Genomic DNA, 115,343 nt, shown 5'->3' with positions numbered 1-115,343 from the left:
CTGCTTGGATCAAACCACGCCATTATCTTATGCTTATATCGAGCAGGTGCTAAAAGAAGAGCTGGCGACTGAGGGTATGAGTCTTGATGATAAGTTTGCGCATATTGACTCAGAGCCGCTAGCCTCTGCCTCTATCGCTCAGGTTCATGCTGCCCGTCTGCATAATGGTGATGAAGTGGTGCTAAAGGTACAAAAGCCTGGCGTCGAGACGATTATGCAGACCGATTTGGGCGTATTGCATGGCGTGACCAAGCTGCTTGAAATAGTGATGCCATCGATGAGATTCGCCAGTATCGCGCCAATTATCGATGAGATTCGCCTGCGTATGCTTGCTGAGACGGATTTTATCGCTGAAGCACAAAACATCCGCGATTTTCAGCAGTTCTTAGCCGTCTCAGGCAATACTCGGGTAGTGGCACCAACAGTGTATGACGATCTGACCACCAAGCGTGTATTGACGATGAGCCGCCTATATGGGGTTTCTATGGTTGATGAGTCGCTCATGCGTCAGTATTGCAGCGATCCTGCGCAAATCATGGCAGATACATTAAACACCTGGTTTGCCAGTCTCATGCTGTGCAATAGCTTCCATGCTGACCTGCATGCGGGTAACTTGATGCTATTAACCGATGGACGTATTGGTTTCTTAGACTTTGGTATTGTCGGTAAATTAAAAGCCGAGAGCTGGCGTGCGTGCATGGGTATGATGCAAGCGATGCAAGACAGTGACTATCAAGCTATGGCACGTCATATGATTGACATGGAAATGACGCATGGTGGCAATAAAGTTGATGTGGTTGCCTTAGGTAATGATCTAGAGCGCATGATGATAACGATCATGGCAGAAGATAAGACCTTTACTAGCGGCGTACCGTTTAATAGTAAAGAGCAGGCCGACGAGCTCAACAAAATGATGCTTGAGATTGTCGAAGTTGGCAAACGTCATGGTATTCATTTCCCGCGTGATTTTGCTTTATTGACCAAGCAAATGTTATATTTTGATCGGTTCATGCGTACGCTAGCCCCTGACATGGATATGTTTAGCGATCAGCGTGTACAAATGCTAGGACAGGATACGATAGGGACAACCACGTTAGATGTATTGTAGGGTTTGTTTTTATTTTATGATGTCCCAATAGTACCAATAACTGTTTGACTCCTACTTATTTTACTATTGCTTTTAATTATCTAACACAAAGGATTGTGTGCTAATTGCCACAAAAATGGCGCTGTCATGATGACTGCTATTAAAAGCCGTGTCGCTCCTACCATCACCAATGAAGCGGCCATTGCCTGTATCGGTATGTACTGTATGGCAGTTGTCATGGGCTATGGACGCTTTCTCTTTACCGCCACTCTACCTGATATTATGGTGCAATTGTCGCTATCAACGACGATTGCTGGCTGGCTAGCATCAATCAACTATATCGGTTATTTTATCGGTGCCCTCATTGCTATGTTTGTGCCTCAGCGTGCGACATGGCAGGCGATGACGCTTTGGGCAATAATCAGTGTTGTCACAACAATGCTATTCGTCGTACCAAATATGTCGCTCACGTTATGGTATATCATTCGTCTAATCGCAGGCATTGCAAGCGGGGTAGCGATGATATTGAGCTCATCGTTTGTGATTCAAAACCTGAGTCCCGAGCGCCGTTCTATACTCTCGGCCATCCATTATGCAGGTATTGGTGTTGGTATTAGTGCTTCTGCCATTGTGACGTGGTGGCTTCTAACATTGGGCTATCACTTTGATGTGATTTGGCTGGTTGCAGGCTGCACCAGTTTACCGCTAATATGGCTCCTCTACGCGATAAAACCCAAACCAGTAAATAGTTTGGAGTCACAGTTGACCGATTCGAAACAGCACGTCTCAGTGTATCAGAGCTATTTGAACTTCAAACGCTCTTTATATGAAGCGATTTCTGGACACCATAAAGCGCTTGCTTTGCTTTTTGTCAGTTATATATTGGCAGGATTTGGTTATATCAGCTCCGCAACTTTTCTGCCCGTTATGGCAGCGCAGCGCTTAACGACACAGACCTATGCTGGATTGATGATTTGGTTAGTCGTCGGTGTTTTTGCGATGCTATCAAACCCGTTATGGGGCGCGCTTGCCAAACGTATCGGTGAGATAAAAACCCTCATGGGTCTCACGGTATTACAAGCGTTTGGCATGTGTTTGCCTATATGGTTTGATGGTGCGCTTGGATTATATGGCAATGCTGCTATTCTAGGGTTGACCTTCGTGGGTATGGTGGCGATGACACTCACGTTGTTTAAAAATATCAATCCTGCTTATTCTAATTTGCTGATTGCATTGGCAACGCTCGCCTATGCGCTAGGGCAGTTCTTGGGACCTTTGGTGACGGTAGCATTGGCAGGAGAGGAAGGCAATTTCAATGCAGGGTTACTGGTCGCCGCTATCGGATTGATGATTGGACTGATTTTGATAATAATGTTTCGTAGACAGTCACCAACGCTCGCTTAGCATTTTTAACGCCATGAGCGCTCTATACGACGCTACGGCTGAATACCTCTCGCAGCTCAAAACTGGTGTGGACTTGAGCAACACCCTCAATACGATTGAGGCGATGCAATAAAAACTCCTCATAATGCGCCATATCACGCACTCTGACTTTAATCAGATAGTCCTCTGTACGTCCTGTGACAATACTACAGCTCACGACTTCCTCAAAACTCTGAACGCTACGCTCAAATTGCTCAAAACGCTCAGCCGTATGACGATCCATACTGACGGCGATAAATACGGCGAGCGGATAGCCCAGTTTTTGCGCATCGGTTTTGGTATGGTAGCCTGTGATGATATTAGCGTCTTCTAAGCGTTTAATACGGCGGGCACAAGGGGTGGCAGAGAGATTGACACGCTCAGCAAGCTCCGTGATACTCATACGTGCCTGCGTCTGTAACAAGCGCAATAATTGCTTATCGATGTCATCTATGTCTATTGTGTTCATACTTCCAAAATGACTTTCTGGCATTTTTAGCGCCTCAATAGTGAATTTAGTTGATTGTAACTACTAAATTGGGTTTTTTCACTAAAATCATAGAAAATAAAGTAAAAAATAGGAGGTTTCTATTTGCTAAACTTTGCTATTATTATGGTGTAACTACTCGTTAGCTCGTATGATAAATACAATTCTAAACAACAGCTAATCATCTAGCTAAACATACAAATAACCATATCATCTAAGGATTGATTATGTCTGACCAAGCCACGCATACTGCAGCCACTGGGACTGCAAAGATCACACCAAAAAATGCCGCTTTTGACTTTCGTAAATACCGTCCATTTGCCTTTGCGCCATCGCTGCCAGATCGTACGTGGCCGAGCAAAACAATTGAGAAGTCGCCAATATGGGCAAGTGTGGATCTGCGTGATGGTAATCAGGCACTGATTGATCCAATGACCATTGAACAAAAAATGCGCTTTTTTAAGACCTTAGTAGAGGTGGGTTTTAAAGAGATTGAGATTGGTTTCCCGTCAGCGGCGCAGGTTGAATTTGACTTTACCCGTAAACTTATCGAAGAAAACCACGTACCGGATGATGTGACGCTACAAGTATTGGTACAGGCGCGCGAGCATTTGATCGCCCGTACTTTTGAATCGCTAAAAGGCGTCAAACGCGCCGTCGTCCATGTCTACAACTCAACCAGCCGTGTGCAACGTGAAAAAGTCTATGCCAAAAACAAAGATGAAATTAAAGAGATTGCCATTACTGGCGCCAAACTATTGAAAGAGTATGCGGCAAAATACCCTGAGACTGAGTGGGTGTTTCAGTACTCGCCAGAGAGCTTTAGTCAGACTGAGACGGAATATGCAGTAGAAGTGTGCGACGCGGTTTGTGATGTGTGGCAGCCACAACAAGGCCAAGAGGTTATTTTGAACTTGCCAGCAACTGTTGAAGCCTCTATGCCGAATGTCTTTGCGGATCAAGTAGAGTATTTCTGCCGCAATCTTCCTCAGCGTGAGCATGTCATTATTAGTCTTCATACTCATAATGACCGTGGCTGTGCAGTCGCCGCGGCCGAATTGGGTGTTTTGGCAGGTGCAGATCGTATCGAAGGCACGTTGCTTGGTAATGGCGAGCGTACAGGTAACATGGACATTATGGTCATGGCCATGAACTTGTTTAGCCAAGGTATCGATCCCGAGCTTGATTTTAGCAACATGAGTGAAATCGTACAGGTTGTGAGCGAGTGCAATAATTTACCGCTACACCCGCGCCATCCTTATGTGGGTGAATTGGTCTTTACCGCGTTCAGTGGCTCACATCAAGATGCCATTAAGAAATCACTCGATTACAATGAAAACAACCAAACTGAGACTGACAACGTGTGGGATGTGGCATATTTGCCAATTGATCCTGCGCACATTGGTCGTAGCTATCAAGATGTAGTACGTATCAATAGCCAGTCGGGCAAAGGTGGTGTTGCGTATATCTTGCAGCGTAATTATGGCTTTAACCTACCACGTTGGATGCAGATTGACTTTAGCCGTGTGGTACAAAAGCAAGCGGAAGCGGTTGCCCGTGAATTACAAAATGATGAAATTTTACAAACCTTTGAAAATACCTACTTGCAGCAAGGTAAGTTTGAGTTACTAGATTATAGTGTCAGTAACAAAGGCGGTGAGGTGTATTTCAGCGGCCAAGTCCAGATGAATAACGACACCATTGATATCGATGGTACGGGTAATGGTCCATTATCATCGTTTATCAACGGTCTTGCACAGCATACGGGTAAATCACTCCATATTATTAACTATGCAGAACATGCCATTAACCCGCATCATAATAGTGGTAACGGTATCGATGATGATACCAATAGTGAGAATAAAACCAATGCAAATGCCGCCGCTTATATTCAGTTGAATGTGGATGGTGAAGTATACTCCGGCATCGGTACATGTAGTAGCACGGTCTCAGCCATGCTAAAAGGAGCGTTATCAGCCTTTGCTCAAGCATTGAGTGTAGCAGCTGCTTAGTATTAGATAACTATATCGTAATACTTTACTGGTCTTGATTTCATAAATATATAACACCGTAGCTCCTTGTACTCAACAAGCAAAGCTACGGTGTCATTTTTTTATGAGTAGAAAGCGACTAGATTATCGGGCATTATCTTACTTCAACGTCACTACTGACTAAGGTTTTGCTTATCGTTTGGATTAAGGTATTTTGCCCAATAGCATAATGTTACTTGTGTTTTTGGTGTCTACGACTTACGCTAATGTATATAAAATATTATAAATAAAAGGTTAATCATGGAACCTATATCATTTGCTTCATTTACATTGGCATCTATTCTGGCTTCATTGCCAGTGAATGGTGAAACGGTTACTGAGCCGACAATCACTACGCATATTAGTCCAGCCATTGCAGGACAATGGGAGATAGATTTAGACAGTTCTATCACCATGACCAAAGAGGCGAAAGCTCAGCAAGCGGCATCATCGAATAGTCTGCAAAAAAACAGTGCAGAGCCTAAGGTGGTAGCTGATATGGATGGTGGCATAATCACTCAAAGTGAGGCGCGCATACTAAACATTAAGCCGACTACCAGTAAAGACTTAATGGCGTCAGTCAACAAGTCGAATCAGTGCCGTGAGCTATATAATTTTGGTGCGGACAATGAGATGTGGGCGGTCAGTGGTAAAGAGTGGACATACGGTCGCTATCTAGTCACACATCGTGAAGAAGGCCTGCCCGTCATCGCTATCAAGACGATCTATGATAATAACGAAGTAGATTGCTCAGGCAACCAAGTGGATCAAAGTGACGAAGCATTGATTGCGTTTTTATACCACGACGGCAATCAGATGCAGTGGTGCGCTGATCCTGACGGTACAGAGTGCTTTATGACTTTTAATAGAGTATTGCCATAATAAGTGGTTTTTAGCATATTACACAGATTATTTGACATCTACTAATCATAAAAAGCCGCTATATTGATAGCGGCTTTTTTTGTGGAAATTGATTTTTATGGGAAATGACTACTGTCCCAGTCAGTACGAGTAAGCAAACTACAGCTTAGCGCTGTTTTGATCTATGCCTTTTTCTCGGCTTTGTCTGTGCTCAGAAGCTCTCTTTCGAGATAATGAATGTTTTGCGCTTCCTTGGCAAAATTATCATCTGCCAAAATCACATCACGATGTAGCGGTATATTGGTTTTGATACCTTCAATGATCAACTCATCAAGTGCGTGTATGGTCTTAGCAACGGCTTGCTGGCGAGTCTGACCATGGCAGATAAGCTTACCAATGAGTGAATCATAGTAAGTCGGTATCTCGTAGCCAGGGTATAGATGCGAATCGAATCGAACACCTGCGCCACTTGGCGCAAATAGTTGATTGACAGTACCAGGGCAAGGAACAAAAGTTGCTGGATCTTCAGCATTGATACGGCACTCAATCGCGTGGCCTTGGATTTCAATCTCACTTTGACGATAAGATAAACCATAGCCGGCTGCAATTTTTAGCTGTTCAACGACGACGTCGATACCAGTAATCATCTCGGTTACTGGATGTTCAACCTGTACGCGCGTATTCATTTCAATAAAGAAAAATTCATTATTTTCAAACAAAAACTCAAACGTACCAGCGCCGCGGTATTTCACAAGCTCACAGGCTTTCACGCATGCTTTTAAGATAGGTTCACGGACATCATCTGGGATATCTGGCGCAGGCGCTTCTTCTAGTACCTTTTGATGACGACGCTGCAGTGAGCAATCGCGGTCATACAGATGGATAGCATTACCATTGCCATCACCCAGTACCTGTACTTCTACGTGGCGCGGGTTTTGAAGATAGCGCTCCATATAGACAGTATCATCACCGAACCAAAGCTCAGCTTCTTGCTTCGCCGCTTGGACTTGACCGACCAGCTCATCAAAGCGCTCAACGACACGCATACCGCGTCCACCGCCGCCAGAAGCCGCTTTAATCAATAGCGGAAAACCGATATTGCGCGCTTGTTCTTCAGCATTATGTAGCGTAACGGTACCCACAGAACCAGGTACAGTTGGTACGCCCGCTTTTTTCATGGCATTGATGGCAGAGACTTTATTGCCCATCAAGCGAATGTGATCTGCATTAGGGCCAACGAAAGTCAATCCTGCTTCTTCTACGCGCTCAGCAAACTCAGCATTTTCAGACAAAAAACCATAACCCGGATGAATAGCATCCGCGCCAGTGATTTCAGCGGCAGTTAAGATAGTATTAATATCAAGATAACTTTGATTGGCATTAGGCTTACCAATACAAATTGCCTCATCAACAAAGCGCAGGTGCATCAAGTTGGCATCAGCAGTAGAGTAGACGCCTACCGTTTCGATACCTAGCGCTTTACAAGCTCGAACGATGCGCAGGGCAATCTCACCTCTATTGGCAATGAGCAATTTTTTTATCATGGGTTCATCCTTGTCGATGCATCAGTTATTGACTGAGTTTTGATATCTAGCATCCTGTTATTTGACTTTGATGCGATACGTATATCAAAAACCAGCCATAATGAAATAAAGTATGGCAAATATCGTTACGCTTTATAGCGTATGACAGGTTGGCCGAACTGTACGACTTCAGAGTTATCTACCAAGATTTCGTCAACAATACCGCTTTGAGTCGCTTCAAGAGGGTTCATAATTTTCATCGCTTCGATAATACCTAGGGTATCACCCGCTTGAACTTTTTGACCGACTTTTACAAATGGTGGATCATTAGGGCTTGGGGCTGAATAAAACACACCAACCATCGGTGAATTCTCAACGCTGCCCGCTTTTTCTGCAGGTTTCCCTTCAGCGGCGGCAGCAGGAGCAGCGCTCGCAGCTGGTGCGGCCATCATGGTGGGTGCAGGGGTATCATAATGACGAGTCAAGCTAATATGCTCATCGTCTGAACTGATTTCTAAATTAACCAGTTCACTTTCTTCCATAAGGGCGATGAGGGTGCGTATTTTTTCAATATCCATAGTTTTTATCTGACCTTGTACTAAATTCGAAAATAGTGTAACTAAATATTGTCTAATTAGTTGCTAATGATACCTAGATTCAGAGTAATGAGCAATCAATGTACAGTTGTTAACTGAGATTTTTTACATATTTTGACGTAAGCCATCTTTTTAGCAAGAAATCATCTACGATTTATCATAGTCTATGTGACCATATATCGCTAGCAATGGTTATGAGGTGTGACGTTTTAATCAATCAGTTTCAACCCCACAGCGCGGTTAAACGTCTTTGCTGATAGCGCAAACGAAGGGTCAATAGAATAGAAGATAAGAATAGGCCAGTGATTAATGCCATCCAAAAGCCTTGAGCGCCAACATCAGTGAAACGCACTAAATAGATACCCAGTGGTAGGGCTACTAACCAATAGCAAAAAAGCGTGACCCACATTGGTATAGTGGTGTCTTGCATGCCGCGTAATATACCCGCGATATTTACCTGCCAGCCATCAAATAACTGATAGGCGAGGGCAAAGATAAGCAAATGCATAGACTCCGCTCTAACCGCTGGATTATCGGTAAATGCTGCTGCCAACTCTGGTCTAAATAGCCATATGCCAAGCATACAAGTGAGCGCAATCAATACTGTCCAGACAAGTCCAGTGGCTTGTACTTGGCGAAGTGCTAAGAGGTTTTTTTGACCATAACGATTTGAGACCATAATGGTGAGTGCCATCGCGACGGATATCGGTATCATAAATAGCTGTGACGTTACTGATAAAGCCACTTGATGCGACGCTGTTGCAAGCTCTCCGAGCGGGCTGATAACAAGAGCGCCCAAACTGAATAAACTGGCCTCAAAAAAGATAGAGACACCAATAGGAATACCCAATTTTAGAAGTTTTTTGATCTGTGTGCGATTTGGGCTAGTAAAACCATAAAAAAAGCGAGTGCTAGCAAATTCCCGCCGCTTGGTGACGCTGGTATAAGCCGCCAGTAACAACACATTTATCCACAATACCAGTGCTGTTGCCACACCGCAGCCAGCACCGCCCATCTCGGGCATGCCAAATAAACCATGGATAAAAATATAGTTCAGAGGAATATCTGCGAGTAGACCGACAATGCTAATAACCGTCACTGGCTCAGGTCGACCAAGCGCTTCGCAATAACTGCGTAACACAGCATAGACAGCTAATGCAGGGAAACCAAAAGACACACCATGCAAATATTGTGTTGCTATAGGCTGAATATTCTCAGGCACACCCATGATGCCAAGGACATTGGGTGCCAAATTGACAACAATAAAACCAATAAGGCCAAGAGCGCCTGCTGTCCACAAGGACTGCTGAGTAATATGAGGAACCTGGTGATGCTGATCTTGACCGACAGCCTCACCAATGAGAGGGGTAGTGGCAATCAACACACCTGTCGCTAATAAAAACAGCGGTAGCCAAATGCCAGATCCAACTGCCACGGCCGCCAAATCAAGCGCAGATACTTGACCTGCCATGATGGCATCGACAACCCCAAGCGCTGCTTGGCAAAACTGAGTAATCAAGATAGGGAGAGCGAGTACCCCTAAGCGTAAACTGTAGCTTTTAAAATCTCTGAAAGATAATGGGAAAACCATGGTAAGCAACTTTTTATTCTTTGCGGTAATTGTTATGAAAGTAGTAACGATGAATAAGCAAATACCGTCGTCAATTCAATATTGACACAGTATGAGAAGAGTCGTGCCGACGATGATACTCCGATAAATAATATGAGCAAGCTTATACAGACGGAGTCAGAAAATAAAAGTGAAGGCACTAAAATAAAAATAACCCGTCAATCTAAGTGGTAGATTGACAGGTCATATACACATAAGATGGTAAAGAAGCCAGACTATGATGTCAACGATTTAGAAGCGTTATATGAATACTCATTTTAGGCTTGTTTTACCTTGGTATTGATAATCAGTAGATAGAGGGTCGAGCTAATCGGTATGTTCTGGCAGTAGTTCGAGTGTCTCGGCCATGTTCATAATCGCGTGCCAGTGTTTGGGCTCTAATGGAATGACCGTTAATTGCTCGCAGCCCTTTCTCAGCAGTAATGAGTCCTCAAGTGCAGGCAAAAATTTCAGCTCTGATAACGGCAACACCTCTGTAAAAGCTTGCTCAAAAGTGAGATCCACCATATACCAGCGTGGTTCTTCTTCGGTTGCAATAGGATCATAGTGACGATGCTCGGGGTGGAATTGAGTGGGGTCAGGGTAGCCCGCTTGACTGACTGTCATAATGCCAGCCACACCAGAGGGTCTTGCGCTAGAATGATAAAAGAATACCTGATCACCGACTTTCATATCATCACGCATAAAGTTGCGAGCGCGGTAGTTGCGGACACCATCCCAGCTATCTGTACCGAGCCGTTGTAAATCGTGAATACCAAAAAACTTTGGGTTTGATTTCAATAGCCAATAAGCCATATGTCTTATCCTTTGCTTCATGTTTAAATTTAATATTATCAGGGTGGTTTTTTATTAACCAGCTTTCAAGCGCGCCGCAAATGTAACGGTTATATAGTGAATTCAGTATAAAAACGATACAGTGGGACTGGGATAAATTTTTCGCAGCCTCTGTCTGCGTAGGCACAGCACGCAAGGAAAATTTAGACCAGTTCCACCTTGATATATAATGTATCTGTTTTATTTAGGATTGACTATATTCTGAATACAGCGCTGCGCTTTGGATGCTGTACTGTTAATAGTCTCTTTATATACTGCCTGCAAGTTACCATGGTGAATAAGGGATTTGTGCGTGGCTTTGTTAATAGTTTTACGTCAGTTAGGCTTTTCTTTATATCATCTAGCCGTTATCCTAGCGATACTTTCGATACTGATCATTATTGCCCATTACACAATAAGTTTATTTATGTCCAAAATGAATGCTGATAGCTCGCCAAATAACCTTGATACGTTACAACTCACAGAAAAGATGACAGAGACTAGCGTTGTAGAGGTGACGAGCATTCCACTGTCGCTCTATATCCATATTCCGTGGTGTGTGAAAAAATGTCCTTACTGCGACTTCAACTCGCATGAGCTGCCTATAAACAGTCAGTTGTCTATGTATGATGATTATGTCGATGCGCTCCTTTTGGATGCGAATATGCAACAGTCATTGGCGCAAGGGCGTAAAATCAGCTCAATATTTATTGGCGGTGGCACACCATCACTATTGCCAATTGCACAGTATCAGCGACTGTTCTCTGGTTTGCGGTCATGTTTTGAATTTGCAGAGGATATTGAGATTACGATGGAGGCCAATCCAGGAACACTCGAGCATGCGCCATTTGCTCAGTATCTAGAGGTTGGTATCAATCGATTGTCTATCGGTGTGCAGAGTTTTGACGCTGATAAGCTCAAAGTGCTTGGACGTATCCATGATCCTGTACAAGCGTTATCAGCGATACGCGCTGCTAAGGCTGCTGGGTTTACGCGAGTCAATGTCGATCTTATGCATGGTCTGCCGCAGCAAACCATGAACGAAGCATTAAATGATATTCAAATGGCGCACGATGCTGGCGCAACGCATATCTCTTGGTATCAATTAACGATTGAGCCCAACACGGTGTTTTATCGTAGCCAGCCTATTTTACCCGATGAAGACAACTTGGCAGATATTGAACAAGAGGGGCAAGCGCTGTTGCAGCAACTGGGGTACAGCAATTATGAGGTGTCTGCGTGGGCGGGCGAGTCAGATAAGCCTTGCCGTCACAATATCAACTATTGGCAGTTTGGCGACTATCTAGCAATAGGTGCTGGTGCACATGGTAAAGTGACGATTGATTGTCACGCAGACAGGGATAATAAGCTGTCAAAGGAAAGTGATAAATCAGAAAACGATTTGTTAGCAGAATCTGGCATCTATCGTTTTAGCAAATCACGTTTGCCAAAAGATTATGTAGGAGATATAGAGACGGAAACATCCAAGAGCACTCAAAACGTACCAAAAATGGTTGGTTGGCAGGCAATCGATAGTGAAGAGTTAGTGAGTGAGTTTATGTTGAACGCATTACGCTTACATGGCGGTGTCGCTTGGGCGTTGTTTGAGCAGAGAACAGGGCTTAAGCTTGAAAGCGTTACCACACAAGTAGACAAGTTGATTAAGCAAGGGCTACTGATAGATAGTAAAACTCAGCTGCAACCAACATTGTTAGGTCAGCGTTATCTCAATCAGATATTGCGTGTTTTTTTGTAGCATCTGATAAAGTGTATGTGCAGTAACTACTTAGAATAAAGAATTCGTGACCAAAAAAAAGGACTTACAAAATAGTAAGTCCCTCAAAAAATCTAAAAAAAGCAGACCTTAGATTTTATCTTGTACGTCTTGTGCGCTGCCAGTTACAGCATTTCCGGCGCTTGATACGTCTTGGCCAAGGCCTTTAAACGTGTTGCAACCAGTTAGAACAAACATAGCAGCTAAAGATGCGATGATTACTTTTTTCATAATAGTATCCTCAAAGATAAATGAATGGTTATAAATAACAACAGTGACGCTAAGTATCTTGCTCAAGCTTCACTGAAGGGGTATTGGATGAGACAGTCATACATAAATGCTATCTCGCTATCCATTACAGACATCATAGTGAAAGTTAAAAACCCTGCACAGTATCAAAATGTAATTATTGGCAGTAAACTGTAACTTTTAATTACCTACCGCTCATAAATTTAAATAACAGAGCATCGACTAGTTGTGGAGTAAACAAATATGTCCATTCATATCGTGTTGGTCGCCCCAAAAATGCCGAGTAATACTGGCAATATTATTCGACTGTGTGCCAACAGCGGCGCGCAGCTGCATTTAGTCAGACCGCTGGGGTTTGAGCTTGATGACAAAAAACTACGCCGCGCAGGCCTTGATTATCACGAATATAGTCAATTCCACCTAAAAGTGTTATAAATTAATTATCAAATCCAATTGTTATTATAAAGACCATGACTTACTCACTAGATTTTCGCAAACAGGTACTAAAAAGCTTAGACGAGGGTATGACCTTTGCCGAGGCGGCTGAGTCTTATAATCTGAGCCCAACCACCATACAGAACTGGAAGCGGCGTGTTCATAGTAAAACAACCAGGCAAACCAAGCCCTATAAAATACCAGATGATGTGCTACTTAATGATGTCAAAGAGTATCCCGATGATTACCAGTATGAGCGAGCTCGTCGTCTAAACTGTAGTAAAACAGGCATTCATCATGCCCTAAAGCGCCTAGGCATCAGTCAAAAAAAAGACTTTAGAACATCCAAAAGCCTGTCCAATCAAAAGAGCGGCGTATCAGAATAAGCTTGAGCACTTTAAGCAGCAAGGCTACCCCATTGTATATATGGACGAAAGCGGCTTTGAGGCTGAAACCATTCGCTCTCATGGTTATGCACCGATTGGTAAACCCTGTATCGATAGCTACAACTGGCAAGGTAAAAAGCGAACCAACGTTATCGGTGCTCTCTATGAAAAGATGCTGTTTGCACTAGATTACTTTAAGCACAACATTAACAGCAGCATATTCTACAACTGGTGCAAACAAACCCTAATCCCAAGTCTTAAAACCAAATGCGTGATTGTGATGGATAACGCTCGATTTCATAAGAAGAAGCGCATTCAAAAGCTACTGAATAGGCATGGTCATCGTATTCTATGGCTGCCACCGTACAGCCCTGATTTGAACCCTATTGAAAAGAAATGGGCACAAGTAAAGTTTCTACGCCAAGGCTGGTTGGAAAACGACTTATCCAAGTTGTTTTATGATGTTTGTCCTAACCATAACAATTTTATTTTGAACTGACTATATGCACATTTGCAGGTGCACGAAGATTGGGCTGCAGCGAGGCAAGCCTTGCAAGCCGCCGACTGCCATATTGTCACCGCATTGACCACCAAACTGAGCAAACCATTCTATGATTATGATTTTGGCGGGCAAGCAGACAGTGAAAAACCTGACAATAAAACCATGCCCAATATCGCGCTGGTATTCGGTTCTGAGACAGCAGGTCTGGCAGATGATATACGAGAAGATATCGGTGCTGATAATTGGTTGAGATTACCAATGTTGGCTGATTCGCGCAGTCTCAATTTATCCAATAGTGTCGCCATATGTTTGTATGAAATATGGCGACAGCAAGGATTTTTGGGTGATGAAGGACGAAGTGTCGGTTATGAAACGCTGACAGTCTACGATCCGAAATAGCGATCCAAAGTAGCGATGTACCAAATGAGTCGATGATATGACTTATTCATCAGTGCTCACTTGGTAAGCAGCTACAGTTAAAAAAGACACTTTTATAGGCAATTGGGCGGCTTGGGTAGTCCAGCTAGACGATTGACATGGCGCGCAACCAATCCTGTATTAAATAGCTGTTGTAGTTTTTGATTGCTAATATCGTACCCAGGCAAAGTTTTCTGTAGCCATTTAATCAATGGGCGAGTCGCTGGCGCATGATTAAATTTGACAAAAAACGCGCGCACTTGCTGCAAGATTTGTAAGTGCTCACTCGTTAGGCTGACATCTAGCGTGTCTGCTAGTTGTTGTGCGATAACAGGTGTCCAAATCGTATGGTCACACAAATGCCCATCTTGATCTAATGCAATATCGGTCGATGCTGTGGCAGTATGAGTTGTCGTAGAGGTATGAGTCGTCATAAGGCAATCGTCACCACTTTATCAAACTGACTATCCTGAGATAGGCTAATCCATTCTTCATCCGTTAAAATATCAGTCAATTTGCTCTCTAAATTTAGCTTGCCAGCAGTGTTAACTGTCAGCTGCGATATATCATCGGCTAATGCATAAATACCTGCAATACCATCTATTTCACTATCATTCAAATAGGCGTTGAGCCAGTCAATAAAAGCGGCTGTGGTGCCAAGTAAGATAATACTGTCGCCAGTACGCCAAGTGCGAGACATCTCTTCAGCACTGCGCCTGAGGGTATCCATCGTGCTGTGTAATTGATATAAAGTTGCCATAACAGTGTCCAAGTGTGTACTTTATTATTTTATAAGTCTGATTATATTGCCAATTAAAAAGTTAAAATCTGCTCAAAATCTTGCGAGCGGATCATTTCTGGCACCAGCATGAGCTGTGAAGTCAGATCTACTGGCAGCATCCCAATCACCCAACCACTAAAGACATCATCAGGTAGCCAAGCCGCTGGCATGTCGTAAAGATCAAGCGACTGAATCATACCGTGCAAACGTGATTCAGGCTGCATCAATAAGCCAAAAACAGGTGCATCCAAGTACAGCTGCACTTCATGACCGAATGTCGCTAATGTCAGTGCCAGAGCGCAGCCTTCGTAGCTTGCTGCTTCGGTGGGTGTATGCAGCTGGATTAATAATCTCATCATGTATTCCTAAATATATTTATCGCAGGCTAATGTCGTAATGGGTACGCTATCAAAACTGTATTAAGCGGCAGCCATCCTGCATCATCAGAGCGAGCTCACTGAGTCCCACCAACGTAAATCCTGTCGCCAGATTGTCACCATCAAGCTGATGGCGGGTACTGTTATCTGTGTCACTCACACCGCGGCTAAGAGCTGTGCTAACACAAACAGGCAGTGGCAACTGATAGCGCTCAGCCAACATTTGCCATTCTTTGGTCAAATTCATTTGATCAGCGGACTGCCAGAGTAGCCGATTCGCCAGATGCGCCGAATCCCCATAAAAAAAGACATTGAGCAATGGCCGTTTGGTGATAGGATTGTCGATGCCTTCTTTATTGACGATATCGTCTGCGTGACTGTCGATATTATGATCAGCTGATGCGCTCTTAAGATACGCGCGCGCATAACGTAATGCTAAATGCGCTAATGGGTGACTAGGATCAGCGGTAATGAGTAGTAGCGGGGTAGTAGTCATAGGGGACAGTATCACATATTATAAATAAGCGTTTAGAGAGTGTTATAAGGGTGAGACAATATTATTGAAAGGCTATAAATGTTTTGTGTAAAGTAATCTAATCGATTTATAGTCGAGTTTTAGGGCGTGTTGAACATTCGCAAATAGGCACTGCTGATCGCTAAAATTGTTCCAGACAAGGCACAAAGCGACGATAATGCAGATGCCTTAGCGAGATTTGTAACGCAGTATGGGGCAATTTTAGCATTAGCCCCAACGATAAAAGCAGGGGACAGGACTCTGTTTTGCCGCTTCATCGTTAAAAATAAGCGCTTAGAATGACTAAACTTATTATTTTTAACATCGAATCGCCTAAAAAATAGTCGCTGTCAGTGCCATGGTCGAATGTTCAACACGCCCTAATATTTCTTAATACCATTGAGTCAAAACGCTATTTTTATTGAGTATAAAGGTGCGCTGCAATGAAGCTGTCTCAAAGCATTTCGATTAAAGATGTTTATGCTACCATAAAGCGGCTCAAAGCAAATAGAGTCACTGTTACTAAACAGGGCTTTATGTTTTGTAATGATATATTGAGTATGTTCATCTGATGCTGTGACTGTCTCGTAAGAAAAAACAATAAACTTATGAGTTGGGTTCACGTAGTCTTACCATTCTATGTAAGGAGTTTTTGTCACTATGTTACCTGCTATGCCCTCACGTATGAACAGTGGTACAGATTATCAGCCGACAGCAGAGCAACTGCAAGTACTGCAAACAGCCAGTGAGTTTGCTTATCAAATTTGGGAGAGCCGAACGGTTTCCTGCCAAACATTTTTGCGTAGCTACCCACTGAACAGTACGCTGACTCGTCAGCAAATCGATGATCTGATACAAGATTATACGCTAGATGAAAACTATCAACTCGCCGATGAAACGAAAGTCATGAGTGGCTTACGTAATTTGCGTAAGCTGTTAATGATGCGCTGGATTTGGCAAGATGCCTTGCAGATGATTAGTCTTGAGCAATTGACTGATGAGCTATCAGAGTTTGCAGGCGGTTGTATCTCCTTTGCCAAGGACTATACCTATCAGCATTTGATTGCTAAATACGGTGAGCCAACCTTTATCAATGAACAAGGCAATGTGCAGATCGATGATATGGCCATCATGGCCATGGGTAAGCTTGGTGCTCAGGAACTGAATTTATCGAGCGATATTGACCTAATATTTGTACATCAAGCGCGCGGCGAAACCAATGGTGACAAGGCAAAGGGCACGCGTAGCATAGACAATAAACGTTTTATGACTCGTCTGGGTCAAGGGATTATTAAGCTGCTTGATAATAAAACGGCTGACGGCTTTGTCTTTCGGGTTGATATGCGCTTGCGTCCATGGGGTGATGGCAGTGATTTGGCCATCCATCTCTCAGCGTTACAGAAATATTTTGCGTTGCATGGACGCGCGTGGGAGCGTTTTGCTTGGTTAAAAGCACGAGTCGTTGGGCAGATAGATCAGCCATTTTATGATGCGATTCAGGCGCTAATCAAACCATTTGTCTTTCGCTATTATGTGGATTACAGCGCGTTTTCAGCACTCAGGGAGATGAAGTCGCTCATTCAAAATCAAGTTGCACAGCGTGAAGATCTAGACAATATTAAGCTTGGCGCGGGTGGTATCAGAGATATTGAGTTTATTGTACAAGCGTTTCAGCTGATCTACGGTGGTCGGCATCCTCAGCTACAGGTAAAGCCTTGTTTGGAGGCGATGCAAGTGTTGCGTGAGCTTGGATATCTAGAGCAGATTACTTACGATAACTTACAAGCCGCGTATCGGTTTTTGCGTCGACTTGAGCATGCGATTCAAGCCATTAACGATCAGCAAACCCAAAGACTGCCGCATGATGCTTATTGGCAGCATAATCTTGCAGTGACGCTTGGGTTTAATGATTGGCAGGCATTACTGACCCAATTAAATGCTCATCGAGACAATGTGAATGTGCCATTTGAACGTATGGTGACAGAGCGTCAAGTACCTGACAATGATGATACCGATCTAGAGCCTGAGCATTTAGAAGCGCAAATCAAGCGCTTAAATGAGGTACTAACAAAAGAAAATCGCGAGTTATTGCAGAATTTTTGGCAATCAAAGATGGTTGCCAACCTCAGCGAGGAGGCCCGAGAGCGCTTAGATGATGCGTATCCTGTCATTGTCCACGCGCTATTAGCCCATCAAGAGCAGCAAAAACTTGCCAATGCTGCCTTACCGCGATTGATTGCATTGCTTGAAGCCATTTGCCGACGTTCAATCTACTTGGTCATGATTGCAGAAAATCCCAATGCAACGATTGAGCTGATTCCGATGCTCTCGGCAAGCCCGTGGATTGCAAAAGAGTTGGCACAGTATCCTGTATTGTTAGACACCTTTTTACAGCAACACTATCGCCACCTGCCAGATAAGCCTGAGCTGCGTGACATCTTGCGCCAACAGCTATTGCGTGTCGAACCCAATGACGAAGAAGAGCTACTGAGTGTGCTGCGACTGTTCAAGAAAAACCAAGTGTTGGCTGTGGCTGCCAGCGATGTGTTGGCTGAGCGTCCAATCATGAAAGTCTCAGACTCACTGACTTATATTGCTGAAGTGGTACTAGAAGCCGCACTAGAGCGTGCGTTTGCAGAGATTGTTAACCGTTATGGCTATCCTATCGGTCAAGATGGCGATCCAGTCACTGAGGCTGACTGTGGTTTTGCGATCATTGGCTACGGTAAACTGGGTGGTTTAGAGCTCTCGTATTCTTCCGACTTGGATTTGGTATTCTTACATAAGATAAAAGAGCAGGGCATGACCACTGGTGAGAAGTCAGTCAGTGGCATGAAGTTTGCCGCACGTCTTGTACAAAAGCTGATGAATTATCTCAATACCCAAACGCGAGATGGTAGGGCATATGAGATTGACATGCGTCTGCGTCCGTCGGGCAACGCTGGCATGATGGTCGTGTCCTGTCATGCCTTTGAAACCTATCAAATGGACAAAGCGTGGTCATGGGAGCATCAAGCACTGGTGCGCGCTCGGGCGATTTGTGGTGACAGACGAGTGACTGCGCGCTTTTGTGATATTCGCCGAGATGTGCTGGCGCTGCCGCGGACGTTAGAGCAAGTACGCTCTGAGGTCACCAGTATGCGTATCAAAATGCAGAAGCACTTAGGCACCAGCCAGTGGCAACAGCAAGCGGGTAAGTTTCAACTCAAACAAGATGCAGGCGGCATTGTCGATATTGAATTCTTAGCGCAGTTTGCGGTATTGGCCTATTCACATGAGCATCCAAGCTTGACCAAATGGAGTGATAATGTCCGTATTTTTCAAGAAGTTGCTTTACTTGGTATTTGGGAGGAGCAAGTTTGTCAGGCATTAACAGATGCTTATCTTAGAATACGTGCTGCGACTCATCAACTGGCACTATCAGAGCAATCATTATTGGTCGATGAGTCGCTTTGGCAAGAGACACGCGCACTGGTACAAGCGCAATGGCAGCATCTAATGGGCGTAAAATCTGTCAAAGAGTAATAGAGTAATTTTGAGATTTGTTTTTATTAAGGCCTTGCTGATAACCAAAGAGGCGCTTAAACTGTAAGGCCTTATGATAATTAAAAACCGTAATTAAAAACTATAGGGTCTCAAACCAAAAGATTTCATTTGCCAATACGGCCAGTGATATAATCGGTCACACATCATTATAATACAGTCAAGTGTTCGTCATAATGAAGCGGTATTTGAGCAATAAAAATGAACGCTGCAGTATTATCACACGATGTTGATCAATACTATTAGGGCGTGTTGAACATTCGACCATGGCACTGACAGTGACTATTTTTTAGGCGATTCGATGTTAAAAATAATAAGTTTAGTCATTCTAAGCGCTTATTTTTAACGATGAAGCGGCAAAAAAGAGTCCTGTCCCCTGCTTTTATCGTTGGGGCTGATGCTAAAATTGCCCCATACTGCGTTACAAATCTCGCTAAGGCATCTGCATTATCGTCGCTTTGTGCCTTGTCTGGAACAATTTTAGCGATCAGCAGTGCCTATTTGCGAATGTTCAACATGCCCTAAATAAAACCTACCTAAAAAAAGTTAGACGTCAGTGCTAGCATAAGGACTATAAAATGAATATGGCAACACAAGATGGTAAGCTTTGGATGAATGGCACAATAATTGAACAACCAGATGCCAACGTTCATGTGCTTACCCATAGCTTGCATTATGGCATGGCTGTGTTTGAAGGCGTACGCGCTTACCAAACAGCTGACAACCGCACCGCTATTTTTCGCCTAAAGGAACACACCGAACGTCTCCTTGGTTCGGCAAAAATCTTTCAAATGGACGTGCCGTTTGATGCAGACACGCTAGAGCAAGCACATAAAGATGTGGTCAAGCAAAACAACTTAGCAGAAGCATATATTCGTCCGCTGATTTGGGTTGGGGCAGAAAAACTTGGCCTATCATCACGTGATAACAGTATCAATGCTATGGTCGCAGCATGGCACTGGGGCGCCTATCTTGGTGAAGAAGGCATCAAAAACGGTATCCGTGTCAAAACCTCATCATTTACCCACCACATGACCAATGTGACCATGTGTAAAGCCAAAGCCTCGAGCAACTATCCTGTCTCTATCATGGCCAACCAAGAAGTCACCCGCAATGGTTATGACGAAGCCATCCTAATGGATCCACAAGGTTATGTCTGCCAAGGCGCAGGCGAAAACTTGTTTTTGGTCAAAGACGGCGTGCTACATACGCCAGATCTGGGCGGCGGCGCGCTTGACGGTATCACTCGCCGCACTATCATTCAGTTTGCTGAAGATTTGGGTATCAAAGTCGTTGAGCGCCGCATCACGCGTGACGAGTTTTACTTAGCAGATGAAATCTTTATGACTGGCACGGCTGCCGAAGTGACTCCGATTCGTGAATATGATGATCGTACTATCGGGAATGGCGGCCGCGGACCATTGACTGAGAAACTCCAAACCCTATACTTTGATGTGGTTCATGGTCGTAACGAGCAATATATGGATTGGTTAAGCTTTATTGACTAATAAAGTCGTTAGTTTAAAAGCCAAAAAGGCTGAACATAATTGTTCAGTCTTTTTTTTATGCTAATATAGCCATCATATTTATTCTTAAGATTAAAGTGAGCAGCCCATGCCAATAGATTCTAGTACAGCAGATAATAAAAATATTAAACAAATTATTTGTATTAAATGGGGTACAAAGTACGGGGCTGATTATGCCAATAAACTGTATGGCATGGTATCTCGCAATATTACGCCACCGTTTCGTTTCGTCTGTTTTACCGATGATACCACCGATGTACGTCCAGAAATCGAATGTCAAGAATTGCCACCACTAGATGTCACCATGCCAACCAACACACTTGGCAAGTGGCCAAAATCACGTTTGTGGGGTGAGAAGTTAGGTGACTTGACAGGGACAGTATTATTTGTAGATTTGGATGTGATTATAGTAGATAGCCTCGATCCTTTCTTCGAATACGGCGAGCCGGACGATGTTATTTTGTCTTATAACCCAAGTAACCCGCTAGAGCGCCTCGGCCAGACGTCTTGCTTCCGCTTCCAGGTAGGGTCGCTTGTCTCACTACAAGAAAAATTCAAAGCTGATCCACAAGGCATCGCGGACAAATATCGTTTTGAGCAGCGCTTTGTGACGCGTAATGCGCCAGGCGGTGTCAAGCTGTTTCCAAAAGCATGGGTTGCGCATTTTAGACGCAAATGTCGTCAACCGTTCCCACTTAACTATATCAAAGAGCCAAAGATTCCTAAAGGTGCTCGAATTGTTATTTTCCCTGGTGATTTATATCCTACCCATGCGATCGAAGGTAGATACAATAAAAATGCTGCTAACAATGCCAAAGATCATTTAAAAAGATTAACTGAGCCCAAAAATCTCAAAAGACCGCTACGTCACTTGCGTCATTTTATCTTGCCAGTAGGGTGGATCGAAAAGTACTGGAAAGAATAGGTCCCATTATATATTTGAGTATTATCGCATTGCATTAGCAAAGATAAACATTAGTCAGTGAACGGATAAAATTATGAATACAGAAGATACTATTAAAGTCTTTGTTGGTTGTGACCCAAATAACTGTGATCTAGAGCAGATGATGGTATTAGATTATAGTATTCATAAACATACCAGTGTACCCGTTGAGATAGTATGGATGCAGCTGTCACGTGATCCTAATAGCTATTGGTATTCTAATCCTGAGACTGGAGAGGGTTGGAATACCACTAAATGGTCAACGCCTTTTTCAGGCTTTCGCTGGGCAATTCCAGAGTACTGTCAATACTCTGGTCGTGCCATCTACATGGACGCTGATGTCATTATTTTAGATGATTTGGCAAAGCTGTGGCACCATCCTATTGAAGGACAGTCTGTTGTAGCTGCTAAGACTAATGCGGATATGACTCGATTGTGTACATGCGTATGGGATTGCAAGGCGGCAAAAAACATTGTCCTACCAATTAAAAAACTCAGGAAAGATCCCAAAAGCCATAAAGAAATGATGGCTGTATTTAAAGATAATAATCAGCTCATTGAGCCTTATCAGGATAGTTACAACTGTATAGATGGCGAAAACTTAGCGTTAGAAGATATTAGGATTTTGCATTATTCAGATATGGGTACGCAGTTCAGTCATAAATATTCATTACCTAGAGTCAGTGAAGAAGGTAACGAGCACTGGTTTGACGGTGAAATAATGTCGCACCCGAGGCAGGATTTATCTGAGGTTTTTGATGAATATTATAACGAAGCACTTGCTGCTGGATACGATTTAGACAGTTATAGGGTGGAACCTTTTGGTCATTTTCCTAAAAAATCTCAAGAAGGTTATACCGGTAATAAGGTGACTCGTCCACACGCTTCTAAATCATTTTTTTCGAAGCTATTTAAACGCTAGTTTTTTAATGAAGCAATGATAAGCCTTTCTAAGAAAATGAAAAATTACTCCATAGGTTATCGTGTATGAAGCAGCATAAAAAAACAGTGTTACTCGTTATTAATTGTCTACAGGGCGGTGGTGCGGAACGTGTCGTATTAACATTGGGGCAAGGGTTTTATGAATTGGGCTATGAAGTACATATTCTAAGATTTAAGCCGTTAGTACAATATGACTTAAGTCCGAATCTTAACTACCATGTACTTAAGTTTAAGCCGTATAAACTTATACCAGGGGCACAAAGACGTGACCAGATTTTTGCACGTGCTGTTGATAAATACGTGTCGAAAAATATCGGTCAGCCTGACATCATACTGTCCAACTTAGATCGTGCCGATAGTATACTAAGTAATAGTAAACTGCCTAATATCACTTATATTATTCATAATACAGTATCACTACTCTATAAGTTTAATAAAAATCACGACGCTGAGCAGTTAAAGCAAAGAATGATAGATATATATGCCAAGCATCCTTGTGTGTGTGTCAGTGAAGGCGCTCAAAAAGATTTTATTAAGAGCTTTGGTCATATTACGCCAACCACTGCCATTCATAATCCAATTGATAAAGAGAGTATTCAAAAGCAGGCTAATGCTTTTGTCCCTGACTACCAAAACTATATTATCCATGTGGGTAGCTTTAAAGATGCCAAGCGTCATGATGTATTGGTAAATGCTTATGCAAAAACAGATCAATCTATGCCTTTACTGCTCTTGGGTCAAGGTAAGCATAAAGGTGAAACAGAGCGACTGGTAACAGAGTTAAGCCTAGAAGACAAAGTGATATTTTTAGGATTTCGTGATAATCCCTTCCCTTATATCAAAAATGCGCAGTTTAAGATACTGACCTCTGACTGGGAGGGTTTTGCTTTAGTTATTGCCGAAGCTCTTGTGCTAGGTACTCCTGTTATCAGTACCAACTGTCCATCAGGCCCAAGTGAATTACTACCAGAACGTAACTTAATGCCGATGGGCGATGTTGATGCCATTGCCGCAAAAATGCAGCAAGCGATGAGTAATCCGCAAGCGTTTCATGCGCCATTCGATGAAGCGCTGCTACCAGCCAAAATAGCAGAAAGATACGTAGAATTTACCCAAAATCTTTAGCTGGCAAAACAGTTGGGCCGCTACATCTCTAAGTCTAAATATTTATTTTTAAGAATACTTAATAAATGATTGATAATACTACAGAAAAAAAAGACAATTCGAATAGTAAAGAAAAAGTGCTATTGGTTATTAACTGCTTGCAAGGTGGCGGTGCAGAGCGTTCGGTCTTGACGCTGGGACAAGGTTTTCACGAGTTAGGTTATGATGTCCATATTTTACGCTTCAAATCTAAAGTAGCTTATGAGCTTAATGATGATATTACTTATCATCAACTAGACCTAAATGATTATAACTCTATACCTACTAAAAGTCTTAGGTACTGGTATTTTGCAAAAGTATTAGACAGATACGTGCTCAAAGAGATTGGTATTCCAATATTGACGCTAGCGAATTTAGATAAAGCCGATATGGTCTTGCGCCATAGTAGTCTGCCCAATATCGCACACGTAATTAGAAATACTATTTCTAAAAAAATTGAATTGTTTAGAAGCCAAGGCAAAAAAGCAAATGATAAAAGATTAAGCAATATATATTCTCGGCATCCTTGTATATGTATTAGTAAAGGAGTCGAAAAAGACTTTCAAGCTACATTGGGTGTGATGAATACAACGACAATATACAACCCGATTGACCAAAGACAGATTGTGCAATTGGCATCAGAGTTTGAGCCAGAGTTTGACAGTTACATTATTCACGTTGGTAGTTTTAAGACTCAAAAAGCTCATGAAGTATTGATTAGAAGTTATGCAAAGACTCGGAAAACATTGCCACTTCTATTATTGGGTGAAGGTGTATTGCTGGCGTCAATGAAAGAGCTGGTTACTTCTTTAGGTTTGGATAACCGTGTACATTTTTTAGGTTTTCAAAAAAATCCATATCCTTATATCCAAAAAGCACAGTTTATGGTTTTGTCATCAGTCTTTGAGGGATTTGGACGGGTTATTGCTGAATCACTGGCTTTAGGGACACCTGTTATCAGTACAGACTGCCCATCGGGTCCAAGTGAGTTGCTACCACCACACAACCTCGTCCCTGTGGGAGATATTGATACATTAGCTAAGAAGATGGATGAAGCAATGGAGAAGGCTGATAGATATCAGTCCTCGTTTGACAAAGAGTTATCACCAATTAATATTGCTCAACAATATATAGATTTTATGAGAACTAATGGTTAGACATTACTCGGTTGCAGCCTTGATAAAAGGTGTAGGGTGTAGTCGTGTAGTAATATATGAGATAGACTAATCCAACCACCATTTAGACCAATCATCTCTGTGCAACTGCCGTAGAGTAGCAAAAGCACTGTCATTATTCTGCAGTTTTTCAAACACTGCCAGTAACATGGTCGTGGCCAATTTATCAACTTTCTGAAATTTATTATAGCGTTTTCGCATATTTCTCAAGCTATCATCGGTGCCGATACGAAAATAAGTAAGACCATCGTACAGAGGCAAGTCACCAGCATAAAGCATATCGGTTTTTTCAGTTAGCAATGGCATAGATTCAGCATTAGTGGATAACTGCAGAAAGTTTTTGGTTTCATAAGTACGTAAAGTATTCATTAGAGTTACGACATTCATCAAGATAGCTGCTCTATGAGTATTGTTTGAATGATCAATAAACGTATCGCAAGCAGAGACAATCCAGCGCAACGACAGATGTGTCAATAAATAGTCGCTCTCTGCTTCCCATAGTCTTTCAAATTCAGCAAATGTTTTATCTATTTTGTACTTACGGCGCATTAGTATAATAAGCGTGTTGTGATAAAAGCAGAGCTCAGACTCACCAAGCGATTTGTATTTCAAGTTATTCAAATGGTTTTCTAAATCTGTGCTTTTACGCTCATTAGTTAAGGCTTCAATATCACACATTGATTCAGTAATGGTTGTTGCTTTCATCTCATCAAAGCTTCTATCATTATAGGTTTTGATAATCTTACCCGCATTCAATCTTTTTTCGCTTCGAAAGATCAATATCAATTTTCTCTGCCAACTTGAAGGTGTAGCCATGTTATCAAAATCCTTTAAAAATATATAAAGATATTAGCGCCTTAATCTCTATGATATAAGCCTTAGAGATCATTGTTATTTGTTTAAACTGAATAATATTGTCTATACCAATCGACAAATTGTTTGATACCTTCTTCGATACTGGTTTCAGGCTTGAAGCCAATGTCCTCTACCAACTCATCTATATCGGCGTAAGTAATCGGTACGTCGCCTGCTTGCATGGGTAATAAGTTTTCCTGTGCCTTTTTACCACAAGCATCTTCAATGGCGGTAATAAAACGGCGCAAAGTGACAGGCTGATTGTTGCCAATGTTGTAAATCTTGTAGGGGGCAGCTGCAGTCGTAATAGTAGAATGCTGGGGCGAAGGTGCTTTGTTAATAATGCGAATGATACCGTTGACGATATCATCAATGTAGGTAAAGTCACGCTGCATATCACCATTATTAAATACATTAATTGGCTCGCCAGCTAGAATTTTCTTTGTGAACGAAAAATATGCCATATCAGGTCGACCGTAAGGACCATAAACTGTGAAGAACCTTAATCCTGTCGTAGGAATATTATATAAATGGCTATAGCTATGTGCCATCAGCTCGTTGGATTTTTTGGTGGCGGCATATAGACTAATAGGAAAATCAACACAATCAGCAGTGGTAAATGGCTGCTTTATATTCATACCATAAACAGAGCTAGAGCTTGCGTAGATTAAGTGCTTAATATCGTGGTGACGACAGCCTTCTAGAATATTAACAAAGCCAACCACATTTGAGTCGATATACGCACTAGGGTTTTCGATAGAATAGCGCACACCTGCTTGGGCACCTAAATTGATGACAATATCAAATTGATAGGTGGAAAAAAGCTCAGACATGGCTTCACGATCAGCAAGGTCTAACTTAATAAATGTAAAACTTTCTGGATCTGATATCTCACCTAATATTCTCAAACGCGCTTCTTTTAGATCTGTATCATAATAGTCGTTGATATTGTCGATACCAACGATAAAGTAATCCCTAGCAGATAGATCTGTTTCTAGTATCGCCTTGATTAAATGAAAACCAATAAAACCCGCCGCCCCAGTTACTAAAACTTTCATTAATCGCTCCCAAATAGATCTCGAGTAAACACTTTATCAGCCACATCTTTTATCTCATCAGATAGGCGGTTTGCGACAATGACATCACTCATTGATTTAAAGGCTTCTAAATCTTGAATCACACGCGAATTAAAGAAATTGTCTTCTTTTAGCACAGGCTCGTAGACAACGACTTCTATACCTTTTGCCTTGATACGTTTCATGATGCCTTGTATGGCAGATGCTCTAAAGTTATCTGACCCACTTTTCATTACTAGGCGATGTATTCCCACGATTTTTGGCTGTCTTTCGATGATTTTATCGGCAATAAAGTCTTTGCGGGTTCTATTAGAATCGACAATGGCTTTTATTAGGTTGCTTGGCACCTCATCGTAATTTGCTAATAACTGCTTAGTATCTTTGGGCAGACAGTAGCCGCCATAGCCAAAGGAAGGGTTATTATAATGATTGCCAATACGAGGGTCTAAGCCAATCCCTTCGATGATTTGTTTGGTGTCGAGTCCAAACGTCTGCGCATAAGTATCAAGCTCATTAAAATACGCTACTCGCATTGCCAGATAAGTATTAGAAAATAATTTAATGGCTTCTGCCTCTGTTGGCTCAACGAACAATAGCGGTACGTCTTTTTTGATTGCGCCTTCAAGTAATAAATTGGCAAATATTCGAGCCTGCTCAGTCTGTGCGCCTACAATGATACGTGAAGGATAAAGATTGTCATGTAGTGCCTTACCTTCTCGCAAAAACTCAGGCGAAAAAATAATGCGATCAGTGGCATAACGTTCTTTGATACTGGTTGTGTAACCTACTGGCACTGTAGACTTAATAATAATGGTTGCTTGTTGATTCACTAACAGCACTTGCTCAATGACGGCTTCTACTGTGGAGGTATTGAAATAATTGGTCTTGGTATCATAATCAGTCGGCGTGGCAACGATGATGAAATCTGCATCTTTATAAGCTTCTTTGGCATCCAGCGTTGCAGAAAAATTGAGCTCTTTGTTCAATAAAAAATTGTCGATATCTGTATCTTCTATAGGAGACTGCTTATTATTTAGCAATTCTACCTTTTCAGCGACAATGTCGACAGCAACGACTTCATTATGCTGTGCTAACAGCATTGCATTCGATAAGCCTACGTAGCCTGTACCTACTACTGCTATTTTCATAATATATCCAAGTGATTTTTGAGCTTTTATTGGTTTAGATCAAGAGGAAGTGAAATTAATCACCATTCAATCTTAAACTAAATTTATTTATCGGTGCTTGCTATCAAAGAAGCAGGTAGATAAGCCAAGAATTTGTGCCTCATGGCTTGACTGATTTTTTTATATAAGTCTGACTCAAGAAGATCCAAACTTTGAATACAGCCATATTTAATAGTTTTATCTTCTAAGGCAAGAATAAAATCTTCTACGCTATTCTCATTTTTTAAATAGTTGATAGAGGTGTTAGGTTTTAAACTTGCTTCGCCTTTTTGAATTTTTAGATGATTCATTAGCGTTATAGGATTCACTTGGGCCACATCTCTAAATTTATATTTTATCTGCTCGGTCAATAATTGCGGATGATTCAACAAATGGGACTGTAAGATATTTTTATCGACAATATGAGGGTAGTGATGAATTTCAAAAAACTGATTCATGCCCAGTATTTTAGCACTTAACATTTGCGCGATAGTATGCCTTGGCTGTATCGGTGTGCCAAACAACTTAAAGCGTGATTTTCGAAAATTGAGCTTGGCATTCAAAGCAGCACTTTTACGCCACTCACCATGAATGATTAGCTTCTCACTGTCTAAAAAGTCATCTATCGTCACTGGTTGATTAAAAAAGAAATCATCGTTCATATAGATAAAATAGTCAGACAATCCTTGGATATTCCAAATCATCGTCTCAATTGATCGAGTGTTGAAGGTCGGTAAAAATTCTTCATAACCCGAAAATATTTCCTTGTGATCGACAATACGTATTTTATCTGCTGCACAGATATTTTGCTTGGCAAATTCATCAATGAATGCAGGTTTTTGTTGGTCGGTGACCACATAAATATGACGACAAAAAGGCACGTATTTGATGATAGAGGCGATATTGTAATATATCTCATCATCACTTGCGAAGCGGGTGGCAGTTATGGCATCTGACGCTACGATGTTACTTGGCTTGTAGGACTCTCTTTTTTGTTTGAGTACAGGGTCTGAACCATCCACCCAAGCGATAACAATGTCTATTGCTTTCTCATCAAGTTGCTGCATGATTGATCCTGTTTTTTTTCAATAGGTGTCTTTAGTGGCTATACATTCTATTTAAATGTTGATTCTACTTAGATCAGCTATGATATTTATTGATACCTGTATTAGCAAGGGTTAACTGATTTATAAAATCAACAATATTCATGATTTTTTACGCGTCAGTTGATAAGCCTAGCTTATACCGTAGTGAATAAAAGTAGATGAGACTAGCATAAAGAACCAAAATCCTGCAATCATTGTGAACATGGATGCCTTGTATGACTATCATTCAAAAAACCAAGTTGAGATATCAATGCCCATCATTCTATTTATTTTAAAAGCGCTTGAAGGCCGCGGTGCTGAGCGGATGGTCACAACGTTAGCAAGCGCTTATGCAAAAATGGGTCATAGTGTTCATATTCTATGTCTAGAAGAAACACAGGATATGCCGCTAGATGCTGACGTTCACTATCATATCGTGCCATACGATGAGGTTTTTTCTGAGCAAGATATTGAGCCAAACTCTAAACAGGCACAGGCTTACGTGGCAGTCGCTAAGCGTATTGATGAGTATGTGCTTAGCCAAATAGGGAGGCCAAATCTGATATTGGCTAATATTTATAAAGTGAATTGGATTATGGCGTACAGCCAATTACCCAACATCGTGAATGTGCTGCATACAGCGCTATCTAAGCAGTTTCAACAGCAATTATCTAATCAGCCACTACAGACGATAAATCATTTACGTATGGTCTACGGCGCTCATCCGTGTAGCTGTGTCAGCGAGGGTGCACGCAAAGACTTAAACTCGCTTTTAGGAGACATCACACAAACGACGACCATCTATAATCCTTGTGATGCTGCTTGGATTCAGAGCCAAGCAGCACAAATACCGCGTATCGAATCGTTTGGCTTGAGAGACAAACACTATATGATTCATGTGGCGTCATTTGATACCATGAAGGGCCATCGAGATTTATTGCACGCTTATGCAAAGACAGCGCGGACATTGCCATTAGTATTGGTCGGTAAAGGCAAGCTTGAAGCAGAGATTAAAGCGCTAGCGTTTCAACTTAAGATTAGTGACCGTGTTAGGTTTTTGGGCTTTCAGAGTAATCCTTATCCGATCATTGCCTCAGCGGCATTGATGGTGCTTACTTCCAAATTTGAGGGTTTTGGCTATGTCATTGTAGAGGCGCAAGCACTTGGCGTACCAGTAATCAGTACCGATTGTCCATTTGGTCCAAGAGAGTTGTTACCTGCCAAAAGCTTGATACCCGTCGGTGATATTGAGGGACTGGCGATGCTCATCGATCAAGCAGTAGACAATCTGACGAATTACATAGTGCCGCTAAATCAGCAGCTACTGCCAAATCATATCGCGCAGCAATATTTAGAGTTCGGTGTAGCGTTGAATTCATCAGATAAGAATGACTAAAGATCATTAAATAGAGATTTGGAGACAGGAGAGTGATTGATGACATCGACACCATGCGCCTTGTAGCTCCTACTCAATAAATTGAAAGAAGGCACAATGCGCTCGTTCATGACTTTGTTCAGCGTGCTTGGCGCGCGGTTGTGGTTGTTTTCATAAAATCGCGGCTGATCGCTATTGAGTAAGTCAATCCCATATAGGTGAATGGTCGCTGCATGGCGTGAGAAAGCCAGCTGTGTGGCTACGTAAGCAACCGTACCCGCCTCGACAAATCCATGAGTAACATTGAGGGAGACGCCGATCTCAGTTGCGCTTTGACTGCTATCAATAACAAAATTCGGATGATTGATAAAGTAGGATAAAGGCATTTTCTTATTCAGGCGTTTTTTCTTAAATATGAGCTTATTGAATGATAGCTTATTTGATTTGACGCCCCATGGTCTGTCTACTGGATACAATACCCGCATGGCGTGATGATACGTACGCATGATATCAGGGTGAGTCGTGGCCATCGCTTCAAAGACGGCTAATGTTGCATACAAAGGTTGACCTGTATAATACTGACGTAGAATTTCAGGTTGATGATTGATAAAGCGCGCATCACTGATGACATAACCAGCAATATGATCGAAGGCGTGGTGCTCAGTAAGGCTGATACTACCGTTGACAAAAATAGTGGGCGTGTCTAATAGTTCTGACAACGATAGTTGTTGTACCGATGGCCCTGAGGCAATAATATTGACGTCTTGTCCAAGCAAACTTTGCTCTGCTTCATTGGCATTAAAAGCACTAATAACGATGAGCTCGTTATCAATATTAAACCCAGCGGTAGCAGGTAACCTCAAATATAACGCCATACTATGTTCCAGTCGTTGACCTCAAATAACTTGTATCCTAATGCATTGCCTGCAAATTGTTTGGACTATTGGTGAACTATATACACATGGTTCATGGCTATATATTTAATGCCAATAATCTTTTAACCATGGGCTTGGTTTCACATGTCGATACCATTTACCGCCGCTACCAGCAATGGCATCGGGCGGGTTAATCTCACCATGGAAAATAACAATTTTTGCATTATCTGGCAGTGTAGGGGTCCGCACAAAGTTAAAAGGGATGGGCGCGATACATTGATACTTGAAGCTCACGCACCATGTCTTATCCCAGTACTCTAGGTGATGATGCTCGCGCAAATAGTTAGAGAGGTAAGCCTGCTCGTGACGCACTTGGGTGCGAATGGTGTCAAAATTGCGCTCAAAGTTTGCCAGCAAATCAGGGTAGGTATTCATGCCAACATTGAAGCGATACACGGAGCTATTACCAATCATACGCCACGGCTTTTTCCAGTCGCGGATAATGACCACACTGTCATCATGCTTCGCTTGATAAGTGAAAAACGCATCAATATTATCGACAATCACAATATCAATATCTAAGAATAGTGCCACCCCTTTTAAACCATATAGCTCAGGTTTAAAGGTCGTGAGCTTTTTCCAGCCACGTTCAGGACCTGCTGGTAGATCCATGTCAGGTATGGGATAACAAGCAATCGCAGGATCAATACCTGTGCTGTCATCAGTTAGGCAAACCATTTGAAAATCTAAGCTCAGATGACGGCTCACCATATTGTACAAACGATTGACGTATTCAGGACCGTACTTATCACCCCATTTCATACAAATGATATAACGCTGTTCAGCAGTATGGTTTTGTGTTGGTTCTATAGGTAAGGTTTTAGTTACGTCAGATGTCATAATGCACTCGTAGTGAGATAATAGTGAGGTAAATGAAGGACTAATAAAAATTAGAGGGTACAGAACTTAGCCAATATTAGCATAACTGTGATTGATGATACGTCTAAATCAGTAAACGATAGTACAGTTATTACTTGCGATTATCGATGTTAGTGCCATCAGTAAAAGAACCACTTACATCGTTACCAGAACGACTAGCAGTAGCGTGATGAGACCGAATAAAGGCTGCTAAAGTGGCTTTATCTTTTCGGTAAGGATTGCCTAGATTTGGTATGCGCTTAAAACGTCGATAGCCCCACATGTAGTGACTATAGTTGTCTTTAATCATATGCTCCATGGCTTGATTGAGTGCGTGAGTCGCGACTTCGGTATTGCGGTCATATAGCGCTGGATCGTCGAGCTTATAGCAGTAAATAACAAAACCGCGTCCATCATTACGACGAATACAAGACAAGCCAACTAAGGCACATTTGGTTTTGCTCGCCAGTTTTGAGGCAAGGGTACTGGTTAATGTTTTGATACCAAAGAAAGGAACGACTACGCCGCCTGACGGATCTGGGACGTGGTCTGGTAATACAATACTAAAGCCGCCTTGCTTGAGGGTTTTAAACACGGCTTTAACACCGCTACCATCGGTAGGCACCAAGGTTGCATTGAGACGCGCACGACCTTGCAAGATAAATTCATTAGCGAATCTGCCGTCTACAGGCTTGTACATAATAGTTGGCGAACCAAACTGATTGAGCCACGCGTTCATCATCTCCCATGTACCGAGATGAGGGACGATAGCCAGCATGCCATTGGGATTGGCAAGACCTTCTAGTAGAATATCTTTATTATGGACGTCACGAATCTGGGCAATACTCCATTCAGGTGGCATTGCCCAGCTTTTGATAGATTCAATACTGGTCAGACATTGATGATAGATGATGTCTTTGGTCAGCGCTCGTTTTTGCGGCTCAGACAATTTGTCCGTAATCAGCGCCATATTGATATGAATGGTACGCATGATGCTGAGACTTGGTATCTTGACGATAACCCAAGCGACAAAACGTGCCAGCATCTGTAGTACAGACAATGGCACGAATTTGAAAACATGATACGGATTCATAACCACTCACATGGCGATGAATCGCGTAACAAGCACTGTAGACAGCAATAGTACATCATCAAATGTTTTATTGAGCAGGTTTGTTGGTGTCAGCCTGTGCTTTTTCACGCACACGGATACCAAGATCACGTAACTGCTTACTATCCACTCCAGCAGGAGCTTGAGTTAGGGGGCACTCAGCAGTTTTGGTTTTTGGGAATGCGATCACATCACGGATAGAGTCAGCGCCTACCATAAGCATAATCAAGCGATCCAAACCAAACGCCAAACCGCCGTGCGGTGGTGCACCGAATTTTAGGGCATCAAGTAAGAAACCAAACTTGTCTTCTGCTTCTTGCTCGCCGATACCCAAGGCCTCAAGTACGGCTTGCTGCATATCATAAGTATTGATACGTAAGCTACCACCACCAATCTCAGTGCCGTTCAACACCATGTCATAAGCGATAGATAGTGCAGACTCTGGGTTGTTTTTTAACTCCTCAACAGAGCCTCTAGGCTTGGTAAATGGATGATGCATTGACGTCCATTGACCGTCATCGGTTTGCTCAAACATCGGGAAGTCAGTCACCCATAGCGGCGCCCACTCACAAGTTGTCATGTCTAAGTCTAGACCGATTTTCTGGCGTAATGCGCCGATTGCGTCATTCACGATACTGGCTTTATCTGCACCAAAGAAGATAATATCGCCATCTTCTGCAGCAGTACGCTCGATCAAGCTCACAAGTACATCATCAGTCATGTTTTTGATGATTGGTGATTGTAGGCCAGACTCTTTGTCCACACCATTATTGATGCTGCTTGCGTCATTGACTTTGATATAAGCCAAGCCGCGTGCGCCATAAATACCAACAAACTTGGTATAAGCATCGATTTGCTTACGGCTTAATGAAGCGCCACCAGGAATGCGAAGGGCAGCGACGCGACCTTTAGGATCGTTAGCAGGACCGGCAAATACTTTGAAATCAACGTCTTTCATCAAGTCTGCAACGTCAACCAGTTTCAGTGGAATACGTAAGTCAGGCTTGTCTGAAGCATAGTCGCGCATTGCTTCAGCATATGTCATGCGAGGAAATTGCTCGAACTCAACATCCATCATGGTCTTGAACAAATGCTTGATCAGACCTTCGTTGATGTTCATGATCTCTTCTTCGTTCAAGAAAGATGTCTCAATATCGACCTGTGTAAATTCAGGCTGACGATCGGCACGTAAATCTTCATCACGGAAGCATTTCGCGATTTGATAATAACGGTCAAAACCTGACACCATCAATAATTGCTTAAATAGCTGTGGTGACTGCGGTAGGGCAAAGAAGTTACCAGGACGGGTACGTGATGGTACAAGATAATCACGTGCACCTTCAGGCGTTGCACGAGTCAAAATAGGCGTTTCTACATCCAAGAAACCATGATCATCTAAATAACGACGAATCGCTGACGTTGCCTTGGCACGGAACACCATACGCTCTTGCATGTGCGGGCGGCGCATATCGAGATAGCGATATTTTAGACGTAAGTCTTCTGACACAGTCGTTTTTTCGTCATTCAATGGGAATGGCGGAGTTTCAGATTTGGCCAGTACTTCAATCTCTTTGCCCAATAGCTCAATTTGGCCACTGGTCATATTGTTATTTTCAGTACCTTCATAACGACGACGTACGCGGCCAGTGATTTTTAGTACGTATTCAGGACGTACCGCATCGGCCGTTGCAAAAGCTTCTGGTGTATCAGGATCGACAACCACCTGCAAGATACCCGCGCGGTCACGCATGTCTAAGAAAATCACGCCACCGTGATCGCGACGACGATGTACCCAGCCTACGATACTAATGGTTTGCTCAAGCAAGCTCTCGGTTACAGCTCCGCAATACTCGTCTCGGTATTCGCTTTGCGTCATAGTGCTTTGCGTCATAATATTGTTATCCAGTTATCAGCCCAATTCGAAGTACAATAATGCAGCCATTGCTGTGCGTTTCAAGCGATTTGCCAAAAAAACACACAAACAACGCGATCAAGACAAAGGGTCATCACGTTGGCTGCAGAAAATTTGATATAAACGCATATTATGCCTAATCTACCTTTGTTATACAACCGGCTGAGTTCAATCAAAGCGTAGCCATGCATTGGTATCGGCTGTATTTATTGAGCGATATCTATATTAGGTTAAATATTGTCATTTTGCTTGAAAATACCAGCGAGCGTGCGCATATCAACCATACCTGAATAAAAACATCTATAGTGATATACCTACTGACTTGAGGATTTGTAATCATGCTATTTCATCCACCAAAAAACCCGGTTGAGCTAAAAGTAAGACACTTAAATGAAGCGCAAAAACAGCGCCGTGAAGATTTAATGGAAGCCACCCAAGGCAAAGCTGCGCTTAAAGCATTCAAAAAAACTATGGCAAAAAAAGCCAAGCAGGCGCTAAAAGCAAAAAGTAAAAAGCAGAAAAAAAATCCTGACAATGCCTCGCAAGTTTTTGTTTTGGATTTTGAAGGTGATATAAAAGCCACTGCCGTTAAGCATCTGCGCGAAGAAATCAGCACCTTAATCAGTACGGCTAACAAAGGCGATGAAGTGATTGTACGCCTCGAATCAGGTGGCGGTTTGGTGCATGGTTATGGATTGGCAGCCGCGCAATTGGTGCGCTTAAAGGACGCTGGTCTAAAGCTAACGGTCTGCGTCGATAAAGTGGCGGCGAGTGGTGGCTACATGATGGCGTGCGTGGCAGACAATGTGGTGGCAGCGCCATTTGCGATTATTGGCTCAATCGGCGTGGTGTCACAATTGCCAAACTTTCATAAATGGCTCAAAAACCATGATGTCGATTATGAGATGTTTACGGCTGGCGACTATAAACGCACGGTGACGGTGTTTGGCGAAAACGATGCCGAAGATCGTGCCAAGTACCAAGAAGAGCTAGAGCAGACGCACGAGCTATTCAAGCATTTCGTCAATACTTATCGTCCAGAACTTGATGTTGCCAAAGTAGCCACAGGTGAGCATTGGTATGGTGAAGATGCGTTAAAGCTTAACCTGATTGACAGCTTGCAAACCTCTGACAGCTACATCTTAGAGCGTATGGAAGACAATGAGGTGTACGCATTACATTCACGTCAAAAGCCGACGCTAGCAGAGAAGCTGGGTCTTGCGCAAGCCGCAGAAGCGACGCTTAGTATGGTAGTGGATAAACTGCCAGATGCGCTCGCACGTTTTGAGTCAAACAGCCGTTTGAATATTCTAAAATAGTGTTAGATATCATTATGATGTCTGATAGCTAGTATTTTAGCGGTCATATGTTCAGCAATACACTGTTTGTATTTTGTAAAAGGCGTGTCCTAACGGGTCGCGCCTTTTTGCTGTTTAATCATAATTGCTGTGTTATAAATGTAGGATACAAAAAACAGTATACGTCCGTACACTAAGGCTCGCATTAAAGATCTCGCAGAGCTTTTTGTCAAAACCCGATTTAGACAATCAATAAAGAAAAGGAAGTCATTTATGTCTAGCGACAATTTAATGTTTACCGCAACGGAACATGGTCAAGCCATGCATGCCAAAGTCAAAGCGTTCATTGAAACGCATATTGAACCCATCGAAGCCCAATTCTGGGAAGAATGTCATAAGAAAAATCCTGATGGAAATTGGGAAAACTGGGAATGGCCAGACGCTTATGACAACCTACGCAAACAAGCACGTGAAGCGGGTTTATGGAACTTATTCTTACCTGACGACACCTTAGGTGCAGGGCTTTCAGTCACTGACTATGCACCGATTGCAGAGCTGACGGGTCGCAGTTTGCTCGCGCCGCATGTGTTTAACTGCAATGCGCCTGACAGCGGCAATATGGAGCTATTATGGCGCTATGGTACGCAAGAACAGCAAGACAAATGGCTCACGCCGCTATTAGAAGGTGAGACCCGCTCAGTGTTTTGTATGACTGAGCCTGATGTGGCCTCAAGCGATGCCACCAATATGCAAGCAACTGCTGTGGTCGATGGTGATGAAATTGTCATTAACGGTAGCAAATGGTGGTCATCGGGCCTTGGCGATCCTGCGGTTGATATTTTGATTGTTATGGCCTATACCGCGGATGAAAGCGCAGATCGTCATCATCAGCACTCGATGGTACTGGTACCAGTCAATACTGCGGGTGTGAATATTAAACGTATGCTTAAAGTGTTTGGCGATTATGATGCGCCGCACGGTCATGGTGAGATCAGCTTTGATAATGTACGTGTGCCCGTCAGTCACTTTATTGGTGGGCCGGGTAAGGGTTTTGAGATTGCGCAAGGTCGCTTGGGGCCAGGTCGTATTCATCACTGCATGCGTTGTATTGGCGCGGCTGAGAAGTCTTTAGAGCTGGCGGTGAAACGCGGCATGTCGCGCACGGCCTTTGGTAAACCATTACTACAATTGGGTGGAAACTTTGAGCGTATCTCTGAGGCGCGTATCAAAATTGACCAAGCGCGCTTGCTAACCCTTTATGCGGCGCAAAAAATGGATGCTCAAGGAACCAAAGCGGCATTGACGGAAATCTCTGCGATCAAAGTGGTTGCGCCAACGGTGCTACAAGAAGTGGTTGATATGGCGATTCAGATTCATGGTGGCATGGGTGTGTGCCAAGACACATTGTTACCAAATTTCTATGCGCAAGCTCGTGTGCTACGGTTGGCAGATGGTCCTGATGAAGTACATAAAACCATGATTGCCAAGCTAGAGCTAAAGCGTCAGGGTTTTAGCCGTTCTAAGTCTAACAAAGCCTAATATTAATCATTGGGTGTGAGTAAACCTTAAGTTGCTCACGCCACTATTGCTGAAAATAAAAAATTGGAAATTCACTATTAACGTTTTAGTAGTGAATTTTTCATCACTATGACTGTTTTTTACTACTAATTTTTTACTACTATAAGTATAAGTTATAAAAATAACTGATCACATGATAAGGAATGTCACATGTCAACTGACAATAAAGTACTCGATAAAGGCGGTGCCGTACGTGAGGGTGAGGAGCTTGATGCCAAAGCGGTAAGTGAATGGCTACGTAGCCAAGGTGTCGATGTCGTAGGCGAGCCTACAGTCACTCAGTTCTCAGGCGGGGCTTCTAACTGGACGTATCGCTTACAATATGAAGGCGATGATAAAAACCAAGATCTTATCTTACGCCGTCCACCAAAAGGTACCAAGGCAAAATCTGCGCACGACATGGTACGCGAATATACCGTTCAAAAAGCATTAAAAAATGCTTATCCTTATGTGCCCGAAATGATTGCGCTATGTACAGATGAATCTGTCATCGGTGCTGATTTCTATGTCATGGAGCGTATGGAAGGGATCATTCCCCGTGCCAATTTACCAAAAGGGGTCGATCTAGATCCTGAACAAATCCGTCAGCTTTGCACCAATGTTTTAGATGCGCTAGTAGAGCTGCATCAAATAGATTATACAGCGCATCCTGATTTGGTTGATTTGGGTCGCGGTGATGGCTACTGCGCGCGCCAAATTAGTGGCTGGGACAAGCGTTATATCAAAGCAAAGACACCCAACGTCCCAAGCTTTGCCTTGGTCAGACAGTGGCTCAAAAAGCATACCCCTGCTGATAGCAAAACGTGCATTATTCACAATGACTGGCGCTTTGACAACGTCATACTCGATGCAAACGAGCCGACTAAAGTTATCGGAGTCCTCGATTGGGAGATGGCAACCCTTGGCGATCCACTAATGGACTTGGGTAGTGCGTTGGCTTACTGGATTGAGGAAGACGACAATATTGTCATGCAGCAGTTTCGTCGCCAGCCAACTCACTTAGAAGGTATGATGACGCGTGACGAAGTGGTTGCTTATTATCTAGAAAAATCTGGACTACAGATAGATAACTGGACCTTTTATGAAGTGTTTGGGCTGTTTCGTCTATCAGGTATCATTCAGCAAATCTACTATCGCTACTATCATAAACAAACCACCAATCCAGCATTTAAAAACGCGTGGCTTGCCATACATGTCATGCATGCCAAATGTCTCAAACTGATTGCACAATATGAAGGCGAAGCGCTGTTCAATACACACGTTCAGCCATATTTAGAAGACAGAGGAGTCGATGCGGCAACGATTGAGAAATTGCCAGACCCTGTACAAAAAGTAGTGAAAGGCATTTTACCAAAAGGCTATTTTGCTAAGCCCTCTGATTCAGCTGAAGTATAAGAAAAACCGCAATTTGGACAATATAATAAAAGGCAGTATTTTATGACAACCATACTTTTAGCCCGTCATGGTCAGGCTTCTTTTGGTCAAGAAAACTATGATCGGCTGTCAGAGCTAGGTGAAACCCAAGCAAAAATGCTGGGTCAACACTATGCAAATACCCAGCGCCGTATCGATGCGATATTTACGGGTAATCTGGTCAGGCAACAAGACTCTGCTCGCCATTTTTGGCAAGGGTATCAACCGTTTGCTCAGGCCAATAATGACGACATGGCCATTGCGACAGCCATCAACTTTGATGAGCATGAAAGCTATATTTTGCCACAATTTGACGAGTTCAATCACAAAGATGTGTTTGTGAAATCCGCTGGTGATTTTGATAACCAAGCTGAGATATCCGCTGAAATTGCCAATGCTCAATCACCAAATCGGCGTCTTGCTGAGCTGTTTGATCAAGCGATGCAGCGCTGGCATGGTGGCAACAATGATCAGGATTATATTGAAAGCTGGCCGCAGTTCAATGAGCGAGCGCAGCAAGCGCTTGAACAAGTACGTACAAAGATAGCCGATATGCACTTAGACCAACATAGCACTGTATTGGTCTTTACCTCAGGCGGTGTCATCGCTGCCATTACCGCAAAGCTACTGAGCCAAGGCAGTCAAACCGCTTATCAGTTAAATAAGAGCTTAGTCAATACGGGCGTGACATCGATCACCCTAAAGAGTCAGCGCGCGCATTTATTGTCTTTAAATGAATACAGTCATTTATTTTCTGAAGGTAAGCAGTTTGTGACGTGGCGATAATTGAGTCAATGGGTTTGGATGCGCTTTTATACATAATCGCCACGTATTTGTAGAGCATTAGCCATTACAATAAACGATTTTAGTCAACCAGTTTTTGTCGTTGGTACAGAGGATCTATAAAACTGGAGTGTCATTTAGAGTCGATACAAGGGAGGGCTTATGCAACACAAACTGCTTAATTTAGTCACTAAAAGCGCCAAACAAAGTAAAGCTCAGGTATTTAGCGCCGTTCAGCCATCACGCTATCTAAAAGACCTAAACAAACAGCAGGTTGGTCAAGGCAAAACCGTCCTGATCACAGGAGCAAGCTCAGGATTGGGCGAGGGTATGGCAAGATTGTTTGCTAAGCTTGGTTATAATCTTGCTATCTGTGCGCGCCGTACTGATCGTTTAGAGCGCTTGCAGTCAGAGCTGGTAGCAGCATATCCTAATATACGCGTTGAATACCAAGCGTTAGATGTCAGTGATTATGATGCTGTTTTTAAGGTATTTGACGCATTTGCTGCTGACTTTGGCACTATTGATCGTATCGTGGTCAATGCAGGGATTGGCGATAGTCGCCGTATTGGTAAAGGACGTTTTGATACCAATCGCCGTACCGTTGAGATTAATTTCATCTCGGCATTGGCACAATGCGAAGCGGCGATGAATATCTTTCGGGCTCAAAACAGTGGTCATCTGGTCGTCATGTCGAGCATGTCAGCGATGCGTGGCCTGCCTAAGCACCTGACAGCTTACGGCGCGAGTAAAGCAGGTTTGGCACATCTTGCAGAAGGGATTCGTGCTGATATGCTATTGACTAAGTTGCCTATTAAGGTCTCTACTATTTATCCCGGTTACATCCGTACTGAGATTAATACGAATGCCAAGCCATTGCCGTTTGAAGTCGATACTGAGACAGGTACCAAAGCGATCGTTGCCGCGATTGAGGCCGAGGTAGAAGAGGCGTGTGTACCGAGCTTACCATGGTCAATCGTGGGACAGGCGATGAAGCGTTTGCCGCTGCAAGTGATGAGTCGATTGAGCTGATGCAACACGCTCGTGCAATAAAAACAAAAAGCCCACTCTAATAACAGTGGGCTTTTTTGTCTCTATGGCTAGATAATCATGTACAGATTATAGTGTTTACGGGTTGTCTGATATGTGCTGCTCACGTAGCTTTTGACGCAATACTTTACCGACATTACTTTTTGGTAGTTCGCTGACAAACTCGATATGACGCGGGCACTTATAACCCGTTAAATTGTCTAATGCAAACTCTTTGATGTCTTCTTTGGTGACATTGTTGTCTGCAGGCACAATATAGATTTTGACGGCTTCACCTTGTTTTTCATCAGGGATACCAATCACGGCGCAATCGACGATACCTTCATGGTCAAGCATGACCGCTTCAATCTCATTTGGAAATACATTGAATCCTGACACCAAAATCATATCTTTTTTACGGTCTAGTAAAGTGAAGTAGCCTTTTTCATCCATGCTCACAATATCGCCAGTACGGAAGTAACCATCGCTTGTGAAATCATTGGTATTGTCTCGATTGAAATAGCCTGACATGACGTTTGGGCCTTTGATGCACATCTCACCTGCCTCATGCATGGCGACACGTTCACCATTTTCGTCGACGACGATGATATCGACACTAGGAACTGGTATGCCGATTGTACCGTTGAACTTACGATCAGTAATGACGTTGGCGGTACCCGCTGCAACACCTTCAGTCATACCCCAACCTTCAACCATCGGACAGCCAGTAACTTCTAACCAACGGGCTGCTGTTTGTTCTGTTGCTGCCATACCACCGGCTTGCGTGATACGCAATGAGCTAAAGTCCAAATCTTTGAAATTTGGCTGATCAAGTAAACCTTTAAACAAAGTGTTTACCGCAGGGAAAATATGGAACGGTTGTTTTGATAGCGTTTTGATAAACCCTGGCATATCACGCGGATTGGGTACTAGAATAAAAGTGTAGCCTGAACGCATACCAAGTAAGCTGAGCATAAACGCAAAAATATGATATAGCGGCAATGCCATTACCATATTGATATATACCTCATTGATATCTGAGGTCACTGGACGATACCATGCTTCTGATTGCATCGCCGCTGCGACGACATTACGCTGCGTCAAAACAGCACCCTTAGACAGACCCGTTGTGCCGCCTGTGTACTGCAAAATCGCTTTTTGCTGCAAGGTGGCTTTAGGTGCTTGAATAGGAAGGTTCTTACCTTTCTTAAGCACTTCAGGAAACTTGGTAACGTGATATTTAGGATCGTTAAGGTTGTATTTAGGCACTAAGCGTTTCACCTGACGGATAACGGTATTTACCAAAATACCTTTTAAGCCCATCATATCGCCCATTTTTGAGAGTACAATACGCTTGATATTGGTCTCTTCAATGACTTGCTCTAGCGCTTGAGCAAAGTTATCCACCACAAAAATCACCTGAGCGCCTGAGTCATTCAATTGATGACGCAGCTCGCGACCTGTATATAGTGGGTTGATCGGGGTACAGACGTAACCTGCGCGTAAGATACCAATCATGATTGGTAAATATTGTGGGACGTTTGGCATCATGAGTGCCACGACGCTGCCTTTAGGTAAGCCTTGAGCTTGTAACCATGCTGCTACTGCCAATGATGCTTTGTCAACGTCATCATAAGTATGAGTCACACCCATGCAGATAGTCATCGGATGCATACGAAAACGGTTGAAGCACTCTTCATACAACTCTATGAGGCTTTCATATTGATCAGGATTAATGGTCTTGGGTACGTTTTCTGGGTATTGAGCAAGCCAAGGTTTATCTACTGTCATGCCAAGCGTCCTTAAATTAAGATAAGTTAAGGGTCTATAAAAAAGTAGTCACATCCATGTCGACGATATACATCAGTGCTCTTTGAGCGATGAATTGTCGAGTGCTATCCTTTGTTTTCACATACTGCTAACGTACAGAGTCCTCTATAAAATTTGATTTAACTACCAAGAATGAGCTACTAAAAAATAAGCATCTGAGTAGATTAAATAACGGGTTACTGTTTCTAAAATTGAAATACCTTTCAAATCAACAGTTTTGACGTGTCTAAAGTCAATATTCGATTAATCTAAATCGACAGAAAACTTAGTGACACATTGCGGGCTTACATTAACATAACTACAACTAAACTCGTTACAGGCATACGAGAACTTGATAGTTTATATTTGGGTTTGATATAGGAAAAAATATATGTTGGAGAGTGAAGAGTATTCAGAATGGATCAGAGTAGATAAAAATTTGTGCTCGATACATTTATCTTTCAATGAGACATTCAAAGCAAATAGGCGCAACAAAAAAGCGCCCTATTATTGATATAGGGCGCTTTTTTCAAGAGAAGTTACTTATTGTTGAGGGTGGTCTGCATGATGTTTCTCACGCAGTTTTTGACGTAATACTTTACCGACATTACTCTTTGGTAGTTCGCTGACAAACTCGATATGACGCGGGCACTTATAACCCGTTAAATTGTCTAATGCAAAATCTGTAATCACTTCCTTAGTCACGTTATTGTCTGCAGGAACCACATAGATTTTGACTGCCTCACCTTGACGCTCATCAGGAATGCCAATCACAGCGCAGTCAATCACCCCGTCGCAGTCTAGCATCACAGATTCAACCTCACTTGGGAATACATTGAACCCTGAGACCAATATCATATCTTTTTTGCGGTCTAATAAGGTAAAGTAACCTTTTTCATCCATACTCGCGATATCGCCAGTACGGAAATAACCGTCGCTTGTGAAATCATTAGTGCTGTCTCTATTATAGTATCCAGAGGTTACATTAGGACCTTTGATACACATCTCACCTGCTTGATGCGTGCCCACACGCTCACCATTTTCGTCAATAAGAATGATGTCAACATTGGGGACAGGTATCCCAATTGTACCGTTGAATTTGTCATCGATGACGAGGTTCGCTGTACCGCCTGCGACCCCTTCTGTCATACCCCAGCCTTCAACCATAGGGCAGCCTGTCACCTCCAACCAGCGCTCGGCTGTTTGTTTGTTGGCCGCCATACCACCAGCTTGAGAGATGCGTAATGGCGCAAAATTCAAGTTTTTAAAAGAAGGTGTATCAAGCAGCCCCTTAAACAACGTATTGACCGCAGGGAAAATATGGAATGGCTGTTTTGACAAGGTTTTGACAAACCCTGGCATATCACGCGGATTTGGTATCAATATAAAGGTGTAGCCTGAGCGCATACCGAGTAGGCTCAGCGAAAACGCAAAAATATGATAGAGCGGCAATGCCATAACCATATTGATATACACTTCATTGATGTCTGAGGTCACCGGACGATACCAAGCTTCTGCCATCAAGGCTGCAGCCACGATATTGCGCTGGGTCAGTATCGTGCCTTTAGACAGACCCGTTGTGCCACCTGTGTACTGCAAAATCGCTAATTGATCTAAAGTCATTTTGGGTGCATGAAAAGGCAAAGTTTTGCCTTGCTTGAGCACATCCGGGAATTTAGTAACTTCATGCTTTGGATCGTTGAGCTCGTATTTGGGTATCAAGCGTTTGACTTGACGGACGATGGTATTCACCAGCATACCCTTAAGTCCCATCATATCGCCAAGTTTAGATAAGACGATACGTTTGATGGCGGTTTCATCGACGACTTGCTCAAGAGCTTGGGCAAAATTATCCACCACAAAAATCACTTGAGCGCCTGAATCATTTAGCTGATGGCGTAGCTCACGACCTGTATAGAGTGGGTTGATTGGGGTACAGACGTAGCCTGCACGCAAGATACCAATCATCGTCGGTAGATATTGCGGTAGGTTTGGCATCATCAGCGCGACGATACTTCCTTTGGGTAACCTCTGAGCCTGTAGCCAAGCTGCGATTGCCAAAGAAGCGTTATTGACATCATTATAAGTATGCGTAACACCCATACATATACTCATCGGATGCCCACTAAAGCGCTCGAAGCATTCCTCGTACAACTCTATCACGCTGCCATAAGTATCAGGATTAATGGTCTTTGGTACACTTGCTGGATATTGGTCAAGCCAAGGTTTGTTTGGCATCATAGTCAGCGTCCTTGCAGTTTGATATAGGTGAATGTTTTTTAAGAAAGCAGTCATATGCATGTCAATATCACAAATCAGCATTAATGTGATTAACCTGCTATTGGATGCAGTAACGTCCGTGTCTGCTTGCTGTTGTTGCCGTTGTTCAATCTAATTAACTACTGATGGGTGAGTTAAATGAATCAAACAATTAGATAATCCAATGACAGAAATAACATGTATTTCAAATAGATATTATCTTGTTTTTGCAACTACGGTATCAAAAAAACGATACATTTAAGCAATACAGTAGCATGAATAATGTTGAAGACAATAATAGAAAGCAAGACTGAGCAGTACATAGATAAAGCTGAACAATTTGATACATGTATGATGTTTAAGGAATGAGCCATAGTAAGGTGTATTTTTGAGCTGGTAATGAATATAAAGACAAGGCAGGCTATTTATTAATGATGAGCAAAGTGATTGACTGTTTAGATGAGTTAACGAGCTTATGTATAGTCGAACCACTATTAAAGTGTTACAGCGTTAGACTCGTTTAGCCTACTACTGTAGTACTTGCACTCGTCTGCCTTGTACCACTTTTAATATTGATTGACTATAGATAAACAACGGTCTGGTTTTTTAGAATGATAACGCTTGATCATCAACCCAAGAGATAAGATTAAAGGAGAAACTAACGAGGTAAAATAAACTGCTTGTTTTTATTAAAAAAGCGTCGATAAATGAGCAGCGCGCTGATGGTACAGCCAAGTGTGCTACTCACACAGATCAAAAACATCGTGATTATCTGATAGCGGACCGCTTGGGTGGGGTCAGCACCAGCCAGTATTTGCCCCGTCATCATACCGGGCAAGCTGACAATACCGACGACCAACATGGAGTTGAGCGTTGGGGTCATGCCATTTGTGATTGCGGCACGAATCTGCTCATGGACGGCCTCAAATGGTCGAGCTGAAAGACTCAGCATCATCTCAATGCGCCCTTGCTGCTCATGAAAAGTTTCAATCAGCTGATTGCTCGTTAATGAGATGGCTGTCAAAGAGTTGCCCAATATCAGCCCCAGTATAGGAATAATAAATTGCGGCGTATACCAAGGCTGTACTCTTAGGATAACGATCATCGCTACCGCAGTGACCAGTGTCGCTGAGGTACCTACGGCTATTAGCGTATCGGTTAGCAACCCTTTATAGCTGCGTTTGACACGATTTTTGGCAGCACTTCCGGCAATCAGGGTCATAATGGTCAAAATCAGCAACACTTCGTACCATTGTTCGCGTGCAAAAATCCATGCCAGTATCAGACCGATAAAGCTAAGCTGCACAATGGTGCGAATAGCAGCTATCAACAGCGTTTTTGTCAGTTTTAAGCGCAGTTGCCATGAGATGAGTAGTACGATGATAATCATACAACTGGCAAGGGCAATATCGCTGTAAGTTAGAAATACTTGCATATCATCCATACCATTCATGAGCGCTCATGATAAAGGGGTAAAAAAGATGGGAGTATAATGAACGCAATTTACTCAAGGTTTTGAGCAAGCGTTTAACGATAGTATTTTAGAATACCTCAGTTAGTACACCTGCTTGCATATGCCAATGTCTACTGGCCAATGACATAACCTCTTTGGTATCGTGAGTTACCCATAATAACGAGCGCTGCCTGTTGGCCTGCAACCATCTCATCAGCAAGCTGACCAACTGCGCTGAGGTGTCGATATCTAGCGCGGCGGTTGGCTCATCTAGTAATAGTACTCGCGGATTGAGTTGTAGTAGGCGTAAGGTATTGACCAGCTGACGCTCACCACCCGATAAGTGGTTGGCCTCTTGTTGCAAAAAGTCTGCATTTTTATTCAAAGACGCAAGTTGGGTCAAATGCCAGTTTATATCAAAACTTTGGGTCTGATGCGCGTCTAAAGCATAAGGCGTCTTTAAATTATCAAGGACATTGCCCTCTAACAGCTGTGGCTGTTGAGCAAGCAGCGCCACTTGCTTGCGCCAAGTAATTGGCGATGTGGCGTGAATGCTTTCATCTCGCTGATGTGGCGTGGCATCACTACGCAAATGAATATCACCAGTGCTCATCGGCAACAATCCTGCCAGCACCCGCAAGAGGACAGATTTGCCACTACCAGAAGCCCCTGTCAACACGGTGATTTGTCCTGATAGTAGCTTGCCACTCGCACCGTTTATCAATATGCGGCTATGAGGCGATAGTCCATCAGATAGCGCATTTTTTTGTCGCTTATTTAACCACCTTTGATAGAGTTTATGCGGTACAAAGGTTTTTGTCTGTTCACCACTACTATGCTTAGGATTATCGCTACCGACTACCGGCCTGCCATGCACCCAAAGATTATTAAATTCAAGCAAGGGTCTATCAGGATCAATGCGCATAGCGTTCTACAGTCGCTCGTTCGTTTGCTCACTAATCGCCTGCTCAATGGCATCTCGTAATTCTTTTGGTACACGGATAGGGCGCATGGGTGTGGTATTTACTGCGTTGTCAGCTTGAACATGATTTGTATTATCATTTGTCATCGGCTCTGGTTTGACAAGGTTTTGTACACAAGCAATGACGATCTTAGTGCTACTTAATATCTGGCTAGTGGTTTTGTCTGTAGCGCTATTATCTGATGTGCTGCGATGAATGCTTTGATAAAATATGATGCTGGCAGGCTTTAGCTCTACTTTATCGATGCGTACAGTAATGATTTCATCTAAGAGAATGGCTCTCTTGTATTGTAAATCCGCCTGACTCACGACAAAATGCTGTATGTCGCCATCATCAGTTTGCAAAAAATAACCGTTTAAGCCCAGTTTGGTAAACCAATCACGGCGGCAGTTTTCAAAAAACACCAGATGGTTGGCATGATAAACGATGCCGCCTGCATCCGTATGGTTGATGTAGACGTTATAATCTTTAGCAAATAGTGGTTCAATGTCGTTATTTACGGCTGTATTTGTATTTTTATGCTCAGTTGTCGTCATAACGGGCTCAGTATTTTTGATAAAGGTTGTTTAGCGAACGTAATTTATATATGGGGGCAAATAAGAAACCCGACAAAAAATAGTCTCTATTATATTTATAATAAGCGCTACTCTAGCTCAAGATATAAAGCCATGCAACAGCTAGGGCGGCCTAGGTCTGTTATCATAGACATTTGCATCGCATACATCTATATCAGCATCGTATTTTAATCAATCAGTATAGGACAGTTTATGACCCGTTTTGTCAGTTTTAATATCAATGGTATCCGCGCTCGCCAGCATCAGCTTGAGGCAGTGCGCGAGGTAATCGATCCTGATGTCATGGGTCTACAAGAGACCAAAGTCCATGACGATCAATTTCCACTTGATGACATAAAAGCTCTAGGATATCACGTAGAGTATTTCGGGCAAAAAGGACATTATGGCGTGGCATTACTGTCAAAAGTTGCGCCTATATTTGTACAAAAAGGCTTTCCTAGCGAAGATACCGAAGCACAAAAGCGCTTTATACATGCACGCTATGAGCTTGAAGGGCGTGAAGTGGATGTGCTGAATGGTTATTTTCCACAAGGAGAGAGCCAAGACCATCCGACCAAATTTCCGATGAAGCGTGCTTATTATGCAGATTTAATGGCTTATATTGATACACTAAAGGCAGAAGGTCGTTCGATCATTGTCATGGGAGATATGAATATTGCACCAGAAGACATAGATATCGGTATCGGTGAGGTCAATGCAAAGCGCTGGTTAAAAAATAGAAAAACCTCATTTTTGCCAGAGGAACGCGAATGGTACTCAGCATTAATGTCGCGTGAGTTGACCGATACGTACCGTTTGCATTATCCAGAGAGTACCGAATTATACAGTTGGTTTGATTATCGCAGCCGCGGCTTTAATGATGAACCCAAGCGCGGTTTACGTATCGATCATATTTTATGCACATCAGACCTCGTTAGTGAATGTATCGATGCTGGCATCAGCTATGAGCTACGCGCTATGGAAAAACCCTCTGACCATGCACCCATTTGGTCGGCATTTGATCTAAAAAAACCGTAATATTTATATGATGTTTATCACATCACCTAAAAACAACGATAAAAATTGAAAAATAAGGATTTTACTATGTCTGTTGGAAACGTAGCAGTGCCTGATATTATTTTTCCCATTGATGGCATTAAGCTGAGCGCAACTGCCGCGGGCGTACGTTATAAAAATCGTGATGATTTGGTCGTGATTGAAATCGCTGAACAGGCCTCGACCGCAATTGTCACGACCAAAAATACATTTTGCGCCGCGCCTGTACGTATATTACGTGAGCACTTTACCAAGGCTAGTCCGCGCTATTTGGTAACCAATACAGGTAATGCAAACGCAGGCACGGGCGCTGATGGTAAACGCCGCGCTACTGAAATTTGTATTGCCTTGGCTGAAAAAGCTGGCGTAGAGGCTAATACAGTACTGCCATTTTCTACTGGCGTGATTGGCGAGCCATTAAATAGTGACGCGGTCATTGCAGGTTTAGACGATGCGTTAGCAAACTTAGCCTCTGATAACTGGTTGGCTGCTGCTAACGGTATCCGAACGACAGATACTATCCCTAAGCTTGCAAGCCAAAAAGTCGACGTTGCAGGTACTAGCTATCATATCACTGGCATGTCAAAAGGCTCAGGCATGATACGTCCAAATATGGCGACTATGCTGGGTTATGTCGCAACCGATGCCAATATCGCGGCCGACTTATTGCAAGAGATGCTAAGCGCTATCAATGAGCAGTCGTTTAACCGTATTACCGTTGATGGGGATACATCGACCAATGACTGCTGCGTATTGATTGCGACAGGCGCTGCCAGCTCAGAGGTGATTGATAGTCCAGCGCATCCGCATTATCAGGCCATTTTTGATGCACTGCGCGACGTCTTTGTACGTTTGGCACAGCTCATTGTCCGTGACGGTGAAGGGGCGACCAAGTTTATGACGGTTAAAGTGACTGGCGGGCAGACCACGCAAGAGTGCTGCGATGTGGCTTATGCTGTGGCGCATTCACCACTGGTAAAAACGGCATTCTTTGCAAGTGATGCAAACTGGGGGCGCATCTTGGCGGCAGTCGGTTATGCTGGTATTGACGACCTAGACACCGAGCAAGTTGATGTGTATTTAGATGAGGTGATGATTTGTCAAAATGGCGGTGTCGCGCCCAGCTATACAGAAGAAGCAGGTAAAAAAGTCATGAGCCGCGCTGAGATTGCCATTCACATTGATCTTGCTCGTGGTGATGCTAGCGATACGGTGTATACCTGCGATTTGTCATACGACTATGTCAAGATAAACGCTGACTATCGCAGTTAGAAACGGTCTTAAAAATTTCAATCTTGACAGATTTTTTAAATCTATTTATAAAAAGCCAGAGTAATGATTGCTCTGGCTTTTTTGTGTCTAATACTAAGCTGTTATCAAATTACTCTTTTATTCAATACGCTTTATTAACATCAGTTGCAAAAGCTGACGTTACTTTACAAAGCAGTCATAGAGAGTAAGGTGAGTTGCGACCTATACTTGCTGGGGTAAACAGATGATATTCACTACACCGCTAGTAAAGCTGGCTAGAGATTTCAATTAGCGTGACTCTAAATATCATCATGGTAGAAAGAAGCTTTGTTGTATGAAGAAATGCAGTAGAGTTTTTAAAATAATAAATTTAGATAGAAAATGAAGAATTATTACCAATTATCTGAGGATTGAATAATGAAAAGATTAGCACTTGCAGCATTGATGACAACTTTTGCTCTTACTGGTTGTTCTACTATGGACATGGACAATGAACGTACAATGGTTGTAGAAGGACAGCCTATGAACGTCAAAGTGGTCAATATTCCAAGTTTTGAAGTAGAAATCGCACCGCGTAAAGCAGTTTGTGACCTGACTGCAACAGACGGTACGATGGTTGAATCACAGTGCCTACAGTATCGCCAAACTTATCAGAAAAACTACACCACTTTAAGTGGTAACATTCAAGGCTTCACTTATGAGCCAAACTACCGTTATGTATTAGATGTACGCCAAGAAGCAGTCACTGCTGAAGGATCTAATGTGGTCAAACCAGTTTGGATTTTAAACGAAGTCGTTTCAAAAACTGCTGAATAGTACAGCTTGAAAGTATACAACTAATAAAAAGGCCGCTAATATATAGCGGCCTTTTTATTGATACGATATCTGCTGCTATGATGAGATAGCGTGGTTAAAGGTAACATTTATCAATTACATTAACATTGACTATAGTTAACACTAACGCCGCGCGTCGCAGTAGGAATTCTATTATAAGCATAGACAGCTAGGCCACCACGAGCGGTCTCTTTATATTTATCAGACATATCAGCACCTGTCTGCTTCATGGTTTCTATAGCCTTATCCAAAGAGACGAAGTGCTGGCCATTTCCTCTACAGGCTAGACGTGCTGCGTTGATAGCTTTGACCGCCCCCATGGCATTGCGCTCGATGCAAGGCACCTGCACCAATCCACCAATAGGGTCGCAGGTTAGACCTAAATTATGCTCAATACCGATTTCTGCCGCATTTAAGCATTTAGCTGGTGTGCCGTTCATGATTTCTGCTAATGCAGAACCTGCCATCGCACACGCCGATCCAACCTCGCCTTGGCAGCCGACTTCAGCACCAGAGATTGAGGCATTTTGCTTGATTAGGCTACCGATAGCGGTGGCGTTCAATAAAAACTTGCGGACACCATCTTGGCTATAGTTAGGTAAAAAATCACGATAGTAGTGCAATACTGCAGGAATAATACCTGCTGCACCATTGGTGGGTGCGGTCACAACTTTGCCGCCATTGGCGTTTTCTTCATTGACGGCGAGCGCGTACAAGTCTACCCAATCCATGGCGGCTAATTTATCAGTTTTGGTGATAGGTTGGTCTTTTTCCGCAGACAGTTGCCTGTGCAAATCTTGTGCGCGGCGTTTGACATCCAAGCCGCCTGGCAAAATACCGCCATTTTCACAGCCTTGTTTAACGCAATCTTGCATGACCTCCCAAATACTATCTAGGTAGGCAAATACTTCTTCTTTGTCATGGAAGTGGCATTCATTGGCCAGTACTAATTCGCTGATGCTCAAATCATACTGACGACATTGTTCTAGTAGTTCTGCTGCATTATTAAAAGGATAAGGAACGCTATCGATCGTTGGGCTGGCATGATCTTCATCTGGATCGGTGGCATCTTCTTCATTGATGACAAAACCACCACCAATCGAATAGTAGGTCTGCTGATAACGAGTACCGTCAGTCGATATAGCACGAAGCGTCAGTGCGTTAGGGTGATAGGGAAGGACAGTATCGTCGTACCAATAAATATCCTGCTCTGTATCAAATGCAATCGTGTGAATACCTGACACATTTAATGTCTTGCCAGAAAAAATAGGAGAAAGATAGCTGCTGGTCATACGTGTATCGATGGTGCTAGGTGTATGACCAAGTAACCCTAACAATATGGCAGTATCTGTTGCGTGCCCTTTTCCTGTCGCCGCCAAAGAACCATAAAGCTCGATTTCAATCTTTGCGATAGCCGTCAGTTCCATTTGCTTGGTCAATGAGGCTAAAAATAAATTGGCTGCCACCATTGGTCCCACTGTATGTGAGCTCGATGGACCAATGCCGATTTTAAATAAATCAAAAATACTAATCATAATGAGTTACCGAAAATTCAAAGGCTTGAACAATTGTGATAATTGCCTTGAGCGCTTTTATTGAAAATATAATAGGCAGTCGTCACTCTCAAGGCCCACTACAGAAGACTTGTGAGCGACCGACTATAAAAATATTGCTATTAAAGAGTACAGATGGTGACTGAATAATCACTTTTATTTATTTTGAAACTCCGCTATCATGCTCGGAGTCAACGACTATGTAACATCCTGTAAGTCAGTACCGCTATTAAGTATGCTAGCTTGTAGAAGACAAAAAGTATTTTTGATAGTACATATTAACCTGATATAACTAGCAAGACTTGGCTATCATACCAAATAATACTTTTGGTTTGTCATATTACAACATAAATGAATGAATTGGGATGACATATTATGGGTAGAGGATTATAACGTTTTTCTACCTATATGACCTGCTATCCATACAACCCTGTCTATCAGCCTCTCAATTTAGCTCAGTTTTTACTTTATCAGTTATTTTAGCCTATTACCTCAGCTCACATAGGACACGCGCGCATGCCATCTCAAAAAGACCCATCATCAGCTTCAGACAACAGCGCCCAAAATCAGTCAGCTCACAATGCATTGGAAGCTGCAGGTATTGATTCAGCAGCCATCAGTTATCCGCACAATCCAGATTTTGAAAATGGTCGCTGGTTTCCGACATGGCGACCTTACAAAGGTGATTTGGATCGTGATCCAGTGGGTATCAATGATTATCTGCCACCGTCAAAGAGTGTATTACTTGGTATACAACATACATTTGCCATGTTTGGTGCGACCGTCCTTGCGCCATTATTGATGGGATTTGACCCTAACTTAGCCATTTTGATGTCTGGTATCTGTACGGTGATGTTTTTTATGATCACTGGTGGGCGTATGCCAAGCTACTTGGGATCAAGCTTTGCTTTTATTGGTCCAGTGATTGCGGTAACTGCGTATGCAGGGGCAGGGTTCAATGCCAATTTGAATGTCGCGCTAGGCGGTATCATGGCCTGCGGTATCATTTATGCCCTGATTGGCCTGTTAGTGATGAAAACAGGCACTGGCTGGATTGAGCGCTTGATGCCGCCTATCGTCACTGGTGCTATTGTCATGATTATTGGTCTTAATTTGGCACCAGTTACTATCCAAGGGGTTTCTGCCAACCAATTTGATGCTTGGATGGCTACGTTGACCGTACTACTCATCAGTGGAGTGGCGGTATTTACCCGTGGCATGTTACGTCGTTTGCTGCTACTCGTGGGTTTGGTATTATCATACATCGCTTATTTTGTGATGACCAATATCCTAGGTTTTGGGACGGCAATTGATTTTAGCGCAGTCGCTGCGGCTGCATGGTTTGGTCTGCCCAGCATCCATACCCCACGCTTTGAGATGAGCGCTATTATTCTCATTGCGCCTGTCGCCTTTATTTTGGTCGCTGAAAACTTAGGTCACTTTAAGGCAGTGGAAGGTATGACCAAGTCTCGCGTGACCCCTTATATGGGCCGAGCATTTTTTGCCGATGGCTTGGCAACGACTTTCTCAGCAGGATTTGGCGGTACAGGTGTGACTACCTATGCTGAAAACATCGGGGTGATGGCGGTCACCAAAGTATATAGCACAACGATATTTGTCGTCGCAGGTGTGGTCGCTATTATATTAGGGTTATCACCAAAATTTGGTGCCATTATCCAAACGATACCAGCGGCTTTATTGGGCGGCGCTTCTATCGTCGTTTTCGGTCTGATCACGATCGCTGGGATAAAAATCTGGATCGACAGCCACATTGATTTTAGTAAAAACAGCAATCTGATCATCGCGGCAGTGACCGTAATCATGGGTACAGGTAACTTTAGCTTGCACTTAGGTGGTTTTGATTTGGGTGGTATTGGTACTGCCACTTTAGCCGCTATTGTGTTGAATGCTTTATTTAATAAAAGTTCTGACGTTAAATAAGTAATGCTGATAAGATTAAAATTTGAGCCTATCGAATAAAAATAGTAAACGTATATCTTCTCTAATAAAAAGCGCCCATGCTATGAATAGTATGGGCGCTTTTTATTAAATGTCTGCGTGAGACAATCGTATCAATACTACTTAATTACTTATAGTCTCGCTTATAAAATCTTGAAAAAAATCGATAGCGGCGTAGCGCGCGTGGTTTTGGTTTTAGTGACCCTAAATAAATAGCAAGCATGGTTAACAAGGCGCCGCCCCATTGTAAGCCATTGATAGGTTTGTCCAGCCAGCTATAGTCAATAACCAAAGCGGCGATGGGTTCAGTTAACAATAACAGACCCGTCAATGCAAGAGACAACTTAGGAATAGAATAAGCAATCAGACCCCATGCCAAACACTGCATCACTGTCCCGTAGATAAGCACCCAACCAATCTCAGACCTTGTGTTGGGCAAGATATGACCTGTATCGAATATAAACATAGGCACAATCATGGCTAAGACGCCACCGATACTAATCAGCTGCATCAGCATAAATATCGGTGTCGGTTCGGTATCATGTGTCTTTCGAATAAAAGTCATCGACGCACCTAGCATTGCTCCTGACACAATACCCGTGACAAATCCCCAAGTGGCAGCGGAATTGTATGCAAATTCAGGACTGCCTATCATTGCAACGCCCAGCATCGCTAAAAATAAACTGATGATCTGCACGATAGATTGGCGCTCATTGAAATATAAAAAACCAATGGCAGCTAAAAAGAAGATTTGTAAGCTATTGAGCAGGGTTGAAATACCAGGACCCACAGCATAAATACTCTCGTGCCAAAGCGCCAAGTCTAATCCTAAAAATGCACCTGACAATAAACCATAAAAAATAGCACGTTTTGATTGTGGCATCTGTTGGCGCATCACCTTGGCTAAAATCGCAAAGACAATACCTGAAATGGCCAGTCGCCAAAATGACATCGCCCAGCCACCGATATCGACGTGAGCGACAATCAGACTGCCCAGCCCAAAGATAATACAACCGATAACTAGACCAATAGGGGCAGCGCGTGAAGAAGCAGTCGCCATAAAACGTCCTTATATTATTATTCTTATGGTCCTAGACCAATGTGAGGGTTAGCCAAAGCCCTATTGTCGTGGTTTTAAGCAAAAAATAAAATGGCAAAACCAAAATTTATTCTGGTTATTAGATAGATCGTTGCTGTAGATAATTTATTAAACCAAATAGTACGAAAAAGTCTCGTAGGCAGTAGAACCATCTTGTGACCTTACTCACACAATAATGCTTGTACAACAGCGCTTATATAATCGAGTCACATCCTTACAGGAATGATATTGGCTCTGATATCGCAATTTGTTAGTCTAGTACTCATAAAATCACCAGTCATGATTCGCTATATCAAACAATATTATTTGCCTAGGTTTGCTTATGCTCCGACATTTTATGTCAAAAATACAACCAAATGTGACCTCTTGTTTGCCTCTAAAAATATCGCAATTTAGCTTTGCGATAGGTATCGTCTCTAGTGCATTTTTTTTAATGCCTAGCGCACAAGCGGCCAGTTGCAAGCTCCCCAAAAGCTACTATAAAAATGTCTCTTGTACGTCTACTAGCGGCTATTTTTTAGCAATCAAAGATTTTGGTGCGCCAGTCGCTCTGATTGACAGCAAAGGTAAAAGGGTCGTTGATTTATCACGCTATCAAAAAGTCGATGCCGACAAGATATCGGGCGGGCTACTACCTGTATTGCGCAACAGTCGGGTCGGTTATCTCAATATGCAGGGACGCGAAGTCGTGCCTGCAATGTACGATATGCTCACAGGAAATCAAGGGTGGGCGCGTCCAGTATCTGAAGGACGTATCGTCGTAAAAAAAGATGGTAACTACGGTGTTATCAATACCTCCAACAGCACGGTTGTCTCGTTTTCAGCATCGATTGACGAGATCGATGATTATCGTAATGGGAGGGCGCGCGTCCGTAAAAACAGTGTGATAAGTTGGTTAGATAAAAATGGTAATGCAACGCGTGATCCAAATGCTCAGGATAAGAGTCAGTCGGCTAAAAAATCCACAGCTTCTACTAACAATACGTCATCACAATCAAGACAACCTGCACCTACACGTTTTACGACATTACAATCACGTCAGCAAGATGGAAAATGGGGCTTCGTTGACGACAACGACGTCACGATGATTACCTATTCGTTCGATGAAGTCCGTCCATTCTCTGAAGGATTAGCGGGCGTTCGTATCGGAGAGGAGTGGGGCTTTGTTAATCTGGGCGGTGAGCTAGTGATTCCTTTTCGCTTCACTAATGATGGGGTATTAACTGATGATAATTATAAGGGTCAACCCTCATTTGTATTTACAGGTGGTAAGGCATGGATCGGCAATTTAAAAAACGGCAATAAAATGTGCATCAATAAAGAAGGCACAGGTGTCAGCTGCGATTAGCGTTATATCCATAATCTATAATTGGTATACAACGAAAAAGAGTGTAAACCCTATTCGTTATCGATAGGGTTTACACTCTTTTTTATGGCTAATGTTACTATAGGCGAATAGCTATTTTTCTAACAAATGATTGCTAATCAAATCGACCATATAAGGCTGATAATATTCTGGAATATCATGCGCCATACCTTCGATTAAATGAAACTTGGCATTAGGAATGGTTTTTGCCACTACTCGACCTTGTGACGCCGGTAGCAGTCCGTCAGCGCTACCGTGTAAGACAATCGTTGGTGCTTTGACTTGCTTACTAAAGCGGCTGATAGAGCCTGATGCCAAGATAGCATTGAGCTGCTGCACCGTACCGAGTGGGTGAAAATTGCGTTGATAGCGGATTTTGGCAATTTCACGCACCATGCGCACATTGACGTGACCTGGTGTGCCAACCGTTTTCATAAACCAGACACTATGGCGTACGATATCACGCTCAGAGTGGCTCTCTGGACGATTGATAAGGGTGTATAGCTGCTTAGGTCTTGGCGGTTTTAAAAATGCTCGATTGGTCGTGGTAAACATAAGCGCCATACGCTGCACCAAGCTTGGATAACGTGCCGCCACAATTTGAGCAATCATCCCGCCCATAGAGGCACCAAGCAGATGCGTTTTGCCAAGCTTTAGCGCCTTGATCAACCGGGCGGTGTCTTCTGCCATGTCAGTCAAGTTATAAGCCACCTGAGTGCTTTTGTTCGATAGCCCCGTTTGTAGGCGTACCATCATTTTGAGCTGGTTGATACGCGGTAGGCCCTCGATCTGTACTTTAGAAGACAGGCCGATATCACGATTGTCAAAACGGATCACAAAAAAACCAGCATCAATAAAGCGCTTAATAAAATTGTCTGGCCAAAATATCATTTGCGAACCCAGTCCCATGATCATCAGTAGGGGCGGATTATTAGGGTTGCCACCTGCTTCGACACACAACTCTATACCATCACCAATATCAATCATCGCTTGATGAAGGTGTTGGCTAAGATCGGAGTCGCGCCACTGATGTTCCCCAAACCGTTGCCATTCAGGAGTAGGGTAAAAGTCTAGAGTATTGTCTAAACTGGTATCTGACGTTTCCGGCAATTTGGCACTATTAATGTCATTTGATGTTGTCATGAAGTGTCCTAATTAGAGGGTCATCTACTACAGCTCAAGCATCTCAAAATCAAGCTTGCCGACACCGCACTCAGGGCAGGTCCAGTCATCAGGGATGTCTTCCCATTTGGTGCCAGGGGCAATACCTTCTTCAGGGCAGCCAAGCGCTTCGTCATAGATCCAGCCGCAGACAATACATTCATAACGTTTCATAAATAGTCCTATCGATCATTACCAGTGTCACAGTGCGCCATAAACGCTTATATTTCGTATTACAGTCAATTATATTAGACGGTAAAAGCGCACGTAGTTTAGCATATAACCGTTATTTTCATAGTTAAGTTTACACTTGTATATTGAGATGAAATTGGCTTTTATCAAGTCCATCATCTGTACCATTGTACCGAAGCGAAGTACGATCTTGGGCTATAAGCCGCCATAAAAAAGCCAATCATGCTATAATAACGGTCGCTAAATTGACACTGTCAGCCATAATTGCCTGCTGATCTATCAGTGTCTAACTATTGTCCAAGCCATATAACATATACAAGCTAAGGGTTTTCATGAGTATTAACGCCGCCACATCTGCCACTACCGAAAATGAGACGACTCCAATGCTCAATACAGACCATCCGTTTTGGCAGATTATTCGCACAGTACCAGACTTTCCAAAAGTCGGCATTGATTTTTATGATATTACCCCGTTACTGCGCAGTCATATTGATGCTGTCATTGATGCGCTGCTTGCCGCATTGCCAGAGGGACTGATGGATGAGGTGGATTGCTTAGGGGCTGTTGAAGCGCGCGGGTTTGTATTTGCCAGTATGCTGGCAGGAAGATTGGGTAAGGGTATGATCTTGCTCCGCAAACCAGGTAAACTGCCACCACCTGTCGCTAATAAAGCATATGCGCTTGAGTATGGCAAAGACACGCTTGAGATGCAAAATAATTTGCCACCTGAACGTGTACTACTGGTCGATGATATCTTGGCGACTGGAGGCACATTGACGACCGCTTATGAGTTATGCCAGTCAGCCGATCATACTGTGGTCGGCGCATTAGTTTTATTAGATTTGGTTGAGCTACATGGCGAGTTCCCAGTACCTGTCTATACGGTATTAAAGGCGTAAGTCTGATTGTTCAAGAGAGTTTATAGAGTATAAAAAAGCGCCCTGAAAATCATCAGGGCGCTTTTTTTGTGGTGAGTCTAATGGTATTACGATTTGTTTTGCTCATAGCTTTTACAGGCGTACTCGATCAGCGTGCGACCAACCGTCTTTGGTGTGGTGATCCTAAAGTCTTTGGTGGTCAGTATAGGCTTTTCTGATTGCCACGACTTAATGACTTTATTATCAGCGCTATAATCGACGTAAGCTCTTTTATAGTAACTGAAATCTTTACAAGAAATCAGTAATTGCTGATCGCTATGATGGATGGGTTTTTCTTTCACTGTGCTCTTATCTTTTTGCGTAGGATAGGTTCTTAGCAAAGAGACAGTGATATTTTCGACGTCTTTTTCGTCTATGATGTTGATGTCAGAGTGTTCGATAGAGTCTACATCTAAGCTAAACGTCGATCCAGAGTCGCTCTCGGTCACCTCGACCCAATTGACCGCATGGGCGCTGGTCACTAAAACACTGCCTGCCAATAACATTGATAGCCGTTTCATACTTAAGCCTTGCTTCTTGTTATTTGAAGTCGCTCATGATAGCCAACTTACTGTGGGCAGGCAAATATCTTTTGTGCCAGACGAGTGCTTATTGTGTCTCGTTTATTGCCCGCGGATGGCCGCTAACGTCTTCGCCAGCTCATCACGTGCCCCAATAAAACCATCAATACCTTTTGGTAATAGGTCTTGTGTGACTGTGTCTTGCTGATAGGCCGCGCTAAACTCTTCATGCGTCAAGCTCACTTGGCTCATCGCTTGCATATCCATGGACATGCTCGGCGATAACTGACGAGGCACATCAATATCCATGACTGCCAGCTCATCGATTAGGTTGGGCGCAATGGTCAACAAATCGCAACCTGCAAGTGCCAATATCTGCTCAGTTGAGCGGAAACTCGCCCCCATGACTTGCGTATGATAGCCATGCTGCTTGTAGTATTGGTAAATAAGTTTGACAGATTGTACGCCCATATCCTCAGAAGCTGGTACATTTTGGCGATTTTGTTGACGTTTTTGCCAATCTAAAATACGCCCTACAAAAGGAGAGATGAGCGTCACGCCCGCATCTGCGCAGGCGATTGCTTGATGCTGACCAAATAGTAGGGTCAAATTGCAGTGGATGCCTTGAGTTTCAAGATAACGTGCCGCTTCAATGCCTTGCCAAGTTGCTGCCATTTTGATCAATACTCGCTCTGAGTCGATACCAGCTTTTTGATAAGCGTCCATAAACCCAAGGGCCTTATCGATCGTCGCTTTAGTATCATAAGACAAACGCGCATCGACTTCGGTAGAAACGCGCCCTTCAACAAGCGCCAAAATATCACAACCAACTTGAATGGTCAGGGCGTCAATCACTGCATCGACATCGCCATTATGGCGGCTCATTGTTTCTGATAGCATACCTTGGTTATCAGGATGAATGAGGGCTTTGGTGATGAGGCTTGGATTGGTGGTCGCATCGATAGGTTTTAGTCGGGCAATAGCAGCAAGGTCGCCAGTATCAGCGACAATGGTCGTCATGGTACGTAATTGTTGTAATGCGCTCATCAGATATCCTTTTTCTTATTAATGATGTGGTGCTCCTCTTATAAATGACAGGGGAGGGAGCTGAATGGAAACTGTAACACAGTTTTCTACGTGTGTTTGCTCATAGTTGTGCTATGTGCCACTGTCATATTACTTAACTGTGATAATATTAATAATAATTTGCTGGCTTATCACTATTTACGAATGGGCACTGACCTGAGTTTTTGCTATAGTAGAGCCGGTCATCCGCTGGTCTGCTGTACTTGGCGACCAATATAACAGTAATACCAGAGAACGCCAATGACGTGCGATATTTCTGATAGACTGTTTTTGGATGATGGTTAAAATAGTTTTGGTCATTGACCGCTATTTACCAATGACTTCATAATGACACTCTCAAGCACTATCGGTATATAGAGATAGTCGAAGCATTTAAAAAACACAGTAAAATTTAGCAGATATTCATATCTAAATATTAATAATACCTAACAGTGATAAAATCTAAAAAGGATGGGCGGTAATGAGCGAGCAGTCACCAGAACAAACCATGGATAATCTAAATCAAACCGCCGCAGGCGCTAGCGGCACCGCAACTGAAAAAGAATTTTTAGATAATATTCGCCAAAACATTGATGCGGTCGACTGCGAGATTCAAACACTCATCAATAATCGTGCCAAGCTGGCGCAACAAGTAGCAGCGGTAAAGAAAAACCACACGGCCGCTGATGACAGTAGTGACCCTATTTTTTATCGTCCTGAGCGTGAAGCACAGGTGCTAAAAGCGGTCATGGAGCGCAATACGGGTCCAATCGCTGACGAAAAGATGGCACGTTTGTTTCGTGAGATTATGTCGGTATGTTTAGACTTAGAAGCGCCGCAGCGTATTGCTTTCTTAGGACCAGTTGGCACCTTTACCCATGCCGCTGCATTAAAGCATTTTGGTAAAGCTGCTGATACCGTGCCAATGACGACCATTACCGATGTATTCCGTGAGGTTGAAGCGGGCACGGCGATGTATGGCGTTGTCCCTGTCGAAAACTCTTCAGAAGGGGTGGTCAATCATACTTTGGACGGATTCTTATCTTCTAGTCTAAAAATTATTGGTGAAGTTGAACTACCGATTCATCAAAACTTCTTGGTCGCTGAGCATACTAAGCTTGATGGTTTGAGCCGTATTTATTCGCACCAGCAGTCATTGGCGCAGTGTCGTCATTGGCTAGATGTGAATTTCCCTAATGTGGAGCGCGTTGCGGTATCAAGCAATGGTGAAGCGGCGCGTCGCCTCAAAAACGAATGGCATTCAGCAGCAATCGCTGGCGACGTTGCGGTTGCAGAGTACGGCTTGCATAAGCTTTACTCAAACATTGAAGACAATCCAAGCAATACCACCCGTTTCCTTATCATCGGACATGAGGCCATTGCGCCTTCTGGTCAAGACAAAACCTCCATCGTGGTCTCAGCCCATGACAGAGCTGGTGCATTGATCGAAATCTTGAAACCGTTATCATATCACGGCGTCTCGATGACCAGTATCGAGACACGTCCTGAGCGTCCTAATAAGTGGGCATATGTGTTCTTTATTGATATGAACGGTCATATCAATGATCCAAATGTTAGCGCCGCTATCAACGATATTCGCCCATTGGTAAAAGATCTGCGCATCTTAGGCTCGTATCCAAAAGCAGTATTATAAAGATATATTGGCTCATCTATTAGCTTGTTTATCTATCGAGATTGACACCTACGAGATTGATACCTAATAGATGGGCGATCGCATTTAGTGATAACCTCCAAGGATAAACCATGCAGCCTGATCAATTGACAGCGTCAAACCTATCGCCATTAACGCCAGCTTATGACAGTATTCTGGCGTTGGCACCTTATCAGACAGGTAAACCAATTGAAGAGCTGACGCGCGAATATGGTGTCTCAGATGTGGTGAAGCTGGCTAGCAATGAGAACCCGATGGGGTGCTCACCGCGAGTGACACTAGCCATCACTGAGCAGCTTGGTCAATTATCACGTTATCCTGATGGCAATGGCTATTATCTGAAGCAAGCGTTGGCTGACTTTAATGATGTCAAGGTCGAGCAGATTACGCTTGGCAATGGCTCTGATGATTTGCTCGATATTTTGGCACGTAGTTTTGTGGGTGCTGATGATGCTATCGTCTATAGTCAGTATGCGTTTGTGGTCTATTCTATGCTGGCAAAGATGCAAGGCGCGATGGATGTTGAGGTGCCTGCTCATCGGTTTGGTCATGACCTAAAAGCCATGAGCCAAACGGTACAAGATAATCCCAATACCAAAATCGTCTTTATTGCCAATCCCAACAATCCAACGGGCACGCAGTTAGAGCAAAAAGAGCTGCGCCAGTTCGTTGCCAGTGTGCCAAGCTCAGTCTTGGTGGTACTAGATGAAGCTTATATCGAGTATAGCCCTGAGAGTAACAACCGCGCATTGTTAGATGAGTTTGATAATGTCATCATTGTGCGTACGTTTTCTAAAGCTTATGGGCTGGCAGGTTTACGTGTGGGCTATGCCTTAAGCTCAGTAGCTGTTGCAGAGTTATTGAACCGAATTCGTCAGCCATTCAATGTCAGCCGTGTAGGCCTAGCTGCTGCCGCTGCAGCACTTGCTGATCAAGATTTTATCGAAAAAACGCGCCAGATGAATGATGAGCAAATGCGTTGGTTAGAAAAGCAGTTTGATACATTAGGATTGGGTTTTGTGAAGTCGCATGCCAATTTTATTATGGTGGAAGTGCAGGTTGAGATGGAAGATATAACTGCCGCTTCAATCCATCAAGCACTCCTTGAGCAAGGCGTTATTGTTCGGCCATTGGGCGCTTATGGGCTGCCAAACTGGTTACGCATTACGGTAGGTGTGGCTGAGGACAATTTACGTTTGATTGATACTTTGCGTTCTATTCTCAGTGAAGACTAGAGCATGTCCCCAATTCAAACGTTTATCACCATTTTTAAAATAGGGACATGTCCTCATCACATCCATCGATATGTTTTGATCAAAGGTATTATTTAGTAAGAAGTGATCTTAACTAGCCATTAACTTATATAACGCTGGAATTTACCGAAATTTATCCGAGCGCGTTCAACGAGAAAAGCCGTGAGTCGTCAGAAAAAAAACAATCTTCAGCCCTCTTTAAATATGCATCGACCTATCTTCGAACAAGTTTGTGTGATTGGACTTGGGCTCATTGGTGCTAGCTTCGCACAAGCTATTAAAGATAATGGCTTAAGTGAGCGACTGGTCGCAGTCGATAGGCATGCACCAAGTATTACAGAAGCTATCGAGCATGGTCTGCTTGATGCTGGTAGTGCAAACCTACAAGACGTCATAAGCGGTAGTGATTTAATCATCATTGCAGTGCCTGTACAGGCAGTACAAGCAGTGTTTGTAGATATCAAACAGGCAATGGATAACGGACAGCTTGCCGCTGACTGTATCTTAACCGATGTTTGTAGTACCAAAGTCAATATCATTGACGCGGCCAAAGCGGTGTTTGGTCCGTTGCCGGTAGGTCTAGTGCCAGCGCATCCAATTGCTGGGGCTGAAAATTCAGGGTATCATGCCAGACGCGTCAGTTTATTTGTCAATCATAGTGTCATCATCTGTGAGCTAGCTACCACAAGCAATGTCGCGATTACTAAGTTGCGACTATTGTGGGAATCAGTGGGTGCAAATGTCATATCGATGGATGCAGGTCACCATGATCGTATATTGGCGCATACCAGCCATTTGCCGCATCTGCTTGCCTTTAACTTGGTTGAGCAATTGGCAAGCCACGATGATAATTTAGATATGTTTCGTTATGCTGCCGGTGGGTTCCGCGATTTTACGCGTATCGCCGCAAGCGACCCTAAAATGTGGCATGATATATTTTTTGCCAATCAAAGCGCCATTGTGAGCGCCCTTGATGAGTATGGTGTCTATCTGCAAACCATGCGCCAGCTCATCATTGATAAAGATTCAACCGCCCTGATGGGACTTTTGGGCCGCGCGCAAGCCGCACGGCGTCATTTTGGCCATATGTTAGCCAGCACCCCTTATACGGATACTTCTGCCATGTCAGCTTCTTATAATATTACCCCTAGCAATACTGTCTCTGGCACCATTGCCATTCCTGGTGACAAATCTATCTCGCATCGCAGCATCATGCTTGGCAGTCTTGCCACAGGCGTAACCCACGTTACTGGATTCTTGGAAGGGGAAGATGCCCTTGCAACGCTGCAAGCATTCCGTGATATGGGTGTGACCATCGAAGGCCCTGATAATGGTAACTTGACCATTCATGGTGTCGGTATGAATGGCCTAAAGCCTAGCAAAACGCCTTTGTATATGGGTAACTCGGGCACGAGCATGCGCCTGCTATCTGGTATCTTGGCGGCGCAATCGTTTGATAGCGTATTAACGGGTGATACTAGCCTAAACAAACGCCCGATGGAGCGTGTGGCTGCACCGTTACGCACGATGGGTGCCGTCATCCAAAGTACGGGTCATAGTGGTACGGCACCGCTTAGCATTACGGGTCGTGATACCGCTGGTAAGCCATTGCAAGGCACCGAATATGATATGCCAGTGGCGTCAGCACAAGTAAAATCTTGCTTGCTGCTAGCAGGTCTATGGGCCGAGGGTACGACAACGGTCACTCAGCCTGAGATCAGCCGTGACCATACCGAGCGTATGCTATCCGCTTTTGGTTATCCAGTAATTGTAGAAGGCAACCGTATCAGTGTCACCGGTGGCGGCACACTAACAGGTGGCGATATTGCGGTTCCTGCTGATATCTCATCTGCGGCGTTTTTTATGGTGGCTGCTGCTATTAGCCAAAATAGTGAGTTGACCTTGACGCAAGTCGGTATCAATCCTACGCGTACTGGCGTTATTGATATTCTAAAATTAATGAATGCAGATATTAGCCTAAGCAATGAGGCCCATGTTGGCGGCGAGCCGGTGGCTGATATTACGATTCGCAGCTCAAACTTGGTCGGTATTGAGATACCAGAGCATCTCGTACCACTAGCAATTGATGAGTTCCCTGTACTGTTTGTCGCGGCTAGCTGTGCCAAAGGGCGTACCGTCTTGACTGGTGCTAAAGAGTTACGCGTCAAAGAGTCGGATCGTATTGCTGTGATGGCTGAAGGTTTACAGACGCTTGGCATCGATTGTACTGTCACTGATGATGGGCTGATTATTGAAGGCAAAGGCACTGCTACTGAGAACGGCGATATAAATAATAGCCAGCCTGTTTTTGGTGGTGGTCACATTGTCTCGCATCATGACCACCGTATTGCGATGAGTTTCTCTGTTGCGAGTCTGCGTGCTGCTGAGCAAATTACCATTGAAGGGGTTGAGACGGTCAATACCAGCTTCCCAGGCTTTGCTGAGCTGGCTAACCAAATCGGTATGTCTATTCAAGTGGATACTGATGCTGAATAAATGAGTGAGTGTGGATCAACATTTTCCTATAATCATGTACTGTAAAGCATCCATAAAAAGCTCAATCTAATATCGTTAGCAATGTACTCATGTCACTATTGGCATGAGTATATTGCTTTTTAACTTATAATTTCACTGTAGTGACCCTGCGCTTTCACCACTAAATTGATAATAATAATCAGAATTAGGTGAGGGTGCGCTTTGCTCTAAAAAGTTGTCCTGTATTATGACTACCCAAAATGTCGTCAAAAAACCTGTTGCCCCGATTACCACAACCAGACGCGGTATTATCACTGCCCTTGGTGCCTTTTTTATCTGGGGTGGTTTCCCTTTATACTTTAAGCAATTATCCAATTATGATGCAACAGAGATTATCGGGCACCGTATTGTTTGGACGTTTTTTTGCCTACTCATTGTATTGGTAGCGACCAAGCGTTGGGGGTGGATAGAGACGCTCAAACAAAACCCAAGATGGATCGCGTTGTCACTCGTCTCTGGGTTAATTATCGCAACCAACTGGCTGACCTATGTATGGGCGGTCAATCATGATCGTATCCTTGAGGCCAGTTTGGGATACTTTATTGGGCCATTGGTAGGTGTTGGCTTATCGATGATTTTATTCAAAGAGCGCCTGCGCACGCTACAATGGGTAGCCATTGGCTTTGCACTACTGTCTGTGGTCATTCAAGTGGTGATGCTTGGTAGTCTGCCGTGGATATCATTGATTTTAGCATTCAGCTTTAGTACTTATGGCACCATTCAGCGGCAAACCCCATTGACTGCTGTCGATGCTATGTTTGTTGAAACGGCCATGCTAGTACCCTTATGTATTTGGTGGTTTTGGCAGTCAGATGTCGTCAGCCATCAGCTAAGCTTTTGGTTCAGCTCAAACATTTGGCTACTGATGCTCGCAGGCCCGATTACGTTGATACCGCTGTTATTATTTAATAAATCGACCAAGCTTGTGGCATATAGTATCTTAAGCTTTATGAATTATCTGACGCCGACCTTTATTTTCTTCTTAGCGGTATTTTATTACAATGAACCATTTGATCTACATCGTCTGGCAGTATTTGGTTTGATTTGGTTAGGGTTACTCTTATTTAGCATTGATCTGTGGCGACATCGTCCAAGTAAAGTGTTAAAGGCTGAGCGTCTCCGTGAAGAGGATTTATAATCGGTTAATTAAAAAATCAAAAATACGCACAAAAAATTAGCAAACAAGGATGGAAGCATGTTTCATACTCAGTCTGATGTAGTATTTGTAAAAGGTCTAAAGGTTGAGGCGGTCATTGGTGTGTTTGATTGGGAGCGCGCCATTACTCAGCCGTTACTGATCGATATCGCGCTTGAGACGGATATTAGCCGTGCTGCTGTGTCCGATGATGTCAGCGATGCGCTGAGCTATAAAGAAGTCTGCGATGATGTGAGCGTGTGGTGCAAAGAGATTCAGGCAAAGCTGCTTGAGCATTTGGCCGGTCAGATCTCTGATAAGCTATTTGCAAAATATGACTGTCAAAAAATCACGTTAAGTATTGCCAAGCCGACTGCTATTGCTCAAGCAGATGCGGTAGGGGTACAAATAACACGCTATGCGCCAGCGCTAACCAATGAGCCAGCTACTAAAGACGTTACCAAAGAAGTTAATGACAGCCAAGCCGATGATGCATAAAACGTCGATGGATTTGAATATGGCAACGCTAACAAAATGCGCACCTGAGATTCTGCAAGCGCAGTCCTTGGTAGAGGTGGTGTTAGCGCTGGGTAGTAACTATCAAGCCGAAAAATATCTACCGATTGCTCGAGAGAGTTTGGCAGCGCTGGGTGAGATACGATTGTCTACTGCTTTTCAAAACCCTGATTTTACTGCAACCTTGGAACAGCCAAAGCCTGACTATACCAATCAATGTGTCCATCTAGCACTGAATACACCGATGAGTTTGCAGCAACTACAGCAAACCTTTAAAGCGCTTGAGGGGAACTGTAATAGACGTCGACAGACTAAGCCGAATCAAGTGCGACGAGTGACAATGGATATTGATATTTTGATGATTAAATTGGCTACTATAGAAAATAGCCTAAGCAAAAAATTGATATTTAAATCAATATCTGATTGGATTGTAATGGCGAATCGTTATCCCTTTAAAGCACATGAAATTGTAGGGATTGAAGAGTTGACTGCATTTACTGATTAGCTGTTTGAATAGCGTTTTGAGAAAAAATTAATAATAAATAGACAGTTAGTGGGGTGACTTATTTTAACTCACACTGATAACATCTGATATTTTTGCAGTAGATAAGGCTAAGGGGCGTAAAATGTATTGTACGCCCCCTGGTTTTATTTGTTTTACTGAAACTCTCGTATTCACTTCTGCTCGTTATCTGCTGCATCGATATCAGCACGACCAATCACATCTAAATCCTCTAGGCACAGCTTATCGTATTTCTTTTTACAAAAATTAGGATCAATATCACACATCGCTGACTGCAACTGATCGAGACGATTCTCTGATTGTTGAATGTGTTCGAGCATTTTAGCAAATGCTTCTGCAACGGGATCTTGTGAATAGGGATCGATACCGTAGGCGCGAAAGGTATTGGTGCGTTTTGCAGTAGAGGTGGTGTCAGCTGCTTGATCCTTAACGCTCTCGCCAGCTTGCGCGACTTTTTCTTGTTGCTTGGCATCTTGTACTTTTGTCGCGATGGGATTGCCTTTTTCATCGTGATGATCTGAGATCATACGAGCAGCACTGCCAACCATCGTAGCGCCTGCTGGTACTGGTTTGACTACCACTGCATTCGAGCCGATTTTGGCGTTTTTGCCGACGGTAAATGGCCCTAAGACTTTGGCACCAGCACCGACCGTTACACCGTCTTCTAGCGTTGGATGGCGTTTGCCATTATTCCAAGACACACCGCCTAGAGTAACACCGTGATACAACGTCACATCGTTGCCAATCTCAGCAGTCTCACCGATGACGACCCCAACACCATGATCGATAAAAAAGCGCTTACCAATCTTGGCAGCAGGGTGAATCTCAATACCTGTAATAATACGCGAGCCATATGAGATGACGCGAGCCGCCAGTTTCTGTTCATGATTCCACAGACAGTGCGCACCGCGATGTAGAATGAGCGCATGGATACCTGGGTAGGTTAGGATGACTTCCAGACTATTGCGCGCTGCAGGATCGCGGTTAAATACCGCATCGATATCTTCTTTCAGATCTTTTTTGATGCTGACAAGCGATCTGAATAATTTGGATGGCAATGACATAAAGCGTCCTATCTATTCGTCGGTAAAGTAGCGTTGCTAAAGTAGCAATGTCTTTATTTTATGGACATGATGGTTAAATAATGATGAGAGTATATTGTTGCTCATTTTTCTAAGTTATAACAGCTTTGTACCGCAAAATATAGTAAAAAGCTGTCAAATGAAGGCAAGCTGATAAACAATGACTTGTTTTAGTCTTTGGATAGTTTTGCAATCAAAGCACTTAATAGCTGATACTCTTTTTGATCAAGCTGTAAGCGTGACCCAAGTCTAGACAAGCGTGATGGCAATGACTTTAGATGTTCGCTATTTGCAAGACCGCGCTGTACCATAAGGTCAGTAGTACGCTGAGTGAGCTGTTGCAGCTGCTGCTGATTAATAGCAGGCTCATCCCATTGCTGACGCAAATTCACGTTGATTGTCGATTGGGAATCGTTGTTCTCGTCTAAACTGTCCGCTGTCTGAGTATGCGTTTGAGCATAAGCAAAAATAAAGCTGGCAATGACTTGCACTGCTGAGGCGACATTTAGTACAGGGTAAGCAGGATTGGCGTCGATTTGAATGTGATAATCAGCATAAGCCAACTCTTCATTGGTCAACCCACGATCTTCACGCCCAAATAATATAGCGATATTTGGTTTGCTAGCAACAGCGTCTGATGAGGTGTCAACGTTATTATCATTTGCACGTAAAGCCGACTGTGTATCAATAAAATCAAACATAATCTTAGCGGCTTGCGTGGGTGTCACAACGGGGCGCGGCATATGACGACTGCGGCTGCTGGCTGCAAATACCAGCTGACAGTCGGCAATGGCAGACTCTAGAGTAGGTGCGATCACAGCACATGACAGCAGCTCACTACCACCTGCCGCATGAGAGACACTGGTCTCATCAATTGGCAATTTGGGGTCGACAACGGTCAAACGGGACAAACCCATTGTATGCATGGCGCGTGCGGCTGAGCCGATATTGGCAGGCAACGTCGTATTGACCATGATGACTTGTAAGCAGTCGAGGTAGTCATTCACTGTACGGGGTTGCTCAGTAGATGATAAAGAGTCGTTACTCATTACTGCCCCAATCTTTGATGGATTTCTTGTTCAGCACGTTGTAATGCGGCGGCAATCTCTTCAATAAGATCAGCTTGTTCACTAATGTGGCGCTCACGGCAGCATTCTTGTAGTTGGCTGCTAAGACGAACCAGCTGAGTCGTACCCAAATTGGCACTTGCGCCTTTTAGGGCATGAGCGGTCTCAAAGCCATTGGCGTTATCATCTTCTTGCTGAGCGATTCGCAGTGCTGCAACGCGTTTTTGACTGTCATTGAGGTACACTTGTATCAGCTCGCCAAAATCTTCTTCTAGCAAGTCACGCATGTCTTCGAACTGTTCGTGATTGATAATCTCTTCATCAGTCTGAACAGTCATATTATTATTCGTCATGTCAGTCATGGCTTTTATCCAATTGTTAAAAGTTAAAGCAGTCAAATTACTATAGTAAATTTTTGGTTGGATTGTGCATTTTAGCTGTAATGAAAGTGTAAGTTATCTTCACTAACTAACGTCTTCAGTTGTTGCAAGTTATCATCGTTCGGGTAAACCCGCCAATGTTCGGATAGTCCCACATTTGCGATACCATAAACGTCATACACGCTCAAACCAAGTGGCAAGCAGTTATCATTGATAGAAGTATCTGTATTACTGAGCGCATTGTTTGCATAACTTTGGGGCATGCTATTTTGATTAAATGCGTCATGGTTCATATCGTTCTCTAGAGCCAGTAAGTCATTGCCATTTTCATCATACAAACTGCCGCCCATGGCAGGGTCGTAAGTGTTACTACCACTATTGCCTGGCTCATCTTGCTCTTGATTATAAGCCAAGCGTGGCTCAGGTATGATATCAGCCTGTGCAGATTTGAGTAATGGTTGCAAGCGTGTGAGTAGGTCGATATCGCTACCATGGACTTTGATACTGATTTTTTTGAGCCAACGCAGGCGCGCATCGACCATGCTCATGGCACTATCGAGACGCGCAAACAAGCGCCCATCACGCTCACGAATACTGCCTTTGATAATGACGACTTCATCGATTTTCAATTGCTCTTTGACACGGTTGAAACGCTCGGCATAGCAGCTGACTTCCAATCTCGACGTGCCATCATCTAAAGTAATCACATTACGATTACCAAAGTTGGCGATATCGATGATGAGGCCTGCAAAATAGCAGCTGCCGTTATAGCCAGTATCTGTCAATTTATTGAGGCGCGTGCCTGAGGTGTAACGTTTTAACTCATCTAAATATTCATTAATTGGATGACCCGTTAAGTACAACCCTAAGGTGTTCTTTTCCGCTTTTAGGCGGTGTTTATCACCCCAGATCAGCTCTGGCGACATCTCAAGTGGCGGCGCTGCAACAACACCGTCCATTTCGCCAAACAGATCCATCATGCCAAGCTCGTTATTTTGACGATCTTGCTCAGCCGCTTGGACGGCGCTTGGTAGTTGGCTCATCAAGGCACCGCGAATCTCGTAAGCTTCGTCGGCTGGTAAGTCGGGTCGTAGCGTCGCAGCAAAGTCATCAAAACAGCCCGCACTCACCAATGCTTCGAGAGTACGCTTATTAACCTTTTTGATATCCACACGGCGGCAAAAATCATATAAATCTTTAAAAGGTCCATCCGTTCGACGAGCATTAACGATGGACTCGACAGCCCCTTCACCTACGCCTTTAATCGCGCCCAATCCATAAATGATATTGGTTGGAGTGTCTGCGACAAAGTGCCACTCGCTGCGATTGACTGACGGATTGACCACAGTCAAATCAAAGTTTTCACGGCAATCATTGATAAAGAACACCACATTGTCGGTGTTGTTCATATCGGAGGTTAATACTGCCGCCATAAATTCAGCAGGATAGTACTGCTTGAGATAAGCCGTCTGATAGGCAAGTACCCCATAAGCCGCAGAATGCGAGCGGTTAAAACCATAACCTGCAAACTTTTCCATCAAATCAAACACACCGCCTGACGTGACTTCATCGATGCCTTGTGAAGTTGCACCAGTGACAAAGATATCGCGCTGCTTTGCCATCTCTTCAGGTTTTTTCTTACCCATGGCGCGGCGCAGCATATCAGCACCGCCCAGGCTATAACCTGCCATCACCTGTGAGATTTGCATCACCTGTTCTTGATAGACGATAACGCCGTTAGTATTTTCTAAAATCGGCTCAAGATTGGGATGATCATAGATGACCTCTTCACGACCGTGCTTACGGTCAATGTACATCTCTACCATGCCGGCATCAAGCGGGCCGGGACGATAGAGCGCACACATGGCGATCACATCTTCAATGTTGGTCGGCTGCAGTTTGGCCAAATACTTTTTCATGCCCATACTTTCTAGCTGAAAGACGGCGGTGGTTTTGGCATCTTGCAACAATTTGTAGGCTTTGACATCATCGAGTGGTAAATCTTCCAATACCAATGCAGGCACGTTTTCTTTTGCACGGCGCAAGTTGATATTCTCAACCGCTGCGTTGATAACCGTTAAGTTACGTAGACCCAAAAAGTCAAACTTCACTAGTCCTACCGCCTCGACATCGTCTTTATCAAACTGGCTGACACGGTGACCCTCATCATCACAATAAATGGCGCTAAAGTCTGTGATTTTGTGCGGCGCAATCAATACACCACCAGCATGTTTACCGACGTTTCGGCAGACACCTTCAAGCTTGACTGCCATCTCCCAAATCTCAATGGCGTCTTCATAATCCATGTTGTCAGGGTTAGAGATCAAGTCTTTGAGCTGTGGTTCTTGCTCAAGCGCTTGGCTGAGGGTGATGCCCGGTGTTTTGGGAATCAGCTTGGATATTTTATTGGCCAAGAAGTATGATTTACTTTGGACGCGTGCCACATCGCGCACCACCGCTTTTGCGGCCATGGTACCGAAGGTAATAATCTGTGAAACGGCATCACGACCATAGGTCTGCGCCACATAGTCAATCACGCGATCGCGCCCTTCGATACAAAAGTCGATATCGAAATCAGGCATGGATACCCGCTCAGGGTTCAAGAAGCGCTCAAATAACAGATCGTAATGAATGGGATCAAGGTCGGTAATATTGAGCGCGTAGGCGACCAATGAACCTGCACCAGAACCACGTCCAGGGCCTACTGGCACGCCATTGGCTTTTGCCCAGCGGATGAAATCCATGACGATAAGGAAATAACCGGGAAAGCCCATTGATAGGATAATATCCAGCTCATAGGCGAGGCGCTCATCATATCTTTGACGAAAGTCGCTCCAATTGTCCGTACGGGCCTCAACAGGGAAAAGCTTATCTAAGCGCTCTTCCAGACCGCGCTTTGACTCTGCCCGAAAAAACGATTCAATCGTCTCGCCTTCAGGGACAGGGAAGTCGGGCAGTACGTTAATGCCCAGCGTTAAAGTCACATTACAGCGGGTTGCCAAGCGTAAGGTGTTGTCAACCACCTGCGGAATATCAGCAAACAGCTGCGCCATTTGCTCTTGGGTTTTGAGGTATTGCTCATCTGAGTAGATTTGCGGACGACTGGGATCAGCTAAGACATAAGAGCCTGCGATACACACGCGGGCTTCATGCGCATCAAAATCCTCTTGCGCCAAAAAACGCACGTCATTATGCGCAATGATGGGGATGTTGTGTTTGGCACCTGAGTGAATGGCTGCTCTAATAAAAGCGTCCTCGCCTGAGCGATTGGTACGCTTGATGGCAAAGTATAAACGATCGCCAAATTGCGCTTGCCACTCGGTGAGCAGCTCATCGGCTTTTTCTGGCATAGAGCCAACCAGTGCTTGGCCTACGTCTGACTTTTCGGTGAGTAGGACAATGACGCCTGCTGCATGTTCTAGAATATGACTGCGTTTAATCACAGGTGTGCCATGATTGACAGGGTCAGCGCGACCTTCGGTAAACCCAAGCGACACGATACGGGTAATGTTTTGATAGCCTTCGTTATTCATCGCAAGTAGGGTGAGGCGTGTGTCTTCATTATCCATGATGACTTCGCTGCCGATAATGGGCTTGATACCCGCGCCTAGGCAAGCACGATAAAACTTCACCGTGGCATATAAATTGGACAAATCAGTCAAAGCCAGCGCCCGCTGATTGTCAGCTGCCGCCGCTTTCACGAGCGGCTTGATGCGCACGATAGAATCGGTGATGGAATATTCGCTGTGGATACCAAGGTGTACAAATGCCATAGAAGACTCTTACTAGTACGATCAAAAGAAATAAGCTAGCGATAAAATACAGGATGATTATTAATCATTTGTAGTGTTATCGAGAGGTGGTTAAGACCTCGGTAGCCATGTTGATACGCTTTAAATGGGGTCGTTAATAATAGCATTATTTGCGGCATGCAGCCACTGATTGCAAGGGTTTAATCTGAGGGATGTGAATTATCATGTCAATTTAATTACGTAAGAAATGATATAAAAAACCCTCAACACGGTAAAGTGCGGAGGGCTATATACTTGATAAGTAATGACAATTTAACTTAGTACCCAACCACCGCTGCATCCACAATACGGGGATCAGAAGATCCATACAGGCCGTTTGGTGTGAGCATAATCGACTGCGTGGAGCCCATGGCGGACTTTGGACTGACCGTGTGCCCCATAGATTCAAGCTTTTTGACCGTATCGACATTGAGCGCTTTTTCAATCCGAATCTCATCAGGAAGCCACTGATCATGAATACGCGGTGCGTGAGTTGCCTCAGCGATATTCATATCATGATCAATGACGTTAGAGATGATTTGGGTGACGGTCGTGATGATACGACTGCCCCCTGGGCTGCCCGTAACGATATACGGTTTGTTGTCTTTAAATACCAGCGTTGGACTCATCGAGGAGAGCGGACGCTTATTGGCTTCAACAGCATTGGCGTCACCACCAATCAATCCGTAACCATTGGGTACACCCGGCTTGGCAGAAAAATCATCCATTTCGTTATTTAACAAGATACCTGTGCCGTCAGCCACGAGACCAGTGCCATAAGAGAAGTTCAACGTATAGGTGTTGGCAATGGCATTACCGTCTTTATCCACGATAGAGAAATGCGTGGTTTGATCGCTCTCATAAGGGAGCGGATTGTTGGCTTTGATGGTCGCGGCTGGCGTGGCTTTATTGGGGTCAATCAGTGTACGCAGTTTATCCGCATAAGCTTGCGAGGTGAGACCACTGGTAGGGACATCAATAAAATCCGAATCCCCTAGGTGCTCAGCACGATCTGCATAAGCCAGTTGCATTGCTTCCGCCATCAAATGAATGGTCTGTGCGCTATTTTGACCATAGTCCCCCAGTGGATAGCCTTCTAAGATATTTAATATTTCGATAATGTGAATACCACCAGAGGAGGGCGGTGGCATAGAGACAATCTCATAACCACGGTAATCGCCTTTGACAGGCACGCGGGCGATGGCTTCGTAATCGGCTAAATCCTGCAAGCTCATGCTACCGCCTGCTTCATTGACGGCTTTTACGATGTCACGTGCGGTTTTCCCTTTATAAAATCCGTCTGCGCCTTGTACCGCGATTCGCTTTAGCGAGCGGGCAAGCTCAGGCTGCTTTAACCGCTCACCCGGTTGATACGCGCTGCCATCAGGCTTGAAAAATACTTTTTTGGTGCTTGGCCATTTTTGCAAGCGATCACTCAAAGCAGTGAGCGATTCGGATAAGCCGGCGGTGACTTCTATGCCATCTTCTGCCAATGCGATCGCTGGTGCCATGACTTGCTCGCGGCTCATGGTGCCATGCTCTTCTAATGCTTTTAGTAGCCCTGCTACTGTCCCCGGCACCCCAACGGCTAAGCCATGATAGCGAGATAAGTCACTGACTGCGTTGCCCTCATCGTCGAGATACATATCGCGAGAGGCGCTACCTGGTGCTTTTTCGCGGTAATCGAGTGCTACAGTTTTGTCTTGCTTGGCGTCATAAATCATCATAAAGCCGCCACCACCGATATTACCAGCACGTGGTAAGGTCACAGCGAGAGCAAAGCCAACCGCAACCCCAGCATCTACCGCATTACCACCGTCTTTCAAAATCTGTAAACCGATGTCAGAGGCCAGCGCTTCTTGGGTGGCGACCATGCCATTTTTTGCCCATACTGGATGATGAATTGCATCTTCAGAGTAGATAGCCTGATCGTTATTGGTATTGTTTGAGGTGGCGTTGTTTGAGGTGGTTGTGAGAGTAGTGGTTTTTGCCCGTGTGATGCGTTTGGTTTCAGATATAACAGTTGGATTGTCCGTCATAATGGCTAGATTTAGCGCATTGGTATCAATCGAGGTGTGATTGACCGTGGGGCTGTTGGCTGAAACGGTTGGATCTATTGCATGGGCTGAGACAGACAGTAGTAGCGCACTCGTAATAAGGGCTGCGCTAGATTTTAATTGGTTATGAGTCTTGGGTTTTTTTTGCTGAGTAATTCGATGCTGGTGAGATAATGATGGTGACATCGCAAAGTCCTTTTTGGGCAAGTAGAAAAAACAGGGTATCAAATAAATACACTTAAATAGTAACGAAAATATCAAATAGTAGAAAGTTGTTTATCATATTTTGTCATTTGAGTTTTTATATGATGTGCAGTATGAGTGGTCTTCTATCGATATATACATAATTAGTGTCATGTAAATTGTGCAGAGAAGCTCACTAACCAGTGAAGATTTTCTTTAAAAATAAGTCTTAATATTACTAAATTGTAACGTCTTGTGATATAAAGTACAGTACTAATGTGCATCCGTTAACGACTGGCTATAAAGAGATTCTTATGTCATCAAACCATGTTAATAACCGTAATCGACAGTGCCACTCTGAGATGGCGAGTAATTATTTGCCTATCATCAACAATAAAAATAATAATGGTCATGTATCTCAAACAAGCAAATTAACCTCTATTGCTTTGCTAGTTGGTAGTGCGTCGCTTGTGCTTACAGGTTGTCAGTCAAATCCGACTGCCTCAGCGGATGTGGCAGCCTCCAGTACCCTTATGGATTTTAGCACTGCAAATCCTGCTCAGAGCCAACGTCAAGGTCGCGCTTTTACGGCTAGTCAAGAGGCCAAAGCTGAGCGTTACGCGCAACTGTTTAATCAAGAAAAATATCCCAACACTGAGCACCAAGCCAAGGCGCATTTATTGGCAGCGATTCGCCAGCATTTGGCAACAGAGCATGTGGCCGTCGCGCAAGCCAATTACCAAGCAGTACCATTTATCGATGCCGATAGTATCGATGCAGGCTCAAGCAGCTTACTTAGAACGATTATAGAGACCTATGCCTATCAGCCTGAGGGTATGTATGATAGTAGCGATGATGAAGCGCAAGCTGAGGCTAGAGCAGAATTAGCAGCGGTAGGTGTAGAGTCGAATAAATGCAATGAAAACGAAGATGATGACGCTTATGAAGTCTGTGTGGTAGAGGGTATTAACTACGATTATGATGATGCGAAAGATTCGATAGAGTCCGACTATCCTAGTGACTATGATAAGTCTATAGCAGAAGCTGAAGCAGAAAGAAAGGCCATTGCTGCTATATTGGCTGAAGCAGGGGAGAATGAGCCAGCCAGTGCTGATGAAGAGTACGACTACGATGCAGAAGACCGTGATAGCGACGATTATGTCAGTGATGACTATTCTACTGATGAATATGCCACTGACGAATATGATGAGTACGGCGGTGAGACTGGAGGCATGCTCTCCGGCATGTCGAGGTTAAGCCCGAAGACAATGGCTGCAAAATATGAAGCCATGCAAATGGCAAAACAGCGTGCTAAGACAGAGCCGACCAATAGCGAGGAGCTATCAATGTCTTCTACTGGCTTGATTGGTAACATACTGACGATGTTCAGCCGCACTCCTGAGCAAATCGCTGCATCCAACGCCTATCAATATCAGCATTTGACATTCAATAGCGTCAGTCAGTACAACCCAAAACAGCGGCAATTACAAAGCGTATATAGCTACGACTATGCCACGCCAACCATCAGCTCATCCATACAGATACCAGTGGCATTTGATTTTAACAACAGCAGTGTCACGCTCGACCCATCGGCAATCATGCCAATCGTTGCGCTCGTCAATCCTGAGAACACCCCATTACCCTCGCAGATGGCCTCACATACGGTCAGCTTTGGTTTGCCTGAAAGTATCACGGCGCAGTTGCCGCCCGCGGTACTCTATGATGCAGTGCTAAATGCCATACAGAGCAGCATGGCAGAGTTGGCACCTGAGCACTTTAGCGCCGTAGACATCAGTGGTGATGCGTTTGCCAAAGAAGTTGGCGCGACTCGAGCAGTAAAAGTTTATTTTGGCAGTCAGCAAAGTGGTGAAATGATTGGTAAGACTCTGAAATATGTGACCAAGTCGTTGCAAGAGTATGTGGATGCCAACCCAGAAAAATATCCTGATGGAGCCATGCTAAAAGCCGCGCTTGCCAAAGCACAGCTATACAACAAAGGCTATCAAAGTGCGGATGTGGGTTCGTTATTGCAGTTTATCGAAGCCATTGGCCCTATCTCTTTTAATCAGATTAATTACTATTATTTAGATAACTCAGATCGCCTGCTTGCCAAGCAGCAGCGCGTCAATATCGGTGGTGATTTACTTGGCTCTACGACGACCATGCTCAATCAAGTCCGCTATGATAAAGCCAGCTTTGACCACCATGCCCTAACGCCACTATTGGCAGAGTCATTTGGCTCAAATGCGGTAGCGCCTATCGATGGCAATGCATGGATAGCAGCACAGCGCCAGAAAAAAGACAGACTACAAACGGCACGCTATGCGCGTTACGATTATGAGGATGGCAGCTTAGAGACTGATTATAGTAGTGACGAATATGACAATCGTTATGATGCAGAATCAATTGATGAGAGCCGTATTGGCGATGCTAAAGATGATAATGAAAAATAGAGACGACGTCGCATTAGCTTATCGCATTTACGCATATGTCTATTAAGGATAAAAAATGAAAAAAGCACATCAAACGCTTACACTACGTCTGTCATCTATGATGAAAAATCACTTATTATTGACCAGTACATTGCTGTCAGGAGCATTACTCTTAACGGGTTGTCAATCTGCCAATTTGAACCAGTCAAATGCATTGACAGTTAAGCAATCACCTAGCACCGCTAAAAAGACATTAGCGACTGCATTACAAAAACAGCGCCGGCAATCGTTCAGATACCATAGTAATATCGAGATCAGTAACCGCCAGCAACGTACGGCAGCATCTGGCACACAAGTCGTGGCATCAGATTATGTGGATGCGCACTGCGAAGAGACACATGACCAAGCCTATGCGGCATTGATCATGCAGGCAGAAAAACAAAACAAAGATATTTTAGCTGCAGATTATGATGACAAGCGCGATGCTCTTAAACAGTCTTATTTTGAGTGCGTCGATGCTTATTATGCGTGGGAGGAGCACCAGTACGATAGCGATGTGACAGTGCCAGCAGGTTATCAAGCGCTGTTTGATAATTATGAAGACAAACCAAAGCCGCTAGATATAAAAAAAGCGCAACTGCTAGATGAGTACTTGCTAAAACCGTTATCTATCAATGCTCAAGGCATCTATCAGCCCATGGCGGGCAAGGCGACGATGCTCGCCAGCGCCCAGTATCAAGCGCGCAATCATCATAGCAGTATCAATCAGCCTGTCTACATCGACATGAAAAATGGTGATATCTATTTATGGGCAGATAATGTTGCGATGTTCAATTCTGAGCTATTAGACGATAAGCTTGGCGCCAAATGGCGAAACAAATGGTTAAAAATAGCCATTGATGATGGAACATTGCCAAAAGGATTCGGTAGAGAGGTGATAAAAAGCCACTTTGCTGCATCGGATCTGACTTATGAGGCGGCGCCTGTTAGCCAGTTCGATTATGTCGCGCCCAATACGCTTGCCGCGCTCTCGTCCAAGTTGCCGGCGCATCAGCTATCAGCAATGCTCTCAAGTGCCCAAATCATTCGCCGAGTACAAAGCTTTGAGAGTTATCAAGAGGACTATCAAAATTATCTGCAAATCTTCTACAAGCGCATTAGCCAAAAATATCCGGAGCTGGTAAAAGAAGCCGAGCCTATGACAGCCTTTGAGACGATTCAAAGCTCAAAGGAACTCACTAGTAAAGCGATGGTGCAAACAATACTGGCTATGATAAATGCTCAAATAAATGATGAAGATAAGACGGAATCTAAAGTCGCTGCAAACGCCACAGTAGAAGAGCTATATGGATTTGACAAACGTGGTCAGCTCAAATGGCAGCATCTGCACCGCCAATTAGATAACACTGGCAAAACTGCGCCAGATAAAAGTATGACAATAGATGTCTTGCAGCAGTATTCTGTTATTAATAGCAAAGACAAGGCATTCCCAAATCTACCACGTGAGGTTCAGACACCAAATGCGAGCAACAGTATTGATCTGCGAGACTATGCGTCAGAGTTGCTGGAATATTATCGTGACGGTAATGGCACAGCAGTGGGTAAAATGATATTTAACATGATGCCAATGGCGAAAGAACGTTTTGGGGCGACAGACTAACTGGAAGATAGCATCATTGAGTGTTAAGTAGGATACTGTCGTAAAAAAGCGCATCGTATAAACGGTGCGCTTTTTTTAATATGGCCATCACTTATGTTGTGACAGACTTTTTACATGCCTTGATGATGTGGCTTGTCATGGCCTTTACGATCTTTTGAGTGCTTACGATCTTTTTCTTGTCTTTCTGATTTGAGCTGTTCCATTTTTGCACGCTGCTCAGCGGTCAACACCTGAGAGATGGCATGCTGCGTTTGGACGCGCTCAATAAAGCGCTGTTTTGCTTTTGCCGCTTGCTGATCGGCCAAACGGTTTACCGCCGCGTTGTTCAACGTACTTGCATTGGTCAGTGCTTGTATTTGTTGTTCCATTTGTGCGCGTTCTGCCTGATGTTTTTCACGGTCAGCTACGCGGTCGCCATGTTTTTCTTGCATGATGGCTTTGATTTGCGCTTGCTGCGTCGCTGTGAGATTCAGTTTTGACATTGGACCTCTCATGGCGCCGTCTTTATGGTTCTTTTGCATTTGATTCATTGGCGCGGTATCAGAGGCTGCATTGACACTAGAACATGCTGTCACAGTAAATACGCTAGAAGCTGCTAATACTGAGCCCAATAATAATTTTTTCATGATGACATCCTTTAATTACAGTGAGTTTGGTTAAGTAAATACTAAAGTCGTATCTTGCAAGCATCGCATTCTAAGCGCTATTAATCGTTGTGATTGGTCGTCTTAAAAGTGCAGGTCTTGCGGTTGATAGAAGCTATCTTACGGCAGTTAAAGGTTACGAACATTTATGAAGTATTAAGAAAGGTAACGTTTATAGCGAATTGACACGCGCTTGCCTGATAATATGGGCAAGTAAATGAATAAAAGCCAATTAAAATCATGGAAAGGAGGTGAGTGTGCCAAATATATTGATAGGCGATGATGATGAAGAATTGACTCAGTTACTACAAGAGTATTTGCACAACCATGGTATTCATTGCGACTGTGTCCATGATGGGGCGGCAGTTATACAGCGATTAAAAGCGGTGGCGCACGATGATTCCGCTTATGATTTGCTCGTCCTTGATATCATGATGCCAAAAATAGATGGGCTAAGTGTGCTGCGGCAACTGCCAAATATCAGTGATATCCCTGTGATTATGCTGACGGCAAAGGGCGAGGAGATTGATCGTATTATTGGTTTGGAGCTGGGCGCTGACGATTATATCACCAAGCCCTGTAACCCCCGCGAGCTACTGGCGCGTATCAATGCTGTGATTAAGCGTACCAACACGACCACGTCTGAGCATACGCCGCTACCAGAGAGTCGCTTGCATCTTGATCAAAATCAGCGTGTTTGTGAAATAGATGGTGTGGCGCTACAAGTGACGGGAACAGAGTTTGACTTACTCGTGGCGCTGCTCAAGCAAAAAGGAGATGTGGTTAGCAAAGCATGGCTGTCAGAGAATGTCTTGCAGCGTGAGTTGCAGCCTTTTGATCGTAGCCTTGATGTGCATGTGTCTCGCCTGCGCAAAAAACTTCAGCCTTTTCATGACGAACCAATAAAAGCAGTGCGCGGTAAAGGCTATCAACTGGTGCTCTAATGATAAAAACTTCCAGTAATCCCGTCAAATCACCGAAATTCAAAGTGCGAATCACGCTGTTTTGGCGTTTATTCCTGAGTCTATTACTGACGATACTAATTACCTCACTGTTATCCATTATGGTGGAGCGCTGGCTGGCTGAAAAAGAGCTAACGGCTCGTATGGACGTACAAATTGAGAGTCTATTAATTCAGCGTCAAGAGATGGTCGATGCGCTGCGAGTGGGTGATTTGATAGCTGTCAGGCAGATGTATCGTCAAGATCGACGCCTCATGAGTCAAATCAGAGTCTACGATGAGCAAGGCGCTATTATATTTCCGCGTTATCGAGATAGAGACGAGCGCACGCAAGGACGTGGGCAAAGCGGCCAGCAGTCGATGGAACGTGCCATGCAGCAACCACTGCCGCCACCGCCTAGAGCTTACGATAATAAACCAAGCAATCTGAATGATGAGATGCTCATAAAACAGCCTTCTGTTTTGCACGAGATCCTAAAACCAATAATGTCGAGCAGTGCTGCGATAGCGGATATTGATGCGCGTCCTGAGCTGGCAGACATCTCGGTTGAACTGCCTGATGGACAATCAGTCATCATACAGTTGCGCCCGCATTTACGTTTTGCAGATGTGGTAGAGCTACAGCATGGCAATTTTCCCATACGTTTATTATTGATTATTGCTTTTAGTGTATTGGTTTGTGTCTGGCTGAGCCGTACGTTGACTCAGCGTATTGGACGTGTGCAGAGTACCGTGCACCGTATGATTGATGGGGACTATCAAGCCAATCCAGCGCTATCAAAAATGGGTGATGATGAGCTGGGATTACTGGCCAAAGATGTGGCTCATTTGTCAACGAGACTGGCTGATAGTGAGCTGGCGCGTAAGCAGATGCTCAGTGATATCTCGCATGAGCTGCGCTCACCGCTCGCGCGTCTCGATGTTGCAACTGAGCTGACTCGTGATTTTGCACCCAACGCCCATCGTTATTTAGACCGTATTGACAAAGAGTCTGCGCGGATGAATGAGTTAATTGAGCAAATTATCCATATTCAATCCCTACAAATGCAGCAATACACGATTGATAATTTGGAGAGCGAAGCAGTCGATTTGTCCGAGATTATCAGTGACATCGGGCAGGATGTGTGTTTTGAGTTTCAGCATAAAGAGGTGAGATGGCAGTGGCAACCACCTGAATATTCATTTGCCAATGACTTAAAAAGCGCTTGGACAGTACAAGGCAATCAAGAGCAGCTGCATAGTGCACTTGAAAATGTCGTTCGCAACGCTTTTATGCATACGGCAGCGGGCTCAACAGTCATCGCTGAGATGAAAGCGGTGCAGATAGATAATAAGATGCCTGCGATTCAAATCAGTATCACGGACGAGGGCGGCGGCGTCGCTGACAATGACTTAGAACGTATCTTTCAACCCTTTGTCCGTCTCGACACGGCTCGTCATCGTGATACTGGCGGTTATGGGTTGGGGCTGGCTATTGTTCATGCTGTCGTGATGGCGCATAAGGGGTATATCAACGCCCATAATCGACGAGATGGTGTACTAGGATTGGTGGTGCAGATAGTATTACCGATTAAATAGTAAAATTTATCATGAGGAAGAGGAAAAAGCTCAACGTATCAGTAGATGCTTTTCATGGATTGATGTTTCATATTCTATCCAAAAGAAAATGTCTTATTTCTCAAAAACTGAAACCAGTAACACTTCAAAAGGCTGCATGATCCCTAATTCATAACTCGTTTTATTTGGTCATATCGATTCTCTTGCACCATAGATTTTATTTCTGATTTTTTAAATCTGACAAATCTGTAAGGGAGTATACATCATGAACCGCATCTATAAAGTCATCTGGAATGAAGCATTGAATTGCTTTACCGCAGTCGGTGAATACGCAAAAGGGCGTGGCAAATCTTCCAAATCTAGTGTTAGCGCTAACGCTACTATCAATACCACATCCAATGTATCTGCTATCAAGACATTACGCTTAAGTGCCATAGCACTTGGGCTAATGAAGGCAATAACAAAATAATCAATGTCGCTAATGGGGCAATCAACTCTACGAGTAAAGATGCAGTGAATGGCTCACAGTTAGATAACTTAGCTAAGAGCGTCGCCGCTAACAAAACCAAGTACTATAGTGTTAATTCAACCGCTATTGGCAATGTCAACAACGATGGCGCAACCGGACCCAATGCTATGGCGATGGGTGGCAATGCTAGTGCTACTGGCGGGCAAGACATTGCCATTGGTAGCGGTCAAAGTGGTCAGAACACCTCGCTATAAGATTAATACCGAATCAGGCGGCGCCGCCTCCATCGCTATTGGAGCAAAGGCATTATCTAAAGGTGCATTATCTACCGCAATTGGTGTGCAGTCATCGTCATCTGGTGTTGCGTCTTCTGCCTTTGGCATCGGTGCTTCAGCAAGCGAAAAATGCCATGGCTGCTATTAATGCTTTTGTAGTATGTTTCATACGAATCCTTGTAAAGAAACTGCAAGTAATAGGGAAGTTGAGAGTCGATATCATTTACAATCAACAGTTAACATAATAATGTCCTTATTAAGTCCTGTTTTAATATATTGATATTTATGCATGTTTTGGCGCATCAGGCTGCATCATAGGATCGGCATCTGCAAAAGCCTTTAGTGTGCGGCAATGCGTATCAATAGCGACGATATTGGGATAAGGAGTCAGGTCCACTTCGAAGCGCCGCGCAGAAGAAACCTGCGGGATCAGATAACAATCTGCAAAAGTGGGCCTGTCACCATAGCAGAACTGCCCCCGGTTTTTATCTGCTGCCAACCGTGTCTCTAACGCTGCAAACCCTTCAGTAATCCAACGATTGCACCATGCAATGACTGCCTCTTTATCTACTGACAACTCATTACGTAAGTACTGTAAAATACGGCGGTTATTAATCGGATGGATATCGCAGCCAATCATCGCACTTAGCGCACGCACGTACATGCGACCAGCGGCATCTTGGGGCAATAAAGCGTGCTCAGGGTAGGCTTCTTCTAACCACTCCAAGATAGCGGGACTTTGGTATAATAATAAATCGTTCGCTTTTAAGACTGGCACCAGTCCTTGCGGATTAATCGCTTTAAATGCGTCTTCTAACTGCTCATCTTGTGCCAGATTGATCGCGATATCATTATAATCTAAGCCTTTTAAATTCAAGGCAATACGGGTACGGTGAGAAGTACCACTGCGAAAATAGCCGTAAAGTGTCATCATTATTTATGCCCTTATTGTGATAGGTTATTTGTATCAAGCTTATGTGAGATAAAGTAAGTATTATTGAGCCGTGTCACTATTAATTTGACCTGTATGTCACCGCCAGTTCATTGAGCAATTCTCATTGAGCAACTCAGTATCAAGAAAACATAATTAAGTACACTAGAGACGAGCCATCATGTCAGCAGATAAAAATTTTTTAGATAAATCCGTCACGAGTAAAAACCAGAGTGGCATCCAGTCACTTGAGATTGGATTGTCGATACTAGATGTGCTTATCGATCGCCATGAGCCTATGATGCTAAAGGATATCGCTGAGGCCATGCAGATGCATCCCGCAAAATCCCATCGTTACTTGGTCAGCCTCATTCGCAAAAATTACGCTCGCAAGCTTGATGATGGGCGCTATGGGCTTGGCGATAGAGTAAATGCATTGGCAGCATTAGGACATACTGAGCTCAGTCAAAACAATCTCTTGGCGCGTCTCACGCAGGTGGCCAATGAGATTAAAGATACCCTAAATTGCGGTGTGCAAATTGCTAAGTGGTTTAGCGAAGGCCCAATTATTATTCAGTCCGTTGAACCAGACAGTCCGATTAGCATCATCACTCGCATCGGCTCACGTATGCCTTTGACGACATCAGCCACAGGACAATTGTTTGCCAGCTATCAATCTGACGCGATCATTCAGCCATTGGTCACCGCTGAATGGCAGTCAAGTAATGCCGCAGCAGATATGACAGAGAAGTGGCAGAATTTTGCTCAGCTGCAAGCCAAGATACGTACTCAAGGCTATGCGACAGTGACAGGCGATATGCTCATGGGTATTAATGCTATTACGATACCTGTGATATTGCCGCATTTTGCCAATAGTGCTGCTAATCTATCCACGAGTAGTGACAAAACCGCTAGCGAGGCTCTGCCGCTAGAATATGCCATTACTATCATTGGAACCACAGAGCAACTACCAATGAGTGAGCAACAGAACGTGGTTGAGCAAATACTAGCAATCGCACAGCGCTACCAAATAGCATAGCCAAAATGTTAACTACAAGCTGATTGGCTATAGTAGAACCTAATAAAATTAATACAGCATAGGAAACGCGCTCGATTAAACGCTATTTTTCTTGCTTGCTGTGACTGCGTCTCCAGAGGCTGCGAAAAATAGCGTTTAATCTTGCTATACCATTTTTGTAATGGTTTCACTATATCGCGTTATCGCGTCGAGAGATTTATTTACTCATGTTGTCTCACTAAGTCCATCCTCTAAACCACACAGGCGCTACTTGCGGCTTTTGCTTTTTCGTATACATTATTAGCATCTAGACCAGTGGCATTGACTTCATCTAGATAGTGCTTTGAGCCTTCCAATAATGGCCCCTTCCAGTCTGGGTCATTGAGTGGATCAGAGATATCGATCATGACAAAGTAATGATTGATAGATAATGTAAAAAAGGTAGCAAGTAGAAAAACGACGCAGTTACTCTCCGACAGGCGCAATGTCACGGGCTTCAGCGAACTCATCACTGTGTAAAAACTGTGTGTGTGCTGGGGCGCGTTTGGTACGAGACCATTCATCTAGCATGTCGTGCTTGATGGCCTCCGTAATCATCGAGACTTTGTCCTCTGAGGTCGGATCGTCATAAGTCAGCTCGAGACGATGCCCATTAGGATCAAAGAAATATATCGAGTGGAAGATACCGTGATTGGTCACGCCAATGACATCAATACCTGCACGTTCTAGTTGTTCTTTGGCTGCCATCAGCTCATTTCGGTCTTTTACCTTGAGCGCCAAGTGCTGTACCCAGTTTGGAGTATTGGGGTCAAAGCCCATTTCAGGCTGGTTGGGCACTTCAAAAAACGCCAATACGTTGCCATTACCAGCATCCAAAAAGACGTGCATATAGGGGTCAAAGGCTTTGGTCGAAGGTACGTGATCTTCTGCAAATGCCAAGATAAAATCCATATTGAGGTTTTTTTTGTACCATTCGACCGTTTCTTTGGCATCCTTGCAGCGATAAGCCACATGATGGATTTTTTCAATTTGAAAGCTCATATCCAACTCCTTTTGATAAGGCGTAGCGTGAATGTAAGAGGAACGATGCCCGTACTAATAGACCAAATGTCATGATGGTTCTAACGGCTCAAATCTACTGTCACTACGCCTTTTTTCTATGCCATTATTATTCGTTAAAATCGAAGCTAAGCGCGGGCAGTACCTTGCCTCGTACTTCACCAAACCCAACACGCACGCCATCTTTTTCGCTATAGCCTTTCATAATGACGGTATCGCCATCTTCGATGAAGGTGCGCGACTCACCGCCCTCAAGTGCTACGGGTTTGGTGGCATTCCAAGCGATCTCTAGCATCGAGCCATAAGAATCAGGCGTTGGCCCTGAGATTGTGCCCGAGCCCATCATGTCACCGACTTCAACTTTGCAGCCAGTGATGGTGTGATGCGTCAATTGCTGCGCCATTGACCAATACATGTATTTAAAATTGGTCTCGCAAATAACCGTAGCCGTTTTTGCATTTTCAGGCAGTAGCTCGACCGACAGATTGATATCAAAGCTGCTCTCTTTGTCTTTTTCATTGAGATAAGCCAGTGGTTCAGGCTCTTGAATTGGGCAAGCGGTGCTAAATGGTGCCAATGCATCCATCGTGACTATCCACGGAGAAACTTGCGAGGCGAACGTCTTGGCATTAAATGGGCCTAAAGGGACATATTCCCACTTTTGGATATCTCGAGCCGACCAGTCGTTGAGCAGTACCATACCAAAGATATGATCAGCGGCATCGTCTACGGCGATTGGTTGACCGATATGGTTGCCTTTACCAACGACAAACGCCGTTTCGAGCTCAAAATCTAGGCGCTGACAGGCGGAGAAAACAGGACGCTCATCAGGGTTAGGCTTTAGCTGTCCTGAGGGACGTACGATATCAGTTCCACTAGCGATGACGGTGCTGGCGCGTCCGTTATAACCGACAGGCATTTCCGTCCAGTTGGGTAGCAGGGCATTGTTTGGATCGCGGAACATCGTACCGACATTGGTCGCATGCTCTTTAGAAGAATAAAAATCGGTAAAGCCCGGTACTTGAACAGGTAGATGCATGGTAACGTCTGCTTGCTTGAACAGCGCCTTTTTTTGCAGATCGGCATTGTCACGTAAGTCGCTGTTGTCACTAGACAGTAGCGACTGAATGGTCGTGCGCGCCTGCGTCCAGTTGTCTCGACCAGAATCAATAAAAGCGTTTAGCGTCGACTGATCAAAATAAGGCCCGCCATTTAGGCTCAGTAATCCTTCTGACTCTAGCACAGACAAGTCTAGTACCTGATCGCCAATGGCAACGCCTGCACGGCGCGCACTATCTTTAGTGTCGCTAAAAATACCATACGGCAGATTGTGGATGGAGAAGTCAGAGTCCGCTTTGATGTCGATAAAAGAGGTGAGAGTACTGTCAATCGTTGACATGATTTGCTCCTTGCTAAAAGTATTATTTAATTACGTTATAGTTAATTATTTACTTATAATGTAATTTATTGATATGTTGATTGCAAGTTTTTTTGTGCCATGTCTTTTGCTTACTGATTGATAAGACAAATCCTAAGCACAAAAAAAGGCCAAGCAATCGCTCAGCCTTTTTTATTTTTTAGTCTATATGTCTGATTAATTTAGTCTTTTAAAACGTCTGCCATCGCATTGGCGACATAGTCGATGTTGCTGGTATTTAGACCTGCGACACACATACGAGAGTTGGATACCATGTAAATACCAAACTCACTTTGTAGGCGCTCGACCTGCTCAGGCGTCAATCCAGTAAAGCTAAACATACCGTTTTGACGCGTGATGTAGTCAAAGTTACGGTTGGGAATTTTGGCTTCTAGTACCGATTTTAGCTTTAGGCGCATGGCTTTGATACGATCACGCATCGCATAAACCTCGCCAACCCACTGCTCATGTAGGGCGTCATCGTTCATGACGATATCAACCACATGACCACCATGTGATGGCGGGCTTGAATAGATACGGCGTACCATCGCATTTAGCTGACCGAAGACGCGCTCAGCTTCGTCTGCGGTAGGGCATACGACCGACAGACCGCCAACGCGCTCGCCATATAGCGATAAATTTTTAGAGAATGAGTTGCTGACAAATAAAGGCAAGCCCATCTCAACGGCTTTACGAATGGCGTAAGCATCGCTGTCCATGTCCTCGCCAAATCCTTGATAAGCGATATCCATGAATGGAATCAATTCATGCGCTTTGATGACGTTGAGCACGGTATCCCATTGTGCTTGGGTCAAATCCATACCTGTTGGATTGTGGCAACAAGGATGTAGCAAGATGACATCGTGTTTGTTCAATGTTTCAAAAAACGCAATCATCTCATCAAATTTGATGCTGCTATTGGCTTTGTCGTAGTACGGGTATTTACCCACTTCAACGTCAGAGCCTTCAAAGATAGCGATATGATTGCCCCATGTTGGATCGCTCACATAGCACTTGGACTGTGGGAACCATTGGTGAATAAATTCAGCACCGACTTTCAGGGCGCCAGAACCGCCGATAGTGGCGGTGGTCGCAACCAAACCGTCTTTTAAGATTTGTGCGCCTTTGCCAAACAATAACTCCTGACAGCCTTTGCGGTGTCCAGGCAAGCCTGCCATTGGTAGATAGGGGCGCGGGGCAATAGGATCAGCAATACGCGCTTCGGCAGTTTTGACACAGTCGAGTACAGGCAGTACGCCACTTTCATCGTAATAAATACCAATGCCTAAATTAACTTTATTGGGATTATTGTCCGCTGAGTATTTTTCCATCAGCCCTAAGATTGGATCGCCAGCGTAATAATCGATACGTTCAAACATGCCATTTCCTTATAAGAATATAAACCAAGCAGCCGAAAATCATAGAGCAAATTGCTGATGAACTCAACACGCGAGTGCGTTATCTTGCGCAATTAATAAAATAAATCACCAAATAGCTTATCTCTTTGTCTAGCAGATGAGCTTGTGGTGTGATGCATCACTTCATCGACAGCGTTTCAGGCTGATGCAAGTCGTTGTAGTGGGTGGCAAAGTAGGTCTGCAAAAACTGCTTAAAGGCGATGGTTGCAGGAGACAGCGCCCGTGAGGCACGCTGATAGATAAAGAACTGGCGCATTTTTATAGGCTGCGTCAATGGGCGCATTTGCAAGCCGTTGGCGCTGACCCAATCGATGACCTCAGGCATATATGGGAGGCATAAGGTAATGCCGAACCCTTGGCGGGTCATCTCAAGCGCGGTGGACATAAAGTTGACTTTGTAGCGCGCTTGCTGAATCTGAGCGGCGATAGAGTCATCCAGCTCGACTGTCACCTGCTCAAGAAACGGGCCTTGTAGAGTGATAAGTGGAATATCAAGCAACTCCTGCCAAGTGATTTCGTCTTTTTGCGCCAGTGCATGATCGTCTGGCATGACCACGCAAAACGGCAGCTTGTATAACAGATCAGCACCGATATCATCTTCAGTTTCTATAAAACCAAGTTCAGTACCAACCCCCAAATCGACCTCGATGTCTTGAACATGCTTGAGCAAATTTTCTGCTGAGCAATCCAATAGCGACACCCCGATATTTGGATATTCCTTAGCAAATTGCGCGATGACGGCGGGCAGGGAGGATGCCGCAAACTGCGACACCGCTAAGCGCACCTGACCTTGCGCCAAGCTGGTCAAGCTACTTGCTTCATTTTCGAACAGCTGCATCTCATTCAAGATACGCCGCGCTTGTGGCAGCAGATGGCGTCCGACAGAGGATAGCGACAACTGGCGGGTAGTACGGTCAAATAACACGATGCCGAGGCCAGTCTCCAGCTCTTTGATCAGTCCGCTAACAGCAGATTGGGTGAGATACATCTGTTCGCTGGCACGAGTGAAGCTGCCGTTGTCAGCGACTTTGATAAAAGCGGTCAGTTGACGAATGCTGATATTCATAAGTAAACCTGATAAATAAATCATAAAAAACAATTAGTCTTATAAATAAAGCTAATCTAATATAAATACAACGTCAACAATAAAGATTGATTATCAATCGTTTTATCGCATTTTATTACTAATCGACTTTTTACCACCAATTGACATTAAGGATGATTGCAATGGCAGATTTATTTAACAACCCAATGGGACTAAACGGGTTTGACTTCGTCGAGTTTGCTTCTCCGCAGCCTGATGCGGTCGATGCATTGTTTAAACAGCTGGGATTTGCACATATCGCCAATCACAGATCAAAAGATGTGGCGCTATATCGCCAAGGTGACATCAACCTAATCCTAAACCGTGAGCCAAAGAGCCCAGCCAGTTACTTCGTCGAAGAGCATGGCGCTGGTGCTTGCAGCATGGGATTTCGGGTAAAAGATGCCAAAAAAGCCTACGAGCGTGCTATTGACATGGGTGCGCAGCCAGTAGAGGTGCCAACAGGCGTGATGGAGCTGAGACTGCCGGCGATTAAAGGTATCGGCGGCTCACTGATCTATTTGATTGACCGTTATAAAGACGGCGAATCTATCTATGATGTTGACTTTGAGTTTTTTGCAGACATCGATAGAAACCCTGTCGGATATGGTTTCAAAGTCATCGATCACCTCACGCACAACGTCTATCGCGGCCGCATGGCGTACTGGGCAAAATTCTATGAGCGTATCTTTAATTTCCGCGAGATTCGCTATTTTGATATCAAAGGCGAGTACACGGGGCTGACCAGTAAGGCCATGACTGCCCCTGATGGCAAAATCCGTATTCCGCTCAACGAAGAAGCCAAGCAGGGCGGTGGTCAGATCGAAGAGTACTTAATGCACTTCAATGGCGAAGGGATTCAGCACATTGCTTTGGCTAGTGATGACTTGTTTGCCAGTATTGATATGCTAAAAGCCGCTGGTATTCCACTTATGACTGCACCAAATGCAGCCTACTACGAGATGCTGAGCGAGCGCTTACCAAACCATGGTGAAAACGTCGCTGACTTGCAAACGCGCGGTATCTTGTTAGATGGTACGACAGAGGGCGGCGCACCGCGTCTGCTACTACAGATTTTCTCTGAGACCATCTTGGGTAGCCCAGTGTTTTTTGAATTTATCCAGCGTAAAGGGGATTATGCAGACGGTTTTGGTGAAGGTAACTTTAAAGCCTTGTTTGAATCCATAGAGCGCGACCAAGTGCGTCGTGGCACGGTCGGTCAGCAAGAGACCAATCAATCAGAAACAGAAACGCCGTAGGCCACGCTACATCTAGAAAAATTTACACAGTAAACGGACAAGGCAAAAGGAGTTTGGCTTGTCCTGCATGAGTGACTGATATTAGCCACTGACTTATCAGTATGAGTGCAAATATTCACTGCGATATAAGGAATACAGGCATGGAACGCCTCTCACAGATAGATTCTCCTAATACAGCCATCGGTGCCAATAGTTCTGTAGCCAAGCAGCAAGGCGGTGATGCATCTGCTCATCATAATGCGACCGATAAAAAGCAGCCCTATATCTCACATCAGTCAGATAGCCATGGTCATATTCATTATAGTGATGATGAAAATGCAATGTGGCAGGCGTTGCTTACGCGTCAAGCTGAGCAAATCCCTAACCGCGCTTGTCCTGCCTATCTAGAAGGTTTGACGAAGCTAAACTTGCCAACGACGCATATCCCGCAGTTGCATGATATTGACGAGGTATTGCAAGCGACCACCGGTTGGCAAACCGCAGCGGTGCCTGCATTAATCAGCTTTGGCAAATTCTTCAAACTACTGGCCAATAAATCCTTTCCTGTGGCAACGTTTATTCGCCGATTTGAGGATATGGACTATATCGAAGAGCCTGATATTTTTCACGAAATCGTTGGACACTGCCCGCTATTGACTCATCCAGCCTTTGCCGCATTTAATGAGACGTATGGCAAGCTGGGTCTGAGTGCAACGAAAGAGGAAAGATGGTTTTTGGCACGGCTCTATTGGTTTACCATTGAGTTTGGCTTGGTCGGTAGTCAGCCTAAAGACCGTAGAATCTACGGCGGCGGTATATTAAGCTCGCCTTCTGAAACCATCTATGCTCTTGATCAGACATCGTATGCCCAGCCAGAAACCCAAATACAACCCAAGCCTACACAGCAGCCTGAACACCGCGCATTTGATTTGCTTGATGTGTTGCGTACGCCTTATCGTATCGATCAAATACAGCCGATTTACTATGTGATTGACGAATTAGATACGCTATTTGATATCGTTGATAGCGACATCATGGGGACGGTCAAGCAGGCGATGTCACTTGGGTTATTTGAGCCGACCTATCCAGAAAAATCCCATTAAAATTTTATAAACATCCGCTCTACTACATAAGGACATAGCAGTGGAGTGGCGTCAACAAACCTCAGTATCACAAATCAGCATCACAAAACAATAAACTCGATAAAAGGACATTATCATGACAGTATTATCACAAAGCAGTTGCGAAGCTTGCCGTATTGGCGCACCAAAAGTCGACGAGGCCGAGGCACGCGAGCTATTGACACAAATTCCTGATTGGTCATTGATTGAGGTGGAGGGTATTCAGCAGTTGCAGCGTCAGTACAAATTTAAAAACTTCGTCGCAGCGATGGATTTTGCCAATCAATTGGCAGACATTGCTGAAGCAGAAGGGCATCATCCCGGCATATTGGTAGAGTGGGGCAAAGCGACCGTCACATGGTGGTCACATAGTATCAAAGGGTTGCATCGTAATGACTTCGTCATGGCGGCTAAAACCGATGCGTTACTTGATAAGTAACGCATCAGTCATTCGGTTATTCACTAGCAAACCAGTTCTCTAACTCTTCCAAACTCAAACCCAATCTAATGCCAGCTTGAGCTGGCATTTTAAGGATGTGTCATGCCACCAAAACCGCTCACCCAGATCAGCGCCAAGCTTGCCTTTATTATCTCAGCCATCGTCATCGCCATCATGGGTATTACCATGATTGGCTTTGGTTGGGTGCCGCACCTGTCTCTTATCCTTGCCATTTGTGTATTGCTGGCTATCGGTATGACCAAAGGTCTGAGCTTTAACGACATGCAAGCACAAATGGCCTCAGGCGTCATGCGCGGTATCGGCGCCATCTATCTATTCTTCTTTATTGGCCTCATGGTCGCCGCCCTCATGATGTCAGGGGCCATACCCACCTTGATGTACTTTGGTTTTCAGCTCATCTCTCCTGAGTATTACTATATCTCCGCCTTTATCCTCACCTCTATTATCGGTATCGCCCTGGGCAGTAGCTTGACCACTGCAGCTACCTTGGGTGTAGCCTTTATCGGCATGAGTAATGCCTTTGATGCCAATGTGGCGATAGCGGCTGGGGCGGTGGTATCAGGTGCGTTCTTTGGTGATAAGATGTCGCCCTTGTCGGATACCTGTACCATTGCGTCCTCTGTGGTCGGTATTGATCTGTTTGAGCACATTCGCAATATGATGTATACGACAGTACCTGCGTGGATACTGACAGTAATTTTGTTCTGGATATTCTCAGGTCAGACCGTCAGTGCTGATCTGAGTCAAGTGACCATACTACAAGGACAGCTGATTGACAGTGGCTTGGTGCATGGGTATTCGGTACAGCCCTTTGTGATATTGGTTGGATTGGCATTGTTTCGGGTCAATGCGATTTATACGATTATCTGTACGATTGCCGCAGCGCTGATCATCACTTATATGCACAGCTCACCAAGCTTTAGTCAATTAGGTGGTTATCTGTTTGCCGGCTATGCCCCTGCTGAGTCATTAGAGCTGGGGGAAGTAGGCGGTATGCTGTCGCGCGGCGGTGTACAGAGTATGTTCTTTACCCAAGCGATTGTGATACTGGCACTGAGTTTGGGCGGGTTACTAACAGCACTAGGTATTCTACCTGCATTACTGTCTGGTATTAAAGATACGCTTACGACATCAGGACGAGCGATCTTTGCGGCAGCCATGTCGGCGCTCAGTATCAATGGGCTGATCGGTGAGCAGTATTTGAGTATTTTATTATCCGGTACGGCCTTCCGGTCGACGTTTGAGCGTTTGCACTTACATCCAAAGAATTTGTCTCGGACGATTGAGGATGCAGGAACGGTGATCAATCCATTAGTGCCATGGAGTGTGTGCGGGGTGTTTATCAGTCAGGCACTAGAGGTGCCAGTATTAGAGTATTTGCCGTATGCGTTTTTCTGTTATTTGTCATTGCTATTAACACTGCTGTTTGGCTTTACGGGGCTGACGATTAGCCGAGTGGATAAAGAAGCAAAAGTCGTCGAAGCATAATAGGTGATGATTTATAAAAAGACGCGGCTTATATAAGCCGCGTCTTTTGCATTTAAATATTCATTAAATAAGCTTTTATTGATCTGCCGTTTGGGCATCCTGACTTTTCACCACTTTATGCTGATCCTCTGTGCTATCGACTTTCCAATAACTAGACACATATAGATGCGTCTTTGGTACGTCGCGCTCAACTTTGAAGTATTGGCGCAATACTCGCATACTATGAAACTCGCAAGCCGCCCAAACCGCGGGCTGTCCCTCAAGCCAAGTCAGTGATTTGACGCAGTCAAGTAACGGGCTGCTGTCTGCATTTGGATGAGGGTTGACCACCCACTGAATCTCGACGTTCTCTGGTTTTTTGAGTGTTTGCTGGTCTGCCTCAGTCGTCACTTCAAGCACGGCATAGCCGCGAGAATCGGCAGGCAATTGTGCCAAATTGACCGTGATCGCTGGCAATGCTGTCATATCACCGACCAATAAAAACCAATCGGCGTCATTGTTGATGAGTTTTTTTGGGCCAGGGCCGCCCACCAATATTTGATCGCCAGCTTTAGTGTTGCGTGCCCATGTCGACGCAGGGCCTTCAGCCTCATGTAATGCAAAATCAACGTCTATCTCATCATCACGCTGAGCGCTGACGGTATAAGTGCGTACTAAGGGCCGAGCATCCTCACCCTGAGGGAACATCAGTTTGATATAAGCGCTTTCTTGATCTACGGGGAAATCCGTCAGCCCCGTACCACCAAGCGTGACGCGGCACATATTTGGGGTGAGGTATTTGCTACCGATCACATCGAGTAATCTAGGGGTAGGTTTTGCCATTTGCTATGTCCTTCTTTTGTAGCATGTAACGATAGTGCGCAAAGCATTGTTTATTGTCGTCTGATAGCTTACAAGGCTAGCATATTGCTTTGATGATCGACTATCTTAAAAATGTATGGGTAAAAATGGTTTTAGAAAGTGGATGATTTTATTAATAACCGTCTTGTTAAGTTTAAAAAATCAGGTTTAAAAACTGGCTTTTAGGCTGACCGACATTTCACGCTCAGGCCCCATCCAGCAATTGTTAATATCATAACAAGCACCAACGTAGGTCTTATCAAACAGATTATTGATACTCGCGCCGACAGCAAGCATTGGGTTGATCTGATAATTACCGCCAATATCGACCAATGTCACGCTTGGTAGCTCATCTGTGTTTTGTTTGTCTAACTGCATCCCACCTTCATAGCGAACACCAGCATTGAGAGTGAGTTTGTCTGTCGCATAGTAGTCTGCCCATAGCGTGGCTTTGTGCTTGGCTATTTGGGCAGGAGTATTGCCGATCACTTCAGGATTAATTTCTTCTTCTGTGATCTCAGCGTCGGTGTAGCTATAGCTTGCCGAGAGATCTACCCAATCATTGAGCATACGGCTACCTGATATCTCAAAGCCTTTTGACTCAATTTCACCAGTTTGTGTTTGATTTGTATAGTTGACGTAATCTGACACCACGACATTTTTTTGGGCAATATCAAATACAGCAAACGTTCCTTTAGTCGCACGGTCTGGAGACAGATATTTGATACCAGCTTCTAATTGATCGGCCGTGGTTGGTTCAAATGCTTCATTGGTAATGAAGTTGCTACCAACAACTGGTTGAAACGACTGTGAGTAGCTCAAAAACGGTGATAGACCATTATCAAAGTTATAAATAGCAGCAAGACGTCCACTGGTTTCTGACGCGTCATTGTTGATCATTTTTTCGCTAGGGATTTCACCTTTCGATGTATCGGTTCGATCAAGGATACTTTTGAATTTATCATGTCGTAAGCCTGCCACCACTGTCCAGTCTTGCCACGTCATTTCATCTTGCACATAGAGTCCAAGCTGGCTTTGTTCGATATCATCGTATCGACTAAAGGTATCTAAGGGTAGAATATCGGTGCTGATTTGTGAAAAATCTGGATTCGATAAGTCAAGGTTTGGTGTACCATCTGCGCCAGCGTCATAATAAGTTGCCGTGCTGTCTGTCTCTTGATACTCAACACCAAACAATAGATTATGTGAGGTATTGACGGTATCAAACTTATAGGCCAGTTGGTTGTCTGTGGTCCAGTTTTTCATGCTTTCATCTGTTGTGTAAGCTATACGGTCTAAAATCGTATCACTACCCTCTACAAATCCTTCATCATTATACATATTGCGCTGCTGAGCTTCGGCATCGGTATAGCGCGTGATATGTTTAAAGGTGAGGTTATCATTGATGTCCCAGTTTACGGTGACGCTTGGCATAAATACTTCTTTGCTAAATTTATTCCATTTATCACCTGCATAAGCATCACTACCCAATTTGCCATAGCTTGCCTTGTAGACAGTGCCGACAGCAGGTAATGGGGTAGAGGGCACCATTTCTGGATCATCTTGATAAAACAGATTGGCAAGTATTGAGACATCATCAGTTGCTTGCCATTCAAGCGATGGATTAATCAGCAATCGCTCTTCTTCTGTCGTTTGCATTTGACCGTCTTTTTGGCGTTTTAGCGCGACTAAGCGATAGTTCAAGGTGTCTGTAATAGGACCTGTGCTATCGACGGCCACTTCTTTTAGGTTTTGATTACCAAGTCGCAGCTGTACTTCATTTTCTTGCGTGCTTTTAGGGGCTTTGGCGATTTGATTGACCATACCCCCAGGTGCTGCATAACCATATAATGAAGATGCCGAACCTTTCACCACTTCGACCGCTTCAGTCGCATAGATATCTACTTGGGGCATCAGGTTATATGCACCATCATAAGGCAGTCTGAGTCCATCATAAAAGTTTGAATAGGTCTTAAATCCGCGAATGTTGTATTCGTCAAAGATAGAGACCGTGCCGCGACTCTCCGAGCTTACGCCTGGCTCATAACGCAAAGCAGCGTTGACACTATTTGCTTGGCGCTTTTGTAACAGCTCCTGATCGATGCGGGTATAGCTCATAGGCGCATCTTCAGGGTCTAAGGCGGTCTTGGTACCGGTGCTGCGATAGCCATCTGAATAAACGGTAATTGTATCCAAGGTAGCTGATGGTGCTGCCGTCGTATCATTACCCACTTTATTAGTATTAAGAGAATTTTCTACGCTTGTCTCAATCACGTTATTTTCAATATTGTCGACCGTATTGTTTCCGATACTAGTTGGGCTGTTCTCAGCATAGACTGAATGACTTAGACTCATTGCCAAGCCCAGTTGGACGGCTAAAGTTAAACGTTTTTGACGAATGGATTTGGACGTTGAGACAAAGCGCATTATATTTCCTTGTGAGTTGTGATTAGATGTCGAAAACAAAAGAAAATAAATAATAACATTAATGATAATAATTATCATTAATGTTTGAAAATAAATCTTCTCTCAAATGATGTGAAATTCGTTCTTACGCCAACATGGCAATGGCATCTTTACTCGCCCGCTGTCGCTCTTCAGCATTTAACTCAATGAGGCGGCCTTCTTTCATGAGTAACAGTCGATCTGCATGCTCAAAGTAACCATCATCGTGACTGATAATAAACAGCGTTTTACCGAGTGCTTTTAACTCAGGGATTAGGGTTTGATAGAACACGCGGCGAAACGCAGGGTCTTGGTCAGCGGCCCATTCATCAAGTAGCAAGATGTCTTTTTGTTCAGCGACAGCAATAAGCATGGCCAAGCGTTTGCGTTGTCCCTGCGAGAGCTTATCGGTAGACAGCTGGTTGTCAGCCACACTTATTTTATCTTGCAAGTCCAATTTATGCAGCCACGCATTGACCAGTGCTTTGTCTGGCTGCCGTCCTTGTCTGCCAATCAATTGCTTAAAAATATGCTGATCGCTAAAAATGGCAGAATACAGCTGTCTATAATCGGCATTATTCTGTGAATTAACGGGCTGTTTGTCGATGGTTACCGCACCTGTGGTAGGGGTGAAAATGCCTGTAATAATCTTGGCAAGTGTCGATTTGCCGCTACCATTCGCCCCGATCAGAAACACCACATCGCCTCGTCGTAGCGTTAGATTGACGTCTTTTAAAATATTACCAGAGTGATCGCTGTCTTTAGCTATTAATGCCTGAGCACCAGTATCATTGCTATTACTGACACTGCTATTACTGGCATTATCACTGGCATTATCACTGGCATTATCACTGGCATTATCACTGGCATTCGAAACACTGTTATTGGAAACATTGTAGCGATAGTTAACATCAGTTAGCGAGATGGTTTGCCAGTGTTGGCTGGTGTTGTCCGTTCTAAATAAAGGTTGGTACTCAGCCAGTTCTAGCGATTGTATTTTGTCTAGGGCAACTTGAGCCGTCTGTAGTGTTGGATATGCACCGACGGCGTGAAGCAGCGGCGACTGCATAAATAGAATCGTTAAAGAAAAAGTGGTGGCGATGCCCATCGAGATGCCGAGATAATTTGATATGGCAAATATCACCCCAATCGATGCAAACATCATAATATTTGACCAGTTCACCGCTGATAAATGAAAAGTATCAGACTTGGTGACAGTCTTTTCATAGGATTTAGCATGGGCCAAAAAATCATCTGTATACAGTTTTTCTGCTCGGTGTTGGTTAAGTGCCAGCTCTTTACGACCTTCTATAATCGATTGATAATCCTGATATAAGACGTCATTAATCTCTCTCAACTTTGTCAAATGTGTATAGACATGCTTGACCAATAGGTTGCTTATCCAAATCGTCATCGCAATCCAAAACATGACAATCAGCAGTAATGGTAGCGACAGCCAGCCCAGATATAACCCCACACCAACAGAGAGGATAACGCCTTGCACCAACTCCGGCATCCGAACAAAGGCGACGGTAATAGACTGAATATCTGAGGATAGACTGGCAAGTAACCGCGCACTACCCAAATGATCTATCTGAGGAACGGTGGTATCGATGATTTGTTTGACCAGCTTGGTTCTGAGCTCATAGACAAACTTGTGCCCCAAACGGGTGAGTGCATATTGCGATACAAAGGTAGTCACCAGCAACAGCAGCACGAGCAGAGCAAACTGCCCTAAGCTCGACCACGATAAGGTACTGAACACAGGCTGACTGATAAAGGTTTGATTGATATAAGCAATGATACCCACACTGACGGCAGCATTGATTAAGTTGAGTAAAATGACTTTTAGAAAGGGCAGACGATACTGTGCCCAAATCATATGATGTAGAGAAACGCTGGCACGAGAGGACATAGTGACTCAGTAATAGTATGGATGTTTGATGGCATAAAAGGGAATAGGTCACACCTAATCCCTTTTACTGAAGTTCGTTAGATAAGTACGTTTTATAGTCAATTCTCTATAAAAGAATTACAGCGTTAACCTCGCTTCAAGTATCACATATACATCTGCACTGGGCTGCCTTGTACTACTTTTAAATTGAATCAACTATAGCTGATATATGTTAAAAATTGAATGTGGCTGACACTTTTAAGGCCGTTGGCTCACCTGCATTTAGATAGCCTGAATCTGCATAACCGCCTACTGACTGCCAATAATCTTCACCCGTGACATTGGTTACCACGCCTTTTAGAGTAACGTCTTGTCCTGCTAGCATAGTGCGATAGCGTGCACCAAGGTCTAAGGTCGTATAACCATCAACCTTTAAGGTATTGGCATTATCCGAGTAACGAGAGCCTGTGTGGATAATATCGCCCGTTAATGTCAGTCCTTCAACTGCGGCTAAATCATACTCTAGGTTGACATTGCTCTGTAAGGTAGGCACACCAATCACTCGATTGCCATCTAATGCACTATCACCGGTGTCTTTTTGTTTGGCACTTAAATAACTGACGCCCGCATTGAGGCGCATGTTTTCACTTGGGCTACCAAAGACAGTCAACTCCACACCTTGATGGCGGTTTTCTCCAGCTGCAGTAAACGTATTTGAGTTGTTGATATAAGCACGTGGTTCATCAGTTCGGAAGACAGCGAGACTACTGCCAATCATGCCATTGTCGTATTTCACACCCAGTTCAGTTTGCTCACTCACGTACGGATCTAGATTTTGACCACCATTAGTGACAGCGTCATTATCGTTAGTTAGAGGCGCTCTTTTACCTGGTGCTAGACTTTCGATATAATTACCATACACAGACCAGTCCATTGTTGGCTGATAAACAATACCGATACTTGGGGTCCACTCACTCTTATCGTAATGAGCCGTTTCTGCCTGCGTGTTGAAATCATAGCTGGTGGTTTTTATATTTTGATGACGCACGCCTAAAGTGGTTTTTAGCTTATCGTCGAACAGTGATATGGTGTCTGCTAGCGCAAAGCTTTGGAGTTGCTTTTCGTTGGTTAATTTGGGGTCGTCTAAATTTCCACCGAAGACTGCTGTGCTTTTAAAAGGGACTTCAGCGTAGTCGGTTGGGTTGTACAAATTGGTTGCGAGTTGGTTACCAAAATCAAAAGCGTAAGCGCCTTTTTCTTCTTGATCATAGAGGTTTGCGGCCAACACTAAGCTATGAGCCACTTCACCGGTTTGTAATTTACCACGTAGACCAAGCTCGGCGCTTTGTACTTTATCTTCTCGAGTATTGTCAAAGCGATAAACTGTACCCGCACCATCAACGTTGTTGACAGTTAACGTGGCTAGTGAGTTTTCTTCCTCGCCACTTCGCACACCGTAAGCACCATAAGCGGTGATATTGTCATTAAAGTCATATTCTCCTCGAATCGTACCAAAGACATCCTTTTCATCTGAGTAGGTCCAAGGCTGCGCCCAATTTTTTGAGCCGTCTGGCGCATTTGGTACACTAGACACCCCACCAAGATTGACACTAGGACGAGTCTCTGACAGCTTATTGTCTTGCCAGCCTAAATCTGCTGATAGGCGATACTGATCCCCTCTATAGTCCAAACCAAGTGCAGCCAGACCCAAGGTCGACGACTCATCATCGATAGCACTGTCACCATCTTGATAAGCAGCATTAAAACGAACACCAATAGCATCATCGCTACCAAAGCGATCACTGACATCTACCGCGACCTTACCTTGGGCACCTTGACCATAACCAAGCGTCACTTCACGTAGTGGCTCATTACTAGCACGTTTCGGTAATAGGTTAATCGTACCACCAGCATTGCCGCCACTAGGGGCGGCACCATTTAGCATGGCAGAAGCGCCGCGCTGGACTTCCACCCGTTCAAACAATTCAGTTGCAATGTACTGTCTTGGTAAGATGCCGTATAGACCATTGTACATGGTGTCATCTGATGTGGTGATAAAGCCACGCATAAAGTAGGCTTCTTGAAAGTTACCAAAACCCCTTGCCACGCGAACAGTAGGATCCTTTTTGAGTAGATCGCCTACACTTTGGGCTTGCTGATTGGTGATATATTTATTGGTGTATGAGGTGGTAGAGAACGGCGTATCCATGATGTCTTGGTTACCCAAGATTCCGACGCGGCTACCGGTCGCAACTTGGCCACCTTCATAGGCGCTTGGTAGACCATCCGCTGAAGCATCAGCGCTACTAGTGACGACGATAGTATCAAGTACCACATTAGGAGTGGTTTGAGTATCTACATCATCTGCCTGTGCCCATGCCGATTGACTCGTTGTTAATACGATGACAGAAGTAGATAGACAGGTTGAGCATAGTGTCTTTAAAGAGAGGGGTTTAGTCGATACCAATCTAGAAGGTATAGATGCTAATCGTAGAGAAGAACCAGATACATTCGAAAGATTAAATAACGCAGCAGATAAGCGAGACAGTTGCATGAATATTTCCAGCATGTAATTTAAATCGTTATTATATTGATAATAATTTTCATTATCAATATTATTGCGGAACTAATGCTAAATATATTTTCAGGTTAAAATTTTAAATGTATTATTTATATTGCCGATAGTGGTCTTGCCTGCTCAATTTCTTGTTTTGAAATGTAGGGCGTGTTGACAATTACCGTAAATGGATAATCGTCGCTGCTAAATAGATATTAGCAGCAAACGACTCATCCGTTTTTCAGCACGCATGGCAATTTTCTTGAAATCTTTCAGCTTACAGAAGAAGTTCTCGATTAAATGACGCCACTTTTACATTTCTTTATTGAAATCTCGTTGCTTTAAACGAGAGCGTTTAGGGGGTATGACCGCTTTGCTACCACCCTCTTTTCAGTCTAGCAGTAGCCAATCCGTGTCAAAGGCTCTATCAGCAAGCAATGCACCAAACTCTTTGTCTTTAATTAAAGGTTTTTAGGTGCTGCAAACGCCGTCAACATCGAGAGTGAAATCGGTGTGAATCTCATCGCGCCTAATAATATTTACCTACTCCCTAATAAAAACCATATCAGTGTGTTTGAGCCTACTGGTTCTTATTGATATGCTATTTAGTTTTTATTCAATTGTGGAAGACAACTATGACTTCACCGCTTCACCGCTTGTATTCTTTTCGCCGCTGTCCCTATGCCATGCGTGCCCGTCTCGGTCTTTTATTTGCCGAGCAGTCTGTAGCGCTGCGGGAGGTTACGCTGAAGAATAAACCAGAGCAAATGCTAGCGATTAGCCCAAAAGGGACAGTACCCGTTTTACAGTTGGCGGATGGGACCGTCATTGAAGAAAGTGACGAGATTATGATGTGGGCACTTGCGCAGAATGACCCACACGGCTTACTTGATAAAAATACATTACCGCAAGCAAATGACTTGATTGCACAAAATGACAACGAGTTTAAATATTGGCTAGATCGATACAAATATGCAGATCGTTATCCTGGGATGACGCAGAGCGAGTATCGACAGCGCGGCGAGGTGTTTTTGCAGGTATTGGAGACGCTATTGACAAAAAATGTCTATCTATTAGGAGACAGTGTGACCACAGCGGATATTGGTATCATGCCGTTTGTTCGTCAATTTGCGCATGTTGATCGTGAGGTGTTTTATGGTTTGCCATACCCTAAATTGCAACAGTGGTTACAAGATTGGCTTGCGCATCCGTTATTTTTGCAAGTTATGACTAAGTTTGAACCATGGCAAGAAGGCGATGAGGTGGTGATTTTTCCTTGTTAATATCTAGTATTTGAAGTTATTTATATGATCACATGAGTGGTGAGTGGTAGGTAAAGTATAGATTTGAAAGAACGTAGGAGAATACACATTGTATACTTGTAGTGGTCAAATATTTTTAGACAGTACTTAAGAGGTTTTTGTTGAAATAAAGTCTCTCTTTCTTGCTCGGTGTTAAATACTCATTAAAGCTGTGTGGTCTTACACTTTGATAATAGCCCCAAATATAATCATTTACTGCCTGCCGAGCCTCATCAATATTGTCATAGCCGTTTTTTGGCATCCACTCTGTCTTAAAGCTTCTAAAGAACCTCACATGTTTTTCAAGCTCTTGTATACGCCGTAATTCAGGCGTTAGGGCTTTGCCTTCTGATGGCATGACACCTTGCTGTTCTTTACGGTATTTATATACCCAATTCTCTAAGGTGGTTTTGCCGATACCTAATGAGTTGGCTACTTCTGGTATCTTCCTGCCTTGATCTTCAACCAGTTTAATGGCTTCTAGCTTAAATTCTTGGCTGTAGCGTCCGCGTTTGGTGGTCATATCTTCTCTCCAGTTTTGGTGATAGTATAACCTCTTATCTACTGTCCTATTTCATTATGCCACTACAATGACACCTGCTGAGTACAGGCAGGTGGCTTAATTATTCTACGATGATGTTGTGTTAAGAATGGGGTATTTACAATGAGGTAATTCCGCTTATGGAACATTTAGCAGGCCTAACAAGACCGTAAGTTGACCTCCCTGCGCTACACTTCAGCCGGTAAATTATGGCAGCGTTGATATCACTACCACTTGCCAAGTTGAATACACTGATGACTATCTAACTTGTAAGCCATAATTACTTTAGTTTGAATTAAAGTGAGTGAATGCATAGACTGAAGCAAGTAATGTTGTCTTCAGTCTATGTTCGTAGTTCGATTACACTTATTCTATAGGAGACGGCTTACCGTGCGGGCTTGAGCGTAGGTACTGTTTGGGCGCTTTGACGGTTGCGCCAAGCTCGGCCGCCGCGTGCCACGGCCAGTGCGGGTCATAGAGGATACCGCGTGCCAAGGCAACCGCGTCCGCTTGCTGCTCGGTGATGATGCTTTCTGCCTGCTCGGCCTCGGTGATTAGGCCCACGGCAATGACGGGTATATTGACCGCTTCTTTTACGGCTGCGGCAAAAGGTACTTGATAGCTCGCCTTTACAGGGATTTGCTGCTCTGGGCTCAGTCCTGCGGTGCTCACATGGATATAATCACAGCCTAATGCTTCTAAGGCTTTAGCCAGCTCAATCGTTTGGGTAAGGTCCCAGCCGCCTTCGACCCAATCGGTTGCAGAAACCCGCACGCCCACTGGCTTGTCACTTGAAAACTCAGCCCGAACCGCTGTAAACACGTCAAGTAACAAGCGCATTCTGTTTTCAAGACTGCCGCCGTATTGATCATCACGCTTGTTAGAAAGCGGCGATAAAAACTGATGCAATAGATAGCCGTGCGCACCATGCAGCTCAATTAAGTCAAGCCCCAGCGTATCTGCGCGTTTTGCTGCATTCACAAAATCACTGATGAATGTATCAATGTTTTTTTGGTCCATGGCTGTGGGTACAGTAGAGTTTTCGTCATACGCAAGCGCTGATGGTGCCACCGTTTGCCAGCCATTTACCTCATCAGGGGCAATCGAGCCGTCGCCGTCCCATGGTTTTTTGGTTGACGCTTTACGCCCAGCATGGGCCAACTGGATGCCTATCGGCATTGGGCTGTACTGTCTGACAGCAGTGAGCGTTTTATCCAGTGCCGCTTGCGTCCTGTCATCCCATAATCCCAAATCAGCATAGCTGATGCGTCCTTGCGGGTTGACCGCCGTCGCTTCTAAAATAAGTAGCCCTGCACCGCTCAAACTCATCTGACCGATATGAATCGTATGCCAATCGCTTGCCGCGCCGTCATTGGCAGAGTACTGGCACATGGGGGCGATGATAATACGGTTATCTAGGGTGAGTTGCCCAAGTTGTAAAGGCGAAAAAAGCTGGCTCATAATAAATCCTTAAAAAAACGCGCCTCGCTTAAAGGCATGGAAAATAACAGGAAAAATCGATATAAATGGTTTATATAATTAGCGCTTGAATACATGATGGGGATGAATGGTTTTTTTATAGGGTACATTTAAGTGAGGCTAGCTGATATATAGATTACTCTCAATCATGTTTTTCATATGCAGCAGGCGAGGGGCGATGTCTTCTTCTAGCTTGGTGCGACTCAGGATAAAACTTGGCGCGCCGCAGTTAAACGTGAGCAACCCTTCCGTCGGGTGCATCAGCGCAATGGCGACCGCATTGACATCCTTTTGCCATTCACTGATAGAAAAACAATAGCCGTAATCTTCATAATCTTGAAAGGCTTTGTCCAGCCCTCGTCTGATCTTTAGCCAATCATCCTTGTACTTATTGCGAATCGCATTTAGGATAAATTCTTGTTCAGCAGGCGGCATGCTGGCGAGGCAAGCGCGTCCCATTGAGCTTAAATGAATGGGGAGATATGAGCCGATATTGCGCTGCATGGTCGTACTACCAGCGCCCTGTACCACATTGAGATAGACCATCATCAACCGATCACGCGTCGCCATAGCCACCGCACTATTGGCATAATCCGCCAGCTCTTCCATATAAGGGGTCGCGAGATTGTTGATGGAGATGTTGGTCATCATGGTATAGCCAAACCCAAGCACGCCGGTTGAGAGCTGATACTTACTGCTCGTAGTAGACTGTTTGAGATAGCCTAATTTGACCAGGGTATAGGTGAGGCGAGTGATGGTACCCTTAGGAATCCCTGTCAGTTGACTCAGCTCTTGATTGCCCAGATAAGGTCGCTTCGGGGTAAAACAGCGCAGTAGCTCAAGACCACGAGCCAACGCGGTGACAAACTGTCTGTCGTTTTTGCCCTGCATCTCTGCAATGGGTTCTAACAGCTCCATATGCATCTCATTATTAGGGTCGTCATTGGCAAGGGTGTCGTTCGTCATAGGCGGTCTATTATCCCCAATTCAGTCCATACAAGCATAGTAAAATTATCACTACCTAGCGCCACTGTGAGCCAGTATTGCTCTATAGAACAAGTATTTAGCAAATACTCATTATAGGCTTTATCACTGACTCACAGTCACATACCAAAGGTAGTTTATCTTGTTCATTATACTATATTACCGTACATTTATATTCTCAGCATAGCATGATATGGGGAGATTGTTTCGCTATGCGGTATGAACGGTCGTAATATAGGGAGTCAACGGCATTATAAAAGATTTTATGAGGCCTCTTGTGGATCATACTGCTTTTCTTTGATAAACAAAGTTGGGATCAGACCACATAAGAAGTAAGCACCTGCCATCAGCAGCAGACCTGCACCGATGGAGTTATGCATGGCCATATAGCCAATAGCAACAGGGGCAATCACAGAACCAAGTCGTCCGATATTAAAGGCACCGCCAATGGCTGTCCCTCGAATAGCTGTTGGGAAGCTCTCGGTCAGATAGGTGGCATTGATGGCATAAGGAATCCCATATAAAAAACCAAAGGTAATCATTAACCAGCCAATATTCTCTGGGGTGTGCGTGTATACCAAAATAGGGATAAACAGTGCAGTACCCATGGTACCAAAGGCAAAGACGATCTTACGGCCGATTTTATCCGCCATAAATCCTGCCACTACTTTGGCAAACATCATGGTCAAGTAAGTGCCCGCCATATATAGCGCCATCTCTTTAAACTTAATTCCAAGCTCGGTCTCTAAATAAGACGGCAGCCAGTTGCTTACCCCAAAATAGCCAAACAGTAACAACCCTGAGCTCATCGACCACAATATAAACATGATGCGATGCTTGGGGTTTTCAAAGATGGCTTTGTAAGGGTTTTCCGCTTTTTTGGTTGTGTCTTTTTCGCCGCTTAATTTGCGCGCACGCGCCTCTTTCCAGGATTGTGGCTCAGGTACTAAGAAGTACATGGAGATGGCTAGCAGCAGTGGCAAAAACGTCAATAGATATAAAGTGCGCCAGCCATAGCTAGGGATGATCCATGCTGAAACGCTGGTAATCACCAAAGATCCGAGCGTAAACCCTGTCATGAGCGCGGCAAGTACCGTGGTTCGATGCTTAGTCGGCACCATCTCAGACATCAACGTGTTGGTGGCGATATATAAGCTGCCAAGCCCTAAGCAAGCAATAAATCGTAGTGCCACAAACTGCTCATAGCTCTGCACAAGCCCACTAAAACCAGATAGGATAGAAAACATCCCAGTCGCCAGAACGATCACGCGTACCCGTCCAAAGCGGTCACAGGCCCAGCCACCAAAAACCCCGCCAATAGCCATGCCAAACAATGACCAGCTGCCCAGCGCGCCAGCTTGTACATTGGTCAATCCAAATTCTTGCTTGAGACTAGAGAGGGTAAAAGCAAGAATACCGATGTCAGCGCCATCACATAGCAATACCAAAAAACAAAAAACAAAGGCCAGCTTCCAAGGCTGTTTTTGGACCGTGCTTGCGCTTGGGTCTGACGTTATAGCGACACTTTTCACAATGTATATCCTTATCGTTGTGAGAATCAAAGTCTGAGTTATAAAGAGAAGGGAACGGCATCAGCATCCTAGCAAATACCGCCTTGTGTTTTGGTGAGCACGCCTGCGAGATAGATTACTCGCTGGCTTCTTTGATCATATTGCGGGCAATGATGACTTGCTGAATTTGGGTCGTACCTTCATACAGACGATAGAGACGCACATCACGATAAAAACGCTCAATACCATAATCTGCGATATAGCCTGCGCCGCCATGGATTTGTACGGCTCTATCCGCCACGCGGCCGCACATCTCGGTGGCAAACATTTTGGCGCATGAGGATTCGGTCACGACATCTTTGCCCTCATCACGTAGACGCGCTGCATCTAGTACCATGGATTTGGCGGCATAAATCTCTGCTTTTGAGTCAGCGAGCATGCCTTGAATGAGCTGAAAACTGGCAATAGGCTGCCCAAATTGCTTACGCTCGACGGCATAATGTAATGCATCATTTAGCATGCGAGTCGCAGCGCCAGTACTGGCGGCTGCAATGTGCAATCGTCCTTTATCAAGAACTTTCATCGCGGTTTTGAAGCCCACACCTTCGACACCGCCAATGAGCGCATCGGCTGGCACGACACAGTTGTCAAAGATGACATCACAGGTATGCGCGCCTTTTTGGCCCATTTTTTTATCAATTTTGCCCAAAGTAATACCCGGTGTGTCACTCTCCACAATAAATGCCGAAATGCCGCCTGCGCGTTTGTTTTGTGGGTCAGTACGTGCCATGACAGTGAAGATACCCGCTTGCGGGGCATTGGTGATATAGCGTTTGGTACCGTTGATGATATAAGTATCACCATCTCTAACAGCGGTTGTCTTTAATGAGGCGGCATCTGAGCCTGAATCAGGCTCGGTCAAGCAAAATGAACCAATGATCTCACCGCTGGCAAGGCGAGGTAGATATTTCTGCTTTTGCGCTTCTGTCCCATCAATCACAAGACCAGAGGAGCCAATACCATTATTTGTCCCTATTAATGAACGAAAGGCAGGAGAGGTACGTCCCAGCTCAAATGCCAAGGTCACTTCTTCTTCCATCGTGACACCAAGACCACCATACTCTTCAGGAATAGTTAGCCCAAATAGCCCAAGCTCGCGCATCTGCTCGATGATCTCTTCTGGTAGGCGATCGTTTTCTGCCACCCAGTGCTCCAGAGGAACGAGTTGGTCATTAACGAAGTTGCGGATGGTATGAGTGATATGGTCGAGGGTTTCTTTATCTCTAATCATATGAGTCTTCCTTGTTGGATAAATGCCTGTTTGATTGATGACTGCCTGTTTGATTGATGACTGATAGTCATAACGGCTTTTTGACGATGTTAGTCATGTAACGTCCTTGGATAATTAGCATAATCGATGAATAAGTAAATTACAATATTTTTGGTTTAAAAAACCGCATTGCAGTATTTTTATTATAAATATGATAATTGTTCTCTATAATTTTTCTCATTTAACCAATTTTTGCCCTTCACAAACTAAAATAAACAGTATATATTGATATTAAATACCGCATAGCGATATTTTTATTTCAAAATAATCGTTTTAGTATGTTTTTGTACTTTATTATGTATTTGTACTTTATATCGAAATGATGTTTAAGGAGTGGATCATGGAAGAGCAACTCATTATTTGTGGAAAACAAGGAGACGGCGTGAGTGTCATCACGCTCAATCGTCCCAAAGTGCGCAATGCACTAAACAGTGAGCTACGCCAACAAATGGCGGATCTGTTCATTCAGTTAAATGATGATCCACAAACCAAAGCGATCGTGCTGACGGGTGGTGACAAGGTGTTTGCTGCTGGTGCCGATATCAATGATTTTTTGACGACTGGCACAGCAGATATGTATCTGCGCCGTAGCGAGCGCTATTGGCGAGCGATTACTCATTGCAGCAAGCCTATTATTGCTGCCGTCAATGGTTACGCACTTGGCGGTGGCTGTGAGCTGGCCATGCATGCTGACATCATCATCGCTGGCAAATCTGCCAAATTTGGACAGCCCGAGATCAAAATAGGACTGATGCCAGGAGCAGGAGGCACGCAGCGTTTGTTTCGTGACATTGGCAAACACAAGGCCATGAAGATGGTACTCACGGGCGATATGATCAGCGCTGATGAGGCGGATACAATGGGGCTGGTCTCTGAAGTCGTCGAAGATAAGACCACCATTACGCGTGCCATCGAGATTGCCGAGCAGCTGTCAAAGTACTCTCCCATTGCCTTAGCGCAAATCAAAGAGGTGGCAACGCTGGGTGCTGATATGCCTTTAGAAGGCGCGTTAGCACTGGAGCGTAAAGCCTTTCAGATTCTGTTTGATACGCATGATCAAAAAGAAGGGGCCAAAGCCTTTTTGGAAAAGCGCCCTGCAGAGTATAAAGGCTATTAAGGGGCAGATGCCGCTTATCTCTTTTGCCCACGCCGACCAACTCCTATCGCAAATTATGTAGAGAATCATTATGACCGTGAATACACTTGCCATTGTTGGCACTGGTATTATGGGTATGGGTATTGCCCAAATTGCTGCCCAAGCTGGTATCCAAGTTCTTTTATATGACGCCAAAGCAGGCGCAGCTGAGCAAGGACGACAGTCGCTGAAAACCATGCTTGAAAAGCTCACTGCCAAAGGCAAATTCAGCGATGATGAGCTACAAGCTATGCTAAGCCGTTTAACCGTCGTCCAAGAGTTAAGCCAAATCGCGACCGCTGAGATCGTGGTTGAAGCCATTATCGAAAACTTAGACATCAAAAAACAGCTTTTTGCTCAGTTAGAAGAGGTCGTCACCCCTGATACTGTTTTGGCGACCAACACCTCCTCATTATCAGTCACGGCAATTGCTGCTGACTGCGATTATCCAGAGCGCGTGGCAGGGTTTCACTTTTTTAACCCCGTACCACTGATGAAAATCGTAGAAATCATTCCGGGCCTTTCTACTCAGCAATCAGTCGTTGACGTTCTCGCCGATTTGGCCAAACGGATGGGTCATCTGGGCGTGGTCGCAAAAGACACACCGGGTTTCATCGTCAATCATGGTGGCAGAGCCTATGGTACCGAAGCGTTAAAAATACTGGGCGAGGGCATCGCAAGTTTTGAGCAAATAGACCGCATTTTACGTGATGGCGCAGGGTTTCGTATGGGGCCGTTTGAGCTGTTAGATCTGACGGGCATTGATGTGTCACACCCCGTGATGGAGTCAATTTACGACCAGTTTTATCATGAAGCGCGCTATCGCCCGCATCCATTAACCCGTCAGATGCTGGTAGGCAAAAAGCTCGGCCGTAAGGTTGGCGGCGGTTTTTATCAATACGAAAAAGGTCAAAAGGTTTCCGTAGATAGTGCTCAGAATCAAGTACCTAAGGCGGCGCTTGTCGCTGATGCCACTATTAGATCAGTGTGGATTGGCGCTGATTTGGCAGAAGATAAGACGCAGCTGATTGATTACTTAAATGCTCATAACGTCACTATCGATGACAACGACACACCACACCCTGATAGTTTGGTGCTACTCGCCATCTATGGCGAAGATACGACCAATGCTGCGATTCGTTATCAGGTTGATCCCAAGCAAGCGGTTGCGATTGATATGCTCACCGAACTTACAAAGCATCGTACGTTGATGCCAAGCATCGTCACGCAAGAACGATTCGTGGCGCAAGCTTATGCGTTATTTGGCAATAGCACAGGTAATAAAGGCTCAGATAGTCGTGAAGCAGATGCGCAGGAGGCGAGCAGTGCCACGCTGATTACCGAAAGTACAGGTTTTGTGGCACAGCGGGTGGTCGCCATGGTAATCAATCTCGGCTGTGACATCGCCATGCAAAAGATTGCCACGCCAGAGGATATCGATAATGCCGTCAAGCTTGGGCTGGGGTATCCGTATGGTCCGATCTCTTGGGGCGATCATCTTGGTGCTTCGCGTGTCCTGCTCATTTTAGAGCGTATCTACGCGCTCACAGGCGATCCACGCTATCGCCCAAGCCCTTGGTTACAGCGCCGCGCCAAGCTGGACGTGTCATTGTTCACTCAGCAGGCCATTTATTAGTACAAACAACAAAATATCGTTATAAAACCATTTATTTAAAGTGAAAAAATACAACAAGGAAGCGTTATGTTAGGTGCCTATATTTATGATGGATTAAGAAGCCCTTTTGGTCGCTATGTGGGCGCATTGGCAACGGTGCGTCCTGATGATCTGGTCGCCACCGTAATAAAAGCGTTGGTCGAAAAACATCAATTGCCGAGCGATGTGTTTGATGAAGTGCTGCTAGGCAGTGCTAACCAAGCGGGTGAGGATTCTCGCAATATCGCGCGTAACGCTGCTCTTTTGGCAGGGCTGGATGTCACCACGCCAGGTCAGACCGTCAATCGCCTATGTGCGTCAGGTTTGTCTACTGTGGTCGATGCTGCGCACAGTATCACGTGTCATGAAGGGGATATTATTTTGGCGGGTGGGGTCGAGTCGATGACGCGTGCGCCTTTTGTCTTTGCCAAGACAGAGCAGCCGTTTAGCCGTGACTTTAAAGTATTTGATACGACCATCGGTAGCCGTTTTCCCAACCCAAAGATTATTGAGCAGTTCGGTAAAGATACCATGCCGCAGACGGGTGACAATGTTGCTCATAAATATGGCATTACGCGCGAGGA

The 115,343-nt window shown here is 44.2% G+C and carries 96 protein-coding genes and 4 pseudogenes (2 of these 100 cut by a window edge); 49 read left to right on the top strand and 51 right to left on the bottom strand.

Features of this window, described 5'->3' with window-relative positions:
- Both PSBA01_RS12810 and PSBA01_RS12805 read left to right on the top strand, forming a co-directional pair.
- On the top strand, positions 1-1,108 hold the 3' portion of the coding sequence (locus PSBA01_RS12810; protein ID WP_186474651.1) for an ABC1 kinase family protein. Its footprint begins 236 nt before the window's first position; the window shows 1,108 of its 1,344 coding nt (coding positions 237-1,344); the start codon falls outside the window, past its left edge; it ends in the stop codon at positions 1,106-1,108.
- Between the two features lie 126 nt (positions 1,109-1,234).
- Positions 1,235-2,491, top strand: coding sequence for a YbfB/YjiJ family MFS transporter (locus tag PSBA01_RS12805; RefSeq protein WP_186474650.1), 1,257 nt, complete (start codon positions 1,235-1,237; stop codon positions 2,489-2,491).
- Positions 2,492-2,513: 22 nt separating this feature from the next.
- Here PSBA01_RS12805 and PSBA01_RS12800 read toward each other — a convergent pair whose 3' ends face one another.
- Positions 2,514-3,002, bottom strand: a complete 489-nt coding sequence (locus PSBA01_RS12800) for an Lrp/AsnC family transcriptional regulator (RefSeq protein ID WP_228724595.1) — start codon at positions 3,000-3,002, stop codon at positions 2,514-2,516.
- Positions 3,003-3,223: 221 nt separating this feature from the next.
- On the opposite strand from PSBA01_RS12800, the gene leuA reads away from it, so the two are divergent.
- Positions 3,224-5,008: a 2-isopropylmalate synthase gene (leuA, locus tag PSBA01_RS12795; protein ID WP_186474649.1), complete on the top strand. Its 1,785-nt coding sequence runs from the start codon at positions 3,224-3,226 to the stop codon at positions 5,006-5,008.
- Positions 5,009-5,287: 279 nt separating this feature from the next.
- Entirely contained in the window at positions 5,288-5,908 is a 621-nt protein-coding gene (locus PSBA01_RS12790; protein WP_186474648.1) for a hypothetical protein, read from the top strand.
- Between the two features lie 161 nt (positions 5,909-6,069).
- Here the strand turns inward: PSBA01_RS12790 and accC are convergent, their stop codons facing one another.
- The 4 genes from accC to PSBA01_RS12770 all read right to left on the bottom strand — a co-directional run bounded on the left by accC (position 6,070) and on the right by PSBA01_RS12770 (position 10,431).
- On the bottom strand, positions 6,070-7,431 hold the full coding sequence (accC, locus tag PSBA01_RS12785; protein WP_186474647.1) for an acetyl-CoA carboxylase biotin carboxylase subunit: 1,362 nt from the start codon (positions 7,429-7,431) through the stop codon (positions 6,070-6,072).
- Positions 7,432-7,556: 125 nt separating this feature from the next.
- A complete protein-coding gene (gene accB / locus PSBA01_RS12780) occupies positions 7,557-7,988 on the bottom strand; it encodes an acetyl-CoA carboxylase biotin carboxyl carrier protein (RefSeq protein ID WP_186474646.1) in 432 nt (143 codons plus the stop codon).
- 241 nt (positions 7,989-8,229) lie between these two features.
- Positions 8,230-9,597, bottom strand: coding sequence for an MATE family efflux transporter (locus tag PSBA01_RS12775; RefSeq protein ID WP_186475547.1), 1,368 nt, complete (start codon positions 9,595-9,597; stop codon positions 8,230-8,232).
- 345 nt (positions 9,598-9,942) lie between these two features.
- Positions 9,943-10,431 (bottom strand): EVE domain-containing protein, encoded by a 489-nt coding sequence (locus tag PSBA01_RS12770; RefSeq protein ID WP_186474645.1) that lies wholly within the window; start codon positions 10,429-10,431, stop codon positions 9,943-9,945.
- A gap of 508 nt (positions 10,432-10,939) precedes the next feature.
- Here PSBA01_RS12770 and hemW point away from each other — a divergent pair.
- Positions 10,940-12,205, top strand: coding sequence for a radical SAM family heme chaperone HemW (gene hemW, locus PSBA01_RS12765; RefSeq protein WP_186475546.1), 1,266 nt, complete (start codon positions 10,940-10,942; stop codon positions 12,203-12,205).
- 108 nt (positions 12,206-12,313) lie between these two features.
- On the opposite strand, the gene PSBA01_RS12760 is transcribed toward hemW, so the two are convergent.
- Complete coding sequence (locus tag PSBA01_RS12760; RefSeq protein WP_071001446.1) at positions 12,314-12,454, bottom strand: entericidin A/B family lipoprotein; 141 nt, start codon at positions 12,452-12,454, stop codon at positions 12,314-12,316.
- Positions 12,455-12,715: 261 nt separating this feature from the next.
- Here PSBA01_RS12760 and PSBA01_RS12755 point away from each other — a divergent pair.
- The 4 genes and pseudogenes from PSBA01_RS12755 to PSBA01_RS12740 form a co-directional block, all read left to right on the top strand.
- Positions 12,716-12,901: pseudogene (locus PSBA01_RS12755) on the top strand (tRNA (cytidine(34)-2'-O)-methyltransferase); the annotation flags it as partial.
- A gap of 41 nt (positions 12,902-12,942) precedes the next feature.
- Positions 12,943-13,293: an IS630 transposase-related protein gene (locus PSBA01_RS12750; RefSeq protein ID WP_186474644.1), complete on the top strand. Its 351-nt coding sequence runs from the start codon at positions 12,943-12,945 to the stop codon at positions 13,291-13,293.
- Complete coding sequence (locus PSBA01_RS12745) at positions 13,268-13,792, top strand: IS630 family transposase (protein ID WP_186475459.1); 525 nt, start codon at positions 13,268-13,270, stop codon at positions 13,790-13,792. Before PSBA01_RS12750 ends, PSBA01_RS12745 begins: the two co-directional genes overlap by 26 nt.
- Positions 13,793-13,795: 3 nt before the next feature.
- A pseudogene (locus PSBA01_RS12740) lies at positions 13,796-14,194 on the top strand (tRNA (cytidine(34)-2'-O)-methyltransferase); the annotation flags it as partial.
- Positions 14,195-14,286: 92 nt separating this feature from the next.
- Here the strand turns inward: PSBA01_RS12740 and PSBA01_RS12735 are convergent.
- From PSBA01_RS12735 to tusD, 4 genes are read right to left on the bottom strand one after another with little or no spacing between them, the layout of a single operon-like run.
- The gene (locus tag PSBA01_RS12735; protein WP_071001448.1) at positions 14,287-14,646 is read right to left on the bottom strand and encodes a TusE/DsrC/DsvC family sulfur relay protein; all 360 of its coding nucleotides are present in this window, start codon (positions 14,644-14,646) and stop codon (positions 14,287-14,289) included.
- Positions 14,643-14,972 carry a hypothetical protein gene (locus PSBA01_RS12730; protein ID WP_071001449.1) on the bottom strand — a complete coding sequence of 110 codons (330 nt, stop codon included), beginning with the start codon at positions 14,970-14,972 and terminating at the stop codon, positions 14,643-14,645. Before PSBA01_RS12730 ends, PSBA01_RS12735 begins: the two co-directional genes overlap by 4 nt.
- Before the next feature lie 53 nt (positions 14,973-15,025).
- A complete protein-coding gene (locus PSBA01_RS12725) occupies positions 15,026-15,349 on the bottom strand; it encodes a hypothetical protein (protein WP_071001450.1) in 324 nt (107 codons plus the stop codon).
- Positions 15,350-15,401: 52 nt separating this feature from the next.
- On the bottom strand, positions 15,402-15,866 hold the full coding sequence (tusD, locus tag PSBA01_RS12720; RefSeq protein ID WP_186474642.1) for a sulfurtransferase complex subunit TusD: 465 nt from the start codon (positions 15,864-15,866) through the stop codon (positions 15,402-15,404).
- Between the two features lie 678 nt (positions 15,867-16,544).
- Between tusD and glnE the strand changes: the two genes are divergently transcribed.
- The 6 genes from glnE (at position 16,545) to PSBA01_RS12690 (ending at position 25,138) form a co-directional block, all read left to right on the top strand.
- Positions 16,545-19,409, top strand: coding sequence for a bifunctional [glutamate--ammonia ligase]-adenylyl-L-tyrosine phosphorylase/[glutamate--ammonia-ligase] adenylyltransferase (gene glnE, locus PSBA01_RS12715; RefSeq protein WP_186474641.1), 2,865 nt, complete (start codon positions 16,545-16,547; stop codon positions 19,407-19,409).
- A 596-nt stretch (positions 19,410-20,005) separates the two neighbouring features.
- Complete coding sequence (locus PSBA01_RS12710) at positions 20,006-20,935, top strand: branched-chain amino acid transaminase (RefSeq protein WP_186474640.1); 930 nt, start codon at positions 20,006-20,008, stop codon at positions 20,933-20,935.
- 106 nt (positions 20,936-21,041) lie between these two features.
- Positions 21,042-21,878 (top strand): glycosyl transferase, encoded by an 837-nt coding sequence (locus PSBA01_RS12705; RefSeq protein ID WP_186474639.1) that lies wholly within the window; start codon positions 21,042-21,044, stop codon positions 21,876-21,878.
- 73 nt (positions 21,879-21,951) lie between these two features.
- A complete protein-coding gene (locus tag PSBA01_RS12700) occupies positions 21,952-22,818 on the top strand; it encodes a glycosyltransferase (protein WP_186474638.1) in 867 nt (288 codons plus the stop codon).
- Between the two features lie 65 nt (positions 22,819-22,883).
- Positions 22,884-23,963, top strand: coding sequence for a glycosyltransferase (locus tag PSBA01_RS12695; protein ID WP_071001455.1), 1,080 nt, complete (start codon positions 22,884-22,886; stop codon positions 23,961-23,963).
- Between the two features lie 65 nt (positions 23,964-24,028).
- On the top strand, positions 24,029-25,138 hold the full coding sequence (locus PSBA01_RS12690) for a glycosyltransferase (protein WP_186474637.1): 1,110 nt from the start codon (positions 24,029-24,031) through the stop codon (positions 25,136-25,138).
- Between the two features lie 66 nt (positions 25,139-25,204).
- Here the strand turns inward: PSBA01_RS12690 and PSBA01_RS12685 are convergent, their stop codons facing one another.
- The 4 genes from PSBA01_RS12685 to PSBA01_RS12670 form a co-directional block, all read right to left on the bottom strand.
- Positions 25,205-25,972: a hypothetical protein gene (locus PSBA01_RS12685; protein WP_186474636.1), complete on the bottom strand. Its 768-nt coding sequence runs from the start codon at positions 25,970-25,972 to the stop codon at positions 25,205-25,207.
- 83 nt (positions 25,973-26,055) lie between these two features.
- Positions 26,056-27,069, bottom strand: a complete 1,014-nt coding sequence (locus PSBA01_RS12680; RefSeq protein ID WP_186474635.1) for an NAD-dependent epimerase — start codon at positions 27,067-27,069, stop codon at positions 26,056-26,058.
- Entirely contained in the window at positions 27,069-28,235 is a 1,167-nt protein-coding gene (locus PSBA01_RS12675) for a nucleotide sugar dehydrogenase (protein WP_186474634.1), read from the bottom strand. Before PSBA01_RS12675 ends, PSBA01_RS12680 begins: the two co-directional genes overlap by 1 nt.
- An 83-nt stretch (positions 28,236-28,318) precedes the next feature.
- Positions 28,319-29,320, bottom strand: a complete 1,002-nt coding sequence (locus tag PSBA01_RS12670; RefSeq protein WP_093069087.1) for a stealth family protein — start codon at positions 29,318-29,320, stop codon at positions 28,319-28,321.
- A gap of 289 nt (positions 29,321-29,609) precedes the next feature.
- On the opposite strand from PSBA01_RS12670, the gene PSBA01_RS12665 reads away from it, so the two are divergent.
- Positions 29,610-30,734, top strand: coding sequence for a glycosyltransferase (locus PSBA01_RS12665; RefSeq protein ID WP_228724594.1), 1,125 nt, complete (start codon positions 29,610-29,612; stop codon positions 30,732-30,734).
- On the opposite strand, the gene PSBA01_RS12660 is transcribed toward PSBA01_RS12665, so the two are convergent.
- The 4 genes from PSBA01_RS12660 to aspS form a co-directional block, all read right to left on the bottom strand.
- Positions 30,731-31,588 carry a hypothetical protein gene (locus PSBA01_RS12660; protein ID WP_186474632.1) on the bottom strand — a complete coding sequence of 286 codons (858 nt, stop codon included), beginning with the start codon at positions 31,586-31,588 and terminating at the stop codon, positions 30,731-30,733. The genes PSBA01_RS12665 and PSBA01_RS12660 overlap by 4 nt on opposite strands.
- Positions 31,589-31,693: 105 nt before the next feature.
- A complete protein-coding gene (locus PSBA01_RS12655) occupies positions 31,694-32,488 on the bottom strand; it encodes a glycosyltransferase (protein ID WP_186474631.1) in 795 nt (264 codons plus the stop codon).
- Positions 32,489-32,618: 130 nt separating this feature from the next.
- Complete coding sequence (locus PSBA01_RS12650) at positions 32,619-33,599, bottom strand: lysophospholipid acyltransferase family protein (RefSeq protein WP_186474630.1); 981 nt, start codon at positions 33,597-33,599, stop codon at positions 32,619-32,621.
- A gap of 67 nt (positions 33,600-33,666) precedes the next feature.
- Positions 33,667-35,493: an aspartate--tRNA ligase gene (aspS, locus tag PSBA01_RS12645; protein ID WP_186475545.1), complete on the bottom strand. Its 1,827-nt coding sequence runs from the start codon at positions 35,491-35,493 to the stop codon at positions 33,667-33,669.
- Positions 35,494-35,867: 374 nt separating this feature from the next.
- On the opposite strand from aspS, the gene sohB reads away from it, so the two are divergent.
- From sohB to PSBA01_RS12620, 5 genes are all read left to right on the top strand, one after another.
- Positions 35,868-36,848 (top strand): protease SohB, encoded by a 981-nt coding sequence (gene sohB / locus PSBA01_RS12640; RefSeq protein ID WP_186474629.1) that lies wholly within the window; start codon positions 35,868-35,870, stop codon positions 36,846-36,848.
- A gap of 270 nt (positions 36,849-37,118) precedes the next feature.
- Positions 37,119-38,366, top strand: coding sequence for an acyl-CoA dehydrogenase family protein (locus tag PSBA01_RS12635; RefSeq protein WP_071003587.1), 1,248 nt, complete (start codon positions 37,119-37,121; stop codon positions 38,364-38,366).
- Positions 38,367-38,555: 189 nt separating this feature from the next.
- Positions 38,556-39,800, top strand: a complete 1,245-nt coding sequence (locus tag PSBA01_RS12630) for a phosphotransferase family protein (RefSeq protein ID WP_071001465.1) — start codon at positions 38,556-38,558, stop codon at positions 39,798-39,800.
- A 42-nt stretch (positions 39,801-39,842) separates the two neighbouring features.
- Complete coding sequence (locus PSBA01_RS12625) at positions 39,843-40,604, top strand: histidine phosphatase family protein (protein WP_071001466.1); 762 nt, start codon at positions 39,843-39,845, stop codon at positions 40,602-40,604.
- 159 nt (positions 40,605-40,763) lie between these two features.
- Positions 40,764-41,633, top strand: a complete 870-nt coding sequence (locus tag PSBA01_RS12620) for an SDR family oxidoreductase (protein WP_186474628.1) — start codon at positions 40,764-40,766, stop codon at positions 41,631-41,633.
- A gap of 96 nt (positions 41,634-41,729) precedes the next feature.
- Here the strand turns inward: PSBA01_RS12620 and PSBA01_RS12615 are convergent, their stop codons facing one another.
- From PSBA01_RS12615 to PSBA01_RS12595, 5 genes are all read right to left on the bottom strand, one after another.
- Positions 41,730-43,421: an AMP-binding protein gene (locus PSBA01_RS12615; RefSeq protein WP_186474627.1), complete on the bottom strand. Its 1,692-nt coding sequence runs from the start codon at positions 43,419-43,421 to the stop codon at positions 41,730-41,732.
- Between the two features lie 561 nt (positions 43,422-43,982).
- Positions 43,983-45,680: an AMP-binding protein gene (locus PSBA01_RS12610; protein ID WP_186474626.1), complete on the bottom strand. Its 1,698-nt coding sequence runs from the start codon at positions 45,678-45,680 to the stop codon at positions 43,983-43,985.
- 676 nt (positions 45,681-46,356) lie between these two features.
- Positions 46,357-47,151 (bottom strand): ABC transporter permease, encoded by a 795-nt coding sequence (locus PSBA01_RS12605; protein ID WP_186474625.1) that lies wholly within the window; start codon positions 47,149-47,151, stop codon positions 46,357-46,359.
- Between the two features lie 88 nt (positions 47,152-47,239).
- Complete coding sequence (locus PSBA01_RS12600) at positions 47,240-48,076, bottom strand: ABC transporter ATP-binding protein (RefSeq protein WP_186474624.1); 837 nt, start codon at positions 48,074-48,076, stop codon at positions 47,240-47,242.
- A 6-nt stretch (positions 48,077-48,082) separates the two neighbouring features.
- Positions 48,083-48,670 (bottom strand): hotdog domain-containing protein, encoded by a 588-nt coding sequence (locus PSBA01_RS12595; protein ID WP_186474622.1) that lies wholly within the window; start codon positions 48,668-48,670, stop codon positions 48,083-48,085.
- Between the two features lie 231 nt (positions 48,671-48,901).
- On the opposite strand from PSBA01_RS12595, the gene xthA reads away from it, so the two are divergent.
- The 3 genes from xthA (at position 48,902) to PSBA01_RS12580 (ending at position 51,811) form a co-directional block, all read left to right on the top strand.
- Entirely contained in the window at positions 48,902-49,726 is an 825-nt protein-coding gene (gene xthA / locus PSBA01_RS12590) for an exodeoxyribonuclease III (RefSeq protein ID WP_186474621.1), read from the top strand.
- Between the two features lie 66 nt (positions 49,727-49,792).
- Positions 49,793-51,016 carry a bifunctional glutamate N-acetyltransferase/amino-acid acetyltransferase ArgJ gene (gene argJ, locus PSBA01_RS12585; RefSeq protein ID WP_186474620.1) on the top strand — a complete coding sequence of 408 codons (1,224 nt, stop codon included), beginning with the start codon at positions 49,793-49,795 and terminating at the stop codon, positions 51,014-51,016.
- Positions 51,017-51,412: 396 nt separating this feature from the next.
- Complete coding sequence (locus tag PSBA01_RS12580; protein ID WP_058024290.1) at positions 51,413-51,811, top strand: DUF4377 domain-containing protein; 399 nt, start codon at positions 51,413-51,415, stop codon at positions 51,809-51,811.
- A gap of 119 nt (positions 51,812-51,930) precedes the next feature.
- On the opposite strand, the gene PSBA01_RS12575 is transcribed toward PSBA01_RS12580, so the two are convergent.
- Entirely contained in the window at positions 51,931-53,364 is a 1,434-nt protein-coding gene (locus tag PSBA01_RS12575) for an L-serine ammonia-lyase (protein WP_186474619.1), read from the bottom strand.
- 534 nt (positions 53,365-53,898) lie between these two features.
- Between PSBA01_RS12575 and PSBA01_RS12570 the strand changes: the two genes are divergently transcribed.
- Entirely contained in the window at positions 53,899-55,323 is a 1,425-nt protein-coding gene (locus PSBA01_RS12570) for a solute carrier family 23 protein (protein WP_186474618.1), read from the top strand.
- Positions 55,324-55,468: 145 nt separating this feature from the next.
- Here the strand turns inward: PSBA01_RS12570 and PSBA01_RS12565 are convergent, their stop codons facing one another.
- On the bottom strand, positions 55,469-56,401 hold the full coding sequence (locus PSBA01_RS12565; RefSeq protein WP_186474617.1) for a DMT family transporter: 933 nt from the start codon (positions 56,399-56,401) through the stop codon (positions 55,469-55,471).
- Between the two features lie 376 nt (positions 56,402-56,777).
- On the opposite strand from PSBA01_RS12565, the gene PSBA01_RS12560 reads away from it, so the two are divergent.
- On the top strand, positions 56,778-57,788 hold the full coding sequence (locus PSBA01_RS12560) for a WG repeat-containing protein (protein WP_228724593.1): 1,011 nt from the start codon (positions 56,778-56,780) through the stop codon (positions 57,786-57,788).
- Between the two features lie 111 nt (positions 57,789-57,899).
- Here PSBA01_RS12560 and PSBA01_RS12555 read toward each other — a convergent pair whose 3' ends face one another.
- Both PSBA01_RS12555 and PSBA01_RS12550 read right to left on the bottom strand, forming a co-directional pair.
- Entirely contained in the window at positions 57,900-58,949 is a 1,050-nt protein-coding gene (locus tag PSBA01_RS12555; RefSeq protein WP_186474614.1) for an alpha/beta fold hydrolase, read from the bottom strand.
- 27 nt (positions 58,950-58,976) lie between these two features.
- Positions 58,977-59,141 carry a rubredoxin gene (locus PSBA01_RS12550; RefSeq protein WP_057759803.1) on the bottom strand — a complete coding sequence of 55 codons (165 nt, stop codon included), beginning with the start codon at positions 59,139-59,141 and terminating at the stop codon, positions 58,977-58,979.
- Positions 59,142-59,491: 350 nt separating this feature from the next.
- Between PSBA01_RS12550 and PSBA01_RS12545 the strand changes: the two genes are divergently transcribed.
- Positions 59,492-60,058 (top strand): adenine phosphoribosyltransferase, encoded by a 567-nt coding sequence (locus PSBA01_RS12545; protein ID WP_083328800.1) that lies wholly within the window; start codon positions 59,492-59,494, stop codon positions 60,056-60,058.
- An 86-nt stretch (positions 60,059-60,144) separates the two neighbouring features.
- On the opposite strand, the gene PSBA01_RS12540 is transcribed toward PSBA01_RS12545, so the two are convergent.
- Both PSBA01_RS12540 and PSBA01_RS12535 read right to left on the bottom strand, forming a co-directional pair.
- Positions 60,145-60,597, bottom strand: a complete 453-nt coding sequence (locus tag PSBA01_RS12540) for a surface-adhesin E family protein (RefSeq protein ID WP_186474613.1) — start codon at positions 60,595-60,597, stop codon at positions 60,145-60,147.
- 102 nt (positions 60,598-60,699) lie between these two features.
- Positions 60,700-61,644, bottom strand: coding sequence for a transaldolase (locus tag PSBA01_RS12535; protein WP_186474611.1), 945 nt, complete (start codon positions 61,642-61,644; stop codon positions 60,700-60,702).
- A gap of 499 nt (positions 61,645-62,143) precedes the next feature.
- On the opposite strand from PSBA01_RS12535, the gene pheA reads away from it, so the two are divergent.
- The 6 genes from pheA (at position 62,144) to PSBA01_RS12505 (ending at position 69,278) form a co-directional block, all read left to right on the top strand.
- Entirely contained in the window at positions 62,144-63,316 is a 1,173-nt protein-coding gene (gene pheA, locus PSBA01_RS12530; protein WP_186474609.1) for a prephenate dehydratase, read from the top strand.
- A 110-nt stretch (positions 63,317-63,426) separates the two neighbouring features.
- Positions 63,427-64,569, top strand: coding sequence for a histidinol-phosphate transaminase (gene hisC / locus PSBA01_RS12525; protein ID WP_186474607.1), 1,143 nt, complete (start codon positions 63,427-63,429; stop codon positions 64,567-64,569).
- 222 nt (positions 64,570-64,791) lie between these two features.
- Positions 64,792-67,083, top strand: coding sequence for a bifunctional prephenate dehydrogenase/3-phosphoshikimate 1-carboxyvinyltransferase (locus tag PSBA01_RS12520; protein WP_186475544.1), 2,292 nt, complete (start codon positions 64,792-64,794; stop codon positions 67,081-67,083).
- A 226-nt stretch (positions 67,084-67,309) separates the two neighbouring features.
- Positions 67,310-68,260 (top strand): EamA family transporter RarD, encoded by a 951-nt coding sequence (gene rarD, locus PSBA01_RS12515; RefSeq protein ID WP_186474605.1) that lies wholly within the window; start codon positions 67,310-67,312, stop codon positions 68,258-68,260.
- Between the two features lie 57 nt (positions 68,261-68,317).
- Positions 68,318-68,755, top strand: coding sequence for a dihydroneopterin aldolase (folB, locus tag PSBA01_RS12510; RefSeq protein WP_186474603.1), 438 nt, complete (start codon positions 68,318-68,320; stop codon positions 68,753-68,755).
- 19 nt (positions 68,756-68,774) lie between these two features.
- Positions 68,775-69,278: a 2-amino-4-hydroxy-6-hydroxymethyldihydropteridine diphosphokinase gene (locus tag PSBA01_RS12505; protein WP_228724592.1), complete on the top strand. Its 504-nt coding sequence runs from the start codon at positions 68,775-68,777 to the stop codon at positions 69,276-69,278.
- A 170-nt stretch (positions 69,279-69,448) separates the two neighbouring features.
- Here the strand turns inward: PSBA01_RS12505 and cysE are convergent, their stop codons facing one another.
- From cysE to ggt, 5 genes are all read right to left on the bottom strand, one after another.
- Positions 69,449-70,360 (bottom strand): serine O-acetyltransferase, encoded by a 912-nt coding sequence (gene cysE / locus PSBA01_RS12500; protein ID WP_186474601.1) that lies wholly within the window; start codon positions 70,358-70,360, stop codon positions 69,449-69,451.
- Positions 70,361-70,548: 188 nt separating this feature from the next.
- Entirely contained in the window at positions 70,549-71,427 is an 879-nt protein-coding gene (locus PSBA01_RS12495; RefSeq protein ID WP_186474599.1) for an RNA methyltransferase, read from the bottom strand.
- On the bottom strand, positions 71,427-71,807 hold the full coding sequence (locus tag PSBA01_RS12490) for an Hpt domain-containing protein (RefSeq protein ID WP_186474597.1): 381 nt from the start codon (positions 71,805-71,807) through the stop codon (positions 71,427-71,429). Before PSBA01_RS12490 ends, PSBA01_RS12495 begins: the two co-directional genes overlap by 1 nt.
- A 71-nt stretch (positions 71,808-71,878) precedes the next feature.
- Positions 71,879-75,598 carry a DNA polymerase III subunit alpha gene (gene dnaE / locus PSBA01_RS12485; RefSeq protein ID WP_186474595.1) on the bottom strand — a complete coding sequence of 1,240 codons (3,720 nt, stop codon included), beginning with the start codon at positions 75,596-75,598 and terminating at the stop codon, positions 71,879-71,881.
- 296 nt (positions 75,599-75,894) lie between these two features.
- Positions 75,895-77,859, bottom strand: a complete 1,965-nt coding sequence (ggt, locus tag PSBA01_RS12480; RefSeq protein ID WP_186474593.1) for a gamma-glutamyltransferase — start codon at positions 77,857-77,859, stop codon at positions 75,895-75,897.
- Positions 77,860-78,170: 311 nt separating this feature from the next.
- On the opposite strand from ggt, the gene PSBA01_RS12475 reads away from it, so the two are divergent.
- Positions 78,171-80,309 carry a hypothetical protein gene (locus PSBA01_RS12475; RefSeq protein ID WP_186474591.1) on the top strand — a complete coding sequence of 713 codons (2,139 nt, stop codon included), beginning with the start codon at positions 78,171-78,173 and terminating at the stop codon, positions 80,307-80,309.
- 55 nt (positions 80,310-80,364) lie between these two features.
- Positions 80,365-81,948 (top strand): hypothetical protein, encoded by a 1,584-nt coding sequence (locus tag PSBA01_RS12470; protein ID WP_186474589.1) that lies wholly within the window; start codon positions 80,365-80,367, stop codon positions 81,946-81,948.
- Positions 81,949-82,058: 110 nt separating this feature from the next.
- On the opposite strand, the gene PSBA01_RS12465 is transcribed toward PSBA01_RS12470, so the two are convergent.
- Positions 82,059-82,574 (bottom strand): Spy/CpxP family protein refolding chaperone, encoded by a 516-nt coding sequence (locus tag PSBA01_RS12465; RefSeq protein ID WP_071001490.1) that lies wholly within the window; start codon positions 82,572-82,574, stop codon positions 82,059-82,061.
- 275 nt (positions 82,575-82,849) lie between these two features.
- On the opposite strand from PSBA01_RS12465, the gene PSBA01_RS12460 reads away from it, so the two are divergent.
- From PSBA01_RS12460 to PSBA01_RS12440, 5 genes are all read left to right on the top strand, one after another.
- Entirely contained in the window at positions 82,850-83,536 is a 687-nt protein-coding gene (locus PSBA01_RS12460; RefSeq protein ID WP_071001491.1) for a response regulator transcription factor, read from the top strand.
- A complete protein-coding gene (locus tag PSBA01_RS12455; protein ID WP_186474587.1) occupies positions 83,536-85,131 on the top strand; it encodes a sensor histidine kinase in 1,596 nt (531 codons plus the stop codon). The genes PSBA01_RS12460 and PSBA01_RS12455 overlap by 1 nt, the downstream gene beginning before the upstream one ends.
- A 244-nt stretch (positions 85,132-85,375) precedes the next feature.
- Positions 85,376-85,579 (top strand): ESPR domain-containing protein, encoded by a 204-nt coding sequence (locus tag PSBA01_RS12450; protein ID WP_071001493.1) that lies wholly within the window; start codon positions 85,376-85,378, stop codon positions 85,577-85,579.
- A gap of 44 nt (positions 85,580-85,623) precedes the next feature.
- Entirely contained in the window at positions 85,624-85,833 is a 210-nt protein-coding gene (locus tag PSBA01_RS13355; protein ID WP_071001494.1) for a hypothetical protein, read from the top strand.
- Positions 85,757-86,002: a hypothetical protein gene (locus PSBA01_RS12440; RefSeq protein ID WP_186474585.1), complete on the top strand. Its 246-nt coding sequence runs from the start codon at positions 85,757-85,759 to the stop codon at positions 86,000-86,002. Before PSBA01_RS13355 ends, PSBA01_RS12440 begins: the two co-directional genes overlap by 77 nt.
- 135 nt (positions 86,003-86,137) lie before the next feature.
- Here the strand turns inward: PSBA01_RS12440 and maiA are convergent, their stop codons facing one another.
- A complete protein-coding gene (gene maiA / locus PSBA01_RS12435; protein WP_222436698.1) occupies positions 86,138-86,785 on the bottom strand; it encodes a maleylacetoacetate isomerase in 648 nt (215 codons plus the stop codon).
- 181 nt (positions 86,786-86,966) lie between these two features.
- Between maiA and PSBA01_RS12430 the strand changes: the two genes are divergently transcribed.
- A complete protein-coding gene (locus PSBA01_RS12430) occupies positions 86,967-87,824 on the top strand; it encodes an IclR family transcriptional regulator (protein ID WP_186474583.1) in 858 nt (285 codons plus the stop codon).
- 230 nt (positions 87,825-88,054) lie between these two features.
- Here PSBA01_RS12430 and PSBA01_RS12425 read toward each other — a convergent pair whose 3' ends face one another.
- From PSBA01_RS12425 to PSBA01_RS12405, 5 genes are all read right to left on the bottom strand, one after another.
- Positions 88,055-88,210: a hypothetical protein gene (locus PSBA01_RS12425; RefSeq protein ID WP_228724591.1), complete on the bottom strand. Its 156-nt coding sequence runs from the start codon at positions 88,208-88,210 to the stop codon at positions 88,055-88,057.
- Positions 88,211-88,268: 58 nt separating this feature from the next.
- Entirely contained in the window at positions 88,269-88,844 is a 576-nt protein-coding gene (locus tag PSBA01_RS12420) for a VOC family protein (protein WP_058024265.1), read from the bottom strand.
- Between the two features lie 127 nt (positions 88,845-88,971).
- Positions 88,972-90,261: a fumarylacetoacetase gene (fahA, locus tag PSBA01_RS12415; RefSeq protein ID WP_186474582.1), complete on the bottom strand. Its 1,290-nt coding sequence runs from the start codon at positions 90,259-90,261 to the stop codon at positions 88,972-88,974.
- A 200-nt stretch (positions 90,262-90,461) separates the two neighbouring features.
- The gene (locus PSBA01_RS12410; RefSeq protein WP_071001500.1) at positions 90,462-91,658 is read right to left on the bottom strand and encodes an aromatic amino acid transaminase; all 1,197 of its coding nucleotides are present in this window, start codon (positions 91,656-91,658) and stop codon (positions 90,462-90,464) included.
- 157 nt (positions 91,659-91,815) lie between these two features.
- Positions 91,816-92,763 (bottom strand): LysR family transcriptional regulator, encoded by a 948-nt coding sequence (locus PSBA01_RS12405; protein ID WP_186474581.1) that lies wholly within the window; start codon positions 92,761-92,763, stop codon positions 91,816-91,818.
- 161 nt (positions 92,764-92,924) lie between these two features.
- Here PSBA01_RS12405 and hppD point away from each other — a divergent pair, with 161 nt between their 5' ends.
- From hppD to PSBA01_RS12385, 4 genes are all read left to right on the top strand, one after another.
- Positions 92,925-94,040: a 4-hydroxyphenylpyruvate dioxygenase gene (gene hppD / locus PSBA01_RS12400; protein ID WP_186474580.1), complete on the top strand. Its 1,116-nt coding sequence runs from the start codon at positions 92,925-92,927 to the stop codon at positions 94,038-94,040.
- A gap of 140 nt (positions 94,041-94,180) precedes the next feature.
- Positions 94,181-95,122 (top strand): phenylalanine 4-monooxygenase, encoded by a 942-nt coding sequence (gene phhA / locus PSBA01_RS12395; RefSeq protein WP_083328803.1) that lies wholly within the window; start codon positions 94,181-94,183, stop codon positions 95,120-95,122.
- A 115-nt stretch (positions 95,123-95,237) separates the two neighbouring features.
- Complete coding sequence (locus PSBA01_RS12390; protein WP_058024261.1) at positions 95,238-95,579, top strand: 4a-hydroxytetrahydrobiopterin dehydratase; 342 nt, start codon at positions 95,238-95,240, stop codon at positions 95,577-95,579.
- A 102-nt stretch (positions 95,580-95,681) separates the two neighbouring features.
- Positions 95,682-97,088, top strand: a complete 1,407-nt coding sequence (locus PSBA01_RS12385; protein ID WP_186474579.1) for a Na+/H+ antiporter NhaC family protein — start codon at positions 95,682-95,684, stop codon at positions 97,086-97,088.
- Positions 97,089-97,163: 75 nt separating this feature from the next.
- Here PSBA01_RS12385 and PSBA01_RS12380 read toward each other — a convergent pair whose 3' ends face one another.
- The 4 genes from PSBA01_RS12380 to PSBA01_RS12365 all read right to left on the bottom strand — a co-directional run bounded on the left by PSBA01_RS12380 (position 97,164) and on the right by PSBA01_RS12365 (position 104,821).
- Positions 97,164-97,910, bottom strand: a complete 747-nt coding sequence (locus PSBA01_RS12380; protein ID WP_186474578.1) for a siderophore-interacting protein — start codon at positions 97,908-97,910, stop codon at positions 97,164-97,166.
- Between the two features lie 186 nt (positions 97,911-98,096).
- Positions 98,097-100,355, bottom strand: coding sequence for a TonB-dependent siderophore receptor (locus PSBA01_RS12375; RefSeq protein WP_186474576.1), 2,259 nt, complete (start codon positions 100,353-100,355; stop codon positions 98,097-98,099).
- A 124-nt stretch (positions 100,356-100,479) separates the two neighbouring features.
- Positions 100,480-102,288, bottom strand: coding sequence for an ATP-binding cassette domain-containing protein (locus PSBA01_RS12370; protein WP_186474574.1), 1,809 nt, complete (start codon positions 102,286-102,288; stop codon positions 100,480-100,482).
- 211 nt (positions 102,289-102,499) lie between these two features.
- Positions 102,500-104,821, bottom strand: coding sequence for a TonB-dependent receptor (locus tag PSBA01_RS12365; RefSeq protein ID WP_186474573.1), 2,322 nt, complete (start codon positions 104,819-104,821; stop codon positions 102,500-102,502).
- Between the two features lie 638 nt (positions 104,822-105,459).
- Between PSBA01_RS12365 and PSBA01_RS12360 the strand changes: the two genes are divergently transcribed.
- Entirely contained in the window at positions 105,460-106,107 is a 648-nt protein-coding gene (locus PSBA01_RS12360; protein ID WP_186474572.1) for a glutathione S-transferase, read from the top strand.
- Positions 106,108-106,222: 115 nt separating this feature from the next.
- Here the strand turns inward: PSBA01_RS12360 and PSBA01_RS13350 are convergent.
- The 6 genes and pseudogenes from PSBA01_RS13350 to PSBA01_RS12335 all read right to left on the bottom strand — a co-directional run.
- A pseudogene (locus PSBA01_RS13350) lies at positions 106,223-106,417 on the bottom strand (integrase core domain-containing protein); the annotation flags it as partial.
- 60 nt (positions 106,418-106,477) lie between these two features.
- Positions 106,478-106,648, bottom strand: a pseudogene (locus tag PSBA01_RS13345) (transposase); the annotation flags it as partial.
- 384 nt (positions 106,649-107,032) lie between these two features.
- Entirely contained in the window at positions 107,033-108,127 is a 1,095-nt protein-coding gene (locus tag PSBA01_RS12350) for an NADH:flavin oxidoreductase/NADH oxidase (protein WP_186474570.1), read from the bottom strand.
- Positions 108,128-108,265: 138 nt separating this feature from the next.
- Positions 108,266-109,111: an IclR family transcriptional regulator gene (locus PSBA01_RS12345; protein WP_071001513.1), complete on the bottom strand. Its 846-nt coding sequence runs from the start codon at positions 109,109-109,111 to the stop codon at positions 108,266-108,268.
- A gap of 281 nt (positions 109,112-109,392) precedes the next feature.
- Positions 109,393-110,661 (bottom strand): MFS transporter, encoded by a 1,269-nt coding sequence (locus PSBA01_RS12340; RefSeq protein WP_186474569.1) that lies wholly within the window; start codon positions 110,659-110,661, stop codon positions 109,393-109,395.
- Between the two features lie 115 nt (positions 110,662-110,776).
- Positions 110,777-111,931: an acyl-CoA dehydrogenase family protein gene (locus PSBA01_RS12335; protein ID WP_058025401.1), complete on the bottom strand. Its 1,155-nt coding sequence runs from the start codon at positions 111,929-111,931 to the stop codon at positions 110,777-110,779.
- 379 nt (positions 111,932-112,310) lie between these two features.
- Here PSBA01_RS12335 and PSBA01_RS12330 point away from each other — a divergent pair, with 379 nt between their 5' ends.
- The 3 genes from PSBA01_RS12330 to PSBA01_RS12320 form a co-directional block, all read left to right on the top strand.
- Entirely contained in the window at positions 112,311-113,087 is a 777-nt protein-coding gene (locus PSBA01_RS12330; RefSeq protein WP_186474568.1) for an enoyl-CoA hydratase, read from the top strand.
- Between the two features lie 70 nt (positions 113,088-113,157).
- Positions 113,158-114,741 carry a 3-hydroxyacyl-CoA dehydrogenase gene (locus PSBA01_RS12325; protein WP_186474566.1) on the top strand — a complete coding sequence of 528 codons (1,584 nt, stop codon included), beginning with the start codon at positions 113,158-113,160 and terminating at the stop codon, positions 114,739-114,741.
- A gap of 66 nt (positions 114,742-114,807) precedes the next feature.
- A protein-coding gene (locus PSBA01_RS12320; RefSeq protein WP_186474564.1) for a 3-oxoadipyl-CoA thiolase crosses the window boundary here: on the top strand, positions 114,808-115,343 show its 5' portion. The gene runs 667 nt beyond the window's last position; 536 of the gene's 1,203 nt are visible here — the first part of the coding sequence; it begins with the start codon at positions 114,808-114,810; its stop codon lies beyond the right edge, outside the window.

Origin of the sequence: Psychrobacter sp. KCTC 72983 (assembly GCF_014280455.1) — a bacterium.
GTDB classification, from domain to species: Bacteria; Pseudomonadota; Gammaproteobacteria; order Pseudomonadales; family Moraxellaceae; genus Psychrobacter; species Psychrobacter pacificensis.
This window is presented reverse-complemented; position numbering and strand designations above follow the sequence as displayed.

What these genes read in the sequence shown, in the direction of transcription:
- PSBA01_RS12805 (WP_186474650.1), top strand. Translation starts at nt 1,235, where the DNA reads ATGATGACTGCTATTAAAAGCCGTGTCGCTCCTACCATCACCAATGAA.
- PSBA01_RS12800 (WP_228724595.1), bottom strand. Translation starts at nt 3,002, where the DNA reads ATGCCAGAAAGTCATTTTGGAAGTATGAACACAATAGACATAGATGAC.
- leuA (WP_186474649.1), top strand. Translation starts at nt 3,224, where the DNA reads ATGTCTGACCAAGCCACGCATACTGCAGCCACTGGGACTGCAAAGATC.
- PSBA01_RS12790 (WP_186474648.1), top strand. Translation starts at nt 5,288, where the DNA reads ATGGAACCTATATCATTTGCTTCATTTACATTGGCATCTATTCTGGCT.
- accC (WP_186474647.1), bottom strand. Translation starts at nt 7,431, where the DNA reads ATGATAAAAAAATTGCTCATTGCCAATAGAGGTGAGATTGCCCTGCGC.
- accB (WP_186474646.1), bottom strand. Translation starts at nt 7,988, where the DNA reads ATGGATATTGAAAAAATACGCACCCTCATCGCCCTTATGGAAGAAAGT.
- PSBA01_RS12775 (WP_186475547.1), bottom strand. Translation starts at nt 9,597, where the DNA reads ATGGTTTTCCCATTATCTTTCAGAGATTTTAAAAGCTACAGTTTACGC.
- PSBA01_RS12770 (WP_186474645.1), bottom strand. Translation starts at nt 10,431, where the DNA reads ATGGCTTATTGGCTATTGAAATCAAACCCAAAGTTTTTTGGTATTCAC.
- hemW (WP_186475546.1), top strand. Translation starts at nt 10,940, where the DNA reads ATGACAGAGACTAGCGTTGTAGAGGTGACGAGCATTCCACTGTCGCTC.
- PSBA01_RS12760 (WP_071001446.1), bottom strand. Translation starts at nt 12,454, where the DNA reads ATGAAAAAAGTAATCATCGCATCTTTAGCTGCTATGTTTGTTCTAACT.
- PSBA01_RS12750 (WP_186474644.1), top strand. Translation starts at nt 12,943, where the DNA reads ATGACTTACTCACTAGATTTTCGCAAACAGGTACTAAAAAGCTTAGAC.
- PSBA01_RS12735 (WP_071001448.1), bottom strand. Translation starts at nt 14,646, where the DNA reads ATGACGACTCATACCTCTACGACAACTCATACTGCCACAGCATCGACC.
- PSBA01_RS12730 (WP_071001449.1), bottom strand. Translation starts at nt 14,972, where the DNA reads ATGGCAACTTTATATCAATTACACAGCACGATGGATACCCTCAGGCGC.
- PSBA01_RS12725 (WP_071001450.1), bottom strand. Translation starts at nt 15,349, where the DNA reads ATGAGATTATTAATCCAGCTGCATACACCCACCGAAGCAGCAAGCTAC.
- tusD (WP_186474642.1), bottom strand. Translation starts at nt 15,866, where the DNA reads ATGACTACTACCCCGCTACTACTCATTACCGCTGATCCTAGTCACCCA.
- glnE (WP_186474641.1), top strand. Translation starts at nt 16,545, where the DNA reads ATGTTACCTGCTATGCCCTCACGTATGAACAGTGGTACAGATTATCAG.
- PSBA01_RS12710 (WP_186474640.1), top strand. Translation starts at nt 20,006, where the DNA reads ATGAATATGGCAACACAAGATGGTAAGCTTTGGATGAATGGCACAATA.
- PSBA01_RS12705 (WP_186474639.1), top strand. Translation starts at nt 21,042, where the DNA reads ATGCCAATAGATTCTAGTACAGCAGATAATAAAAATATTAAACAAATT.
- PSBA01_RS12700 (WP_186474638.1), top strand. Translation starts at nt 21,952, where the DNA reads ATGAATACAGAAGATACTATTAAAGTCTTTGTTGGTTGTGACCCAAAT.
- PSBA01_RS12695 (WP_071001455.1), top strand. Translation starts at nt 22,884, where the DNA reads ATGAAGCAGCATAAAAAAACAGTGTTACTCGTTATTAATTGTCTACAG.
- PSBA01_RS12690 (WP_186474637.1), top strand. Translation starts at nt 24,029, where the DNA reads ATGATTGATAATACTACAGAAAAAAAAGACAATTCGAATAGTAAAGAA.
- PSBA01_RS12685 (WP_186474636.1), bottom strand. Translation starts at nt 25,972, where the DNA reads ATGGCTACACCTTCAAGTTGGCAGAGAAAATTGATATTGATCTTTCGA.
- PSBA01_RS12680 (WP_186474635.1), bottom strand. Translation starts at nt 27,069, where the DNA reads ATGAAAGTTTTAGTAACTGGGGCGGCGGGTTTTATTGGTTTTCATTTA.
- PSBA01_RS12675 (WP_186474634.1), bottom strand. Translation starts at nt 28,235, where the DNA reads ATGAAAATAGCAGTAGTAGGTACAGGCTACGTAGGCTTATCGAATGCA.
- PSBA01_RS12670 (WP_093069087.1), bottom strand. Translation starts at nt 29,320, where the DNA reads ATGCAGCAACTTGATGAGAAAGCAATAGACATTGTTATCGCTTGGGTG.
- PSBA01_RS12665 (WP_228724594.1), top strand. Translation starts at nt 29,610, where the DNA reads ATGCCCATCATTCTATTTATTTTAAAAGCGCTTGAAGGCCGCGGTGCT.
- PSBA01_RS12660 (WP_186474632.1), bottom strand. Translation starts at nt 31,588, where the DNA reads ATGGCGTTATATTTGAGGTTACCTGCTACCGCTGGGTTTAATATTGAT.
- PSBA01_RS12655 (WP_186474631.1), bottom strand. Translation starts at nt 32,488, where the DNA reads ATGACATCTGACGTAACTAAAACCTTACCTATAGAACCAACACAAAAC.
- PSBA01_RS12650 (WP_186474630.1), bottom strand. Translation starts at nt 33,599, where the DNA reads ATGAATCCGTATCATGTTTTCAAATTCGTGCCATTGTCTGTACTACAG.
- aspS (WP_186475545.1), bottom strand. Translation starts at nt 35,493, where the DNA reads ATGACGCAAAGCGAATACCGAGACGAGTATTGCGGAGCTGTAACCGAG.
- sohB (WP_186474629.1), top strand. Translation starts at nt 35,868, where the DNA reads ATGCTATTTCATCCACCAAAAAACCCGGTTGAGCTAAAAGTAAGACAC.
- PSBA01_RS12635 (WP_071003587.1), top strand. Translation starts at nt 37,119, where the DNA reads ATGTTTACCGCAACGGAACATGGTCAAGCCATGCATGCCAAAGTCAAA.
- PSBA01_RS12630 (WP_071001465.1), top strand. Translation starts at nt 38,556, where the DNA reads ATGTCAACTGACAATAAAGTACTCGATAAAGGCGGTGCCGTACGTGAG.
- PSBA01_RS12625 (WP_071001466.1), top strand. Translation starts at nt 39,843, where the DNA reads ATGACAACCATACTTTTAGCCCGTCATGGTCAGGCTTCTTTTGGTCAA.
- PSBA01_RS12620 (WP_186474628.1), top strand. Translation starts at nt 40,764, where the DNA reads ATGCAACACAAACTGCTTAATTTAGTCACTAAAAGCGCCAAACAAAGT.
- PSBA01_RS12615 (WP_186474627.1), bottom strand. Translation starts at nt 43,421, where the DNA reads ATGACAGTAGATAAACCTTGGCTTGCTCAATACCCAGAAAACGTACCC.
- PSBA01_RS12610 (WP_186474626.1), bottom strand. Translation starts at nt 45,680, where the DNA reads ATGATGCCAAACAAACCTTGGCTTGACCAATATCCAGCAAGTGTACCA.
- PSBA01_RS12605 (WP_186474625.1), bottom strand. Translation starts at nt 47,151, where the DNA reads ATGAATGGTATGGATGATATGCAAGTATTTCTAACTTACAGCGATATT.
- PSBA01_RS12600 (WP_186474624.1), bottom strand. Translation starts at nt 48,076, where the DNA reads ATGCGCATTGATCCTGATAGACCCTTGCTTGAATTTAATAATCTTTGG.
- PSBA01_RS12595 (WP_186474622.1), bottom strand. Translation starts at nt 48,670, where the DNA reads ATGACGACAACTGAGCATAAAAATACAAATACAGCCGTAAATAACGAC.
- xthA (WP_186474621.1), top strand. Translation starts at nt 48,902, where the DNA reads ATGACCCGTTTTGTCAGTTTTAATATCAATGGTATCCGCGCTCGCCAG.
- argJ (WP_186474620.1), top strand. Translation starts at nt 49,793, where the DNA reads ATGTCTGTTGGAAACGTAGCAGTGCCTGATATTATTTTTCCCATTGAT.
- PSBA01_RS12580 (WP_058024290.1), top strand. Translation starts at nt 51,413, where the DNA reads ATGAAAAGATTAGCACTTGCAGCATTGATGACAACTTTTGCTCTTACT.
- PSBA01_RS12575 (WP_186474619.1), bottom strand. Translation starts at nt 53,364, where the DNA reads ATGATTAGTATTTTTGATTTATTTAAAATCGGCATTGGTCCATCGAGC.
- PSBA01_RS12570 (WP_186474618.1), top strand. Translation starts at nt 53,899, where the DNA reads ATGCCATCTCAAAAAGACCCATCATCAGCTTCAGACAACAGCGCCCAA.
- PSBA01_RS12565 (WP_186474617.1), bottom strand. Translation starts at nt 56,401, where the DNA reads ATGGCGACTGCTTCTTCACGCGCTGCCCCTATTGGTCTAGTTATCGGT.
- PSBA01_RS12560 (WP_228724593.1), top strand. Translation starts at nt 56,778, where the DNA reads ATGTCAAAAATACAACCAAATGTGACCTCTTGTTTGCCTCTAAAAATA.
- PSBA01_RS12555 (WP_186474614.1), bottom strand. Translation starts at nt 58,949, where the DNA reads ATGACAACATCAAATGACATTAATAGTGCCAAATTGCCGGAAACGTCA.
- PSBA01_RS12550 (WP_057759803.1), bottom strand. Translation starts at nt 59,141, where the DNA reads ATGAAACGTTATGAATGTATTGTCTGCGGCTGGATCTATGACGAAGCG.
- PSBA01_RS12545 (WP_083328800.1), top strand. Translation starts at nt 59,492, where the DNA reads ATGAGTATTAACGCCGCCACATCTGCCACTACCGAAAATGAGACGACT.
- PSBA01_RS12540 (WP_186474613.1), bottom strand. Translation starts at nt 60,597, where the DNA reads ATGAAACGGCTATCAATGTTATTGGCAGGCAGTGTTTTAGTGACCAGC.
- PSBA01_RS12535 (WP_186474611.1), bottom strand. Translation starts at nt 61,644, where the DNA reads ATGAGCGCATTACAACAATTACGTACCATGACGACCATTGTCGCTGAT.
- pheA (WP_186474609.1), top strand. Translation starts at nt 62,144, where the DNA reads ATGAGCGAGCAGTCACCAGAACAAACCATGGATAATCTAAATCAAACC.
- hisC (WP_186474607.1), top strand. Translation starts at nt 63,427, where the DNA reads ATGCAGCCTGATCAATTGACAGCGTCAAACCTATCGCCATTAACGCCA.
- PSBA01_RS12520 (WP_186475544.1), top strand. Translation starts at nt 64,792, where the DNA reads ATGCATCGACCTATCTTCGAACAAGTTTGTGTGATTGGACTTGGGCTC.
- rarD (WP_186474605.1), top strand. Translation starts at nt 67,310, where the DNA reads ATGACTACCCAAAATGTCGTCAAAAAACCTGTTGCCCCGATTACCACA.
- folB (WP_186474603.1), top strand. Translation starts at nt 68,318, where the DNA reads ATGTTTCATACTCAGTCTGATGTAGTATTTGTAAAAGGTCTAAAGGTT.
- PSBA01_RS12505 (WP_228724592.1), top strand. Translation starts at nt 68,775, where the DNA reads ATGGCAACGCTAACAAAATGCGCACCTGAGATTCTGCAAGCGCAGTCC.
- cysE (WP_186474601.1), bottom strand. Translation starts at nt 70,360, where the DNA reads ATGTCATTGCCATCCAAATTATTCAGATCGCTTGTCAGCATCAAAAAA.
- PSBA01_RS12495 (WP_186474599.1), bottom strand. Translation starts at nt 71,427, where the DNA reads ATGAGTAACGACTCTTTATCATCTACTGAGCAACCCCGTACAGTGAAT.
- PSBA01_RS12490 (WP_186474597.1), bottom strand. Translation starts at nt 71,807, where the DNA reads ATGACTGACATGACGAATAATAATATGACTGTTCAGACTGATGAAGAG.
- dnaE (WP_186474595.1), bottom strand. Translation starts at nt 75,598, where the DNA reads ATGGCATTTGTACACCTTGGTATCCACAGCGAATATTCCATCACCGAT.
- ggt (WP_186474593.1), bottom strand. Translation starts at nt 77,859, where the DNA reads ATGTCACCATCATTATCTCACCAGCATCGAATTACTCAGCAAAAAAAA.
- PSBA01_RS12475 (WP_186474591.1), top strand. Translation starts at nt 78,171, where the DNA reads ATGTCATCAAACCATGTTAATAACCGTAATCGACAGTGCCACTCTGAG.
- PSBA01_RS12470 (WP_186474589.1), top strand. Translation starts at nt 80,365, where the DNA reads ATGAAAAAAGCACATCAAACGCTTACACTACGTCTGTCATCTATGATG.
- PSBA01_RS12465 (WP_071001490.1), bottom strand. Translation starts at nt 82,574, where the DNA reads ATGAAAAAATTATTATTGGGCTCAGTATTAGCAGCTTCTAGCGTATTT.
- PSBA01_RS12455 (WP_186474587.1), top strand. Translation starts at nt 83,536, where the DNA reads ATGATAAAAACTTCCAGTAATCCCGTCAAATCACCGAAATTCAAAGTG.
- PSBA01_RS12450 (WP_071001493.1), top strand. Translation starts at nt 85,376, where the DNA reads ATGAACCGCATCTATAAAGTCATCTGGAATGAAGCATTGAATTGCTTT.
- maiA (WP_222436698.1), bottom strand. Translation starts at nt 86,785, where the DNA reads ATGACACTTTACGGCTATTTTCGCAGTGGTACTTCTCACCGTACCCGT.
- PSBA01_RS12430 (WP_186474583.1), top strand. Translation starts at nt 86,967, where the DNA reads ATGTCAGCAGATAAAAATTTTTTAGATAAATCCGTCACGAGTAAAAAC.
- PSBA01_RS12425 (WP_228724591.1), bottom strand. Translation starts at nt 88,210, where the DNA reads ATGATCGATATCTCTGATCCACTCAATGACCCAGACTGGAAGGGGCCA.
- PSBA01_RS12420 (WP_058024265.1), bottom strand. Translation starts at nt 88,844, where the DNA reads ATGAGCTTTCAAATTGAAAAAATCCATCATGTGGCTTATCGCTGCAAG.
- fahA (WP_186474582.1), bottom strand. Translation starts at nt 90,261, where the DNA reads ATGTCAACGATTGACAGTACTCTCACCTCTTTTATCGACATCAAAGCG.
- PSBA01_RS12410 (WP_071001500.1), bottom strand. Translation starts at nt 91,658, where the DNA reads ATGTTTGAACGTATCGATTATTACGCTGGCGATCCAATCTTAGGGCTG.
- PSBA01_RS12405 (WP_186474581.1), bottom strand. Translation starts at nt 92,763, where the DNA reads ATGAATATCAGCATTCGTCAACTGACCGCTTTTATCAAAGTCGCTGAC.
- hppD (WP_186474580.1), top strand. Translation starts at nt 92,925, where the DNA reads ATGGCAGATTTATTTAACAACCCAATGGGACTAAACGGGTTTGACTTC.
- phhA (WP_083328803.1), top strand. Translation starts at nt 94,181, where the DNA reads ATGGAACGCCTCTCACAGATAGATTCTCCTAATACAGCCATCGGTGCC.
- PSBA01_RS12390 (WP_058024261.1), top strand. Translation starts at nt 95,238, where the DNA reads ATGACAGTATTATCACAAAGCAGTTGCGAAGCTTGCCGTATTGGCGCA.
- PSBA01_RS12385 (WP_186474579.1), top strand. Translation starts at nt 95,682, where the DNA reads ATGCCACCAAAACCGCTCACCCAGATCAGCGCCAAGCTTGCCTTTATT.
- PSBA01_RS12380 (WP_186474578.1), bottom strand. Translation starts at nt 97,910, where the DNA reads ATGGCAAAACCTACCCCTAGATTACTCGATGTGATCGGTAGCAAATAC.
- PSBA01_RS12375 (WP_186474576.1), bottom strand. Translation starts at nt 100,355, where the DNA reads ATGCGCTTTGTCTCAACGTCCAAATCCATTCGTCAAAAACGTTTAACT.
- PSBA01_RS12370 (WP_186474574.1), bottom strand. Translation starts at nt 102,288, where the DNA reads ATGTCCTCTCGTGCCAGCGTTTCTCTACATCATATGATTTGGGCACAG.
- PSBA01_RS12365 (WP_186474573.1), bottom strand. Translation starts at nt 104,821, where the DNA reads ATGCAACTGTCTCGCTTATCTGCTGCGTTATTTAATCTTTCGAATGTA.
- PSBA01_RS12360 (WP_186474572.1), top strand. Translation starts at nt 105,460, where the DNA reads ATGACTTCACCGCTTCACCGCTTGTATTCTTTTCGCCGCTGTCCCTAT.
- PSBA01_RS12350 (WP_186474570.1), bottom strand. Translation starts at nt 108,127, where the DNA reads ATGAGCCAGCTTTTTTCGCCTTTACAACTTGGGCAACTCACCCTAGAT.
- PSBA01_RS12345 (WP_071001513.1), bottom strand. Translation starts at nt 109,111, where the DNA reads ATGACGAACGACACCCTTGCCAATGACGACCCTAATAATGAGATGCAT.
- PSBA01_RS12335 (WP_058025401.1), bottom strand. Translation starts at nt 111,931, where the DNA reads ATGATTAGAGATAAAGAAACCCTCGACCATATCACTCATACCATCCGC.
- PSBA01_RS12330 (WP_186474568.1), top strand. Translation starts at nt 112,311, where the DNA reads ATGGAAGAGCAACTCATTATTTGTGGAAAACAAGGAGACGGCGTGAGT.
- PSBA01_RS12325 (WP_186474566.1), top strand. Translation starts at nt 113,158, where the DNA reads ATGACCGTGAATACACTTGCCATTGTTGGCACTGGTATTATGGGTATG.